General features: G+C 55.9%; 105 protein-coding genes, 1 tRNA gene and 1 pseudogene (2 of these 107 only partly in view). 49 read left to right on the top strand and 58 right to left on the bottom strand.

Annotated features, from left to right (window positions below; all coding sequences use genetic code 11):
* Positions 1-57: the beginning of a CopD family protein gene (locus ACQZ51_RS13935; protein WP_448778037.1), read on the bottom strand. The gene continues 441 nt to the left of window position 1, outside the view; 57 of the gene's 498 nt are visible here — the first part of the coding sequence; it begins with the start codon at positions 55-57; the stop codon falls past the left edge of the window.
* Positions 58-64: 7 nt separating this feature from the next.
* A complete protein-coding gene (locus ACQZ51_RS13930; protein ID WP_448778035.1) occupies positions 65-808 on the bottom strand; it encodes a cytochrome c oxidase assembly protein in 744 nt (247 codons plus the stop codon).
* A 190-nt stretch (positions 809-998) separates the two neighbouring features.
* Between ACQZ51_RS13930 and ACQZ51_RS13925 the strand changes: the two genes are divergently transcribed.
* Together ACQZ51_RS13925 and ACQZ51_RS13920 are read left to right on the top strand one after the other, a co-directional pair.
* Positions 999-3302 (top strand): FdhF/YdeP family oxidoreductase, encoded by a 2304-nt coding sequence (locus ACQZ51_RS13925; protein WP_448778033.1) that lies wholly within the window; start codon positions 999-1001, stop codon positions 3300-3302.
* Positions 3299-4099: a formate/nitrite transporter family protein gene (locus tag ACQZ51_RS13920; RefSeq protein WP_448778031.1), complete on the top strand. Its 801-nt coding sequence runs from the start codon at positions 3299-3301 to the stop codon at positions 4097-4099. The genes ACQZ51_RS13925 and ACQZ51_RS13920 overlap by 4 nt, the downstream gene beginning before the upstream one ends.
* 65 nt (positions 4100-4164) lie before the next feature.
* On the opposite strand, the gene ACQZ51_RS13915 is transcribed toward ACQZ51_RS13920, so the two are convergent.
* The 6 genes from ACQZ51_RS13915 to ACQZ51_RS13890 all read right to left on the bottom strand — a co-directional run bounded on the left by ACQZ51_RS13915 (position 4165) and on the right by ACQZ51_RS13890 (position 10346).
* Positions 4165-5241, bottom strand: a complete 1077-nt coding sequence (locus ACQZ51_RS13915) for an ABC transporter ATP-binding protein (protein WP_448778029.1) — start codon at positions 5239-5241, stop codon at positions 4165-4167.
* Entirely contained in the window at positions 5238-6065 is an 828-nt protein-coding gene (locus tag ACQZ51_RS13910) for a carbohydrate ABC transporter permease (protein WP_448778027.1), read from the bottom strand. The genes ACQZ51_RS13915 and ACQZ51_RS13910 overlap by 4 nt, the downstream gene beginning before the upstream one ends.
* Entirely contained in the window at positions 6062-6964 is a 903-nt protein-coding gene (locus tag ACQZ51_RS13905) for a carbohydrate ABC transporter permease (protein WP_448778025.1), read from the bottom strand. Before ACQZ51_RS13905 ends, ACQZ51_RS13910 begins: the two co-directional genes overlap by 4 nt.
* Positions 6965-7096: 132 nt before the next feature.
* Positions 7097-8329 carry an ABC transporter substrate-binding protein gene (locus tag ACQZ51_RS13900; protein ID WP_448778023.1) on the bottom strand — a complete coding sequence of 411 codons (1233 nt, stop codon included), beginning with the start codon at positions 8327-8329 and terminating at the stop codon, positions 7097-7099.
* 69 nt (positions 8330-8398) lie between these two features.
* Complete coding sequence (locus tag ACQZ51_RS13895; RefSeq protein ID WP_448778021.1) at positions 8399-9301, bottom strand: sugar phosphate isomerase/epimerase family protein; 903 nt, start codon at positions 9299-9301, stop codon at positions 8399-8401.
* A 10-nt stretch (positions 9302-9311) separates the two neighbouring features.
* A complete protein-coding gene (locus ACQZ51_RS13890; protein ID WP_448778019.1) occupies positions 9312-10346 on the bottom strand; it encodes a Gfo/Idh/MocA family protein in 1035 nt (344 codons plus the stop codon).
* Positions 10347-10485: 139 nt separating this feature from the next.
* On the opposite strand from ACQZ51_RS13890, the gene ACQZ51_RS13885 reads away from it, so the two are divergent.
* The 4 genes from ACQZ51_RS13885 to ACQZ51_RS13870 all read left to right on the top strand — a co-directional run bounded on the left by ACQZ51_RS13885 (position 10486) and on the right by ACQZ51_RS13870 (position 15339).
* Positions 10486-11523: a LacI family DNA-binding transcriptional regulator gene (locus ACQZ51_RS13885; RefSeq protein WP_448778334.1), complete on the top strand. Its 1038-nt coding sequence runs from the start codon at positions 10486-10488 to the stop codon at positions 11521-11523.
* Between the two features lie 173 nt (positions 11524-11696).
* Positions 11697-13073 (top strand): GntP family permease, encoded by a 1377-nt coding sequence (locus ACQZ51_RS13880; protein ID WP_448778017.1) that lies wholly within the window; start codon positions 11697-11699, stop codon positions 13071-13073.
* 136 nt (positions 13074-13209) lie between these two features.
* Entirely contained in the window at positions 13210-14013 is an 804-nt protein-coding gene (locus tag ACQZ51_RS13875) for a potassium channel family protein (protein ID WP_448778016.1), read from the top strand.
* Positions 14014-14061: 48 nt separating this feature from the next.
* Positions 14062-15339 (top strand): DUF2254 domain-containing protein, encoded by a 1278-nt coding sequence (locus tag ACQZ51_RS13870; RefSeq protein WP_448778014.1) that lies wholly within the window; start codon positions 14062-14064, stop codon positions 15337-15339.
* A gap of 28 nt (positions 15340-15367) precedes the next feature.
* Here the strand turns inward: ACQZ51_RS13870 and nhaA are convergent, their stop codons facing one another.
* Entirely contained in the window at positions 15368-16573 is a 1206-nt protein-coding gene (gene nhaA, locus ACQZ51_RS13865) for a Na+/H+ antiporter NhaA (protein WP_448778013.1), read from the bottom strand.
* 278 nt (positions 16574-16851) lie between these two features.
* Here nhaA and ACQZ51_RS13860 point away from each other — a divergent pair, with 278 nt between their 5' ends.
* Entirely contained in the window at positions 16852-17811 is a 960-nt protein-coding gene (locus ACQZ51_RS13860; protein ID WP_448778012.1) for a bile acid:sodium symporter family protein, read from the top strand.
* Between the two features lie 88 nt (positions 17812-17899).
* Here the strand turns inward: ACQZ51_RS13860 and ACQZ51_RS13855 are convergent, their stop codons facing one another.
* The 3 genes from ACQZ51_RS13855 to ACQZ51_RS13845 form a co-directional block, all read right to left on the bottom strand.
* A complete protein-coding gene (locus ACQZ51_RS13855) occupies positions 17900-18103 on the bottom strand; it encodes a hypothetical protein (RefSeq protein ID WP_448778011.1) in 204 nt (67 codons plus the stop codon).
* 329 nt (positions 18104-18432) lie between these two features.
* Positions 18433-18508, bottom strand: a tRNA-Ala gene (locus ACQZ51_RS13850).
* Between the two features lie 150 nt (positions 18509-18658).
* The gene (locus ACQZ51_RS13845) at positions 18659-19048 is read right to left on the bottom strand and encodes a TIGR02300 family protein (protein WP_042616643.1); all 390 of its coding nucleotides are present in this window, start codon (positions 19046-19048) and stop codon (positions 18659-18661) included.
* 232 nt (positions 19049-19280) lie between these two features.
* Between ACQZ51_RS13845 and cmk the strand changes: the two genes are divergently transcribed.
* Entirely contained in the window at positions 19281-19913 is a 633-nt protein-coding gene (cmk, locus tag ACQZ51_RS13840) for a (d)CMP kinase (protein WP_448778010.1), read from the top strand.
* Between the two features lie 166 nt (positions 19914-20079).
* A complete protein-coding gene (gene rpsA / locus ACQZ51_RS13835; RefSeq protein WP_042616641.1) occupies positions 20080-21780 on the top strand; it encodes a 30S ribosomal protein S1 in 1701 nt (566 codons plus the stop codon).
* A 74-nt stretch (positions 21781-21854) separates the two neighbouring features.
* Here rpsA and ACQZ51_RS13830 read toward each other — a convergent pair whose 3' ends face one another.
* On the bottom strand, positions 21855-23453 hold the full coding sequence (locus ACQZ51_RS13830) for a hypothetical protein (protein ID WP_448778009.1): 1599 nt from the start codon (positions 23451-23453) through the stop codon (positions 21855-21857).
* 273 nt (positions 23454-23726) lie between these two features.
* Complete coding sequence (locus tag ACQZ51_RS13825; protein WP_042616639.1) at positions 23727-24353, bottom strand: ribonuclease D; 627 nt, start codon at positions 24351-24353, stop codon at positions 23727-23729.
* A gap of 161 nt (positions 24354-24514) precedes the next feature.
* On the opposite strand from ACQZ51_RS13825, the gene ACQZ51_RS13820 reads away from it, so the two are divergent.
* On the top strand, positions 24515-25096 hold the full coding sequence (locus ACQZ51_RS13820) for a nucleoside 2-deoxyribosyltransferase (RefSeq protein WP_448778007.1): 582 nt from the start codon (positions 24515-24517) through the stop codon (positions 25094-25096).
* Between the two features lie 18 nt (positions 25097-25114).
* Entirely contained in the window at positions 25115-25864 is a 750-nt protein-coding gene (locus tag ACQZ51_RS13815; protein WP_448778005.1) for an SDR family oxidoreductase, read from the top strand.
* A 251-nt stretch (positions 25865-26115) separates the two neighbouring features.
* Here ACQZ51_RS13815 and ACQZ51_RS13810 read toward each other — a convergent pair whose 3' ends face one another.
* The 6 genes from ACQZ51_RS13810 to ACQZ51_RS13785 form a co-directional block, all read right to left on the bottom strand.
* Positions 26116-27426 (bottom strand): Gfo/Idh/MocA family protein, encoded by a 1311-nt coding sequence (locus ACQZ51_RS13810; protein WP_448778003.1) that lies wholly within the window; start codon positions 27424-27426, stop codon positions 26116-26118.
* A gap of 347 nt (positions 27427-27773) precedes the next feature.
* Positions 27774-28106, bottom strand: coding sequence for a hypothetical protein (locus ACQZ51_RS13805; protein WP_042616635.1), 333 nt, complete (start codon positions 28104-28106; stop codon positions 27774-27776).
* The gene (locus ACQZ51_RS13800) at positions 28103-28990 is read right to left on the bottom strand and encodes an NAD(P)-dependent oxidoreductase (RefSeq protein ID WP_448778002.1); all 888 of its coding nucleotides are present in this window, start codon (positions 28988-28990) and stop codon (positions 28103-28105) included. The genes ACQZ51_RS13805 and ACQZ51_RS13800 overlap by 4 nt, the downstream gene beginning before the upstream one ends.
* 65 nt (positions 28991-29055) lie before the next feature.
* Positions 29056-29811, bottom strand: a complete 756-nt coding sequence (locus ACQZ51_RS13795; protein WP_448778001.1) for an SDR family oxidoreductase — start codon at positions 29809-29811, stop codon at positions 29056-29058.
* 19 nt (positions 29812-29830) lie between these two features.
* Positions 29831-30862 carry an L-idonate 5-dehydrogenase gene (locus ACQZ51_RS13790; protein WP_448777999.1) on the bottom strand — a complete coding sequence of 344 codons (1032 nt, stop codon included), beginning with the start codon at positions 30860-30862 and terminating at the stop codon, positions 29831-29833.
* Between the two features lie 10 nt (positions 30863-30872).
* A complete protein-coding gene (locus tag ACQZ51_RS13785) occupies positions 30873-31817 on the bottom strand; it encodes a 2-hydroxyacid dehydrogenase (RefSeq protein ID WP_448777998.1) in 945 nt (314 codons plus the stop codon).
* Between the two features lie 175 nt (positions 31818-31992).
* Here ACQZ51_RS13785 and ACQZ51_RS13780 point away from each other — a divergent pair, with 175 nt between their 5' ends.
* The 8 genes from ACQZ51_RS13780 to ACQZ51_RS13745 all read left to right on the top strand — a co-directional run bounded on the left by ACQZ51_RS13780 (position 31993) and on the right by ACQZ51_RS13745 (position 39639).
* Positions 31993-33489 (top strand): sugar ABC transporter ATP-binding protein, encoded by a 1497-nt coding sequence (locus ACQZ51_RS13780; protein ID WP_448777996.1) that lies wholly within the window; start codon positions 31993-31995, stop codon positions 33487-33489.
* 17 nt (positions 33490-33506) lie between these two features.
* Positions 33507-34574: an ABC transporter permease gene (locus ACQZ51_RS13775; RefSeq protein ID WP_192064800.1), complete on the top strand. Its 1068-nt coding sequence runs from the start codon at positions 33507-33509 to the stop codon at positions 34572-34574.
* A 44-nt stretch (positions 34575-34618) separates the two neighbouring features.
* Entirely contained in the window at positions 34619-35710 is a 1092-nt protein-coding gene (locus ACQZ51_RS13770; RefSeq protein WP_448777993.1) for an ABC transporter substrate-binding protein, read from the top strand.
* A gap of 88 nt (positions 35711-35798) precedes the next feature.
* Positions 35799-36704, top strand: coding sequence for an SMP-30/gluconolactonase/LRE family protein (locus ACQZ51_RS13765; RefSeq protein WP_448777991.1), 906 nt, complete (start codon positions 35799-35801; stop codon positions 36702-36704).
* Between the two features lie 39 nt (positions 36705-36743).
* Complete coding sequence (locus tag ACQZ51_RS13760) at positions 36744-37754, top strand: LacI family DNA-binding transcriptional regulator (protein WP_448777990.1); 1011 nt, start codon at positions 36744-36746, stop codon at positions 37752-37754.
* A gap of 122 nt (positions 37755-37876) precedes the next feature.
* Positions 37877-38650: an EAL domain-containing protein gene (locus ACQZ51_RS13755; protein WP_448777989.1), complete on the top strand. Its 774-nt coding sequence runs from the start codon at positions 37877-37879 to the stop codon at positions 38648-38650.
* A 57-nt stretch (positions 38651-38707) separates the two neighbouring features.
* Positions 38708-39193, top strand: coding sequence for a ribonuclease H family protein (locus ACQZ51_RS13750; RefSeq protein ID WP_448777987.1), 486 nt, complete (start codon positions 38708-38710; stop codon positions 39191-39193).
* Between the two features lie 89 nt (positions 39194-39282).
* The gene (locus ACQZ51_RS13745) at positions 39283-39639 is read left to right on the top strand and encodes a hypothetical protein (RefSeq protein WP_448777985.1); all 357 of its coding nucleotides are present in this window, start codon (positions 39283-39285) and stop codon (positions 39637-39639) included.
* Positions 39640-39703: 64 nt separating this feature from the next.
* On the opposite strand, the gene ACQZ51_RS13740 is transcribed toward ACQZ51_RS13745, so the two are convergent.
* On the bottom strand, positions 39704-39946 hold the full coding sequence (locus ACQZ51_RS13740; protein ID WP_448777984.1) for a hypothetical protein: 243 nt from the start codon (positions 39944-39946) through the stop codon (positions 39704-39706).
* Between the two features lie 178 nt (positions 39947-40124).
* Here ACQZ51_RS13740 and ACQZ51_RS13735 point away from each other — a divergent pair, with 178 nt between their 5' ends.
* Positions 40125-40553 (top strand): DUF4112 domain-containing protein, encoded by a 429-nt coding sequence (locus tag ACQZ51_RS13735; protein ID WP_448777982.1) that lies wholly within the window; start codon positions 40125-40127, stop codon positions 40551-40553.
* Between the two features lie 17 nt (positions 40554-40570).
* Here the strand turns inward: ACQZ51_RS13735 and ACQZ51_RS13730 are convergent, their stop codons facing one another.
* The 10 genes from ACQZ51_RS13730 to ACQZ51_RS13685 all read right to left on the bottom strand — a co-directional run bounded on the left by ACQZ51_RS13730 (position 40571) and on the right by ACQZ51_RS13685 (position 50832).
* On the bottom strand, positions 40571-41263 hold the full coding sequence (locus ACQZ51_RS13730; RefSeq protein ID WP_448777980.1) for a ParA family protein: 693 nt from the start codon (positions 41261-41263) through the stop codon (positions 40571-40573).
* Between the two features lie 117 nt (positions 41264-41380).
* Positions 41381-42481: a protein-glutamate methylesterase/protein-glutamine glutaminase gene (locus tag ACQZ51_RS13725; RefSeq protein ID WP_448777978.1), complete on the bottom strand. Its 1101-nt coding sequence runs from the start codon at positions 42479-42481 to the stop codon at positions 41381-41383.
* A complete protein-coding gene (locus tag ACQZ51_RS13720; RefSeq protein ID WP_448777977.1) occupies positions 42481-43329 on the bottom strand; it encodes a CheR family methyltransferase in 849 nt (282 codons plus the stop codon). The genes ACQZ51_RS13725 and ACQZ51_RS13720 overlap by 1 nt, the downstream gene beginning before the upstream one ends.
* A 14-nt stretch (positions 43330-43343) precedes the next feature.
* Positions 43344-43838 carry a chemotaxis protein CheW gene (locus tag ACQZ51_RS13715; protein ID WP_448777975.1) on the bottom strand — a complete coding sequence of 165 codons (495 nt, stop codon included), beginning with the start codon at positions 43836-43838 and terminating at the stop codon, positions 43344-43346.
* A gap of 104 nt (positions 43839-43942) precedes the next feature.
* Positions 43943-45640 (bottom strand): methyl-accepting chemotaxis protein, encoded by a 1698-nt coding sequence (locus tag ACQZ51_RS13710; protein WP_448777974.1) that lies wholly within the window; start codon positions 45638-45640, stop codon positions 43943-43945.
* 166 nt (positions 45641-45806) lie between these two features.
* Entirely contained in the window at positions 45807-47618 is a 1812-nt protein-coding gene (locus ACQZ51_RS13705) for a methyl-accepting chemotaxis protein (RefSeq protein ID WP_448777973.1), read from the bottom strand.
* Position 47619: 1 nt separating this feature from the next.
* Positions 47620-48165, bottom strand: a complete 546-nt coding sequence (locus ACQZ51_RS13700) for a chemotaxis protein CheW (RefSeq protein WP_448778332.1) — start codon at positions 48163-48165, stop codon at positions 47620-47622.
* On the bottom strand, positions 48165-50156 hold the full coding sequence (locus ACQZ51_RS13695; RefSeq protein ID WP_448777972.1) for a chemotaxis protein CheA: 1992 nt from the start codon (positions 50154-50156) through the stop codon (positions 48165-48167). Before ACQZ51_RS13695 ends, ACQZ51_RS13700 begins: the two co-directional genes overlap by 1 nt.
* Positions 50153-50521, bottom strand: coding sequence for a response regulator (locus ACQZ51_RS13690; RefSeq protein WP_042616614.1), 369 nt, complete (start codon positions 50519-50521; stop codon positions 50153-50155). Before ACQZ51_RS13690 ends, ACQZ51_RS13695 begins: the two co-directional genes overlap by 4 nt.
* Positions 50518-50832, bottom strand: a complete 315-nt coding sequence (locus ACQZ51_RS13685; protein WP_448777970.1) for an STAS domain-containing protein — start codon at positions 50830-50832, stop codon at positions 50518-50520. The genes ACQZ51_RS13690 and ACQZ51_RS13685 overlap by 4 nt, the downstream gene beginning before the upstream one ends.
* Positions 50833-51691: 859 nt before the next feature.
* Between ACQZ51_RS13685 and ACQZ51_RS13680 the strand changes: the two genes are divergently transcribed.
* From ACQZ51_RS13680 to ACQZ51_RS13655, 6 genes are all read left to right on the top strand, one after another.
* Positions 51692-52927 carry an ABC transporter substrate-binding protein gene (locus ACQZ51_RS13680; protein WP_448777968.1) on the top strand — a complete coding sequence of 412 codons (1236 nt, stop codon included), beginning with the start codon at positions 51692-51694 and terminating at the stop codon, positions 52925-52927.
* Between the two features lie 154 nt (positions 52928-53081).
* Positions 53082-53984, top strand: coding sequence for a carbohydrate ABC transporter permease (locus ACQZ51_RS13675; protein WP_192064786.1), 903 nt, complete (start codon positions 53082-53084; stop codon positions 53982-53984).
* Positions 53977-54918, top strand: coding sequence for a carbohydrate ABC transporter permease (locus ACQZ51_RS13670; RefSeq protein WP_448777966.1), 942 nt, complete (start codon positions 53977-53979; stop codon positions 54916-54918). The genes ACQZ51_RS13675 and ACQZ51_RS13670 overlap by 8 nt, the downstream gene beginning before the upstream one ends.
* 5 nt (positions 54919-54923) lie before the next feature.
* Complete coding sequence (locus ACQZ51_RS13665; RefSeq protein WP_448777964.1) at positions 54924-56012, top strand: ABC transporter ATP-binding protein; 1089 nt, start codon at positions 54924-54926, stop codon at positions 56010-56012.
* A gap of 48 nt (positions 56013-56060) precedes the next feature.
* On the top strand, positions 56061-56822 hold the full coding sequence (locus tag ACQZ51_RS13660) for a sugar phosphate isomerase/epimerase family protein (protein ID WP_311272672.1): 762 nt from the start codon (positions 56061-56063) through the stop codon (positions 56820-56822).
* Between the two features lie 23 nt (positions 56823-56845).
* Positions 56846-57979: a Gfo/Idh/MocA family protein gene (locus ACQZ51_RS13655; protein ID WP_448777962.1), complete on the top strand. Its 1134-nt coding sequence runs from the start codon at positions 56846-56848 to the stop codon at positions 57977-57979.
* Between the two features lie 37 nt (positions 57980-58016).
* On the opposite strand, the gene ACQZ51_RS13650 is transcribed toward ACQZ51_RS13655, so the two are convergent.
* Both ACQZ51_RS13650 and ACQZ51_RS13645 read right to left on the bottom strand, forming a co-directional pair.
* Entirely contained in the window at positions 58017-58856 is an 840-nt protein-coding gene (locus ACQZ51_RS13650; RefSeq protein WP_448777960.1) for an endonuclease/exonuclease/phosphatase family protein, read from the bottom strand.
* A 78-nt stretch (positions 58857-58934) separates the two neighbouring features.
* Positions 58935-60395, bottom strand: a complete 1461-nt coding sequence (locus ACQZ51_RS13645) for a phospholipase D-like domain-containing protein (RefSeq protein WP_448777958.1) — start codon at positions 60393-60395, stop codon at positions 58935-58937.
* Positions 60396-60639: 244 nt separating this feature from the next.
* Between ACQZ51_RS13645 and ACQZ51_RS13640 the strand changes: the two genes are divergently transcribed.
* Together ACQZ51_RS13640 and ACQZ51_RS13635 are read left to right on the top strand one after the other, a co-directional pair.
* Positions 60640-61944 carry a L,D-transpeptidase family protein gene (locus ACQZ51_RS13640; protein WP_448777957.1) on the top strand — a complete coding sequence of 435 codons (1305 nt, stop codon included), beginning with the start codon at positions 60640-60642 and terminating at the stop codon, positions 61942-61944.
* On the top strand, positions 61941-62174 hold the full coding sequence (locus tag ACQZ51_RS13635; protein ID WP_448777956.1) for a sulfurtransferase TusA family protein: 234 nt from the start codon (positions 61941-61943) through the stop codon (positions 62172-62174). Before ACQZ51_RS13640 ends, ACQZ51_RS13635 begins: the two co-directional genes overlap by 4 nt.
* 6 nt (positions 62175-62180) lie before the next feature.
* Here the strand turns inward: ACQZ51_RS13635 and queE are convergent, their stop codons facing one another.
* The 7 genes from queE to ACQZ51_RS13600 form a co-directional block, all read right to left on the bottom strand.
* Positions 62181-62918: a 7-carboxy-7-deazaguanine synthase QueE gene (gene queE / locus ACQZ51_RS13630; protein ID WP_448777955.1), complete on the bottom strand. Its 738-nt coding sequence runs from the start codon at positions 62916-62918 to the stop codon at positions 62181-62183.
* Entirely contained in the window at positions 62915-63283 is a 369-nt protein-coding gene (gene queD / locus ACQZ51_RS13625; RefSeq protein WP_448777953.1) for a 6-carboxytetrahydropterin synthase QueD, read from the bottom strand. The genes queE and queD overlap by 4 nt, the downstream gene beginning before the upstream one ends.
* Positions 63283-63993: a 7-cyano-7-deazaguanine synthase QueC gene (queC, locus tag ACQZ51_RS13620; protein ID WP_448777951.1), complete on the bottom strand. Its 711-nt coding sequence runs from the start codon at positions 63991-63993 to the stop codon at positions 63283-63285. Before queC ends, queD begins: the two co-directional genes overlap by 1 nt.
* 123 nt (positions 63994-64116) lie before the next feature.
* Positions 64117-64941 carry an ABC transporter ATP-binding protein gene (locus tag ACQZ51_RS13615; protein WP_448777950.1) on the bottom strand — a complete coding sequence of 275 codons (825 nt, stop codon included), beginning with the start codon at positions 64939-64941 and terminating at the stop codon, positions 64117-64119.
* Complete coding sequence (locus ACQZ51_RS13610) at positions 64938-65975, bottom strand: FecCD family ABC transporter permease (protein WP_448777948.1); 1038 nt, start codon at positions 65973-65975, stop codon at positions 64938-64940. Before ACQZ51_RS13610 ends, ACQZ51_RS13615 begins: the two co-directional genes overlap by 4 nt.
* A complete protein-coding gene (locus ACQZ51_RS13605; RefSeq protein ID WP_448777946.1) occupies positions 65975-67018 on the bottom strand; it encodes a FecCD family ABC transporter permease in 1044 nt (347 codons plus the stop codon). Before ACQZ51_RS13605 ends, ACQZ51_RS13610 begins: the two co-directional genes overlap by 1 nt.
* Positions 67018-68022: an iron-siderophore ABC transporter substrate-binding protein gene (locus ACQZ51_RS13600; RefSeq protein ID WP_448777945.1), complete on the bottom strand. Its 1005-nt coding sequence runs from the start codon at positions 68020-68022 to the stop codon at positions 67018-67020. Before ACQZ51_RS13600 ends, ACQZ51_RS13605 begins: the two co-directional genes overlap by 1 nt.
* Before the next feature lie 229 nt (positions 68023-68251).
* Between ACQZ51_RS13600 and ACQZ51_RS13595 the strand changes: the two genes are divergently transcribed.
* Positions 68252-70372, top strand: a complete 2121-nt coding sequence (locus ACQZ51_RS13595) for a TonB-dependent siderophore receptor (protein ID WP_448777943.1) — start codon at positions 68252-68254, stop codon at positions 70370-70372.
* A 9-nt stretch (positions 70373-70381) separates the two neighbouring features.
* Here ACQZ51_RS13595 and ACQZ51_RS13590 read toward each other — a convergent pair whose 3' ends face one another.
* Together ACQZ51_RS13590 and ACQZ51_RS13585 are read right to left on the bottom strand one after the other, a co-directional pair.
* Positions 70382-71278, bottom strand: coding sequence for a helix-turn-helix domain-containing protein (locus ACQZ51_RS13590; protein WP_448777941.1), 897 nt, complete (start codon positions 71276-71278; stop codon positions 70382-70384).
* A gap of 161 nt (positions 71279-71439) precedes the next feature.
* Positions 71440-72108, bottom strand: a complete 669-nt coding sequence (locus ACQZ51_RS13585) for a GntR family transcriptional regulator (protein WP_448777940.1) — start codon at positions 72106-72108, stop codon at positions 71440-71442.
* A 170-nt stretch (positions 72109-72278) separates the two neighbouring features.
* On the opposite strand from ACQZ51_RS13585, the gene araD reads away from it, so the two are divergent.
* From araD to ACQZ51_RS13565, 4 genes are all read left to right on the top strand, one after another.
* Positions 72279-74015, top strand: coding sequence for an L-arabinonate dehydratase (gene araD, locus ACQZ51_RS13580; RefSeq protein ID WP_448777938.1), 1737 nt, complete (start codon positions 72279-72281; stop codon positions 74013-74015).
* 14 nt (positions 74016-74029) lie between these two features.
* A complete protein-coding gene (locus ACQZ51_RS13575) occupies positions 74030-74755 on the top strand; it encodes a ribonuclease activity regulator RraA (RefSeq protein WP_448777936.1) in 726 nt (241 codons plus the stop codon).
* Between the two features lie 137 nt (positions 74756-74892).
* Positions 74893-75183 carry a hypothetical protein gene (locus tag ACQZ51_RS13570; RefSeq protein ID WP_448777934.1) on the top strand — a complete coding sequence of 97 codons (291 nt, stop codon included), beginning with the start codon at positions 74893-74895 and terminating at the stop codon, positions 75181-75183.
* Between the two features lie 34 nt (positions 75184-75217).
* Positions 75218-76423, top strand: a complete 1206-nt coding sequence (locus ACQZ51_RS13565) for a low temperature requirement protein A (protein ID WP_448777932.1) — start codon at positions 75218-75220, stop codon at positions 76421-76423.
* A 17-nt stretch (positions 76424-76440) separates the two neighbouring features.
* Here ACQZ51_RS13565 and ACQZ51_RS13560 read toward each other — a convergent pair whose 3' ends face one another.
* The 8 genes from ACQZ51_RS13560 to ACQZ51_RS13525 form a co-directional block, all read right to left on the bottom strand.
* Positions 76441-77886 carry an aldehyde dehydrogenase gene (locus ACQZ51_RS13560; protein WP_448777930.1) on the bottom strand — a complete coding sequence of 482 codons (1446 nt, stop codon included), beginning with the start codon at positions 77884-77886 and terminating at the stop codon, positions 76441-76443.
* Positions 77887-78015: 129 nt separating this feature from the next.
* The gene (locus ACQZ51_RS13555) at positions 78016-78957 is read right to left on the bottom strand and encodes a sugar kinase (protein WP_448777928.1); all 942 of its coding nucleotides are present in this window, start codon (positions 78955-78957) and stop codon (positions 78016-78018) included.
* Between the two features lie 6 nt (positions 78958-78963).
* Positions 78964-80022 (bottom strand): ABC transporter ATP-binding protein, encoded by a 1059-nt coding sequence (locus ACQZ51_RS13550; RefSeq protein WP_448777926.1) that lies wholly within the window; start codon positions 80020-80022, stop codon positions 78964-78966.
* An 81-nt stretch (positions 80023-80103) separates the two neighbouring features.
* Positions 80104-80925 carry a carbohydrate ABC transporter permease gene (locus ACQZ51_RS13545; protein ID WP_192064764.1) on the bottom strand — a complete coding sequence of 274 codons (822 nt, stop codon included), beginning with the start codon at positions 80923-80925 and terminating at the stop codon, positions 80104-80106.
* A complete protein-coding gene (locus tag ACQZ51_RS13540; protein WP_448778331.1) occupies positions 80925-81866 on the bottom strand; it encodes a carbohydrate ABC transporter permease in 942 nt (313 codons plus the stop codon). Before ACQZ51_RS13540 ends, ACQZ51_RS13545 begins: the two co-directional genes overlap by 1 nt.
* Complete coding sequence (locus tag ACQZ51_RS13535; protein WP_448777924.1) at positions 81863-83191, bottom strand: ABC transporter substrate-binding protein; 1329 nt, start codon at positions 83189-83191, stop codon at positions 81863-81865. Before ACQZ51_RS13535 ends, ACQZ51_RS13540 begins: the two co-directional genes overlap by 4 nt.
* A gap of 82 nt (positions 83192-83273) precedes the next feature.
* The gene (locus ACQZ51_RS13530; RefSeq protein ID WP_448777922.1) at positions 83274-83933 is read right to left on the bottom strand and encodes a GntR family transcriptional regulator; all 660 of its coding nucleotides are present in this window, start codon (positions 83931-83933) and stop codon (positions 83274-83276) included.
* A 12-nt stretch (positions 83934-83945) separates the two neighbouring features.
* Positions 83946-84830 (bottom strand): dihydrodipicolinate synthase family protein, encoded by an 885-nt coding sequence (locus ACQZ51_RS13525; RefSeq protein WP_448777920.1) that lies wholly within the window; start codon positions 84828-84830, stop codon positions 83946-83948.
* 428 nt (positions 84831-85258) lie between these two features.
* Here ACQZ51_RS13525 and ACQZ51_RS13520 point away from each other — a divergent pair, with 428 nt between their 5' ends.
* Positions 85259-87796 carry a DNA translocase FtsK gene (locus ACQZ51_RS13520; protein WP_448777918.1) on the top strand — a complete coding sequence of 846 codons (2538 nt, stop codon included), beginning with the start codon at positions 85259-85261 and terminating at the stop codon, positions 87794-87796.
* A 48-nt stretch (positions 87797-87844) separates the two neighbouring features.
* Here ACQZ51_RS13520 and ACQZ51_RS13515 read toward each other — a convergent pair whose 3' ends face one another.
* The gene (locus tag ACQZ51_RS13515) at positions 87845-89842 is read right to left on the bottom strand and encodes a putative bifunctional diguanylate cyclase/phosphodiesterase (protein WP_448777917.1); all 1998 of its coding nucleotides are present in this window, start codon (positions 89840-89842) and stop codon (positions 87845-87847) included.
* A 371-nt stretch (positions 89843-90213) separates the two neighbouring features.
* On the opposite strand from ACQZ51_RS13515, the gene ACQZ51_RS13510 reads away from it, so the two are divergent.
* Positions 90214-91203, top strand: coding sequence for a class I SAM-dependent methyltransferase (locus tag ACQZ51_RS13510; RefSeq protein ID WP_448778329.1), 990 nt, complete (start codon positions 90214-90216; stop codon positions 91201-91203).
* Positions 91204-91326: 123 nt separating this feature from the next.
* On the top strand, positions 91327-92148 hold the full coding sequence (locus ACQZ51_RS13505) for a bifunctional allantoicase/(S)-ureidoglycine aminohydrolase (protein WP_448777916.1): 822 nt from the start codon (positions 91327-91329) through the stop codon (positions 92146-92148).
* Between the two features lie 58 nt (positions 92149-92206).
* On the opposite strand, the gene eglC is transcribed toward ACQZ51_RS13505, so the two are convergent.
* The 3 genes from eglC to ACQZ51_RS13490 form a co-directional block, all read right to left on the bottom strand.
* Positions 92207-93640, bottom strand: coding sequence for an endo-1,3-1,4-beta-glycanase EglC (eglC, locus tag ACQZ51_RS13500; RefSeq protein WP_448777914.1), 1434 nt, complete (start codon positions 93638-93640; stop codon positions 92207-92209).
* 175 nt (positions 93641-93815) lie between these two features.
* Positions 93816-94601 carry a 2-keto-4-pentenoate hydratase gene (locus tag ACQZ51_RS13495; RefSeq protein ID WP_448777912.1) on the bottom strand — a complete coding sequence of 262 codons (786 nt, stop codon included), beginning with the start codon at positions 94599-94601 and terminating at the stop codon, positions 93816-93818.
* A gap of 122 nt (positions 94602-94723) precedes the next feature.
* Positions 94724-95953 carry a citrate/2-methylcitrate synthase gene (locus tag ACQZ51_RS13490; protein ID WP_448777910.1) on the bottom strand — a complete coding sequence of 410 codons (1230 nt, stop codon included), beginning with the start codon at positions 95951-95953 and terminating at the stop codon, positions 94724-94726.
* 105 nt (positions 95954-96058) lie between these two features.
* Here ACQZ51_RS13490 and ACQZ51_RS13485 point away from each other — a divergent pair.
* Positions 96059-97133, top strand: a pseudogene (locus ACQZ51_RS13485) (citrate synthase/methylcitrate synthase).
* Between the two features lie 45 nt (positions 97134-97178).
* On the opposite strand, the gene ACQZ51_RS13480 reads toward ACQZ51_RS13485, so the two are convergent.
* The 3 genes from ACQZ51_RS13480 to ACQZ51_RS13470 are packed head-to-tail and all read right to left on the bottom strand — an operon-like array spanning position 97179 to position 99353.
* Positions 97179-98054 (bottom strand): amidohydrolase family protein, encoded by an 876-nt coding sequence (locus ACQZ51_RS13480; RefSeq protein ID WP_082249808.1) that lies wholly within the window; start codon positions 98052-98054, stop codon positions 97179-97181.
* Positions 98055-98076: 22 nt separating this feature from the next.
* Positions 98077-98529 carry a MarR family winged helix-turn-helix transcriptional regulator gene (locus tag ACQZ51_RS13475; RefSeq protein WP_448777908.1) on the bottom strand — a complete coding sequence of 151 codons (453 nt, stop codon included), beginning with the start codon at positions 98527-98529 and terminating at the stop codon, positions 98077-98079.
* Between the two features lie 29 nt (positions 98530-98558).
* Positions 98559-99353: a crotonase/enoyl-CoA hydratase family protein gene (locus ACQZ51_RS13470; RefSeq protein ID WP_448777906.1), complete on the bottom strand. Its 795-nt coding sequence runs from the start codon at positions 99351-99353 to the stop codon at positions 98559-98561.
* 135 nt (positions 99354-99488) lie between these two features.
* Here ACQZ51_RS13470 and ACQZ51_RS13465 point away from each other — a divergent pair, with 135 nt between their 5' ends.
* The 7 genes from ACQZ51_RS13465 (at position 99489) to ACQZ51_RS13435 (ending at position 108533) form a co-directional block, all read left to right on the top strand.
* Entirely contained in the window at positions 99489-101345 is a 1857-nt protein-coding gene (locus ACQZ51_RS13465) for a feruloyl-CoA synthase (RefSeq protein ID WP_448777905.1), read from the top strand.
* A complete protein-coding gene (locus tag ACQZ51_RS13460) occupies positions 101342-102103 on the top strand; it encodes an SDR family NAD(P)-dependent oxidoreductase (RefSeq protein ID WP_448777903.1) in 762 nt (253 codons plus the stop codon). The genes ACQZ51_RS13465 and ACQZ51_RS13460 overlap by 4 nt, the downstream gene beginning before the upstream one ends.
* A gap of 7 nt (positions 102104-102110) precedes the next feature.
* Positions 102111-103757 carry an acyl-CoA dehydrogenase family protein gene (locus ACQZ51_RS13455; RefSeq protein WP_448777901.1) on the top strand — a complete coding sequence of 549 codons (1647 nt, stop codon included), beginning with the start codon at positions 102111-102113 and terminating at the stop codon, positions 103755-103757.
* Entirely contained in the window at positions 103754-104911 is a 1158-nt protein-coding gene (locus ACQZ51_RS13450; protein ID WP_448777899.1) for an ABC transporter substrate-binding protein, read from the top strand. Before ACQZ51_RS13455 ends, ACQZ51_RS13450 begins: the two co-directional genes overlap by 4 nt.
* A 96-nt stretch (positions 104912-105007) precedes the next feature.
* Positions 105008-106042: a branched-chain amino acid ABC transporter permease gene (locus ACQZ51_RS13445; RefSeq protein WP_448777897.1), complete on the top strand. Its 1035-nt coding sequence runs from the start codon at positions 105008-105010 to the stop codon at positions 106040-106042.
* Complete coding sequence (locus ACQZ51_RS13440) at positions 106042-107823, top strand: branched-chain amino acid ABC transporter ATP-binding protein/permease (RefSeq protein ID WP_448777895.1); 1782 nt, start codon at positions 106042-106044, stop codon at positions 107821-107823. The genes ACQZ51_RS13445 and ACQZ51_RS13440 overlap by 1 nt, the downstream gene beginning before the upstream one ends.
* Entirely contained in the window at positions 107820-108533 is a 714-nt protein-coding gene (locus tag ACQZ51_RS13435) for an ABC transporter ATP-binding protein (RefSeq protein ID WP_448777894.1), read from the top strand. The genes ACQZ51_RS13440 and ACQZ51_RS13435 overlap by 4 nt, the downstream gene beginning before the upstream one ends.
* Positions 108534-108557: 24 nt before the next feature.
* Here the strand turns inward: ACQZ51_RS13435 and ACQZ51_RS13430 are convergent, their stop codons facing one another.
* The gene (locus tag ACQZ51_RS13430; RefSeq protein ID WP_448777892.1) at positions 108558-109388 is read right to left on the bottom strand and encodes a methylenetetrahydrofolate reductase; all 831 of its coding nucleotides are present in this window, start codon (positions 109386-109388) and stop codon (positions 108558-108560) included.
* A gap of 256 nt (positions 109389-109644) precedes the next feature.
* On the opposite strand from ACQZ51_RS13430, the gene ACQZ51_RS13425 reads away from it, so the two are divergent.
* The 5 genes from ACQZ51_RS13425 to ACQZ51_RS13405 all read left to right on the top strand — a co-directional run.
* A complete protein-coding gene (locus ACQZ51_RS13425) occupies positions 109645-110379 on the top strand; it encodes a GntR family transcriptional regulator (RefSeq protein ID WP_448777890.1) in 735 nt (244 codons plus the stop codon).
* Between the two features lie 90 nt (positions 110380-110469).
* The gene (gene ligM / locus ACQZ51_RS13420) at positions 110470-111888 is read left to right on the top strand and encodes a vanillate/3-O-methylgallate O-demethylase (RefSeq protein WP_448777889.1); all 1419 of its coding nucleotides are present in this window, start codon (positions 110470-110472) and stop codon (positions 111886-111888) included.
* A 235-nt stretch (positions 111889-112123) separates the two neighbouring features.
* Positions 112124-114346, top strand: a complete 2223-nt coding sequence (locus ACQZ51_RS13415; RefSeq protein ID WP_448777888.1) for an EAL domain-containing protein — start codon at positions 112124-112126, stop codon at positions 114344-114346.
* Between the two features lie 4 nt (positions 114347-114350).
* The gene (locus ACQZ51_RS13410) at positions 114351-115298 is read left to right on the top strand and encodes an amino acid ABC transporter substrate-binding protein (protein WP_448777886.1); all 948 of its coding nucleotides are present in this window, start codon (positions 114351-114353) and stop codon (positions 115296-115298) included.
* Positions 115295-115343, top strand: the beginning of a protein-coding gene (locus tag ACQZ51_RS13405) for an amino acid ABC transporter substrate-binding protein (RefSeq protein WP_448777884.1). Its footprint extends 851 nt past the window's final position; 49 of the gene's 900 nt are visible here — the first part of the coding sequence; the start codon lies at positions 115295-115297; its stop codon lies off the right edge, out of view. Before ACQZ51_RS13410 ends, ACQZ51_RS13405 begins: the two co-directional genes overlap by 4 nt.

The following is a 115343-nucleotide window of genomic DNA, read 5'->3' as shown; positions in this document are numbered from 1 at the left end:
CAGCCCGGCTGCCCAGACGGAAATGGCCATGATGTGCAAGAATTTGACGAATACCATCTCGCTCTCACTGCTCCGCCGCAAGAGTTTGAAACAGGCGGGTCCGCAGGCACCACAGGACGACCGCGGCGTAGGGCGCAAAGCCCAGCGTCCACATCATCACACCCGCGAGCTGTTGGTCCTCGAGCGTTGTCAATCCAAAGGCCTGCGTCGTCGCGAAATGCGCTTCAAACAGCGGTTCAGGTGCGAATGTCAGGATCGCGCCGAGAAAACCCATCTGGACCATGGTGCCCAGCGCAAGGCTGGCAGTGGCCACGACCGATGTGCTGCGCGACAGCAAAGCTTGCCAGAGCAGAACAGATGCGACGATGAGCGCGGTCTGCATCAGCCAGTATTGCCAGGTGCCTGACAGGGCAAAGGCGTAACCGAATGGCAGATGCCAGGCCCAGTAGATCGCGGTGTGGGCGAAAAAAATTGCTTCCAAGGGGATGTTCGCAAGCCATGGCTTTGTTGGAAAGCCGATCATGACGACGAAAGGTGCGATCACCGCGCCTAGGAGAATGTGGTGTGCAAGCCTCACCGAGAAGAGGGCGCTGGTCATGGCACAGAGGGGCGAGACGAAGGCGACAATCAGGAGGGCGAGAAACAAGCCTGTCTTCCAGATCCCAGCGCGTGGCATGCCATGGTGGAAAGCCAAGGTGATAGCTGCGATACAGGCGAGAAGAACGGGATCGAGGTTCCACGAGGATAGTGCGTTCTGGAGCGTTGGAGCTGGGCCGCAATAGGGGTCGAGCGTGCTCTGCAATATCATGGTTCCTGATTGAAAGATGGTGATGCCGCCATGGCCACCTGAACCGCAACGCATATCAGCGAAATCTGTTCCACCAATTTTGCATCACCCTTTGGTTACAACTCCAAGTGGCTTTTGAGGGAACTCTTCCGCAGGTTTTTTCATTGGCTTTTTGAATGGAACATCTCAGCTTAGCTGTGGTTGAGCATTGATGGATAAGATCAAGGGTAGAGCGGTGAAAAAAGTCAAATATGCGCCATACACGATGCCGACTGGCGGTTGGGGATCAATCAAATCCGTCGTCAAAAACGCCGTGACGCAAAAGGCTGTCAGGACCGCTCCAGGCCTGATGACCGACCATAATAAAAAGGGCGGATATGCCTGCACCAGTTGCGCCTGGGCCAAGCCGGGCAAGCCGCATCTGGCAGAGTTTTGCGAAAACGGCGCCAAGGCCACGTTCTGGGATCTGACGGCCAAGCGAACGACACCGGAGTTTTTCTCAAAACACACCGTTACTGAACTGCTTGGCTGGTCTGATTTCGATCTGGAAAACGAAGGCCGTTTGACGCACCCCATGCGCTACGATGCGACGACCGACAAATATCAGGAAGTCACCTGGGCCGAGGCATTCGCGGATATTGGTCTTAAACTCAAGGGTTATGACCCAGAGTCTGTGGTCTTCTATGCGTCCGGTCGCGCCTCCCTTGAAACCTCCTATATGTACCAGTTGCTGGCACGCATGTATGGCAACAACAATCTCCCAGACAGTTCCAACATGTGCCACGAAACGACCTCGGTCGCGCTGCCGCAGAGCATTGGAACTCCTGTCGGCACAGTCTTGCTGGAGGATTACGAGCATACGGACTGTATTCTTTCATTCGGTCAGAACGTCGGTACAAACGCGCCGCGGCTTCTTCACAGCTTGCAGGAAGTGCGGGAACGCGGTGCGCCTGTCGTGGTGTTCAATCCTTTGAAAGAGCGTGGATGGCTGGAATTCGTCAATCCACAGCGTCCGGGGCAGATGCTGACCAACAAGCCCACCGATATTGCCACGCAATATTATCAGGTTAGTGCGGGCGGAGATGTCGCGGCTATGGTCGGCATGGCCAAATGTCTGTTCGAATGGGATGATGAAGCCATCGTGTCGGGGGAAGCGCGCGTGCTTGATGTCGCATTTATCGACGAACATACCCATGGACTTGCCGAATTTGAACGCTACGTCCGGACCATGCCATGGGCTGATATTCTTGCGACCTCCGGCCTGAGCCACTCTTCCATTCAGGCAGCGGCGAAGACATACTCTCAGGCGCGTAATGTCATCGCGATTTACGGAATGGGTCTAACCCAGCATCGTTATGGCATCAGCAATGTCCAGATGCTCATCAACCTCCTGCTGATGCGCGGCAATATAGGCAGACCGGGTGCCGGTATCTGTCCCGTGCGCGGCCACTCCAATGTGCAGGGCCAGAGAACGGTCGGCATATCCGAAAAGACAAAGCTCGTTCCGCTTGATCTGTTGGCCGAACAATATGGTTTTGAGCCCCCGCGCAAAGATGGGGTCAACACGGTTGAGGCGTGTGAGGGTATCATCGATGGCAGCATAAAGGCTTTCATCGGGCTGGGCGGCAATTTCGTACGCGCCATTCCCGAGAGGACGCTGATGGAAGAGAAATGGCGCGGGCTGGATTTGTCAGTGCAGATCGCGACAAAACTCAACAGAAGCCATCTGATCACGGGTGCAACGACGTATCTCTTGCCCACATTGGTGCGCACAGAAATCGACGAGCAGGCAACTGGCCCGCAGATCGTCACGATAGAGGATTCAACCACCTGCATCCACGCCTCACGTGGTAAGTACAAGCCCGCCGCCGAAAGCCTGTTATCGGAACCCCGGATCGTGGCCGAAATTGCGAAATACGCGCTCACTCCCAATCCAAAAGTTCCATGGGATGAATGGGTTGGTGATTACGCCCTTGTCAGAGATGCCATCGAAGCGACTTTCCCCGAGCCTTTCAGGGACTTCAATAAGCGTATCGATATTCCCGGTGGTTTTCCGCGTCCTGTCGCGGCCAGAAACCGTGTGTGGGAAACGGACACGGGTAAGGCGAACTTCAAGCTGCCGAAAGCCCTCTGTTCAGGCTTCTCGACGGGCGAAGATCGCAATGTGTTGAGCCTGATCACCCTGCGGTCCAACGATCAGTTCAATACCACCGTCTATGGCTATGACGACCGGCTGCGCGGTATTCACAAATCCCGCATGATCCTGATGATCAATGCTGACGACCGCGTCCGGTTGGGGATTGCAAAGAATGGATTGGCAAGCATCACCACCGCCGTGGACGATGGTATCGTGCGCGTGCTGACCGGCATGCAACTCATCGACTACGATCTGCCGCCAGGCAGTTGCGCGGGCTACTTCCCGGAATGCAATTCCCTCATTCCGTTGTGGCAGCACGATGAGGAGAGCAAGACACCGGCGGCGAAGTCCATCCCTGTGCGGATCGCCCCGGCATGAGTGCGTTTCCCAAGCCCGCAGAATTGACCGCAAATGCGTTCGAAGCCTTGGTCACAAAGGCCGAACAGCCTCTAAAAACCATCGCGGTCCTCGGCCTTTTGGCGGGCTTGTATATTGGACTGGGCAGTGTGGCGGCAAGCGTTGCGCTATCAGGAGCAGACGCCATGCCCTTCGGGGCGGCGCACATTCTGGCTGGTCTGGTCTTTTCGCTGGGTTTGGCTGCGGTGGTTATTGCAGGCGCTGAACTGTTTACCGGCAACACGCTTTTTGCAGGCCCGGTTCTGTTCGGTCATGTTTCTGCTGGTGTCGCCCTTCGTGCGCTGCTGGTTGCTTATTTCGCAAACTTCATTGGCTCGATACTGCTTGCGCTTGTCGTCTTTGCTGCGCGATTGCACGAAGCCGGTGACGGGGCTGTCGGCTCAGCCGCCATCGACCTTGCGACAACAAAAGCCGAAAAGGGCTTCGGCACTGTCTTTGCAAGCGGGATCATGGCCAATATTCTGGTGTGTCTTGGCGTTTGGGTTGCATTCGCAGGCGATAGCATAAGTGAAAAACTCGCCGGAATTGTCCTGCCGGTCACTGTCTTCGTTGCGGCAGGCTTTGAGCACTCGGTTGCGAACATGTATTTGCTGCCCTACGCTTACCTGCTTGAACAAAGCCAAGCTGGCGCATCGATGATCACCATCTCATCGATAATCACCAACATCTCAGCAGCGACACTCGGCAATATTGTGGGCGGTGGATTGATAGCCATCGTCTATGGATATCTCTTTGGGCAGGATATATCGCGATCCTGAGCGGTTCGAAAAGCGGAGCAGTTCGTAGAAAACTCGCGTCTTACGCATGCGCCTCCCTTCATAACTCATATGCGCATGCCAGTCGTCTCATCGAAAAGATGGAGAGAGGTGGGGTTGATGGCAAAACCAAGCTGTTCACCGGCTTTGACGGTGCTTCGACCCTGAATGACCATTGAAACTTCGGGCTCGGTGGCAGTTGTTATAAAAGTGGCGGATCCGGTTGTTTCGACAGCTGCTACAGGCAAGCTGAATTGCGCATCCGACGTGCCCGTCAGCTCGATATGTTCTGGGCGGATACCGACTGTGACGTGCGAACCAGCTGGGCGTGGATGAATGAGCGGAATGCTTCCCGCAGCCAGACCGCCCGCAAATTGCAATGACACATGACGACCGTCATCGCCAACCACAGCGGGTACGAAATTCATGGCGGGGGAGCCGATGAACCCTGCAACGAAGCGGTTGACGGGGTGATCGTAGAGTTCGATGGGTGATCCTTGCTGCTCGATCACGCCATCCTTCATCACCACGACATGGTCTGCCATGGTCATCGCCTCGATCTGGTCATGGGTGACATAGACAGAGGTCGCATGAAGACGGTCATGTAATGATCTGATCTCCTTGCGCATATGTACGCGTAGTGCTGCATCGAGGTTGGACAGAGGTTCATCGAACAGAAACGCTTGCGGGTCACGGATGATGGCGCGGCTCATGGCCACGCGCTGGCGCTGTCCGCCGGAAAGCTCGCGAGGATAGCGCTTCATCAGTTGCGAAAGCCCGGTGGTGGCAGCCACCTCTTCGGCAGCCTTACGTGCCTCGGCCTTCTTAACGCCGCGGATGCGCAGCGAATAGGTCAGGTTTTCCTCGACAGTCATATGCGGGTAAAGCGCATAGGATTGGAACACCATGGCCACATCCCGCTTGCGCGGCGGTACACCATTCATCAGCTTACCCGCGATGCGCATGTCGCCGCCTGAAATGCTTTCAAGCCCGGCCAGAGAGCGCAGCAGGGTAGATTTGCCACAGCCAGAGGGGCCGACGAGTGCGACGAAGGTGCCTTTCTCAATGGAAAGCTCTATGTTTTTCAGCGCGTGGAAAGCGCCATAATATTTGTTCACACCGGAAAGTTCGATCTGAAGGGTCATTTGAGTGCTCCCGATGTCAGGCCGGAAACGATGCGGCGCTGCAAGAGAATGAAAATGGCGAGAATGGGCGTCACATACATCGTGGCGTATGCCATGATGTTGTTCCATTCACTGGTGTTTGGCCCCATGAAGGAATTCAATCCAACACTTGCGGGCTGCAATTCCACGGCCTGAATGATGGATTTCGAGTAGACGAATTCACCGAAGGCCTGCATGAAGATGAGGATGGCGGAAACCAGAATGCCGTTGCGGGCAAGCGGCAGAACGATGTTGAAGAAAGCCCCAATCCGCGAATTGCCATCCACAAGCGCTGCCTCCTCCAGTTCCTGCGGCACGGCCATGAAGGTGGCGCGCACCAGAATGACGAAGAACGGCATGCTTTTGGCAGCAATGGCCAGAATGACCGCAAAACGAGGATAATCCAGAAGACCGAATTGGGAGAAGCCGACGAAAATCGGCGTAATCATCAAGGATGCGGGAAGAACCTGAAGCATCAGGATCAGGAACAGCCCGGTATCCACCCAGCGGTTTCGATAGCGTGCCAGCACATACGCACAGCCCACTCCGAGAACGGTAATGAGACTGACAGCGCCGGTCGCGATCAGAATGGAGTTCCACAGATAGCGGCCCATATTGCGGCTTTCCCACACATAGGCATAGGTTTCCCATTGCGGTGCAGCCGGCCAGAAGCTCGGTGGATTGACGAACATCTCCGAGCCGCCCTTGAGCGATGTTACATACATCCAGTAAAGCGGGAACAGATAGATCGCGGCCATCACAAGGGCGATGGCCAACATGAAGCGGTTTCGTATCGCAAGGCTCATCCGCGCACCTCATGACGTGTGGAGCGAACATAGACGACCGATGCCAGCATGACGAAGACGATCATGATGACCGAAATGGTCGCACCCTTGCCGAAATCATATTGCCGGAAGGACAGGTCCCACGCCCAATATTGCGCGACGTTGGACGTGTTGTTCGGCCCGCCATCGGTAATGGCTGCAAAAAGGTCGAATTGCTGCAATGTGAAGATCAGCCCCAGCGACACGATGGCCCCGATTGTCGAGCGCATCATGGGAAGTGTGATCGTGTAGAAGCGTTGCCAGGCATTCGCGCCATCAAGTTCCGCGGCTTCGTAGAGATCAGCGGGAATGGCAGCAAGGCCAACGGACAGCAGGATCATGTTGAACGAAGTGCCGAGCCAGATATTGGCAAGAACCACGGCCCAGAGCGAGAAATTCGGGTCCGAGCGCCAGAAGATATTTGCATCGACAATGCCGCTTTCACGCAAAATGAAATTCAGCACGCCGAAATCGCCAGACAATATCCAGTTCCAGATTGCGCCGACGACAAGGCCTGGCATGACCCAGGAGACCAGAAACAGGCCACGCAGCCAGGTTGCACCCGGGAAATTCGTCCAGAAGAACAGTGCCAGCCCAAAGCCAAAGAAAAACTGACCGGCGATGGAGGCAACGACGAAGATAACCGTATTGGTGAGAATGGGAATGGTTTCGGGCTGATTGAACAGATCGATATAGTTCTTGAAGCCAACAAACGGGCGAACGAAGCTGCCAAGGCTGAACATGTCAACTTCCTGAAAGCTCATGAGGATGTTGTAGATCAGCGGCAGGCCGGCCATGATGAACAGGAATGCGAGCGGCAAAGCCACAAGCACGATATCAAAGCCGCGACCATCGCTCACGCTGGAAAATAGCTTCTTCATGAGATGCCCTTGTTTCCGACAGATGGATGTTCCGGATAGGGTTGCCCGCCGCCATGGGCGACAGGCAACCCGCCGGGAGGAACAGGTAAGGTGACATGCCGCAGCCTGATCATGGCAGCGGCACAGCCACGATCATTTTTCAACGAGCTTAATTTTTTCGGCAGCCTGATCGAGCGCTTCCTTGGGCGACATCTGCCCGGTCAAGGCAGCCTGGATGGCATTCTGAATCGCCTTGGAAATCTTTGGCCATTCTGGCGAAGGGCCACGTGGCTGGGCATATTTCAGCTGTTCCACAAACACCTTGAGGGCTTCATCCTTCTGGGCATTGCCGGTTGGCGGAATGGCAATGTCAGAGCGGGCGGGCAATTGCCCGAACCTCTTGAACATGTCCTTGTCCTGCGAGGCGAAATATTCGATCACCTTGAACGCTTCGTCGGGATGTTTGGTTTTGGAGAAAATCGCCCAGTTATAGTCACCCATGGCCGAAGAACGTGGCGCATCCAGAGTTGGAACGGGAAGCAGTGCGACGCCCCAATCAAACTTGGCATCCTTCAGCATGCGGTCGATTTCCCATGGTCCGGAAATTGCCATGGCGGCGTTGCCCGCATTAAAGGTGGCGGTCGCTTCCCATTGACCGCGCGTCAATGTGTCGGGCGACGCGAGCTTCTCACTCATCATCTGCTTCCACACTTCCAGCGCTTTCACCGCGCCATCGGTGTTGATGTTCTTGTAAGTCGCACCTGCCATCTGCGCCCAAGGCAGGAACTGGAATGTCCCTTCCTCATTCGCCTTCGCGCTGAACGAAATGCCGTATATGTTCTTGGATGGGTCAGTCAGTTTCTTTGCGGCTGCCACAAGCTCGTCCCAGGTTTGTGGTGGCTTTGCCGGATCGAGGCCCGCTGCCTTGAAGAGATCCTTGTTGTAGTAGAGCGCAATGGTGTTGGTCGCTTTCGGGACGCCGAAATATTTGCCGTCCCATGTCGTGGATTTCAGGGGGCCCGGGAAATAATTATCAGTCTTGATGACATCAGATTTGGCGATCTTGTCCGTGACGTCGAGGAACGCGCCCCGCGCCGCGAACATCGCATGGTCGGGGTTGTCGATAGCAATGATGTCAGGTGCTTTGCCTGTCGAATAGGCGCGCATCGCTTCGCTCACAACATCGTCGAATTGAATGTAGCGATATTCAACCTCGATACCGTTCTTCAGCGCATTGAAATCCTTGATGAGATTGGGTGCTGGCTGGATATCCCGATCCAGCGACCATACCGTTATCTTGACGTCCTCAGCCTTTGCCGACAGCGCGACAAGTGAAGCGCCTGCAAGCGCCAGTGCGCCCAACATCATGCCCTTAGCGATACCCATGATCTCCTCCTCTGTGGTTATCGTTATTGCAGTTCAGGCGCGGCCCACCTCCTGAGCCGCGCAGTCGTCTCATACCGGATCGATGATGAAATCACCGCCGCGGCATGCTTTGAGATAATTCAGGCCGTGGACCTGGCCCGTCATTTCAAGCGCGTCGCGATAAACCGGATCGTGCCAGCCTTCGATATCGACGGAGCCGGACCAGCCCGCCAGGCGCAACTCCGAGATGACATCCGTCCAGTTGCTATCACCAAAGCCCGGCGTGCGCATGAAGACAAATTTCTCCTTGCCGAAAATGCCGTGCTCTTTGATGACATCCCAGCGAATGGTCGCGTCCTTGCCATGCACGTGGAAAATCTTGTGCGCCCATTTGCGGATCTGTGGCAGCGGATCGATGAGATAGACCATCTGGTGGCAGGGCTCCCATTCGATACCGATATTATCGTCGGGCGTCTCGTTGAACATCAGTTCCCAGGCATCCGGGTTGTGGGCGATATTCCAATCACCACTTGCCCAATTGCCGTCCATCGCGCAGTTTTCAAACGCGATCTTCACGCCCTTGTCCGCTGCACGCTTGGCCAATTCGCTCCATATTGCCTTGTACCGTGGCAGGCTTTCCGGCAGCGGCTTGCCGCGCAGACGACCCGTAAAACCGGCAACACATGTCGCGCCGAAGTGGTGGGCGTTATCAATGCAGTCTTTCCAGCCTTGCAGCGTCTCAAGATCCATGTCCGTTTCTTCCAGCGGATTGCCGAACATGCCGAGCGTGGAGATGGTTATGTCGCGATCACCAATGGCATCGAGGCAGCGTTTGCCCAGTTCTGCGATATCTTGCCCGCTGGTGGTCTGCCAGAAAAATGGCTCGAAGCTCTCAAACCCCATGTGGGCGATCTGGGCGATGCGTTCTGCCGCATTCCCATTTGTTGCGCTGACCATGGTGCCGATGCGGATTGATTTTGCCGGATTGCTCACTGTTGTATCCTTACGCTGCAATGGAAACCCGCTGGCGAAGACGCGCGCTTTCAATAGCGGCAATCACCATGGCAAGGCTGTTGATGTTGTCGAAAGAAGCCGTTTCAGGCACGCCACCATCGCGGATTGCGGCGATGAAGGACGAGATCACGCTGGCGTGGCCTTGCGTTTCCTCGATATTAGTGACCTCAGAAACGTTTACGGTTTTGGAGCCTCGCAGAAGCCCGGCTTCGGTTCCGGCAAGGGTCGCGACAAAATTTTCTTCGCCGTCCCATGTGAGCATGCCCTTGGATCCGACCAGCCGCCATTGGCTTTCCCAACTGGTCCGCTCACCTTCGGCGCACCACGAGCCACGATAGGTAAAGACGACATCGTTGGAAAACTCAAAGATCGCATTGGCCGCAGCGCCGTGCGAATACCACGAACCGGAAGGGTTGGTTTCGAGGCAATAGACACCAAGGGGCTTCTCATCGGCAACGAACCGTGCGGCATCGAAAGTGTGGATAGCCATGTCCAGCAACAGCACGTTCTTCATTTCTTCACGGAAGCCACCAAAATGCGGTGCGATGAAGAAATCGCAATGAATGCCGGTGAGATTGCCGATCAATCCTTCCGAGACTGCGCGCCGAAGACGACGAATGCCGGAGATAAAGCGGCGGTTTTGAACCACGGCATGCACCTTGCCAGCTTTTTCTGCCAGTGCGACCAACTCCCGTGCCTCTTCAAGCGAAGAGGCCATCGGCTTCTCGCTCAGTACGTGGCATCCAGCAGCAAGGCCGATGGATACGACATTGAAACGCGCAACGGGAATGACGACGTCGAAGAGCAGGTCGGCCTTGGTCGTCTCAAGCACTTGCTTGAGATCAGTGCCGATGACGGCCTGCGTCAACGAGAACTCTTGCGCCAGAGCTTCCGCCGTGTCGCGGTTCAGATCCACAAGTCCCACAATTTTGATGGAAGCCGCAAGCTCCGGTGTCGAGGCAATTGCCCGCAACCAGCCTTTAGCCATAGCTCCGCATCCGCATAAAACGGCATTGAATATCACGATTTCCTCCCGGTTTTCGCACCAAACTACTCAAGGTACGATGTTCCGTAAACGTTTACGACGCTATGATGAAAATGCTATTTGTGTCAAGAGGCGTATAAGACGTGAGGAATAGACGAGATGGGGAATGGGTAGAGACATGAAGGGAATACGCCAGCTGGCCGAGCATCTCGACATCTCCATAGGCACCGTTTCCCGTGCATTGAACGGCAAGCCCGATGTGAGCGAAGAAACCCGCGCCCGTGTGCTGGAGGCCGCCGAAGCGCTTGGTTACGTCGCAAACCAATCCGGCCGCAGTCTGCGCCAAGGCACCACAAACGTTATCGGCTTGATGATGGGGAGCAATCCGGAGACCGTGGAAAACTCCGACAACTTCTTCATGGGCGTAACAGACGGGCTACAAAGCGTTTTTGCGCCTCACAAGCTTGATCTCGTCATACTTCCTTGTTCGGATGACGAAGACCGGGAGGAATATCTGAAACGCATGGTGGCGCGGCGCCTGGTGGATGCGATGATCATTTCGTCCACCCGCAGAATCGACAGGCGGATCGACTTTCTGGTCAAGACAGGCGTGCCTTTCGTTGCACTCGGCCGCTCCCAATCCGGTGGCAATTACCCTTGGGTCGATCTGGATTTTGACGGCGTGGCACGCGCTTCAGTGAACCGCCTTGCCGCAAATGGTCACAAGCGCATTGCAGTCGCCATTCCCGATAACGACATTAATCTTGGTTATATTTTTCTGGAAGGCTACAAGAAGGGGCTGGAAGAAAACGGGCTTTCCTTTGATCCATCGCTCGTCATCAAGGCAAAATCCAGCGAGCAGGGTGGCTATCATGCAGGTAGCGAATTGCTGCACATGCGGCAGCGCCCAACCGCCGTGGTACTGATCTATGAACTCATGGCGCTGGGGCTTTATCGCAGACTTGCCGAAGTGGGCTTGAAGGTCGGTCACGATCTGGCCGTCATCGGTTTCCGCGAAGAGCCGCGCGGTCGGTTTCTCCAGCCGCCACTCACCAGCTTTCGCCTGTCTCTGAGGGATCTGGGTGTTTCGGTCGGCAAGACGCTGCTGTCCAGGATGCCCGCTTACGCATCGCTTTACCCCGATGAGAAGCAGCAAATCATCTGGCCGCTGGAGCTGGTAGCAGGAGAGAGTGATGCCGGACCAGCCAGTGGATAACCCTGCCTGCACTCCGTAATGTTACTTCATAATCGATCTCTCGCATTGAAGCGGGCGGGCGCTTTGTCCTACACGGGACCATCTGGTTCGTTGCGAGTTCAGACCACAGGTCCATCAAGCGACCGTTTGTAGCGGTTGGCGAAAGTCAGCGTCCGCATTTAAGGAGTATTCATTTGCCGGAATTCGAACAGACATTGTCTGCGGGTACCTTGATTTCCATAGCAGTGGGCGCGGTGGCGCTTCTGTTGTTGCTCATCATCCAATTTCGTGTTCACGCGTTTGTGGCACTCATTCTCGTCAGTTTCTTGACCGCGCTTGTCACGGGCATTCCAACTGCAAACATCATGAACACGCTCACGACGGCCTTCGGCTCCACGCTCGGTGGCGTGGCGCTTCTCGTGGGGCTTGGTGCCATGCTGGGCAGGCTACTGGAAGTATCTGGTGGCGCGCAGGCTCTGGCCGACGATCTCATCGCCCGTTTTGGCGAGGAACGTGCGCCTATGGCTTTGGGCATAGCATCGCTCTTCTTCGGCTTTCCGATCTTTTTTGACGCAGGCCTCGTCGTTATGCTTCCTGTCATGTTCACGGTAGGACGCCGTCTGGGTGGAAGCCTCTTGCTTTACGGAATACCGGTTGCGACCGCGTTCTCCTGCATGCACGTTTTCGTGCCTCCCCACCCTGGCCCGGTTGCCGCATCGGAATTGCTGGGCGCTGATGTTGGCCTGCTCATTATCGTTGGCCTCATTGTTGCTGTGCCGACGTGGATCGTTGCGGGTCATTTCTTCGGGCAATGGATCGGAAATCGGATCTTCTTGCCTATCCCTGAAAATGTGACGGAAGAAAAAGCTGACGACGAGGTGTCCTTGCCCAGCTCCGGCCTTGTGGTCGCGCTTTTGCTTCTACCACTGCTGTTGATCTTCATGAATACAGGTCTGGATTTTGCGCGCGCGCAAGAATGGGTGAGCAAGGATGCCGGCTGGTTCCAGCTATTGCGCGCCATAGGTTCGACACCGATCGCACTTCTGATATCGGTTCTCGTGGCGGCCGTTGTGCTTGGCCCAATGCGCGGTAGAGACCCTCTCAAGGTTGAACGTATCGTCGATTCGGCTTTGGGTCCGGTCTGCTCGGTCATTTTGATAACGGGTGCCGGTGGCATGTTTGGTGGTGTGCTTCGCGCCTCTGGCATTGGCAACGCGCTATCAAGCGCGCTGGCAGATATCGGCATGCCCGTCTTTGTTGCGGGCTTCTTGATCGCTACGGCGCTGCGCGTTGCGCAGGGTTCTGCCACTGTTGCCCTCATCGCCGCTGCCGGACTTATCCAGCCTGCGGTACAAGCTGCGGGTTACCAAGGTGTAGAGCTGGCGGCCATCGTCATCGCAGTCGCATCGGGTTCGGTCATGCTATCCCATGTCAACGATTCCGGCTTCTGGCTTGTTGGCCGATTCTTCAACATGGACATCAAAACGACGTTCAAGACATGGACCGTCATGCAGACGATGGTTGGTCTACTCGGCTTTGCACTATCGGGACTGATCTTCTCCCTGGCTTGAACCGGGTTTTAAAAAATGACGACCACTGATCTGCTGGCATCCGTCAGATTGGTGGTCGTCTCACACTCAGATCCGTTCGATTTAGAGAGCAGCGCTTGACGTTGACCTGGCGGTAGCGGACCTTTATCCGTTAAGAATGACGCCAGACGTAAAAGCCAAAAGCCCGTTACCAGGGCGGATCGAGCAGCTGCAGAGCAAGCTGCGCCGTATTGAACGCGGACGCGACACATGGGCTTTACGCTGGCAGGCGGTGCTCGCGGTGATCGACCTCAGTATCATTGCGTTCTTTATCTTCGGCCCATTCCTGCGTAGTGGGCCGTCATATCTGATCATAGACTATCTCATCGCGGTCTGGATTTTCGCTGAAATTCTTGCACGAGTTTTCGCAACCGGCTCTGTAATGGCATTCCTCAAGCGACCGATGACATGGATAGACCTTGTCATACTGGCGACGCTTCTGTTTCCGAATGCGCTGTTCAATTTCGCATTTCTGCGGGCAATGCGGTTATGGGCAGTCGGCGAGAGCCCGCTCTTCGCTTTCGTTCTCAAACGGCTAGGCTGCCATCAGTACAGGGACGTCGCTCGCGCATCGCTGAACTTTTTCGTGTTCCTGTTCATGGTGACCGGCTTCGTCTACACCACGTTTTTCTATCACCAGAGCGGTCTCATTGGCTTTGTCGACGCGCTTTACTTCACGGTCGCAACGATGACAACGACAGGGTTTGGCGACATTACCTTGCCTGGACCCTTGGGAAAATTAACATCCGTCGTCACAATGATCGTTGGCATCTCGCTGTTCGTCAGGCTCGCGCAATCCATCGTTCGGCCCAACAAGGTCATGTACCCTTGCGAGAAATGCGGCCTGCAGCGGCACGAAGTTGACGCTGTCCACTGCAAGGCTTGCGGCCATTTGCTGAACATTCCAAACGACAATGATTGAGCATAGCATTGCGTTTTCTGCGCATCATTTTTGGGACATTGAATTCGAATGACATCACGTTGGGCCTGGTTCTTTGCAAAAGTCACGCGCCGCATCTGGTTTCGGGCGACCTTGTTCTCGATCCTTGCTGTTGCCACAGCGCTGGTCGCCATTGTTGTCAGCCCCTTCATTCCGAATGACCTGCCGACCAAAATCGGCGCTGACGCCGTTGACAATATTCTCGGCATCATTGCTTCCAGCATGCTGACAGTGACCACGTTTTCCCTGAGCACCATGGTGTCTGCCTATTCCGCAGCCACCACCAATGTGACGCCACGTGCGACAAAACTGGTGATGGAAGACAGCACGACCCAGAACGTTTTAGCGACGTTCGTAGGTTCTTTCCTGTTCAGCCTTGTCGGCATCATTGCGCTGAGCACCGGGGCTTATGGCGATCGCGGACGGGTTGTTCTGTTTGTTGTGACCATCGTTGTGGTCGTGCTGATCATCGTGACAATGTTGCGCTGGATCGACCATCTCTCACGGCTGGGCCGTGTCACAGAGACGACGGAGCGAGTAGAGACGGTCACCATCGACGCCATGCGCTCGCGACGCCAGCAGCCATACCTGGGTGGCAACGAATTGCGTGATGAAAAGGATATTCCAGTCTCGTCCATTGACGTGTTCATCGACAGGATTGGCTATGTCCAGCATCTCGATACAAGCACACTGTCCAAGATTGCCACAGATGCAAAAGCCCGTATTTTCGTTCGTGCTATTCCTGGACAATTGGTTGATCCGACAAGGCCGGTGGCCTCAGTCGACGGTGCCGGGCGTGACGAGATTGAGCAGACGCTTGCCGATATTAAACGATGCTTTTCGGTAGAAGACACGCGCTCTTTCGATCAGGATCCGAGATTTGGCGCGTCAGTCCTGACAGAAATTGCGTCGCGTGCCCTTTCGCCAGCGATCAATGACCCGGGCACCGCGATCGATGTCATTGCCCGGGCACTTCGCATACTGGCGGTTTGGGAAGAGCCTGTGGATACCGAAAACCAAGATGCCGTCGCATTTCCAAATATCTATGTCCCAGGCATCCGGCTCAATGATGTGTTCGACGACCTGTTCACACCAATTGCGCGTGACGGGGCAGCCGTTGTTGAGGTGGGCCTGCGTCTCCAAAAGGCGTTTGGTATTCTGGCAAGGTTCAATGCGTCCGGCTTTAGAGACAATGCCATCCGACATTCGCAGGAGGCACTCGCCCGGGCCGAGCTAGCATTGAGCCTTGAAAGCGACAAGCAGCGCGTGAGAGCGGCTGCTTACGCTGTTTCGGGCGAGGCGGGCTGACTTTGCTTCTCAGGAATTTAAGAGACAATCAGCCTGACACAGATCCTATGGTGCTGCGCCGCCGACCAGACACGGACAACAAGACCGCGCCCAGCACTCCCGATATCACCGAGCCCGCGAGAATTCCGATCTTGACCCGGTCCTGAACGGCTGGATCGTCAAACGCAAGAAGGCCGATGAACAGGCTCATCGTAAAGCCGATCCCGCACAGAAGCGCCGTGCCTGCGACCTGTCCCCAGCTTGCCTGGGCAGGAAGATCCGCAAGGCCGAGTTTTACCAGAAGTACCACTGTTCCGAAAACACCAACCAACTTGCCGAGCAAAAGTCCTGCAGCGATACCCGTCGTCAGGTTTTCAGAAAATACCGACATGGAAATGCCGGCAAAGGACACACCTGCATTGGCAAATCCGAAGATAGGCACAATGACGAATGCAACCGGTTTGTGGATCAGGTGCTCGAGCTTGTGAAGTGGTGATTCGTGATGAGCTGCCTCGGGTGTGCCCGGTGTTTGCTTGAGCGGGATAGTCAGCGCGAGAATAACACCAGCCAATGTTGCATGAACACCGGACGCGAAGACCAATACCCAAAGCACTGCGCCGAGCAAGAGGTAAGGCCATAGCGACCTCATGCCCATCCGGTTGAGGATGATCAGGTTGCCGATGACGATGCCAGCGCCAGCAAGGGCCAGCATGTTGAGATCGGCCGTGTAGAATATCGCGATGACGATGACCGCACCGAGATCATCGATGATGGCTAGCGCTGCCAGAAATATTTTCAGCGAGGCGGGGACCCTGTTCCCGAAAAGGGAGAGGACACCCAGCGCAAAGGCAATGTCTGTCGCGGTTGGGATCGCCCATCCGCGCAGCGCTATTGGGTCATTCCAGTTGAAATAGACGTAGAACAGAGCCGGAAACAGCATGCCGCCAGCAGCCGCCGCACCGGGAAGAATGCGCCGGTTCCACGTGGAGAGCTGGCCGTCAAGCATTTCACGTTTGATTTCAAGCCCGACCAGCAGGAAGAACACGGCCATCAATGCGTCATTGATCCAGTGCAGCAGGCTGAGAGGGCCAACGTAGATGTGAAGGATGTCGAAATAGGTCTCGGCCAGCGGGGAATTGGCAGTAATGACTGCCAGAGCGGCGACAAACATCAAAATGATGCCGCCAGACGCCTCGTTGTCGAGGAAATGCCGTAGGGTGGATTGAATGCGACCGGGTCTTGTAACTGAAGACATGGGTTCTCGCTCCCTTGTGAGAGGTTGATCGAAGTCTCCGTCGATTTCGGGAAAACCCGCAGCGCACGCAGCACGCGCCAACCATCTGGAAATAGGGGAGCGAACCTCAATTTGCCAGATAATTCGGCCGTTTTGACAGAAAGTTGACCGCTTCGGGTAAGCTTGGTCTCTTTTAAGCGGTAAGTCAGTGGATCAAGACCATGCGGGGTGATGCGTGCCTTGACACCGCAGCCTCTGCAACTAGACGTCACATTCAATTGTGGGTTTGGAGTAAGAACATGAAATCACTGGCAACAATCTCGGCTTTCGTGGGCAAAACATTTGCCGGTTGGGTCATTCTTTTCGCAGTTCTTGGCTTCTTCTTCCCAGATACGTTCAAGCAGATCGCACCCTGGATCGTCACACTTCTGTCGATCATCATGTTCGGTATGGGGCTGACCCTGTCGGTTGATGATTTCCGCGAAGTTGTAAAGCGTCCCTTCGATGTCACCATCGGCGTGCTGGGTCAGTTTCTCATCATGCCCCTGCTCGCGGTATTGCTGACCCGCCTTATTCCGATGCCGCCGGAAGTCGCCGCTGGCGTCATTCTTGTGGGTTGCTGCCCCGGCGGCACCTCATCCAATGTGATGACCTATCTCTCGAAAGGCGACGTTGCGCTTTCGGTTGCCTGCACCTCTGTCACAACGCTTGCAGCGCCGCTGGTGACGCCATTCCTCGTTTGGATGTTTGCAAGCCAGTTTCTCCCTGTCGATGGTTGGGCGATGTTCATGAGCATCGTTAAGGTCGTTCTGGTGCCATTGGCTCTCGGTGCCGCCTTGCAGAAGCTGCTGCCCGGTGTCGTCAAGGCCGCCGTTCCGGCACTGCCGCTGGTGAGTGTCATTGGTATCGTTCTGATTGTTTCTGCCGTGGTGGGTGCCTCGAAAGGTGCCATTGCTCAGTCTGGACTAATGATTTTTGCAGTTGTGGTCCTGCACAATGGTCTTGGCTACATGCTGGGATATTTCGCGGCAAAAGCCACAGGCCTGTCGCTCGCAAAGCGCAAGGCTATCGCCATAGAGGTCGGAATGCAAAATTCGGGCCTCGGCGCGGCGCTTGCAACCGCGTATTTTTCACCGCTTGCTGCTGTTCCAAGCGCCATTTTCAGCGTTTGGCACAACATCTCCGGCGCTTTGTTGGCGAACTGGTTCTCCGGCCGGAGCGATGAGAATATCGATCAAGACACGCTCAATCGCCCCTGACGTGTGCAATTCAGCCGACGATGAAGCTTCACGACAGTTTTGGGCGAACTAGCTTCTGGAACGGCGACCTATGTGGTTCGTCAGCTGGTTAGGCCTCGACCGGTGACGGCTTCGACAAGTCTGTTACAAAGACATGAAGCCCGAGAACCTGATCAAGAACGGCATCGCCCGCACCACGACCGCTGCGGTGGTCTCGATGTTTAACCGACAGCCTGTTGATGCTGACCCTGTTTGGTCCGCTGTCTGCTGAGAGCCGTTCGTCAGGATCACCCACAGAGACGTTCTTCGGCACCGCCCGCCGCCGACCGGATCAACTCGGCACAAGCGCCTGGGCGCTGGATAGCGTCTGGAACGACCGGAGACGACGCAGGGGGAACTCATGTCAGGGCATCGTCCCGCTCGCCAATAGCGTGCCCTTCACTGCGGCTCTCGGTGGGCCGATAAAGGATTGATCGTTTCCAGCCGGTGAAGCGTGAGCGGTACTGCGCCTTCCTTTCAACAGAAGCTGAGTGCCAAAATTCTCGGTTCACAAAACTTGGTGGAAAATGTTGGTCAGAACATTCTGCACGACTTCCGCATAGCGATTTGAATTTACTGTAAAATATCAAATTCTAGGAAGTTTGGTGGAGCTAAGCGGGATCGAACCGCTGACCTCTTGCATGCCATGCAAGCGCTCTCCCAGCTGAGCTATAGCCCCATAAGGGTTCCGGTATGTTTATCCGGTTCCGGGAACCGAAGCATTTGTTTGCGTCGGTGGCGGCTTGATACTTGTGCTTGTGCACAATGGCAAGCCGAAAAATTCGCCCGACGACATTTTTTTGACGCCGGGCGATAATTCCTGTGGAAATCAGGTCTCGTCGTCGTCGCCGTTTACGCCGATGATGCCGGAAACATCGTCATCGTCTTCGTCTTCGTCCGCTTCCAGGAATGTGTCGTCGTCATCATCCAGCTCGACGTCATCGTCGCCTTCGATATCGGGGATGTCGTCGCCAGCTGCGTCGGCATCCGCGTCTTCCAGAGGCACGAGTTCGACTTCCGTGTTTTCGGTATCGACTTCGGCTACCTCTTCCTCTTCAGCCTGCTGTTCCATCTTCTTGGCTGCAGTCGTTTCCTCGAAGAAGGAAAGCGGCCAGGATTTGCCGGAATAAGGAGACACGATCGGATCACGGTTCAGGTCGTAAAACTTCTTGCCTGTATCAGGATCTGTGCGCTTGGTTCCAAGGTCCACTTTTGCCAATGTCTAAGCCTCAAATTGTGAGATGAGTTCGGTGTTTACGCCGTATTTCCGGCAGTAGACGGTAAAATTCTAGCCGGTCCCATTAATCGCTGATGCGTTTCCTGTCAAAGATAAACTTTATAAGCCACGTATACTGCGCGGCTCAGGTCCATCGCTTGATGATCCGGTTCGGCCTCTGTAAGAAACCGCAGACGGCATCGTTATGCCGTTTCGACAGCAGGACGGGAGAATTATGACATTTATAATTGCCATTGATGGACCGGCCGCCGCAGGCAAGGGGACGCTGTCACGACACATTGCGCAAGCTTATGGATTTCATCACCTGGACACTGGGCTGACATACCGTGCGACTGCAAAGGCGCTGCTGGATGCGAGATTGCCGCTGGACGATGAAGCCGTTGCTGAGAAGGTGGCGCTCAATCTGGATCTCGCCGCCATGGACCGCGCGGTGCTTGCCCGCCATGAGGTTGGCGAAGCAGCATCGCGGATCGCGGTCATGCCTTCGGTGCGCCGCGCACTGGTGGAGGCGCAACGAGAATTCTCAAAGCGCCAGCCCGGCACTGTGCTCGACGGGCGTGACATTGGAACGGTGGTCTGCCCCGATGCGCCGGTGAAACTCTACGTAACGGCAGCCGCCGATGTGCGCGCCCGCCGCCGGTTTGACGAGATCATTGCCGGAGGCGGCGTTGCCGATTACGAGGCGATTTTCTCGGATGTGAAAAAACGCGACGAGCGTGATATGGGGCGCAGCGACAGCCCTTTGAAACCAGCTGAAGACGCGCACTTGCTTGATACGTCTAAAATGGGTATAGAGGCGGCGTTTCAAGCAGCCAAGTCGATTGTCGATGCTGCCTTGAAGAGATAATATGTGCGTGGAACCGGCAAGTCCGGCCCTCGTTTAGACTGGAATATCCTGAAAGCATGTCCTGCACCGGAAAACCTCGAAGAAAGAGGCGGGCATTGTTTTTGGGAATGATCAACGCGAACCCCCGGTGCTTTGTGTCCCATAGTGGATGCTCTCAGGAGATTTAATGTCAGTAGCTACCCCCACGCGCGACGATTTCGCAGCCCTGCTGGAAGAGTCCTTTGCGTCGAATGACCTTGCTGAAGGCTATGTAGCCAAAGGTATCGTTACGGCGATTGAAAAGGACGTTGCAATCGTTGACGTTGGCCTCAAGGTTGAAGGCCGCATCGCGCTCAAGGAATTCGGCGCACGTTCGAAAGACGGCGGCCTGAAGGTCGGCGACGAAGTCGAAGTTTACGTTGAGCGCATTGAAAACGCTCTGGGCGAAGCCGTTCTGTCGCGCGAGAAGGCTCGCCGCGAAGAGAGCTGGGTCAAGCTCGAAGCCAAGTTCGAAGCTGGTGAACGCGTCGAAGGCGTTATCTTCAACCAGGTCAAGGGTGGCTTCACCGTCGATCTGGATGGCGCTGTTGCGTTCCTTCCACGTTCGCAGGTGGACATTCGTCCAATCCGCGACGTAACGCCGCTGATGCACAACCCGCAGCCGTTCGAAATCCTCAAGATGGACAAGCGTCGCGGTAATATCGTTGTTTCGCGCCGTACTGTTCTCGAAGAGTCCCGCGCCGAGCAGCGTTCTGAAATCGTTCAGAACCTCGAAGAAGGCCAGGTTGTTGACGGCGTCGTCAAGAACATCACCGATTACGGTGCGTTCGTTGACCTCGGCGGCATCGATGGCCTGCTGCACGTGACCGACATGGCATGGCGCCGCGTGAACCATCCTTCTGAGATCCTCAACATTGGCCAGTCGGTCAAGGTTCAGATCATCCGCATCAACCAGGAAACCCACCGCATCTCGCTCGGCATGAAGCAGCTCGAGTCTGATCCTTGGGATGGCATCTCTGCCAAGTACCCTGTTGGTAAGAAGATCTCCGGTACCGTTACCAACATCACCGACTACGGTGCATTCGTTGAGCTGGAGCCAGGCATCGAAGGCCTCATCCACATCTCCGAAATGTCCTGGACCAAGAAGAACGTACATCCCGGCAAGATCCTGTCCACAACACAGGACGTCGACGTTGTTGTTCTCGAAGTCGATCCTTCCAAGCGTCGTATCTCGCTTGGCCTCAAGCAGACTCTGGAAAACCCATGGCAGGCATTTGCCTTCAGCCATCCGGCCGGCACTGAAGTTGAAGGCGAAGTCAAGAACAAGACCGAATTCGGCCTGTTCATTGGTCTCGAAGGCGACGTTGACGGCATGGTTCACTTGTCCGACCTCGACTGGAACCGTCCAGGCGAACAGGTCATCGAGGAATACAACAAGGGTGACACCGTAAAGGCTGTTGTTCTTGACGTAGACGTCGAGAAGGAACGCATCTCGCTCGGCATCAAGCAGCTTGGCAAGGATGCAGTCGGTGACGCTGCGACCACTGGCGAACTTCGTAAAAACGCTGTTGTTTCCGCTGAAGTTATCGGCGTGAACGAAGGCGGCATCGAAGTGAAGCTCGTGGCACACGAAGACCTCACATCCTTCATCCGTCGTAACGACCTGGCACGTGATCGTGACGATCAGCGCCCAGAGCGTTTCTCGGTTGGCCAGGTTCTCGACGCACGCGTCGTCAACTTCTCCAAGAAGGATCGCAAGGTTATGCTTTCGATCAAGGCTCTGGAAATCGCAGAAGAGAAGGAAGCCGTTGCACAGTTCGGTTCGTCCGACAGCGGCGCTTCGCTCGGCGACATCCTTGGCGCGGCTCTCAAGAACCGCACCGAGTAATCGTTCAATAGCCTGAAATGAGAAACCCGCCGGAGCGATCCGGCGGGTTTTTATTGGGCTGACGTATTTCGATTTCAGGAATAGCCGCTCATCCGAAGATAATAGGATTCGGCACTGTCCACTGCTCCGTCGTTGTTCTCACCCTCGGAAACCGATTGGTCGCTCAGCACGTCATTGGCGGCAATCCGTTCCTCCTGAGGAGAATCGTTTTCCTCCTGTTCGGTGCTGTCCTCCGTGTCTTCCGAATCGCCCTGTGACGAATGCATGCTGCCGCGCGGCGGCGCATCTGATTCCTCTTCATCCTTGGCCGCTGGATAGGGGACATAGGGGAGAGGGATGGCTTCTTTCCCGACGATGGCGGCAAGAGCTGAATGAAGCGTCGGCTGTTCCAGCAGTGCCGCCTTGATATCCTGGGCAACCGCATTTCGCTGGGCTGCGAGCGTCTCTTGCCGCTGGGCTGCCAAGACGTTGTCTTCCGCTGTCTGGTCCACACCCCCGGTATGAAGGTCGGACTTAGTCGCCAGCAATGGTTTTGAGATGTGCTGCGGATCCTGCTCGGTTAGCAGGCTGGCGACGATCTGCGGCGTTATGGTTTCGGCCTGCTCCGGCAGTTTTCCAAGAATGACAGCGAGAAGGAGTTTTTCCATCTCCTTGGGTGTTGCCTTGGTAAACGTGCCAGCTGTGGGCAAATTGGGTAGGCGCTCGGCACCGTTGGCGACCGGTATCTGAGTTGGGCGCTCGTTTTCTGCCGCCGCATCGACAGTCAAAGGCGGTTGCTGCGCGATGAAAGCTGTCCGCTGCTGCTCCGTCATCTGGGGTCGCGTCGCCAGATCAGGCTCGTTAAGCCCAGCTGGCGCAGGTATAGCATTCGTTTGCTGCGCTGGTTGTGGTGCGCTCTGCCCGTCGATAGGACGTTGCCCTTGGGCGGCGGCATTGATTGGCGTGCTTGGGCTCAGTACCATGCCGGTCGGCGCTGTCGGCACGTTTGATGGTGCCAATATCGCACCAGATTTTCCTGGTTGCGGCATTGTGGACGGCGGCGTCACAGCCGGGTCGGCACGAACCTCTCCGAGAAGATAGGTGGCACGAGCGACCTGTGGAGCTGCCATCTTGTTTGCAACGGCAGCAGGTGAGGTGGCCAGTGTTTTGATCTGCGGAATGACGGGGCTGTCGGGTAGGATATCCTGAAGGTAGGCCGGGATCGAAGGCTTCGCCGTTCGGCTTGTGCCGCTGGAGCGCGAAAGCTCAAACATGACGGCTAGTCGCGCCGCTTCCGGCCCCGCGGAGCTTTTCAACGCATTGGATAACATATCAAGGGTGATGCCACGCAACACGCTGCCGAGAGCTTTTTCTAAGGCGGCTTTCTGATCCATGGGGAGCGTTTTGATGATCTCAACCAGGCGATTGACATATGCCTCAGCGCCCTCGCCATCCATACGTTCGATATTCAGTAATTTTCCTAGTGTCGAAGCAAGCACGCTGACATTGCTCGATAATTGCACCTCGCCCGACACGGCGCGAATACCGGTGCCAGAGGCGAGTTTGGCACTCTCTGAGATCGGGCCTTGAGCCGCAGGAAGCGGCGCTGGCGGCGTGGAGGCTGTATCCTGTGGTGGCTTTGCCATGGAGAACGAAACATCGGTGGCAGACACAGGGCTGACCGGCGTTAGCATGATACGCTCCCTTCTTGGTGACAGGTGTCAGCTATGGCTGCCATAACATGTCAGCTTGAACAGGCCCGGTTTCAACAGGGCTTTGGCGGCGACGCAGATGTTATTATCGTCCGCTCATGCGGCGCATTGCCGAGATCCGGTATGCATCTGTACGGTCGAATGGAGCAAAATTACGCGAATCATCTGAGTGAAGAATGATCCTCAAAGATTAACGATTTGCTAAGTACATCGTTTCTTGAATCCGGGTTTGGCACAACAGGCCAAGCGCGACGCTCAGCTATGAGCAAAAATATCCGTGTCTTCCCAGCCCAGCAGGTCGAGTTTGGAGCGTGTCGGCAGGAAGGCAAAGCACGCTTCAGCATGTTCGTAGCGGCCATCGCGAATGAGGCGAGTCGTCAATTTGTCTCGAAGAGCGTGAAGATGCAGCACATCGGATGCTGCATATTCCAGTTGAGCAGGCGACAGTTTTTCAGCGGCCCAGTCAGACGATTGCTGCGCCTTGGAAATGTCCACCTCCAGCAATTCCTTGAGATTATCCTTGAGCCCATGGCGATCCGTATAGGTGCGGCAAAGGCGCGAGGCGATTTTGGTGCAGAAGACCGGTGCCGATGTCACGCCAAACGTGTGGAAAAGAACGGCAATATCGAAGCGGCCATAGTGAAAAATCTTCTGGCGGGCCGGATCTGCGAGCAGGGTGACGAGGTTTGGGGCCTCTTTCTGGCCGGCTGCGATGCGGATAACATCTGCGGTGCCATCGCCGGGTGAAAGCTGAACCACGCATAGGCGGTCACGCCTTGGAACAAGGCCAAGCGTTTCCGTATCGATAGCGACAGCGCCGGTATAACGGCCTGCGTCTTCTTTTGATATATCGCCTTCGTGATAACGGATCTTCGCTGCCATTTCTGTCTCCACTGCTGGATTGTCGATGGCCCTATAGCCGAAAGTGGTTGGTCGCGATACCATCTCATGATCCTTTTCGACCGGTCCTGTACCTTGTGCAGTGCCAGACGAAAGGATTAGTCTGGCACAGTCGTTCAATTTCCAAAGAAGTGCCGCATCCCATGCCAGTCAAAATCTACCTCGCCGGGCCGGAAGTTTTTCTGCCCAATGCCCGTGAAATGCTCGATGCGAAGGCGGAGCTTGCCCGCCAAGCCGGATTTGAGCCTCTGTCACCCGGCGACCTCCAAATACCACCCGCAGAAACGAAAGTCGGCCATGGCTGTAATATCAATGCGGTAGACGAGCAGATGATGCTGGAGGCGGATGCCATCATCGCAAACCTAACGCCGTTTCGGGGCATTGCAGCGGATACGGGCACGAGTTACGAGCTTGGCTTCATGTGCGCCCTTGGCAAGCCAGTGTTTGCGTATACGAATGTTGCCGCAAACCACTTCACACGCATCGTTCAACACTATGATAGTTCTCCAACGCAGGATGAGACCGGGCGTTATCGTGGGCCGGATGGGCTTTCGATTGAGAATTTTGATATGGCGGACAATCTGATGCTGCATGGTGGCATCATCCGTCGTGGCGGCGTTGTCATGGTTGGCGATGCGCCTGCCGATGCGATTTACACCGATCTCAGCGCGTTCAAGCAGTGCCTGCAGCATGCCGTTGACGCACTGCTGAAGCATAGAGATTAAAAAATACGGAGTTATCACATGAGCGGAACAATCCTCATCACAGGCGCGACCTCTGGTTTTGGCGAGGCGACAGCTAGATTATTTGCCAAAGATGGATGGAAAGTCATCGGCACAGGTCGCCGGGCAGATCGCCTTGCCAAGCTAGGTGAAGAACTCGGAACCGCATTTCACGGCATGGTCTTTGACATCACGGATGAAGCGGCGATGGCAGCGGCCTTCGAAGCACTTCCTTCCGAATTTCAGGGTATCGATATCCTCGTCAACAATGCAGGCCTTGCACTCGGAACAGGCACCGCGCCCAACGTGCCATTGAAAGACTGGCACACAATGGTCAACACCAACATTACTGGGTTGCTGAACATTACACATCGCATCCTGCCGGGCCTGATCGAGCGCCGTGGCATCGTCATCAACTTGTCGTCGGTTGCGGCCCACTGGCCTTATGCTGGCGGCAATGTCTATGCCGGTACCAAAGCTTTTCTGCGCCAGTTCTCGCTGGGTTTGCGGTCTGACATGCATGGCAAGGGGGTTCGCGTCACGTCGATTGAGCCGGGGATGTGCGAAACCGAGTTCACCGTTGTGCGCACCGGCGGCAACAAGGATGCATCAGACACGCTGTACAAGGGCGTCAACCCCATCCTGCCAGAGGATATCGCCAATACGATCCATTGGGTGGCTTCGCAGCCCAAGCACATCAACATCAACAGCATAGAGCTCATGCCGGTCAACCAGTCGTTCGCCGGTTTCCAGGTTCACCGAGAGGTGTAAGCGTGGAGAGGGCGACAGGTTGATGAAAAAGGCGGCAGGGATTTCCTAGCTATGCAAAAATGCATGCCTGCATTGCGAGAGATGCTCTGTTAATTTTTGTGGGCTAAGCTATATTTAAATCATCGAAGCGACGCACTCCTCCTCCCAGCGTCGCGAGATGTGGATCGACAGCACTCCTCCTCCCAGTTGTCGATCAAGTTTAAAGCCTGCCGCACCTCCTCCCGCGGCAGGCTTTTCCCTTTTTGGGCCCTTTAAATCCTGATATCACGAGATTTCAGCATCGCTTGGATGCTGACGGCTGATCCTGTTTCTATCGAAGCATTTGCCGCAATTCCCGTCAGAATCGACCATGCACCGGAGACATGGTCCGAGGCGCGGTTGAAGCGATCCGCCTCCATTGTTTCAGGCGCGAAGATATAACCAAGCATGACAGGGTCTGCGCCGCCGTGGTTTCCTGTCGCCTTGGGCACTGCGATCATTCTCGGCTTTTCACCGGCCAAATGCAGCTCGGTGGTGATCGCCTCCTCATCGGCATGGTCGCGGACTCCACCGAACACGCCGTGGACTTCAACATGTTTGTGCGTGATTTCGCCCTTCGTGCCCTGAAAGCGAATTTCCAGCCCTTCCCATGGCGAATATGCGGTGAGCGTGTAATTGGCGGTAACGCCGGATGCGTAGCGAATGTGAGCCTGCATCGTGTCTTCTATGCCGATATCCGCCTCAAATACGCATCTGTCGCGGAAATAGCCATCCTCATCTTCAGCGTCGAGATAGAGAGCTTTCAACTGTTCATCGGCAGAGAGATCGAGGCGGAAAGCGCACTTATCCGCCACCGGACAGTCGGCACAACGCGGGCCGTGGTCTTCCAACCCAAGTTCCACTGCTGTCTCTGGCCGGTAAAATGCGCGCTGGCCAGAGGCAAAGACTTGGGTCGGTGCAGATGCCAGCCACCAGTTGAGTAGATCGAAATGATGCGTCGACTTGTGGACCAGAAGCCCGCCGGAGTTTTCCTTCTGCCGGTGCCAGCGTCGGAAATAATCGGCGCCATGCACGCGGTCGAGATGCCAGCGAAAGTCGATGGCTGTAATCGTGCCGATAACGCCTGACGACAGCATCTCCTTGATCTGTGTGCGGGCAGGGGAGTAGCGGTAATTGAACGTGACCATGACCTTGCGGCCTGTGCGGGCCTGCGCATCCACAATTTGCTTCAACCGCGACAGGTCGATCGTCAGTGGCTTCTCGCAAATGACATCGCAACCTGCTTCAAAGGCGCGGACGATATAGTCTGAATGCAGAAAGTCCGGCGTTGCGACCACGATTGTATCCGGCTTTTGCTCCGCGATGAGTTGATCAAAATTTTCGGCGAGATATGTCGGGACACCGTTGGTGCCCGGCTTGAGAAGCGCCTTTGCGGCTTCTGCCAAGCGATGGCCATTGCTATCGCACAGCGCCACGATCTCATGCTTGTCCGAGTAGTCTTCCGTCACGGAATCGCGAAACATTTTGTGACGTGACCCGCATCCTACAATGGCGATTTTCACTTGAATTCCCTTTGGGTGCATACATCGCTGCGAAGGCGACTGGCGAGATGTCTTGGGAGGGGATTGCGGTAAAGTATCTGAATCCATTGCAGAAATGCTCAAGCCCTGAGCGCACTCCCACCGCCCAGATAGATACTATCTAAGCATTAAAGTCGTATTATGATTTTTAGGCAAGCATATTTTGAGATGCTATAACGCGATCTTGCGCCGGGTGGCGATCGACACCGGCTTGCGGCATTTCCATCGGCGCGACGTCGTTCCGCCGTAGCCACTGTTCTGATGTGTTCGGAACAGCTGATATGAATTGGCGCGATGGGGTGAACGGTGCCGCCTACGCTGGCACCGTCCACGCATTTCACCAGAAATGTTTAGAGCTTGTATTCGTTTGCGAGGGTGACGTGGTGGTGAATACGGCCTTCGAAAAACTCGGCCAGAACGGCTTCAGTTGCTGCGCGCGCCTCGCTGCGCACGGGGCTGGCGAGTGCTTCTTCGACAGCTTCCAGGCTAGGATAGTTGATCGCAAGGATCATCGGCAGTTCTGGTGCGCCATCGTCACGGGCTTCTGCGAATGAGATGCGCACATCTGTCGCATGCGGGAACTGCTGCCACTTTGGCAGAATTCGGTCCAGCACGGCTTTGCGAAAAGCTTCTGTCTGGCCGTCTTTGACTTTTCCTTCAAAAAGAGCGTAACGCGTAATCATTCTAATCTTTCCTTGTTGGGTCCTTTGAAAAATTCCATCAGCGCAGCCTGATCCTCAGCCCCAAAGCCGGAGGCTGTCATCATGCGGTGAATTTCGGCGCAGATTGCGGTCAGCGGCATGCTGGTGTTGGTCCGGCGGGCAAGATCCTGCGCGCCGTTGAGGTCCTTGACCATGTTGTCGATACGCCCGGTGCGTCGGTAGTCCTTCGCAACATAACGCGGCATGTATTCCTGCAGGATTGCGCTGTCTGCTCTTCCGCCTTTCAGCGCCTGCGGAATCTTGGCTGCATCCACACCAGCGTCGAGCGCGAGCTGTGTCGCTTCAGCAACGGCCAGAAAACCAAGGCCACACAGCACCTGATTGATGAGCTTGGTTGTTTGCCCCGCACCGACTGGTCCCATGTGGGTGTAATTGCTCGCCACATTCTTCAGCACGTTGTGAGCATCCTCAACGTCCGCATCGGAGCCACCTGCCATCAGCGTCAACTGGCCGATCAAGGCTTTGGGCGCGCCGCCGGATAGCGGGCTATCCACCCAGCGCAAGCCTTTTTCCGCCGCATCAGCCGCAAGCTTTTTCGTAGCGTCCGGATCGATTGAGGACATGTCTATGATCAATGTCCCGGCTTTCGCGCCATCGGCGATACCGGCTTCACCAAAAACTGCCCGGCGTATGACCTCGGGCGAATTGAGGCTCAGGATGACGTAGTCACTCACCCGGGCAGCGTCCGCTGCCGTAGCAGCGGCAACCGCCCCCTTATCGACGAGGGCTTGGACCTTTTCGCGGTCGAGATCAAAGACCGACAGATGATTGCCGGTTTCCACCAACCGGCTGCCGATTGCGCCACCCATGGCGCCTGCACCAATCAGTGCGACCCTGTTCGTCATAGTGGCCTCCTCCCAGTTTTCGAAATATGAGTGCCCCATTCTTCAGGGGCACCCTCTTCAATCGGTTACAACGACGCTGTGATGCCGCCATCCACATAAAGGACGTGCCCATTGACGAAGGACGAGGCGTTTGACGATAGGAACAGGCACGCGCCGACAAGCTCTTCGACCTTGCCCCAACGACCGGCAGGTGTCCGCTTTTCAAGCCATGTCGTGAAGGCTGGATCGGCAACAAGTGCTGCGTTGAGGGGGGTGTCGAAATAGCCGGGCGCTATGGCATTGCATTGAATGCCATATTTCGCCCAGTCGGTGGCCATGCCCTTCGTCAGATTGCCCACCGCGCCTTTTGTGGCGGTGTAGGGCGCGATGCCGGGGCGGGCAAGCGCCGTTTGCACACTGGCGATGTTGATAATTTTGCCTGCGCCGCGCTTGATCATGTGCCGCGCAACTGCCTGGCCAACATTAAAGACCGTGGAAATATTGGTTCGCAGCAGTCTTTCGAAGGCGTCCGCCGGAAAATCTTCAAGCGGGGAACGGTGCTGCATGCCGGCATTGTTGACGAGAACGTCGATTGAGCCTGTGTCTTGCTCAAAGGCATCAACTGCAGTGCGAACAGCCTCATGGTCTGTCGCGTCAAAGCACAGCATGTGTTTTGTGCCAAGCGCCTCTGCGGCAGCTTTCAGCTTCGCCTCGTCGCGGCCGTTCAAGATAACGTCTGCACCCGCAGCCTTGAGGCCCTGCGCCAACGCATAGCCAATGCCTTGTGACGAACCCGTGACGAGCGCGCGCTTGCCGGTCAGATCGAAAAGTTGAATGCTCATAATGTCTCCCAGACGTAGATCAGCTGAAGTCTATTTGTGTCTTCATCGACTGCCCTTTATCCGAAGCGATTTCGAACGCTTTCAAGGCCTCCGAGATCGGTAAGGTGTGGGTAATCAGATGTTTGACGTCGATCAGGCCACCCTGCATCAACTTCACGGCAGTGGCAAACTCCTCGTGGAAGCGGAAGGAGCCGCGAAGATCGAGCTCTTTTGCGGTGATCGCCATCATCGGCAGGGACATATCGCCGCCCAGGCCAAGCTGCACGATCACGCCACGGGGTCTGAGTGCCTGAAGACCAGCGACCAGCGCCGGTTGGGCACCGGAGCACTCGTAAAGCACATCGAAATAGCCCTTGTTCAGGCTGAAATCTGCCAGGCCATCGCGCTCCTCGGACAGATTGATCGTCCGATCAGCGCCTGCAGCCTTTGCAAAGCTCAAGGCACGCGCTGACAAATCAGCAGCCACGATTTCCACTGCACCCGCGCGGCGTGCGGCCAGAATTGACAATGTTCCGATCGGTCCGCAGCCCGTTACAAGCACGCGCTTGCCCAGCAACTCGCCAGCACGCCGCGTTGCGTGCAAGGCGACAGAAAGCGGCTCTGCCATGGCAGCTTCGCCAGGCGTCAGGCCTTCGGCTTTGACGCACTGGCTGGCATTGGCAATCAGCCGTTCGCGAAATGCGCCCTGTATGTGCGGGAATGGCATTGCGGAACCATAGAACCGCATGTTGAAGCAATGGTTCGGCAGGCCCTTGTGGCAATATTCGCAAGAGCCGCAAGGCCTCGATGGCGAAACCGCCACGAGGTCTCCAACCGCCAGATGAGATACGCCTTCACCAAGGGCTGCAACGTAGCCCGAAACCTCATGACCGAGGATCATCGGTTCTTTCAAACGGACGGTGCCGAAACCGCCATGGGCGTAATAGTGTAGGTCTGATCCGCATATTCCACCGGCCGCAAGGCGGATGTCGACCTCGCCGGGGCCGGGTGCCTCGACAGTTCGCTCCTCGATACGCAAATCCTTGGGCGCGTGGATAACAATGGCTTTCATTTTTAATACCTCAAAGAACAGGGGTCGGGAGGGAACGACCATCAAAATGTGCCGAAAGGTTGTCAAACACCAAGGCGCCCATGGCCTTGCGGGTTTCGAACGTACCTGACGCCATATGTGGCTGCAGCAGCACGTTATCGAGCTTCAGGAAGCGGGGGTTGAGGTGTGGCTCCCCGGCAAACACATCCAGTGCAGCTGACCCCAATGTGCGGGTTTCCAGCGCATCGAGCAAAGCCTCTTCATCAATATTGGCGGCACGGGAAACATTGATCAACATGCCCTCAGGCCCAAGCGCCTCGATAACCTTGCGGTCAACGATATGGCGTGTTTCTGCGGATGCTGCGAGCGTGACGAACAGAAAATCAGACCGGGCCGCAAGTTCGACCGGATCTGCAACGAATGTCCAGTCACCGGCATGGTCTTTGGGGGCCTTGCTCGAGTAAGAGATGTCCATATCAAAGCCCGCAAGGCGTCTTGCCACTTCAAAGCCGATGCGGCCAAGGCCGAGCACGCCGACACGCTTGCCATGGGCTTGGGATTTGAGCGGATATGCGCCTCTGGTCCAATCGCCGGTTCTGACCCAGGCATCGCCGGCGATCATGCCGCGTGCTTGAACCAGCATCATTCCCACTGCGAGATCCGCGACATCCTTGGTCAGCACATCGGGTGTGTTCGTCACGCGGATGTTCCGCTCTCGTGCAGCCGCCAGATCAACGGCGTCGTAGCCCACACCATAGATGCTGATGATTTCGAGATTTGGCAGCGCTTCGATAAGCTCACGGCTGGCGCCAAGTTCGCCGCGCGTGGCTATGCCCCTGATATTGCTGCCATTATCTGACAGAAATTGCGCTTTGTCGCTGGCTTCGAAATAGCGATGCACTGTGAATTTGGCGTTCAGACGCTCTTCGTCCCATGCGGGATATGCACCAGCCTGAAGAATATGAATCTTGCCCAAAAGCATTCCTCCAATGTTTTGTTATCGATAACATAGGTTCGGGAAATCGCTTTGTCCAGCCTAAATTGGGAAGGGACATGCCCGCGAACGGATGAAAGAGTTCGGCTCACAAATGTAACTTGACTCCTATGTTATCGTTATCATAGCGTTACCTCTCAAGCTTTGGGAGGAGCGAATGGGAGCTGATCAATTTCTGGAATTTCGTTCCGTTTCGAAGGAGTTCGGCGGCACGAAAGCTCTGACCGATGTCTCGCTTGAGGTGCGGCAAGGTGAAATTCTTGCCCTGCTGGGTGAAAACGGCGCTGGCAAATCCACGCTCATCAAGACGCTGGCAGGTATCTACAAGCCGGACGCAGGTGAAATACTTTTCCGTGGCGAGCCCTATCATCACAGGCCACCAAAGCCGAACGAGCGTCAACCCGTGGCTTTCATTCATCAGGACCTCGGCCTCATCGAATGGATGACGGTGGCGGAAAATGTGGGCCTTGCGCAGGGATTTTCGCTCAAGCGTAAACTCATAGATTGGAACGAGACCGCACGACGCACCGCCGAGGCGTTGAAACTCGTTGGCTGTGATTTTGACCCCACCACCCGCATCCAAAGCCTGACACGCACCGAAAAGTCGCTTGTCGCGATTGCCCGTGCATTGGCCGTTGAAGCCGACGTTCTTGTGCTGGACGAGCCGACGGCCAGCCTGCCCGCCGATGAGGTTGACCGCCTTTTCAATGCGATCAGGCCGTTGAAGGAGAGGGGTGTGGCGATGATCTATGTCTCCCATCGCCTCGATGAAATCTTTCGCATCGCAGACCGTGTTGCCGTCTTGCGTGATGGCCGCCTCGTGGGTGAAAGCGCCGTCAGCGATACCAACCCCGATCAACTCATTCGCATGATCGTTGGTCGCAAGGCGGATCAACTGTTTGCCAAGGCACACACGGAGCCGGGCGAAACGCTTGTCACTGTCAAAAGTCTTGCATGCCGGGGCGCGGGGCCTGTGTCCTTCAATCTGCGGCAGGGCGAGTTGCTGGGGCTGGTTGGCTTGCGTGGTGCCGGTCAGGAATTGATAGGGCGCGCTCTGTTCGGCGTTGAGGAAGCCACTGGCGAGGTCATGATCCGTGGCAAGAAGCCCGATCTGCGTTCAGCGGAGACCGCAATCGCATCCGGGATTGGCCTCATTGCGCGCGACCGCACGGAAGAATCCGTCGCCATGTCGCTGTCACTGCGTGAAAACACTTTCATCAATCCCGGTGCGTCGGGCCGCAAGCTCGGTGCGTTTCTGTCCCCAGCCAGGGAAGCCGCGCAAGCCTGGTCGATTGGTGAAAAGGTTGGGCTGCGTCCCAACGACCAGTCACTGGCCATCGAAGCGCTATCGGGCGGCAATCAACAAAAGGTTGTCGTCGGACGGTGGCTGGCCACCGGGCGCAGATTGCTGATTGCCGAAGACCCGACCGCCGGTGTCGATGTCGGTGCCAAGGCAGATATTTACCGCCTGATCGCGGCGGCAGTCGAAGAGGGGATGGCTGTTCTGGTCATCTCCACGGATTTTGAAGAAATCGCTCACATTTGCCACAGGGCACTCGTCTTTTCTCGCGGTCGTATCGTGCGCGAGTTGAGTGGAGACGACTTGACCACATCCGCCGTCCTTGCTGCGGCATCCGCTTCTGAAGCGGCCTGATTTACTGGAGAACGAAGATGCAATCCATCCAGTCCAACGCACTTGAACCGACTCGTTCGGAATTGCAGGGCCTATCGACCGCTGAGAGGCTGCGACGCCTGCTGCCGGTCTATGGTCTGGTGATCCTGACGGCCCTGCTCATTCTCTTCTTCTCTGTCATGCTGCCGGATACGTTCCCGACAGCGCTGAACCTGCGCTCGATCATTGCCAACAAGACGATCATTGCGATTCTGTCTCTTGCCGCCATGATCCCCATGGCATGCGGACGTATCGATCTAACAATCGGCTATGGCATTGTGCTCTGGCATATTCTGGCGATCAGTCTGCAAACCATGTACGGATTTCCGTGGCCAATCGCTGTTTTGACCGTTCTGATCCTGGGCGGTCTGACGGGGTTGCTCAATGGCGTGCTGGTGGAAGTCGCCAAGATCGACAGCTTCATTGCAACGCTTGGAACCGGCACGGTCATCTACGCCCTGGCACTCTGGCACACGGGCGGCCGACAGGTGGTGGGCGTTCTGCCGGATGGATTTCTGGCCTTGAACGGAACCCAGCTTTTTGGTCTGCCGATCACCGGTTTCTACGTGCTGGCGCTGGCTTTGGTGATGTGGATCGTTCTGGAATACCTGCCGATCGGGCGCTATACCTATGCCATCGGAGCTAATCCGAAGGCGGCCGCCTTGAACGGTATTCCTGTTCGCCGTTTCGTCGTCGGCGCCTTTATTGTCTCGGGCCTGCTCTCGGCTGTTGCCGGTGTGCTGCTCGCATCGCGTCTGCGCATTGGTCAGGCAAGCGTCGGACTTGAGTATCTGCTGCCTGCACTCGTTGGGGCGTTTCTGGGTTCCACGACAATCAAGCCCGGACGCGTCAATGTCTGGGGCACAATGACCGGTGTCATTATTCTTGCGGTCGGAATTGCAGGCATTCAGCAGTTCGGCGGCTCGTTCTTCGTAGAGCCGCTCTTCAATGGCGTCACTCTGCTCGTGGCCATCGGTATCGCTGGTTACGCCCAGCGCCGACGCGGCATTGCCGGCGCATTGAAGCCAAAGGGTGCGCCTCCGAAGGTCATCGAAGATCCATCTTAAGGCATACAAACACTGAAATAATACGTTCAACGGGAGGATGAACCATGAAACGCAGACAGTTACTCACCACCGCCGCTTTCGCCATTCTGATGGCAGGACCGGTATTTGCAGATGCGATCACTGACGCAAAGGCTGTGGTCGATAAATATGCCAGCAAGGTCGAGAAGTGGGACGGCCCGACAACCGGACCCAAGGGTGCGGCCGACAAGTCGGTGGTCATTGTTGCCGCAGACATGAAGAATGGCGGCATCCTGGGCGTCGTCAACGGAATCGAAGAGGCTGCCAAGGCCATGGGCTGGAAGGTCAATGTGCTTGATAGTGCCGGATCGGTGGAGGGTCGGACGGCATCATTTGGACAGGCGCTGACGCTGAAGCCGAATGGTATCGTCATTGCAGGCTTTGATGCCGTCGAGCAAAAACCTGCCATGGCTGAAGCCAAGAAGGCAAAAATACCGATGGTGGCCTGGCACGCAGCGCCTGCCGTCGGTCCGGTCGATGAAGTGGGCGTGTTTGCAAACGTGACCACCGATGCGATGGAAGTTTCCAAGGCCGCAGCCGATTACGCTTTTGTCGATGCAGGCGGCAAGCCCGGCGTCATCATTTTCACTGACTCCACCTATGCTATCGCGATTGCCAAGGCTGACAAGATGAAGGCCGAAATCGAAGCGCTTGGCGGCACCGTGCTGGAATATGTCGATACGCCAATCGCCGAAACATCGCAGCGCATGCCGCAACTGACGACGACATTGCTCCAAAAATACGGAGAGAAGTGGACACATTCCCTTGCAATCAATGACATCTATTTCGACTTCATGGGCCCAGCACTTTCCGCTGCCGGTATTCCGGGAGATGGCGCACCGAAAAGCGTTGCTGCGGGCGATGGATCTGAAAGCGCCTATCAGCGTATTCGTGCCAAGCAGTATCAGTCCGTGACAGTGGCAGAGCCACTCAACTTGCAGGGCTGGCAGCTTGTGGATGAGTTGAACCGCGCTTTCTCGGGTGAGAAATGGTCCGGCTATGTTTCACCTTTGCACGTCGTCACCGTCGATAACGTCGAATTCGATGGCGGTCCGAAGAACTCGTTTGATCCCGACAACGGTTATCGCGATCAATACAAGAAAATCTGGGGCAAGTAAAAGTCATGGATTGGCGGGTGGCGGTCTTGCCGCCCGCCACCTCATGGCTATCGTGCGATGAATTTGAGATGACATGGAGTGTGGAGAATTGTCTTTTTTTGACGCTGAGGACCCGGTTTTTTCCACCTTCGTCCCGGGCAACGCGCCGCTGAAAAAGCTCGCCGGTGGGTTTGACTGGGTGGAGGGTCCCGTCTGGTTCGGAGACCACGACTGTCTCCTATTTTCCGATATTCCCAACAATCGCATCATGCGCTGGAGCCCTTCAACCGGAACCAGTATCTTTCGCGAGCCATCGAATTTCTCGAATGGCCACACGCGCGATGGTCGGGGGCGGCTGATTAGTTGCGAGCACGGGACGCGGCGCGTTTCACGCACGGAACATGATGGGACAATCACCGTCATCGCGGACAGTTTCGACGGAAAAAGGCTGAACTCGCCCAACGACGTCATCGTCGCGTCTGATGGTGCTATCTGGTTTACCGATCCGCATTATGGCATTTCCTCCGATTATGAAGGGTTTCGCTCGACGCAGGAGCTGCCATGTAATGTTTATCGCGTTGATCCGGTGTCTCGAGACATCCACGCGGTGCTGACAGATTTTCGCTGCCCGAACGGTCTGGCCTTCAGCCCGGATGAAAAATGTCTCTATGTTGCCGATACGGGACGGATTTTTGCTGGTGATCCCTGCCATATCCGTGCGTTCACCGTTGGCCCCGGATGGGAATTGAGCGGCGGAAATGTTTTTCATGTCGTTGAGCCGGGTTGTGCAGACGGGTTCAGAGTTGATGAAATTGGCAACCTCTGGTGTTCTGCCGGTGATGGCGTTCATTGCATCGCTCCCGATGGCCGACGTCTCGGCAAGATCCTCGTTCCAGAGACTGTATCCAACGTTTGTTTTGGCGGTCGCAACGGGCACAGGCTTTTCATCACAGCAACAACATCTGTCTATTCGGTCTCGCTTGCGATACGTGGCCATATTAGAGTGGATTCATAGACGTCGCTTTCGCGGCGGTATTGGAGTGAGGTAGCCTGAATGCGCAGAGACAGAACGCCGACGATGGCAGACATCGCGCGTGCCACGGGCGTTTCACCAATGACCGTCTCGCGGGCGTTCAAATCCGGTGGGCTTGTGACCAAGGAAACGCGTGACGCGATTTTAAAGGCTGCGGAAGACCTTGGATATGTGTTCGACTCGACGGCATCCAATCTGCGTTCCAAAAAGACCGATTTCATCGCTGTCACGATCCCTTCGATCAACAATGCCAATTTTGCAGACACTGTCGGTGGGCTGTCAGACGTCCTGAGCGCCCAAGGATTTCAGATCCTGTTGGGTTACACGAACTACGATATGCAGGAAGAGGAGAGGCTTATCGAGCATCTCCTGCGCCGCAAACCTCAGGCCATAGCCGTGACAGGCGGCATGCACACGCGCCGTGCGCGCCGATTGCTGGAAAACGCGAATATCCCGGTCATTGAAACATGGGACGTGCCAGCGGACCCAATTGGTCATTTCGTCGGCTTTTCAAATGCGGATGCCGTGCGCAGCATGGTCGATCACTTCGTGAAGGTCGGCTATCGGCGCATCGCCTTTATCGGTGGAGATGCCAGCCGTGATACGCGCGGCACCAATCGCCGGCTTGGGTTTGTCAATGCGCTGCACGATCTGGGTCTGGATGCTTCGCGGCTGATCGATGCTGGTACGCCGCCCATCTCCATGCGTGAGGGTGCGAATGCCATGGCTCGCCTTTTGAGAGAACATCCTGACACCGATGCGGTGATTTGCGTTTCAGACCTCTCGGCATTCGGCGCGCTTACCGAATGTCAGCGGCGGGGCATTGCCGTGCCCGAGACGATCGCCATCGGTGGTTTTGGTGACTACGAGATTGGTGCAATCTCTGTTCCTGCGCTCACCACCATCAACGCCCATGCCCGCAAGATAGGTGAACGAACCGGCGCGTTGATGCTGGATCTTTTGACCGGCGCGACTGAAATGCCGCATATCACCATCGAGCCGCAGCTCATCGTGCGCGAAAGCAGCCGATAGAAGAAGGCCAGTTGCGTTTAGCTGGTGGGAAAGCGCCATTACAAGCACATTTTCGTGTTCCGGGAGACGCTAAGTTAACGATCAGCCCTTACTGTCGTTGTTCTAAAGTAAGGAGCGTGGCGATGACGACTTGTGTGGGGTGCCGGGATGGTGCCGAAGGATTTCCCCTGCCGTTTTCGATGGCGTTCCAGCCTATCGTTGATATCTCAAAGGGCAGTGTTTTCGCACACGAAGCGTTGGTCCGTGGCGTGAACGGAGAAGGCGCAGGCTTTGTCCTGGAAAATGTGGGTCCTGACAACCGCTACGCATTCGACCAGCAATGTCGGGTCAAGGCGATCGAGCTTGCATCCAAACTGTTCGATAAGTCGCTGGATACGATGCTTTCGATCAATTTCATGCCCAATGCTGTCTACGAACCGCGTGCCTGCATTCGCGTTACGCTTGCAACCGCGATGAAGACCGGTTTCCCGACCGACCGGATCATTTTCGAGTTCACTGAAAACGAGCAGCTCGATACGAACCACCTCCTGAATATTCTCAGAACGTACCGTACGTTGGGTTTCAAGACCGCCATCGATGATTTCGGGGCAGGCCATGCGGGTCTGGGTCTTTTGACTCAATTCCAACCGGATATCGTCAAGCTGGATATGGACTTGATCAGGGGCATCGATCGCGATCGCGTTCGTCGCACCGTCATCAAGCATACTCTGGCAATGCTGACCGAACTGGGAATTACGCCTGTTTGCGAGGGCGTCGAAACGCTTGGAGAACTGCAAGTCCTGCGTGACCTAGGTGTTGATCTGATTCAGGGTTATGTTCTCGCGCGTCCTGCGTTTGAGGCGCTCGCAAACCCCTTTTCTGTCACGGGCGACGCTGGCATGTCTCTAGCCATGTGAAGCGAAGTTGCGCGGTCTTGATCATGTTTTGCGGCAAAGTGTAGTGGGATGAACCGATTGGCGCATCCTGTTGTCGTTGACCTCTTCCATATATACGTAGACGGCTCCTATGACCCAGTATCGAAGAGCGGCGGATGGGCCTTTGTCGTTGTTGCTGGTGATGCGATCATTGAGACACGATCCGGTCGATGCGACGTCACATCCAACAATACGATCGAGCTTTTGGCAGCGCTTCAGGCCGCCGAATGGGCTGTTGCCGATGCGGCAGCCCAGCAGGTCATCATCTGGACCGACTCCCGTCACGTCTTTGAAGGCTGTGATCGCTGGCGACATATCTGGAAGAATAACGGTTGGAGGCGGTATTCGCCTAACCCGAGATCGCGCAATCGCGCGCTTGTGGATGCTCCCCTTTGGAAACGGCTCTCTGACTGTCTTGAAACCCATCAAAGTCTTCGGGTCGAATGGTGCAAAGGCCACGATGGCAATGCAGGAAATGAGCGCGCGGATGCGCTTGCGAATGCTGCGAGGGACGCCGGAGCTTAGGCGGCTACGTAAGGCCCAAAGAGACGCTGCGAACGATAGGAACAATTGATGCTGGTTCTTGTTAGGCTGCAAAGCAATGGAGCCTCAAAATGTCTGATACCTATCCACACGCCTCAAATTCGGCGCCAACCGAAAACAACACACCGAACGATGTTCTGTCTGAACGAGTCGACGCACCTCTGGTCGATATAGCCCTACAGGAGGTAGCCGAGCATGATAGCAGCGTCGGAACAGCGGCTGGCGAAGACATTGCCGTTTTGCGTGCAGAAGTCGAAAGCATTTCGCAACGAGCCGGGGAGATGCAGGATCGAATGATCCAATCGGCAAAGGCTGGCGCGGAGACGACCGCTCGTTCTGCAAGAGATACGGTGCGCCAGTTCCCGCTCGTCTCGCTCGGTCTGGCAGTGACACTGGGCTTTCTTGCTGGCGTGCGTGCCAACCGATAGCGTCTAAATATTGTGGCATGATCCATTGCGATCATGCCACCGTCAGGTGCAGCGCTTGAAACACCTATCCGCGAAAATCGCCCTCGTTCGTTTCCCGTTCATCGTAGTTCACATCCCATTCTTTTTCTGCAGGCTTCGTGCCCGGCGGATTCTTATGGGCGGTCGCGTCGTCTGAGCCAGTGATAACACGTGGCTTGGCGCTATCAACGCCGTTATTGTCACTCCGCTTCAGCCCGCGCGCAAATTGCCCTTTGGCATCATCATGGATGTCTTCGAGCGAACCCTTGTCGTCTTTGGAAGTGGTCATTGGGCAGTCCCTTCTGTTTAACGGGTGCAAAGCACCCTGTCTCGACTAACCGGCATTGACGTCTATTGTTCCGAATGTCCTGCAAGGTGGAACCTTCGCACATGGAAAGACTTGAAGGAGGGGTGTGGCATCACCACTCCTTATGACGTGTGATTTCTCTTTGTGGGCGGAGTACCCAATGGCTGCAAAAACCTGGACTGCACGTGGATCTGGCCAGAGCACATCTGAAGAATTTCTGGATGGTGCAGAGCGCATTCGCCGGCTCCGTCGATTGGCCGGAATTGCCCGGCTGATGGATACGGCCGTTGGCATACCGGGCACGCGTTTCCGCTTCGGTGCAGACTCCGTTCTAGGGCTTGTTCCGGTGCTGGGAGACGGCGCTGGCGCGCTCGTTGGCCTTTACATCGTCAATGAAGCGCGGCGCATGGGCGTGCCACGGGAAAAGCTTGCGCGGATGATTGGAAATATCGGCCTCGACGCGGTGGTCGGTAGCGTACCGCTTGTGGGCGATCTGTTTGATGTCTACTTCAAGTCTCACCGTCGCAACGTGGACATGATCGTCGAGCATTTCGGCGTCAGGAACGACGATCTACGGCGCAAGTCATAAGCCCAAAGGCTGCGATATCAGGCGGCTGATGAGTAGCGCGTGGCAGATTGTGCAGGCAGAAGCCGAATGACTTCGTCGGCGAATGCGCTGGCGTTGTGCATAGCTTTGTCGAGGTTGCTGACCTGTGATGGGTTCATCATGTGCAGATAGCCACCAAATTCGAACATGTCACGGAATGCGGCGCGCTCGATGATGGGCGTATCCAGCACATGCACATTGCGCTTGGCCAGAAGTGCTTTGGCGGCCAGAAGTGCTCGCGTCGTCACCATTGAATTGACGCGTGAAAGAACCACAGAGTGCGGAATCTTGATGGATGCCCGGTCGTCGAGATAGCGCAGCAGTTCCAGCACCTGCGCGCCGCCCTGTGCATCCATGGTGCTACCCTGAACGGGTATCAGTACGTGGTTTGAAAGGCCGACCGCAGTGGCAAGCAGAGGCGATTGCGCGCCCGGCAAATCAATGATCACGTGATCGAATTTCCGGCGGTTGTCGAGAACGTGCTGTTGAAGGCTGGAGGCCGAAACATAGGTGATGACGGATAGGTCAACGCGCGGATCTGCTGCCTCACGCCATTTGGAAAGCCAACGCTGCGGATCGGTATCGATAACGCAAACCCTCAATCCGCGCCTTGAAAGCTCCGAGGCCAGCAACAGCACGGCCGTGGTCTTGCCCGCGCCGCCCTTGGTATTTGCGAATGTAATGACCGCCATGACATATCCGATAAAAGCTTGAGACGGTCATCGTCCAGTCGAAGCGCCGAGATCATGGCATAAGACGATCATTAGACAATTTGGTTAATGCTTACTTAAATTCGACCTGAGTGTTTCTCAGCGCCGACGGTCTTCCGCAAGGATTTCGCGTGCGATCTGGTCCAGCGGCACGATCTTGTCAACGCCACCATGCGCAATTGCTTCCTTCGGCATACCGAAAACAACCGAGGAAGCCTCATCCTGCGCGATGGTGAAGGCTCCGGCCTGCTTCATTTCAAGCATTCCGCGGGCGCCATCATCCCCCATTCCGGTCATGATGACACCCATGGCATTGCCACCTGCCGCACGTGCGGCCGAACGGAACAAGACGTCGACAGATGGGCGGTGGCGAGAGACGAGCGGGCCAGTGCGTACCGAGACGGAGTAACGTGCACCCTGACGCTCCAGTAGCATGTGCTTGTCGCCGGGCGCAATCAACACATGCCCGCGCAAAACAGTATCGCCATCTTCAGCTTCCTTGATCTCGACGGCGCAGAGTGTGTTCAGACGCCGTGCAAAGGCCGCCGTGAATTTTTCAGGCATATGCTGAACGATGATCATGCCAGGCGCATTCGCGGGCAGCTTTTCAAGCATTTCACGCAAAGCTTCGGTTCCCCCGGTCGATGCTCCGACGCAGACCACCATTTCGGTTGTGCGTGCCATGGGTTTGCCGGAGGGAGGGGGTAGGACGGCATCCGCTGTCAGCTTAGCCTGCGGATTCATCAATGGGATTGCGTGTCGATATGGCGTTCTGAGACCTTTAACCCGCGCGTGGGCGGCCGCTTTGACCACTTCACAAATCCGTTGTGCAGATTCAGCAAGGTGGTCGGCGGCACCAATCTTTGGCTTCAGAATGATGTCGACTGCACCGGCCTCCAATGCCTGAAGCAATGTTGTTGACCCGGCTTCGGTCAGCGAGGAGCACATCACGACGGGAATGGGATGCTGCGCCATAATTCTGCGCAGGAAAGTAATGCCGTCCATTCGCGGCATTTCAACATCCAGCGTTATGACGTCAGGCAGGTCTTCTTGGATCTTTTTCGCAGCCATGAAGGGATCAGACGCTGCACCTATGACCTCAATAGCTGGGTCAGACTGAAGAACTGCCGTCAGCGTTTGCCTGACGCTGGCGGAATCATCGACAATAAGAACTCTGATCTTCTTGACTGTATTTGGCATCACTGTTTCACAAATATTGTGTTGGCAACCTGCTTCACTGGTAGATCGGCTCCGGTCAGCGTTTCAGAATGCCCGATAAAGAGATAGCCGCCCGGCGCAATGCATTTGCACAATTGCGTCAGAACGTGAATCTGCGTCTTTTTATCGAAGTATATCAAAACGTTGCGGCAAAACAGAATATGGACAGGGTCACCGATTTCATATGTCGGATTCATCAGGTTCATGCGGGCAAAGCCAACCTTGGATCGAAGTTTAGGCGTAATCCGCACATCGTTGCGCTGCCGTTCCTTTGCCTGCAAGACATATTTGCGGCGCAGGTCAGGTGGCACTGGATCAACCAGTTCTTGGGTATAAATACCACTGCGGGCCTTCTGCAGAACTTCAGTGGAAAGGTCTGTCGCCAGAATGGAATAATCGGGAATGGTGCCTTTTTCCACGGCTTCCGCGAGGATCATTGCCATGGTGTAAGGCTCTGCCCCCGTCGAGCACGCAGAACTCCAGGCGCGAATACGACCGACACCTTTTCGCCCCAGGGCTGGTAGGACGATTTTTTCCATGTAGTCGAAATGGTTTGGCTCGCGGAAGAAGTCGGTTTTGTTGGTTGTCACGACGTCAATCAGAAAGACAGATTCCGCTTCCATTCCGCCATGTCGAAACAAATAGTCGCAATATTCGCTGAAAGTCGGATAGCCTGTGGCGCGTAGACGTTTGCGCAGCCTTCCTTCCAGCATGGAGCGCTTCGTTTCCGGCATCTTGATGCCGCAATACTCATAGATGAAACTCGAGACCTCACGAAAATCGCGCGCACTCAGAGTGTCATCAAAATTTACGCTTGCAGCGGTACTCAACGCTTGTATTCCTTTCACGCAGCCCGCATCGGCCCGGCATTGATCTGGGCCAGATCCTTCGCTTCGCTAGAAAACAACTGGGCAAGATCGATGATGACGACGAAATCACCTTCACGACGAACGACGCCTGCGATGTAGCTGGAGTTCCAGTGAATTCCGATATCAGGCGCGGTTTCGACCTGGTCGATGTTAAAGGGCGTGACTTCGAAGACCTTGTCTGCAACCAGCCCCAAAGCCAGAAGCTTTTCGCCAAAGGGAATATCGAGCACCAGTATGCGCGTATGAGGCGTCTTGACCGTCTTCGACATGCCCAGGCGCAGGCGAAGGTCTATCACCGGAACACCTTGACCACGCACATCCCGCAGGCCGAGCAGATAGTCCGGTCCGTTGGGAATTTTAAACGCTTCTTCGTGATCGAGAATTTCGCGCACGACATCCACGGGTACAGCAAAGACTTCTTCGTCAAGACTAAAAGTCACGTATTGAGTTTGAGTGGACGGGCTCGCCATGTACGTTTTCTCCAAAGTCCCTGGTCATTCAGTCAAGTTGCGATTTGCCTCTTCCGAGGCTCGACATCCGGCGCGAGAAACCCGCGCCGGATAGCGTTTGGCCGTCATGCAGATTGACGAAAATCTTGGTCGGCTGCATCCGGCCCACCCATGGAGAGATCCAGCGCGAAGCCCTTTGCGCGCGCCTGTTGTCCACCAATCGAGTTATCGCTCTGGCGGCGCACATTTGGCTTGGAAACATGTGCTGGGGCAGAAGCGCGCTGCGGGGTCTGTTTCTGGGGTGCAGCACGGTTGGCAGATGGACGCTCAACTTTGAAGAAGGCAATGCTCGCTTGCAGTTCTTCAGCCTGGGCTGCCAGTTCTTCGGATGTTGCGGACATTTCCTCGGATGCGCTCGTGTTCTGCTGTGTAACTCTGTCGAGTTGCTGGATAGCCTCATTGATCTGATTGGCGCCGATATCCTGTTCGCGGCATGCTGCAGAAATTTCGGCAACAAGTTCAGCCGTCTTGCGAATATCGGGCACAAGGCGGTTCAGCATCTCGCCGGCCTCTGCTGCAGCGGTCACCGTTTCGCTTGACATGGCACTGATTTCGGCTGCGGCAGATTGGCTCCGTTCAGCGAGCTTGCGCACTTCCGATGCAACGACGGCGAAACCCTTGCCATGCTCACCGGCGCGCGCTGCCTCGACAGCCGCATTGAGGGCGAGAAGGTCGGTTTGGCGGGCAATTTCCTGAACGATGGAAATCTTTTCGGCAATGGTACGCATGGCGACGACCGCTTTGCCAACTGCCGCACCGCTTGCTTCGGCGTCCGTCGAAGACTGACGGGCAATCTTCTCCGTTTGTGCCGCGTTTTCAGCATTTTGGCGGATATTGGCCGCCATCTGCTCCATCGATGCGGAGGCTTCTTCAGTCGAGGATGCCTGTTCGGTTGCGCCTTGCGAGACCTGCTCAGAGCTTGCAGAAAGCTCCTGGCTCCCGGATGACACATTGTCGGCGGCAGACATCGAGTCGGCGACGACGCCGCGAAGACGTTCGATCATGGTGTTGACATGGTTGAGCAGGTCGCCAATTTCATCCCGGCTGGTAATAACTGCGTTGTTGGTGAGGTCACCTTCCGAGACATTGCGCACAACGGCAATCGCTTTTGACAGGCCCCGGCTAACGCCAAGCGCAATCCAGAGGGCTACGATCAACGAAACCACCGTCAAACCAATTGTGCCACCGACCAGTATGTTGCGAGAGTTGGAATATTGTTCATTCGTCGCCTCATCAGTCGCCTTAAGATCGGCGTTGATAACACCGGACAGGTTCTGCAGATTCTGAGTCAGTCCTTCGATAGCTTTCTTACTCTGCCCCATCGATAGTGCGGCAGCTTGCGTATTGCTATCTGTCGTATTTTCAGTTGCGAGCGCTAAGATGCGATCTTGTACCGGCAGCCATTCTTGATAAACCGAGCGAAACGTCGTGATGGCCCTGCGTATATCGGTGCTGTTGTCCTGTTCGAAAACAGACATTCCGGCCTCAATTTTTTTGCGCTGATCACGAACGGCGTCCAAATAGCCGCCGATGGCTTGCGGGTCGGTATTCATGATCGCATTTTTCTCTGCTCGCACTGAAGCAGAAACTGCTTCACTGAGCAGCGTTAGGTCTTGCAGGTTTTCAGCTGGCCCCTGGACGATGTCAGTGATCGCAGAGTTTAGCGAAGCGAGATTAAATATCGCCATTGTCGCCATGCTCGCAGAAAGCGTAATTATGAACGCGAAAGCCAAAGCCAATTTGATTTTAATTGTGAAGCGCATATGTCGTTCCTCGGAAGAGATGAATGTTTGGAAATAAATGCCTGCTGCCTGCTCGGAATGGCCGGGCGAGTGCCGGAAATTCAGCCTCGCCCTTGATAAATGCGACTGTCTTCATGTGAGGGGCTTGCTCGCAAACGCTGTGCGAGCAAGTTAGGCCATTCAAAGTTTATGCACTTTCACGAAAATCTGCGTCGTTTGCGTCAGGACCACCCATCGACATATCAAGCGCGAAGCCCTTTGCGCGAGCCTGCTGGCCTTGGATCGACTGATCCTGCGTCGGGCGGCGGGTCTGCGTTGCGCGTTGCGCGCCGGGGCGAGGTGCTGGAGCAGGTGCCCGCGTCTGAGCTTTGCCGGCGGGTTTTGGATTATCGCGTTCCACCCGGAAGAAGGCAATGCTTGCCTGTAGTTCTTCGGCCTGTGCTGCCAGTTCTTCAGAGGTCGCAGACATTTGTTCGGACGCGCCTGAATTCTGCTGCGTCACAACGTCAAGCTGCTGGATGGCTTCATTGATCTGGCTTGCACCAATGTCCTGTTCGCGACATGCTGCAGAAATTTCCGACACCAATTCCGCTGTCTTGCGGATGTCTGGCACCAGACGGTTCAACATCTCACCAGCTTCTGTCGCGACCTGGACTGTTTCACCCGATAGCGATGAGATTTCGGCGGCTGCAGCCTGGCTGCGTTCTGCCAGTTTGCGGACTTCAGATGCAACGACCGCAAAGCCCTTACCATGCTCACCGGCACGCGCAGCCTCGACAGCGGCGTTCAAAGCGAGAAGGTCTGTCTGGCGTGCAATTTCCTGAACGATGGAAATCTTGTCGGCAATGGTTCGCATGGCGGTAACCGCACGGCCGACGGCCGCACCACTTGCTTCCGCATCCTTGGAGGACTGGCGGGCAATCTTCTCCGTCTGAGCTGCATTGTCGGCGTTCTGTTTGATGTTGGCAGCCATCTGCTCCATGGAGGCAGATGCTTCTTCAGCGGAAGAGGCCTGCTCCGTTGCACCCTGAGATAGCTGCTCAGAGCTTGCGGACAGTTCCTGGCTTCCCGAGGAAACGTTATCGGCGGCCGTCAGCGCATCGGATACCACCCCGCGGAGCCGTTCGACCATGCGCTGAAGAGACAGGCCCAATACGTCCTTGTTGGAAAGAGGGGTTGGCGTGACGAAAAGATTGCCGTCCGCGATCTCGTTGGCGACACTTGCAGTGTTGCGGAGATTTCCAGTCATGACATTGATGCGAGTGACCAGATCCTTGATCTCGTCATTTGTATTGATTTCAACGTTCTGGTCCAGATCGCCAACGGAGACAGCCTCAGCCACGATCATAATTTTGCGCAAGCCACTGCTGATGCCCAGAGCAATCCAGAGCGCAGTGGCGATGGCGACGATAACGGCGATGATCGAAGCTGCGATAAGCAACAAGCGTGTTTGCTCATATTCGGCTGTCGCGGCGTTTTTGGAGTCAGTCAGTCGTACGCGGTTCATCTCCACGCCTTCGTGCAGCTTATTGGTAAGCGCATTGGCTGCTGCGCGCCCTTCTGTCGAGGAATAGGTGATGGCGGCAGCGATGTTTCCATCCTGAACCAACTGGCGGACACGGTCGTCGCTAGCATCAAACGCCTTGTTGACATTCAACAGGTCGGCCCAGAAGCTGCGCGTTTGCGCACTGGCAGTCGAGGTGATGTCTTCAAGGATCGCGTTCAGTTGCTCACGGGCCTCGTTACCAGCCTTTATGAGCGGTTCACGGTCTGCCGGTGTAGGTGCCAGAAGCAGGTTCTTCTGTGCGCGGATGACGACGAGCGACAAGGTATCCATCTGGTGCACCTTGTCCAGACGAACGACCGTTCCCTCGACCACCTCGTCCATGGCGTCTTTAGCAATGCCAAGGCTGAAGATTCCGTAACCAGCTGTGCCCGCCAGCATGACGATCAGGAAGCCGAAAGCGATCGCAAGCTTCAATTTGATTGTGAACCGCATGTCAAAATTCCTTCGTGAGCTCGATAACATTGTTTCGATATTGGCTTCTAAAGCCTGACGCCTCACGTGGAGCCGTGAAGATCGCATTCAGGTTCGGCATGATGACGAACTGCGCTCCACGCTTGATGAGGCAGTGAATGTAGTCCGGTCGCCAGCGCATGCCGACACTCGGCGGCGGCTCACTTGCGGACCGTGAGAAGCTCGTGACTTCGTAGACCTTGTCCGTGCGAAGGCCGACAAGCGTCAGTTCACCTTCCAGCGCCAACTCGATGACGATGATGCGGCTGTCGATGGTCTTTTCCGCAGCACCCATGCCGAATGCCAGACGGATATCTGCCAGCGGAATGACCTTGCCCCGGAAGTTGATGACACTGGCCACAAAGGGCATGCTGCCGGGGACCGCCGTTTCCGGCAACAGGTCGAGAATTTCCTGCACCAGAACGGCTTCGATCGCGAATGTCTCTCCCTCGATGCTGAACGTCAGCACTTCCAGGTCTTCACGATCTGCCCACAAAGCATCGGACGGATGGAAATGAGGCTGGTTCATCATCTGGCGATACGCATCTGCGCCTCCTGCTGCTGCCCGGCTATGACGAGGTGCGACACATCGAGAATAAGGGCTACACTGCCATCGCCCAGAATTGTCGCGCCGGAGAAAGTTGCGACATCATGGTGCAGTCTCGACATGGCCTTGATGACGGTCTGATGGTCGCCAATGATTTGATCAACGACAAGGCCAACGCGCTCGGACCCTGTCGAGATAACGACGACCTTCTGGAACTGATCGGGCTTCGTGCTCGTCTGGAACAGTTCTCGCAAGCGGATGAACGGCACAAGGCTTTCGCGCAGCGAGATGAACGAACGCCCACGGGACTGCACGTCATGTTCCTGTGATAGTTCGAGGCACTCCTCAACCGCCGAAAGCGGAATGACATAGCAGCCGGTACCAACGCGCACCAAGAGACCATCGATGATGGCGAGGGTGAGCGGAATTGCGAGCGTGATCTCCGAACCCATGCCTGGATTACTTGTAACATTGATGGTGCCGCGCAGCGCTTCAATGGTCTTCTTGACCACATCCATGCCAACGCCACGACCCGATAGATTTGTGATTTGAGCGGCCGTGGAGAAACCGGGCTCAAAAATCAGCTGCAATAGTTCTTGGTCGGTGAGCGTAGCACCGGCTGCTATGAGGCCAGAAGACTCTGCCTTTGCGCGAACCCGTTGACGGTCGATGCCGCGACCATCGTCACGAATGGTGATCGTAACATCGCCGCCGGTCTGGCGTGCAATGAGGGTCACCTGCCCGGCAGGGTTTTTGCCTGCCGCAATACGCTCCTCCGGTGTTTCCAACCCGTGGTCGCAGGAGTTGCGAACGAGATGAACCAGAGGATCAGCCAAGCGCTCGATCACGACCTTGTCGACTTCGGTTGTTTCACCTTCCGTTACAAGTTCAATCTGTTTGCCGGTTTCACGTGCCAGATCATGGGTCAAGCGGCGGAAGCGGCTGAAGAGTTGCGCGATGGGCACCATGCGCAACACCATCATCGTGTCGCGCAGCTCACCCGAAAGCCGCTCTACGTCTTCTGACACGGAGCGAAGTTGAATATCCACGCTGGAATTGGCCAACTGCGAAAGTCTGGATTGGGCGATCACCAGTTCCCCGACCCGGTCCATCAGTTCATCGAGACGTTCAGCCGGAACACGGACGTTTTCTGCGCCCTTGTTTTGCTTGCTGTCTGCCTGTGCCTGAACTGCGGCGGGATTTGCCTTGGCAGCCGCTTCGACCGGTGCAAGTGGCGGCACAACCTCGGCAGACCCGGATTGTGCGCCAGAAAGCTTTTTGACGTCGATTGCCATGTCGTCCATGACAAAGATGAACACGTCATCAATGGCCGAACGCGGTTGGTCGGTGGTCAGTGTCACTGACCATGAGACGTAAAGACTGGTAGGATCGATATGGTCAAGCGTTGGGATTGCGCTTGTGTTGGCGGCGATGACGCAGTCTCCAAGCTCGGCCAACTCGTTCAGAAGACCCAGAGGATTGGTGCCGTTTGCCATGGAATTTGCAGGCAAACTGAGGTCTATCTGCCATGTGGTCACAGATGGCGCTTCGGCCTTTGGCGTCGCCGCGACGGGGAGATGGTGGACGTTTGCGCTTTCATGCGTTCCGACGGCGGCCTGCAATTTTGCAAGCAGACGATCGCCAGTTTCGGGAAGCGCTCTCGCGGGATTGTCGACGAGGCAACGCATGTGATCCTGCGCCTCGAGGACGGCGGCGATCAGCTCGCTGCTCGCAGGGACTTCACCCTTGCGCACGCGGTCGAAGGCGGTCTCGCAATGGTGGGTAAAGGCCGCCAGTGCTTCAAAGCCAAACATGGCACCGGACCCCTTAAGAGTATGCAGGCCGCGAAACACGGCATCGATCTGTCCTTGGTTGGACAGATCATGCAGCAGGTCGAGCAAACCGTTTTCGATCTGCTCAAAAAGTTCTGCTGCCTCTGTTCTGAAAACCTGAATGGGGTCCAGTATTGTCATCTACCAAGAACCTTTTTCACGATTTTGACGAGGTTTTCAGGGTCGAATGGCTTCGTGACCCAACCGGTGGCGCCTGCGGATTTCGCGCGGGATTTCATGTCAGCGTCTGACTCCGTGGTCAGAAAGATGATGGGAATGCCTGTATGCGCTGGCGACTGACGTAGCGCCTCGATCATTTCCAGGCCATTCATGTTTGGCATGTTCAAATCAGTGACGATAAGATCGAATGAGCCGCTTTTGGCCCTGCTGAGGCCATCTGCGCCGTCAACAGCTTCCGTCACCTGATAACCTGCGTTGGACAGGGCGATTTTCGTTGTCATCCTGATGCTCGCAGAGTCATCGACGGTGAGAATGTTGGCGCTCATTGGATTTCCTTTCCGTGCAGCCAGAAGAGGCGGGAAGCCTCGTCCATAGTCGTGAGGAAACCGCCGCGCCGTAACGTCTCGAGAAGATCTGGCGAGGCCGGTTTCGTGAGTGTGATGTATTTGCCCTCAATTCGGGCATAGAGCCGCGATGCTTCGATAAGCTGGATGAAGCTCAAATCGGCTTGGGCATCTTCAGGTATGTCGACAGTAACGGCATTGTTCATCTGCAGCGCTTCAAGCAGGCTTTCATGCACAGCCAATGCGTTGCGCACCGAAAGCTGGGAGGGTAAATTGATTAGTTCTGGTGTCATCAGTAGACCTTAACTTCCCCGGTTGGCTTCAATTCAGGCCTGCGACATAAGTAATTTCATGCCATTTCCTGTGTCGGAGCTGCCAGATTGACGACAGCTTCCGTGTCGTGTGGTGTGCGTAATTTCTTGTCCGGACACCCGGTCGGGCAGAGCGGCGATCAGCCCGCTTTCGCGAAATCAGACACAGTTCCACCCTCCGCCAGCACAACATTTTCACGCGTTCGGTTGGCAGTGAGATACAGCTATGGGTCGCAGTCGCCCGGAGGCGATACAATGTTCCAGTTTATACATTGTGTGAAAGTAGAGTTGACATCATTCAACCCGTCATGATCGGCACAACCTCGACGATGTCGTCGTTATCGATTGTTTTCCCTAATCATATTAGCTTAGTGATATCCTCGAAACGGTTAAGGCTGCGTTAATACCGGTTGCGATTAGTCGAGGGATTTAAGAACTGAGGCATATTGCCATAATTACTTAGCTGTAATGATGAATATAAACTGTTCACTACCTGAACTATATATTGATCATTTTATTCAAAAGACAGTGAGAACCCAGGGGGCGTAACGTTCTCATTCTTCCTCTTGTTACTTTGAACATACCTCTGCAGGCCGCTCTGAGGTCATATCTGGTGTCCTAGCCAACCCTTTGCCTTTCTAATGCTCTCTTTCGGCCTCCCTTTTTGCTTAACTTTGAATTTTGCGGCGGGCCTGGTGTGCCTCGACCCCGGGAATTTAGGTCTAACGTATTGATAAAAAACATTAAAAATCAAAATTAATTTTTTATTGCAGTCGCTGTTGCGGAACCGGAATGTTTCGCATAGGTTTTTACGGCAACGTTTCAGTGAGGGAGGAGACTCATGCGTACGACTGCCATTTTGGCCACTCTGTTGGCCGGTTTCACGGTGCCTGCAACCATCGCAGGGGCTACAGATCTAGAGGTAACGCACTGGTGGACGTCAGGCGGTGAAGCCGCGGCAGTGGGAGAACTTGCCAAGGCTTTCGATGCAACCGGAAATAAATGGGTGGATGGCGCGATTGCCGGCTCTGGCGGTACCGCTCGTCCGATCATGATCAGCCGTATCACCGGCGGTGATCCGATGGGTGCAACCCAGTTCAACCACGGACGCCAGGCCGAAGAACTTGCGCAATCCGGTTTGATGCGCGATCTCACGGATGTTGCCGAGAAAGGTAAGTGGAAAGACGTCATCAAGCCAGCAAGCCTGCTGGAAAGCTGCACAATTGACGGCAAGATTTATTGCGCCCCGGTCAATATCCATTCCTGGCAGTGGCTTTGGCTTTCCAACGCCGCGTTTAAGACAGCTGGTGTAGAGGTTCCCAAAAACTGGACTGAATTCGTTGCGGCGGCGCCAGCCCTGCAAAAGGCGGGTATACAGCCTCTCGCCCTCGGCGGTCAGGCGTGGCAGGCCAATGGCTTGTTCGACACGCTACTGATTTCGCTAGCTGGGAAAGACCTCTATGAAAAGGTCTACAAGGACAAAGACGCCGAGGTTGCTGCCGGTCCCGAAATGCAGAAGATTTTCGCTGCTGCTGACGAGGCCCGGAAGCTGACGATAGGCTCGAATGTTCAGGACTGGAACCAGGCAACAAACATGGTCATCACCGGCAAAGCTGGCGGTCAGATCATGGGTGACTGGGCGCAGGGTGAGTTTCAGCTTGCCAACCAGAAAGCCGGAACTGATTATACCTGCCTTCCCGGTCTTGGCCTGAACGAGTTGCTGACGGCCAATGGCGATGCTTTCTATTTCCCTCTTCTCAAAGATGAAGCGAAATCGAAGGCTCAGGAGGTTCTGGCAGAGGTGATCGTCGATCCCAAGACCCAGGTTGCGTTCAACCTGAAGAAGGGTTCGCTTCCGATCAGAGGTGACGTCGATCTTGGAACAGCCAATGACTGCATGAAGAAGGGCCTTGCCATTCTGGCAAAGGGTGAGGTTCTGCAGAGTACCGACCAGCTTATCTCCGCAGATACGCAAAAGCAGAAGGAGGATTTGATGTCCGAATTCTTTGCGAATCCATCCCTGACCGCGGATGCGGCGCAGAAGCGCTTCGCCGAGATCATCGGTTCTGCCGACTGATACAAGGCTCGCCTTTAGCCGGTTGGATGTACCAGCCGGCTAAATGTGCTGCTGGAGACATTGGTCTCATGGCGCTCCGAGGACATGTGTTGCGGACGTGAATCCATCGCGGTTCGCTGCACGATCAGCCATTATGTTTGATAGGGAGTGGGACATGGCGGTCAAAAGCCATTCTGGTCGTCCAAACCAGCTATTCCGCAATCTGAATTCAAAGATTGCATCGATACCCATGATCCTGACCGCGATGGTCATCTTCATGGGAGGAACGATCTGGACAGTCGTTTATTCCTTTACCAATTCCAAGCTGCTGCCGCGCGCCTCGTTCATTGGCATTGAGCAATATGAGCGTCTTTGGGCAGCGCCGCGCTGGATTATTTCGATCCAGAACCTCGCTATCTACGGCATTCTATCTCTGATCTTCAGTCTGGTGATAGGCTTTGTGCTGGCTGCGCTGATGGATCAGAAAATACGGTTTGAAAATACATTCCGGACGATCTTTCTTTATCCCTTTGCCCTTTCATTCATCGTCACCGGCCTTGTCTGGCAATGGCTGCTAAACCCTGAATTCGGCATCCAGTCTGTCGTACGTTCAATGGGCTGGGAAAGCTTCACGTTCGATCCGCTTTATGATCCCAACCTCGTCATTTACGGCATCCTGATTGCTGCACTGTGGCAGGGCACCGGCCTCGTCATGTGCCTCATGCTTGCCGGATTGCGCGGTATCGATGAGGATATCTGGAAGGCCTCGCGCGTTGACGGGATTCCCATGTGGAAGACCTATATTCTCATCGTCATTCCCATGATGCGGCCCGTCTTCATCACGACGCTTGTCATCATCGCCAGCGGCATCGTCAAGGTCTACGATCTTGTGGTGGCTCAAACGAGCGGTGGCCCGGGCATAGCGTCGGAAGTGCCGGCAAAATATGTTTATGACTACATGTTTCAGGCGCAAAACCTGGGGCAGGGCTTTGCGGCCTCCACCATGATGCTGCTGACAGTGGCAATCATCATTGTCCCATGGGCTTACCTCGAATTTGGAGGGCGCAAGCGTGGCTAACATCTCAACACTCAACACGGTCGCTGTCGCAACTGATGCCGTGTCCTCTCGACTTGAAGGGCCGCGCGGTCGCAAACCACGCAAACGGATCTCCCGCCGCAACATCATTCTCTATGGCAGCCTGTTCGTAGCGGCGATCTATTACCTGTTGCCGCTTTATGTGATGATCGTCACCTCTCTGAAGGGGATGCCGGAAATTCGCATGGGCAATATCTTTGCCCCACCGGTCGAAATCACATTCGAGCCCTGGGTCAAGGCGTGGTCGAATGCCTGTACGGGCCTGAATTGCGATGGGCTTTCGCGTGGTTTCTGGAATTCTGTGCGTATCATGGTGCCGTCTACATTCGTGTCGATCCTGATTGCATCGGTCAGCGGCTACGCCTTGGCGAACTGGAAGTTCAAGGGCTCGGAGTTCTTCTTCTCCATCCTCATCATCGGGGCGTTCATTCCCTATCAGGTGATGATTTACCCGATCGTGATCGTGCTGCGTGAAATGGGCGTCTACGGTACGCTGACCGGTCTGGTTATTGTCCATACAATTTTCGGAATGCCGATCCTGACGCTTCTGTTTCGCAACTACTTTGCGGGCCTGCCGGAAGAGTTGTTCAAGGCGGCACGCATCGATGGCGCGAATTTCTGGCAGATCTATTTTCGCATCATGGCGCCGATGTCACTGCCGATCTTCGTCGTTGCGATGATCCTGCAAGTCACAGGCATCTGGAATGACTTCCTGTTCGGCGTGGTTTTCACCAGACCGGAATATTATCCGATGACGGTTCAGCTCAACAATATCGTCAACTCTGTTCAGGGTGTGAAGGAATATAACGTCAATATGGCGGCGACCCTTCTGACCGGCGCTGTTCCGCTGTTCGTCTATTTCGTTTCAGGCAGACTTTTTGTCCGCGGCATCGCCGCCGGCGCAGTCAAAGGTTAAGCTTCATGAATAAAAGCGTCTCCATTCGCGAACTGTCCCTGTCCTTCGGTGCCGTCAATGTGCTGTCGGATCTCAATCTCGATATTTATGAAGGGGAGTTTCTTGTTCTGCTTGGCTCTTCGGGCTGCGGAAAGTCGACATTGCTCAACTGCATTGCCGGCCTTCTTGAACCGACGGAAGGGCAGATTTTCATCAAGGATCGCAACGTTACCTGGGAAGAGCCAAAGGATCGCGGTATCGGTATGGTGTTCCAGTCCTATGCGCTTTATCCGCAGATGACCGTGGAAAAGAACCTGTCCTTTGGTTTGCAGGTTGCCAAAATGCCGAAGGACGAGATCGACAAGCGCGTCAAGCGCGCGGCAGGTATTCTTCAGATCGAGCCTCTTTTGAAGCGCAAACCGGCGGAGCTTTCCGGTGGCCAGCGTCAGCGTGTTGCCATCGGGCGCGCGCTCGTTCGCGACGTTGATGTGTTCCTGTTCGATGAGCCTTTGTCGAACCTCGATGCCAAGCTGCGCTCGGAACTGCGCGTGGAAATCAAGCGCCTCCATCAGGCGCTCAAAAATACGATGATCTATGTGACCCACGACCAGATCGAGGCACTGACGCTGGCAGATCGTATTGCGATCATGAAGAGTGGCGTCATCCAGCAGCTGGATGATCCTGTCTCGATCTACAATAAGCCTAAAAACCTGTTCGTTGCTGGGTTCATCGGTTCACCGTCGATGAATTTCCTCCATGGGGAGCTTGCAGAGCAGGACGGCAAGGTTGTCTTCAAAACCCATGGCGTCAGCTTCACCCTCGATGGTTATGACGCCTCCACCTCGCTCACCCCCGGGACGGGCGCTGTTCTCGGCGTTCGCCCGGAGCACGTGCGGGTCGACGGCGATATCACCGGCGGTGAGATTCATGATGCCGTGGTTGATATTGAGGAGCCTATGGGGGCCGATAACCTCATATGGCTCAAGCTTGCCGGTCACACGCTTTCAGTGCGGGTTGGCGGGCACAGACGTTACGCGCCGGGAGCGAAGGTCAAGCTTGCCTTTGATATGTCCATGGCGTCCCTTTTCGATGCGAAGACCGAAGACCGCATCTGAATTCACCCACCCTTCCACCAGACACAGTCCCCATGTCAGGAGAGACAGATGACGAAACTTGGTTTCCAGCTTTATAGTGCCCGCAATTTTCCGCCGCTTTCAGACGTGCTGAAAAAACTGTCAGCGGCAGGATATGCCCACGTTGAAGGCTTCGGCGGTATCTATGGTTCGCTTGACGATGCCGGCTTGAAAGCTCTGCGTGCCGATCTCGATGCCAATAATCTCACCATGCCGACAGGCCATTTTGGTATCGATATGCTGGAGAGCGAGCCTGAAAAGGCGCTCAACATTGCCAGCACGCTTGGTATCAAGGCTATCTATTGCCCTCATCTGATGCCGGACCAACGCCCAAGCGATGCTGCGGGTTGGCTTGCATTCGGCAAGCGCCTTCAGGAGGCTGCCAAACCATTCCGTGATGCCGGACTGGCCTTCGGTTGGCACAATCACGATTTCGAGTTCGTGAAGCTTGAAGATGGCTCCACGCCACAGGAACAGATTTTCGCTGGTGGACCCGAGCTGGAATGGGAGGCAGACATTGCCTGGATTATCAGGGGCAAAGCCGATCCTCTGGAGTGGATCGAACGCTACGCCAGTCGTATTACCGCTGTCCACGTCAAGGATATCGCTTCGCCGGGCGAAAATACCGATGAAGACGGTTGGGCCGATGTCGGCCACGGCACGGTGGACTGGAAGGGGTTGGTCGACGTGCTCAAGAAAACGGCCGTCAAATATTATGTCGTCGAGCATGACAATCCCAAGGACGTCGACCGTCTGATCACACGGTCCATCACATCTTTCAACGCCTATTAATTCACCAATCTGGAGTTCAAGACATGGCCAAGGAACTTGGCGTCGGCATCATTGGATGCGGCAATATTTCAACGACCTATTTTTCGCTCTCACCGCTATTTCGCGGCCTGAAAGTTCTAGCCTGTGCCGATCTCAACCGCAGTGCGGCGGAACTGCGGGCTGAGGAATATGGGGTCAAGGCGCAGTCCATCGAGGAACTGCTTGCCAACGACGAAATCGATGTGGTGGTCAACCTCACCATTCCGGCGGCGCATTTTGCCGTTTCGAAATCCATCCTCGAGGCCGGTAAGCACGTCTATTCGGAAAAGCCTCTGGTGCTGACACTGGAGGAGGGCGAGGAGCTGCGCCGTCTCGCAAAGGAAAAGAACCTTGCTGTCGGTTGTGCGCCGGATACGTTTCTGGGCGGTGCGCATCAGTTGGCGCGTCAATACATCGACCAAGGCGGCATCGGTCGCATCACATCGGGCACATGCCATGTCATGAGCCCGGGCATGGAAATGTGGCACCCCAATCCCGGCTTCTTCTTCCTTGAAGGCGGCGGCCCCATTCTCGATCTCGGCCCTTACTATGTTGCCAATCTCATCAACCTTATCGGCCCTGTAAAGCGTGTGGGCGCCTTGACCTCCATGGCAAACCCGACACGCACGGTGACCAGTCAGCCCTTGAACGGGCAGGTCATTCCGGTTGAAACGCCAACGACTATCCATGCTTTGCTGGAGTTCGTGAACGGTGCGACAATCACCCTGTCAGCAAGCTGGGATGTGTGGTCGCACCGCCATGCCAATATGGAGCTTTACGGCACGGAGGGCTCCCTTTACGTGCCAGATCCCAACTTCTTTGGTGGTGTTGTAGAGGCGAGTGGCCGTGACAAGGAGATCAAGCCGCTGGAAAACTGGGATCATCCCTTTGGCATCATCAACCAGGAAAGCCCACACGGCGCGCGCGCGAACTACCGCACGGCGGGTCTTGCAGACATGGTGCTTGCGCTGATCGACGGACGCGATGCGCGTTGCTCGCTGGATCGCTCGCTCCACGGGATTGATGTCATGACATCGATTCTGAAGTCCGGCGAAGAAGGTCGCTTCATCGAGCTGACGACCACCTGCACCCAGCCTGCAGCGCTGGGCATCGAAGAGGCGCAGGCTCTGCTGCGATAAACGACAGACGGCGGGTGCAGGAAATGCATCCGCCGTCCTATCCAGCCTGTTGTCCCAATAGAATATCGGTTCTGACCGTTGCCTTCAAAGGCAAGTGATCCGAGGCGATGCGCGACAGAGCGCTGTTATGCGCCGTCACATTATCAACCAATCCGGCGCGATTGGAGATGATCCGGTCCAGCGCCAGCACAGGCATGCCAGCGGGGAAGCTCGGAACTGCGGGCGGCAGACTGCCGAATGCGTCGCGAAATGTATTGAGCGACGAACCATTGCCCAATCGCCATTCGTTGAGATCACCGAGCAAGATGGTGGGGTGCTCGTCACGTGTGTTCAGCAGTTCGACCAATGCTTTCGTCTGTTGGGCGCGGGAATGTCGTAACAAGCCGAAATGGGCTGCGATAATGCGCAGCGTTCCCCCCTGTTGAAGGTCGAGTTCCACGACCAGCGCACCGCGGGGCTCAAGACCCGGTAATTTCAGCGGATGGACGTCGCGAACGGCAGCTTCCTTGAATAGAACAACATTTCCGTGCCAGCCATGTGCCTTTGTACCTGCCGAGATGGGAACGGGGGAAAGGCCACACTCCCGTTCCAGCCTTCCCAGGTCCAGCAGACCCGTGCGCTCTCCAAACCGGCTATCAGCCTCCTGGAGCGCCATGATATCAGCGCCTATTTCCTGAATGACATGGCAGATACGGTCCGGGTCGAACTTGCGGTCTCGTCCAACGCATTTGTGGACGTTGTAAGAGGCGATAACGGGATGGCCTTCCGCCTTCGAGGCTTCACTGGGGGGCGGCAATGTCTTGCGGTTCCGGAAAGACGTCATCAGAACAGATGAAAGGCTCTCGGATTTTGTACGCGCCAGCTTTTTGTCTTGCATTCACGATTACCCAGTTCCGACTTTGTAAGCGACCATTGCATCAAATTTTGCGCGCTTTACGACCGCGTGTCACGTTTCTCATAGATATGGCGAGGCTAGCCACAGGATCTTCTCGAAAAGTCTCAGCAAAAACGATCTGGCACGCAATTCTTCGAGCTTGACCTGCCTGGCGTTTTCCAAAGCTTCGTTGATGCGTTCCGAAACCGCACCAGCAAAACCCTCGTCAATAACTTCGATATCCACCTCAAAGTTCAATCTTAATGAGCGCGGATCAAGATTTGACGAGCCAACATATGACCAACGATCATCAATGACGAGGAGTTTCGAGTGATTGAACGGGCCCGTGGCGCGCCATATGCGGCAATTGCTTTTCAGGATCTGATCGAATTGCGCCGTCATGGCGTGGTCTACGAGTGTGAGATTATTGTTCGCAGGAACGATGATATCCACCTGAACACCGCGCCTTGCCGCCGTCGTTAATGCCGAAATCAGTTCTCTGTCCGGCAAGAAATAGGGCGACATGATGCGGATGGACGAACGCGCTATCGAGAAGGCGCCCATCAGCATCTTGTGGCTGGTTTCTATGCTGTTATCCGGCCCGGAGGCGACCACCCGTGCCAGAACCGGGGAGCCTGGCTTGCCTTCGGGAAGGGTAACGTCCCACACGGGACCATCCAGTCTTTCGCGTGTCGTGAAAAGCCAGTCTTCGGCAGCGACTGTGAAAAGGTCTGCAACCAACGGTCCGGTGACCTTGAAATGCGTGTCACGCGAATGGCGGTCCCCGGCAAATTCAGCTGTGAAGCCTTCCCGAATGTTCATGCCGCCGGTAAAGGCCACCCGACCATCAACGACTAGAATTTTTCGGTGCGTGCGCAGATTCGCATAGGGTAAGCGCAAGCCGATGATGACATTGCCGTTGAAGACAGCGGCCTTGAGGCCTGCCTTTGTCAAACCACGCATGATGCTGGGAACGGAATAGCGTGCGCCAACGGCATCCACCAAAATACGGACCTCAACACCGCGATGTTGAGCATCCGCCAAGGCCTCAACGAAGCGTTCGCCTGTTCGGTCCTGATCGAAGATATAGGTTTCCAGAATGATGGAGCGTCTCGCATTTGCCAGGGCGTCCAGCATGGCCGCATAGGTTTCGTCGCCCGAAAGCAGCGGCTTGATGCTGTTACCGGTCGTCAGCGCGTTGCGTGTAACGCGGTCGCCGACATTCTTCATGGCAGCGAAGCGGCGTCCGAACCGTGCGATGACCAGATCATCCGCGGCATCGAAAAGCGCAACACGCTCCATGATCGTGCCATGCATTAAAGAGCGTTGCTGCCCAAGGTTGCTGCGGCGAATCCGGTTTATGCCCGCAATGCCGTAGATTGCGGCGCCAATGAAGGGAGACAGCACGATAACGCCAACCCAGCCCAGAGCTGTGCGCACCTCCTGCTTTGTCATCGTTGCATGAATGGCCGCAACCGCCCCTACGAGGATAGACGCTGTTGCTAGTATATGGGGCCAATAAGCGTTAAGAAGATCAATCATATAGCGAATATAGTCGAGTTGGATCCCGCCGCAAGGAGCATCGCTACAGGGGCATCGGCTAGTGATCTGTTAAGAGTTTGTAAGCTATGTATGGCGAAGGTCTTGAGGATAAACCGCCAGATTTGATGCGCAGGGGCATGGGAACTTCGGGCTAAAAACCATCCGCGGGCAGGTCCGCAGACTTGTATTCAAATCTGAAATATTTTACCAACGTGCAACCTTCTGTAAAATCGGTGAAAACGCCATGCGTTTGAGACATATCGCGCTTCTTACATGCACCGCATTCATGCTGGTCGGCTGTAACGAAACGCTCGAAACAGTCGAGCGGGACGTATCCCATGTCAAGAACAAGGTAGATTACCCGCTTTCTCCGTCCATTCTCGCTGAAATGGACAAGAAGAATATGGATCGCAATGCGCCGATCATGATCCGTATTGTCAAGGAAGAGAGCAAGCTAGAGATTTGGAAAGCCCGCCGCGATAATCGTTTTGAGGTCATCGCTTCCTACGACGTTTGCGCGTGGTCGGGAAAGCTGGGCCCCAAGGTCAAGGAAGGCGACCGCCAGGCGCCCGAAGGTTTTTACAATCTGACGCCGGGGCATCTCAACCCGAACTCCAATTATTACCTGGCGATCAACACCGGATTTCCAAACCGTTACGATCAGGCCAATGGCCGTAACGGTACCAATCTGATGATCCATGGCGCCTGCTCTTCGTCAGGCTGCTATTCCATGACGGATGCGCAGGTGCTCGAGATCTACGGCTTTGCACGGGACGCCTTCAAGGGTGGCCAGAAGACAGTGCAGTTGCAGGCCTTGCCATTCCGCATGACGGCGGAAAATATGGCCCGCCATCGCAAAAGCGAGCATTACGAATTCTGGAAGATGTTGAAAGTTGGCTATGACAACTTCGAAGTCACCAAACGCCCGCCTGAGGTGAATGTGTGCGAAAAGAAGTATGTCTTCAACCAACAGGTTGAGGGCGGTCAGTTCAACGCTTCTGCGACCTGCCCGAAAATGAGCACGCCACCGGCACTCGCCAGCGCGCTTCAAAGTTATGCCAAGACCTATGAGTTGGCCTACACCAAGGCAACGAACAAGCTTGATGGCATGGTGTGGTATGACCCGAGCGAAGCCGAGCGCAAGGCGGTGGTTGCTGCCAAGCGCAAGGGTCGCGAGCCTGCCTATGCCCCAACCGGATCTGCCCTGAAGGCTGGTCGGTTGATGAAGGAAACTGAATTCGCCGCGCTGATGGAAAAGAAAGCCGCTAGCGGCATTTCCGGTCAGGCAGCGACGGCCATGGCATCTGCTTCAAACCCAGGCGCAACCACGGCAGCGACAGTTGGAACTGCGCGCCCAGCGGCACCTACTGCGCGCGTGGCTCCTACGGTCATGGTCGCGTCAGCGCCCACGCCTGCCGCTACAAGCCAGTCTGCTGCGGCTCCACAGAGCGTGCCTGTTCCGGCCCTCAATCCACTCGCATTTTCCGCCCCGGCCCAGCCAGATGATGCCCAGAAGAAGCCATTCTGGAAATTCTGGTCAAAGCAGTGACGTCTTCCGATGCCGACATCTATGATCTGAGGGGGCTCAAATGCCCCCTTCCTGTTTTGAAGAGCCGTAAAAAGCTGGCGACCATGGCAGCAGGGGAGGAGCTCTGGGTGGAAACCACAGATCAGCTTGCCGTCATCGATATCCCGCATATGTGCAGGGAAGACGGCCATGTGCTCATCGCGGTTGGGCCAACAGATATCGGCCACCGCTTTCATATCCGCAAGGCGTGACGCCGCTCAGACGCCGCGCCGGTTGCCCCACAGCAGTACATGCAGTTGCGGCAGCACCCGAACTTCAAACCAACGGTCGTTGCTCACCTTCTCAATCAGCCATAACATCCGGTCCATAATGCCGTTGATATCCACCAGAGCGTCATCATCTTCAGGTGGCGGCGGCGTATGGTTGCCCGGTTGCAGATAGACGTTCAAACGGGGATACCGCGCCGATACATCTTTCGCATAGGCGTAATCTCCATCATCGAAAATCACGAATTTCAACGATATCTGCGGACCTTTGCCTGCTGCTGCAAGGCAGTCCTCGAGCTTGTCAAAGTCCGTATGCATGTTGCTGGATGGCGGTTTGGGGCTCAGCACGAGATAATCCAGATCGGCGAACCATTCCTTGGCGATGCTGCCCTGCGTTTCCAGCGCAAAACGATAGCCTTCGCCATGCCCTCTCGCGATCAGGTCCGCCAATGGCTGAATGGCAGGATTGCCGCCTGAAAGGGAGATGGTCAGCGGCTTGCCGCCGGAAAGAGTGGTGACCTCGCGCCAGATCGCGTCGACGAAAAGAGGCTTCCAGTCATCGCGATACTGGCTGTCCACGGCATGAAGCGTGTCGCACCACGAACAGCGGTAATCGCAGCCGCCAGTGCGCACAAAAACCGTCGGAAGCCCAATCAGAGGGCCTTCGCCCTGTATGGTTGGGCCGAAGATTTCGCTGATGCGAATGGTGGTGTCTTTCGCCGCACTCATGGACGGCCCGATGGACGATATTCTGCCCAGGTTTTTGCTGTTTCACTGACGCGCACTGCGCTCGTTTCTGGCAAACGCTCCTTGCACCAATCATAGAAATGCTTGGCCAGGCGTTCGGCCGTCACCATGTCATTCTGCAAAACGTCATTGAGGTGACGATGGTCGAAGTGGTCGTCAATATAGCGTTTAAGTGGCGACAGTTCCTGATAGTCGCGGATGAAGCCATGTTCGTTCAAATCTTCACCGGCAAGCTCCACCTCTACAATGTAATTGTGACCGTGCAGGCGCGCGCACTGGTGGTCTGGGGGAAGATCCTTGAGCTGATGCGAAGCCGAAAAATGGAATTCCTTGGTGATACGAAACATCAGCGCACCTCCTGCGCAGCATAGGCGCTGGTCGCGGCCTTCCAGAATTCCGGGTCTTCGTAGTCGGTCGGATCGGCAATGTCAGCCAGATGAAAAGCCTCGCGTCGCTCCACGCAGGTGCCGCAACGTCCGCAATGGCGCAGGCCGCCCTTGTAGCAGGACCATGTTTCACCAAAGGGGGTGTCGTGCTTTGCACCGTCGGTGACGATATCGGCTTTGGAGCCTTCCACATAAGGTGCGTACAGCTTGACGTTTGCGTAGCCATCCAAAGCGTGGCGCTGCATGTCGTTGAAACTGTCGATGAAGCCGGGGCGACAATCGGGGTAGATGAAGTGGTCGCCGCCATGCACGGCAATGGCCACGGCATCGGCCAGCTGTGCTGCCGCCAGTCCAAAGGCAATCGTCAGCATGATGGCATTGCGGTTGGGCACGACGGTGGAACGCATTGTTTCCTCGGCGTAATGGCCATCCGGAACCTCGACATCATCAGTCAGAGCCGAACCTGTCAGATGCGCGCCGATGGTTCTGATGTCGATAATATGGTGCGGCACCGACAGCCGTTGTGCGCAGAGCGCTGCAAACTCCAGTTCCTTTTTATGGCGCTGGCCATAATCGAACGAGACGAGTGCAATCAGTTGATGTTCCGCGGCGATTTTATGCGCAAGCGAAACAGAGTCCAATCCGCCGGAGCAGATGACGATGGTTTTCATAGTTTGGATCCCTTGTTTTGACCGGGTGGGCTGCGACCGGATTACGGTTGCGGCTTCTAACGCAAGTCGGGACCCTTGGGAAGGGGCAAGGACGCACTCACATATTTTGATACAAAATGTGGCTCAGTCCATATGTATCTGGATTCTAGGGTGCCGCATCCTGTGGCGGCTGATGGGAAGCATCATCGGGCGGCCCGAGGTGGGGTCGGTGATGATTTCGCTTTCCAGACCGAAAACGTCACGGACATTGTCCTGCGTCAGAACCTCTTCCGGCGTTCCCATGACGTGCAGACGGCCAGATGCCATTGCTACCAGATGGTCTGCGTAACGCGCAGCCAGATTGAGATCGTGCAGCACCATGACGATTGTGGTGCCGCGATCATGGTTGAGGTCGGTCAGCAAGTCCAGAACCTCGACCTGATGGCTGATGTCAAGAAATGTCGTGGGTTCATCCAGAAGCAGAATTTCGGTCTGTTGGGCCAGTGCCATGGCAATCCAGACACGCTGTCGTTGGCCGCCAGAAAGCTCATCGACGGGACGTTCCGCCAGATCGAATGTTCTGGTTGCCTCCAACGCAGCTGCAACGGCTTCATCATCCCGAGCATTCCACCGCGATAACATGCTCTGGTGCGGATGGCGTCCTCTGCTCACAAGGTCTGCGACCGTGATGCCTTCTGGCGCGATCGGAGATTGGGGAAGGAGGCCGAGCGTTCTGGCCAGTTTTTTGGGCGCCATGCTGTGAATGGATTTCCCATCCAGCAAAACATGGCCCCGGCGAGGCGCAATCAGCCGCGACATGGTGCGCAGAAGCGTCGATTTTCCGCAGGCATTGGCGCCAACGATAACGGTGATCTTGCCATCGGGTATCACAAGATCAAGACCGTCAAAGATGAGCGTTTCGCCGTAACCGGCTGCGAGTTGTTCTGTGATCAGGGTGTGAGATGTCAAAGCGAGCCTCCTGTCCGGTTGACGCGGATAATCAGGAATATCAGGTAAGGTGCGCCCAGCGCACCGGTGATGACGCCGACTGGATAGCGGCTTGGCAGCAGAAACTGTCCCGCATAGTCGCCAGCAAGGACCAGCAACGCGCCGATGAGTGCGGCCGGTAACAGCAATGAACCGCTATTGCCGACGATACGGGCCGCGATCGGACCGGACAGAAAGGCCACGAAGGCAATCGGCCCGGTAATGGCGGTTGCAATGGCAATCATTCCAACAGCAGCAATGATGACGAGAATGCGGGTCAACCCGATGCGCACGCCGAGTGCGGCTGCGGTATCATCGCCCAGTCTCATGGCTTCCAGGTCCCGCTGCCGGTTGAACAGCAGGCTTCCGAAAACAACGAGCCCCAGCAGAAGCGGGATGACCTGCGAGAGTTGAGCGCCGTTGACGCTGCCGGTCAGCCACCGCATCGCCTCCTGCAGGCTCCAGGCCGGAGCGCCTGATAGAATGTAGGCGATGACGCTTTCCAGCATCGCGGAAACTCCGATGCCCACAAGAATGAGCCGCGTGCCCGCCACGCCATTGCGCGACGAAAGTGCATAGACCGATAGTGCGACGCCGAGCCCCGCCACGACAGCGAAAACCGAAACGATGGGGCCTTTCAGAGACAAGACGACAATGGCAAAAACGGCAGCAGCGCTGGCACCGGAACTAATGCCGATAATATCCGGACTTGCGAGCGGATTGCGCAGCATGATCTGAAACGCGACCCCGCCCAGCCCAAAGCTGAAGCCAGCGAGAATGCACATAAGCGCTCGTGGCAAACGCAACTGGCCAACGCTGAAGCTCGCCCCCGGCACATCATGGCCAGCTAAGACCCTGATGACATCAAGCGGTGGCGTGAATGACTGACCGAGCACCAGTGTGAGCGCAAATATCGCAACGATAAGCACGATCAGAAGCGTCAGCACACGCAATCGCTTTTGCGAATGTCGGGCACGATGTCCGATCAGGGCGCTGACCATACCAGACTGAAGCATCACAACTCTCTCATGCGCTGGCGTCTGACGATCCAGATGAAGAAGGGTCCACCGATCAGGGCCGTCACGATTCCTACATCGAGCTCTGCCGGACGGGAGACGATGCGACCGACAATATCGGCGGCAAGGAGAAGACTTGCGCCGCAAATGGCTGAAAACGGCAGCAACCAGCGATGATCGACCCCGACCAGCAGACGGCAGATATGTGGCACCACAAGCCCCAGAAAGCCGATAGGCCCGCAGACGGCGGTTGTCGCGCCGCACAGCAGGATAGCGCCCAGCGCGGACATCGCGCGGGCAAGAGCAACGCGTTCACCAAGCCCCGCAGCAAGATCATCGCCCAAGGCCAACGAGTTGAGCTTGCGCGCAGAAAGAAGGCTGATGAGGAAGCCGGCGGCAAGAAACGGCAGAACATTCCAGATCCGATCGAATGTGGCCCCGCCAACGCCGCCGATCTGCCATGAGCGGATGCCGCCGGCAATATCGCTGCGCGGCAAGACGACAGCGATGACCAGCGATGAAAAAGCCACCGAGGTCGCGGCCCCCGCCAGCGCCAGTTTGAGCGGTGTCGCGCCACCGCGGCCAAGCGAGCCAATCGTGTAAACAAAGACTGCAGCACACCCGGCGCCCAAAATGGCTGTCCAGATGAAAGCCTGAGCCGAGGCGATGTTGAACCATGCAACGCCGACAACCACGGCAAGTGATGCGCCCATGTTGACACCGAGAATGCCGGGATCGGCCAGCGGATTGCGTGTCACACCCTGCATGATGGCACCGGCAAGACCCAGTGCTGCGCCAGCAACAATGGCAAGCAATGTTCGCGGGATTCTCACTGAAACGGCGGCTTGGCCGATAGTCTCAACCTGTCCGCCCAGCGCTGATACGATCTCGGCCCAGGCCACATCGCGGGTGCCTATGGCAACGGAGAGCATGGCGAGCACTGCGAGAACGACAACCAAGCTCAGAAATCCGAGCGTTCTGGCACTGTTCGATCGCGCGAAACCTGCACGCGGCGCGCACTGCTTGGCATATCTAAACGCCATTATGGCTTTCCGGCAGACTTGTCTGCAGCAGCGGTTAGCAAGGCGACATAGTCTTTCATCACCCAGGAAATGGACAGGGGTGTCGGGTTCGCCGCTGTTCCAACGGGATTTCGGCCCAGCATGACAATGGCGTTGTGTTGGACGGCTGGCATTCTGGACAAAAGCGGATCTTTTATAATGGCATCCAGCAGTGGCTGCCCGCCATAGGTGACGATGATGTCGACATCATCGAAAGCATCGACACGTTCTGCGCTGATGCTCGAGGCAAACTGCCCCGGCTTGGTTGCCTCCCGAACGCTTTTGGGTGACGAGAGGCCAAGATCGTTGAAGAACCTGACGCGGGTATCATTGGCGGTATAAAAATTGACCGTGCTAAGATTGGTGGTGTCCAGATGCGTGACAAACATCGCCGTCTTGGTTTTCAGCTGTGGGGCATTTGCGACGACATCGGCAATCTCGCCCTCAATGCTTTTGATCAAAGCCTCACCCTCTTTGGCCATGCCGAGGGCCTTGCTGTTGAAGGAAATCATCTCCCGCCAGTCGGTTGCCCATGGTGCTTCCGGATAGGCGATGACCGGGGCTATCTGGCTCAATGTGTCATAGTCGGATTGGCTGAGGCCCGAATAGGCTGCAAGGATCACATCGGGCTTGGTCGCGGCAACCGCTTCGAAGTCGATTCCATCGCCCTCATCAAAAAGTACCGGCTTTTCAGCGCCAAGAGCTTTGAGCTTTTCCGCCACCCAGGGAAGAAGACCATCGCCATCATCGTCGCCGAAATTGGCTGCGGCAAAACCGACCGGGACGATACCCAGCGCCAGCGGCACCTCATGGTTGGCCCATGCGACAGTGGCGACCCGCTCCGGTTTTTTCTCAATCGTCGTGGTGCCCAAGGCGTGTTTGACGACAATGGGATATGAGGTTTCATCCTGAGCCGACGCACTGCTGAAAGCGAAGACGGACAGAAATGTTACAATGGGTGCGAAAGCGCGAACGAAGCGCAGCATTGGCGAAACCTCTCGGCAGTAAAAGTTGACCTGAAATCTCAGCTTCACCTCAGTACGTCAAGACTGATGTGATGACTGGCCGCGAAGTGCGACGAAGTTTCCGTGGTTTTCTACAAAACCGTGGAATTTTACAATACCAGACTAATGCCCTCAAGTTATCAGCACAACAGGGGGCACCGGGGCTTTGCCGGGTTGCCAGACATTGCAACATGACTTCTGGAATTTGATCATGAAGAATGAAACGACAAGCGCAGGCGATGAACGCTCTCAACGCCGGTATCGGAAAGCGATTTTGCTGGGATGCACGGCGCTTGTTGCGTTAGCACCTGCGCGCCTGATCGCTCAGGAGGCTCAAGTCCAGGGCGGAAGCACCGTGCTCGAAGCCATTGTCATCAAAGGCGCTGGTACCGATGACAATGAGAAGTCGATTGTTGCAAGGCAGACGACGGGCGCTGGCAAAATGCCCAGCGAAGTTCTGACGACACCCGCCTCCGTTTCCGTCATCACCGCGAAAGAGATCAAAGAGCGTGGCGCAACCAGTGTTGAACAGGTTGTGCAATATACATCTGGCGTCGTTACGGATTTCTACGGCTCGGATGATCGCTACGACTATTTCGATATTCGAGGCTTTACCCCCTATACCTATCGCGATGGCCTGGCGATCGGCCGGACGTTTGCCGGCATTCGAGAAGAGCCCTACGCATTTGAACGCATCGAAGTGCTGAAAGGCACCAGTTCTTCCGGCTTTGGCGCGGCTGAGCCGGGTGGTTCCGTCAACTACGTCACGAAGCTGCCCAAGAGCGAACGTTTTGGCGAAGCCTATGTCACCGGCGGATCGTTCAATCACAAAGAGCTTGGCCTGGATTTTGGTGACAACATCACCGAAGACGACACGTTGTCCTATCGCCTGACTGGAAAATTCCAGGACGCGGATGCCGAATATGATTATTCGAAGGATAATGAGAAGTTCATCATGGGTGGCCTGACATGGCGTCCCACTGACGTAACAAGCCTGTCCTTCGTCTTTGACCATCTCAACAAGGACGGCGTGCCCGGTAGCGGCGGCCATCCGCTCGGCACGGATTTAGACAGAAGCCAATTCTTCGGTGAGCCGGACTATTACTTCCGCACCGTCAACCGCAACACCTACAGCCTGATGCTGGACCATGACTTCGGCGACGGTCTGAGTTTTGCGTCGCATGCCCGCTACAACATATCAAACGACGCGTTTGGCAGTGCCTATCTTGACGCGACGACACCGGCAGGTGGAAATCCTGCGAACCGCTATTTCTTCGGCAGTGACAAAACGACCGAACAGTTCGTCATAGATGCGAACCTGCTCTATGAAACCAGCTTCGACAATGTTGAAAGCCGCACGCTCGCGGGCCTGGAATACAGCGATTTCAAATCGAAAAACTATGGGCTTTATATAAGCGCTCTAACGATCAACTGGCAGAACCCGGTCTATTCTGGCGGCCCAGTGTCTACAGCGCCGACCTATGGCACGAAAAATGATCAGAAGACTAAAGCGATTTATCTTCAGGAAGACCTGACGTTTTTCGACAAATTGACGGTAAGCTTCGGTCTTCGCAATGACTGGCTCAACCTGAGTGAGACTGATCTATTCGGCGCCGGTACTGAAGCAGCCAGCCATAGCGAATTTACCAAGCGTGTTGGTGTGAGCTACAAGGTAACGGAGGAGCTGGCAGCCTATGCGAGCTATGCCGAATCCGCTGCGCCACCTGCTGTCGGCAGTGATCCGACGACTGGAAAGCAGTACGAGGTTGGCGTCAAGTATCGACCAGAGGCTTTCCCGGCCCTGTTCACAGCGTCGGTATACGACCTGACAAAGGGCAATATCACCGTCTTCGATCAGGTGACATATATCCCCCAATCGGTCGAGAAAGTGCGCCATCGCGGTCTCGAACTTGAAGCGAAGGCGGAGCTGACGGACAATATCGATATGATTGCGGCTTACAGCTATATCGATTCCAACATCGATGAACCGGGTGGCGCAAATGATGGCAACCGCCTCATGCGCGTTCCCAAGAACATGGTCTCGCTGTGGGGTACTTATACGCTGCCCGGTGAAGGTCCGCGCGGAGACATGACTTTCGGTCTCGGTGCCCGTTATTCCGACAGCTATTTCACGGATATCGGGAATAAGATTGCTTCGGAAAGTGCTGTCGTGTTCGATGCTGCATTCACATACAAGATCAAAGAGAACACGACGCTACAGCTGAATGCGAGCAATCTGTTCGACGAGAAACACATTGCAAGCCAGGACGCTGGCGGACAGTATTACAACCCCGGTCGCGCGGTTTACGCCACCCTTCGCCAGACCTGGTAAGGCTCGGCATTACCCAATCCGCCGCATACGACGCCATGCGGCGGGTGTTTCACCAGCCACTTGCCGAAACGTTTTCGTCAGGTGCGCCTGGTCGGAAAACCCAAGCTGGGCGGCAATGGCGGCGACGCTGAGGTCACTTTCGGCCAGCATGTTCTGCGCAAGGCCAACGCGCCTGCTCAGTTGCCATTGCAGCGGTGTTTTGCCAGTGGTCTGTTTGAAGACATTGGCGAACCAGCTTTCGGAAAGTCCGACGGTTTCGGCCATTTCGCTGACTGTCATGCGGTAATCTGCCCGTGTATTGACCACTGATATCAGCTTGTTCAATTGCGCTTGCGTCAGCCGCGCATTGGCCTGATCGTCCGTTTCGCCCTCTTGCAGATCCAGCAGGTTGGCGATGATGCTGCCAACAAGGCTTTCAGCGTAGGCGGCATGTTTCGTGGGCGTGGAAAGTTCATCAACCAGCAAGCTTGCGAGGGTTTCGACCGCTTTCGCATCCTGAATTTCGACAGGCCTGCGCAATGCGCTGAGCGCAACCGATGTTCCGACGGATGGCGCCAGATATTTCAACATCCTGTCTTTGTGCAAATGAATGTCGACATGCGAGAAGCGGTGAAAAGACGTAAAGCTGGTCCACAGCGGCACCCCAGCCGGCACATAGATCGCTCTCTTCATCGGGCGATAATGTTCGGCGGCACCGTCCTCGCGGTTGCTCATCAGGATGTGCGAGGAGACATCATTGAAGAAAATGACGATGCGCGGGTCCGGGGACAGGTAGTAACCGGTCGCGCCTGCATGTCCCTCCGCATCCCAGAACACGCTGATCAGCCCGTCGAGGCCACGCCATTTGGCTGGCCCCAGAACGCGGATGCCATCCGTGAAACATGTCATCGAGTGAAGGTAAGTCACAAATAAAACCAGTCTCATCAGGTGCGGCGATGGCACGTCCGAAAAATGCAATAGCTGCGCCCAGTTTCACGCGAGTGCATGACGTCAGGCTCTTCAGCGATTTCTGCGATAGATGACTAGAAATATCATGTTTCTATAATATGGCAAGTTTGCTGCTTCGTTTACGTCCTGATGTATTCGGGGAACCGTTCCCGGATCACATCCGTGATCGACAGGGTTCCAGAAAGATGCCTGCGCAGCGCCGCTGTTGCTTCTTCAGGATTCCCGGACCGGATGGCATCAACAATTGCCCGGTGGTCGGCAAGAACCGTTTGCATTTTCCCGGGCATCGGCAGGTGAAGCCGCCTCAGCCGGTCCAGATTAACGCTCTGTCGCCGCACGTTTGTCCAGAGGTCGAGAATATCCGCGCGTTCGTAGAGTTTTCGGTGAAATTCCTGATCGAAGGCGTCAAAGCTATCAAAGGTCTCCGGTGATGCAAAGGTTTCCTGCCTTGTGACGATTACCGAAAGCTCTGACGCTGTCTCCGCAGGGCTTTCGCTTGATAGTGTTCGGATGGCTTCCAGTTCCAGCGAAAGACGCAGAAATTGGGCCTGCTGAGCGTGCCGAATGTCGATCCGCGCGACAACTGTGGCATATTGGGGATAGACATCGACAACGCCGTCTTCCTGCAGCCGGATCAACGCATCACGAACAGGGGTCTGGCTTACACCAAATTCCATCTGTAGTGCCGCACGCGACAGCACCGTGCCAGGCACCAGTTCCACATTGAGAATGCGCTTGTGCAGTATCTCATAGATCTGAAGCGCCACCTGGCGTGACCTGTCCAGCATTGTGCCTCTCACCATGTTTCGCCGAGCCTTTCCACCAACTGGTCGTGATCGCAATAGAGCATAATTTATCCATTGATGCACTGATGTTTTAGTGCTTCTATGAGCTGTCTTGAGGAGGACGGGGTGTTGCTGAACGTAGCGCACCCGTGGCGGGAGTTGCAGAAAGCACCATGAGCAAGAAGAAATCCGCAGACATGCTGCGCAGCGCACGCTGGTTTGCGCCTGATGACCTGAGAAGCTCGGGCCATCGCTCCCGCGCCATGCAGATGGGTTATGCGCTTGAAGAATGGATGGGCAAGCCGATCATTGCCATTCTCAACACATGGTCGGATGCCAATCCCTGCCATGCCCATTTCAAGCACCGTGTGGAAGATGTGAAACGTGGCATCTTGCAGGCGGGCGGATTTCCGCTCGAACTGCCCGCTCTTTCGCTGTCGGAAAGCTACGTCAAACCCACGACCATGCTCTACCGCAACATGCTGGCTATGGAAGCAGAAGAGCTTTTGCGCTCACACCCTGTTGACGGTGCCGTTTTGATGGGCGGATGCGACAAGACAACGCCCGGCCTTGTCATGGGCGCGATCAGCATGGGCCTGCCGATGATTTATCTTCCAGCGGGGCCGATGCTGCGCGGTAATTATCAGGGAAAGCCTCTTGGCTCCGGTTCTGATGCCTGGAAGTTTTGGGACGAACGCCGCGCTGGGAATTTGTCGGAAACGGAATGGGTCGAGGTAGAGGCAGGCATTGCGCGCTCCTATGGACATTGCATGACCATGGGGACAGCCAGCACCATGACAGCCATTGCTGAAGCCCTTGGGCTGACGCTGCCCGGCGCGAGCTCCATTCCGGCACCCGATGCCAATCACATTCGCATGTCATCTGCCTGCGGCCGCCGCATCGTGGACATGGTCTGGGAAGATCTGACGCCCGATCAGATCGTAACGCAGGCATCCGTCAACAATGCCGCGGCTGTAGCAATGGCGACGGGCTGTTCCACCAACGCCGTGGTGCATTTGCTGGCAATGGCGCGGCGGGCAGGGGTGAGCCTGACGCTGGACGATCTTGATCGCGCTGGCCGCACGACACCAGTCCTTGCCAACATCCGGCCAACCGGCAAAACCTATTTGATGGAAGATTTCTATTATGCCGGTGGCCTGCGTGCGCTCATGGCAAAGATGGGAGATCTTCTTGACCTCTCCGCAATGACCGTGTCCGGCCTGCCGCTGGGCGAAACGCTGAAGGGCGCGGAGTGCTTCAACGATGATGTTATCCGCTCTTTGGACAATCCGGTTTATCATGAAGGCTCGCTCGCTGTCTTGAAGGGCAATCTTGCACCGACTGGCGCCGTCATCAAACCGGCTGCCTGCGATCCAAGATTTCACAAGCATCAGGGGCCAGCGCTCGTTTTCGACACTTACCCGGACATGAAGGCGGCAGTGGATGACGAGAACCTCGATATTACCCCCGATCACGTCATGGTCTTGCGCGGTGCAGGTCCGCAGGGCGGGCCGGGTATGCCAGAGTGGGGTATGCTGCCCATTCCAAAAGCGCTGCTGAAACAGGGCCACCGTGACATGTTGCGGTTGTCCGACGCGCGAATGAGCGGCACGAGCTATGGTGCGTGCATCCTGCACGTTTCACCGGAATCGCATGTCGGCGGGCCGCTGGCGCTGTTGCGCAACGGTGATATCATCAAGCTCGATCTTGAGGCTCGCACCATCGATATGCTGGTGGATGAGGATGAACTGGCGCGTCGCCGCGCTTTATGGGTTCAGCCAGCGGATAAAATCGGCCGGGGTTATGGCTGGATGTTCGCGCGCCACGTGGCTCAGGCCGATACCGGTGCCGACTTTGATTTTCTGGAGACCGGCTTCGGTCCCAACGCTCCCGAACCTGATATCTATTGATCAAAGGACAAGAGATGACAGACTATGTTTTAAGCGATGAAACGCGCCAGAAATTCATGGGCGTTGCAACACCAACCATCGCCACAGCGCTCTATAAACGCGGCTTGCGCAACCAGTTCATTCAGGATGTGCAGCCCTTGTCGGCAAAGAAGAAAAACATGGTGGGGCAGGCGTTTACCTTACGCTATATTCCTGCGCGGGAAGACTTGAACCCGCTGACCGTGTTCCAGAACCCCGAGCACCCTCAACGTGCCGCAGTGGAGCGATGCCCACCCGGTTGCGTGCTGGTCATGGACAGCCGCAAGGATGCCCGCGCGGCATCCGCAGGGTCTATTCTCGTTTCACGATTGATGGTGCGCGGCGTCGTGGGCGTCGTAACGGACGGCGGGTTTAGAGACAGCCCGGAGATTGCTGATCTCGATATTCGCGCCTACCACAAAAGACCATCCGCTCCCACCAATCTCACCCTCAACCAGGCGATCGATATCAACGTTCCGATCGGCTGTGGCGACGTGGCGATCTGGCCCGGCGATTTGATCGTTGGTGATGACGAGGGCGTTATCGTTATACCGGCCAATATTGCCGACGAGATTGCAGATGAAACAGTCGAAATGACCGCCTACGAAGATTTCGTGACCGAGAAGGTTCTCGCTGGTGCAACAATCATTGGTCTCTATCCGGCCACAAGCGATGCGCCGCGGCAGGAATTTGCTGAGTGGCGCAAGGCCCGCGGTCGATAGATAGCGTCCGGCGCGCCCGCGTGGTAAAAAAACGCCAATTACAGTGTAGTCGTGCGTGCTGATAAAACAATTGGAACCAAACTCCGTTCCCTTGTGTTGTTGGGCTACAAAAGCTCAGCAAATTCAGGAGATTGTCGATGGAACGGGTTGCCGTTATTGCCGTTGTAGGCGCTATGTTTTGTTTTGCCACGGCTGCGGTAGCGCAGGATATCGAGGTTAGCAGCCTGGATGTGAAGCGCGTGAACAAAGACGTTGAACGCGAAGTGGTGTCTGAGGCGAGACCGGGTCACATTATCGATGTCAAAGGTCGTCAGGTTCGTCTCGTCGGCCAACGCTTCTTTCCTGACAACTCCAACGAGGTAGCCTTGTTTGGTCGTGCGGATGCGCTAAAGCGCGAAGAAGCCCGTTCGCAATACGCATCCAAATAAGAACCGTTTGACGCTGCCGGAGACCAAAACATCCATGGGAAATAACATCAAGCCGTCTGGCGCAAGCACCGGTAAGCTAAGGCTGGTTCGCCAGGACGAGGCTGTCGCTGGAAAGCCGACATTTCCCGAATTGTTCTTCGATCTGGTTTTCGTCTTCGCCCTCATCCAGCTATCCCACACGCTGGCCGAAGATTTTGGTTCGACAGCGCTGCTTGAAGCGGGAATCATCATCCTGGCACTGTGGTGGCTGTGGGTTCAGATCACCTGGCTGACAAATCTGTTGAACACCGAAGCAGGCCTTGTTCGTCTCTTTCTGTTTTCAATGATGTTCTTGGGTGTCCTCCTAGCAATCGCATTGCCAAAGGCTTTCGACCACCAAAGCTTCACGTTTGCCTTGATCTATAGTGGTATGCAGGTGCTGCGCTCCCTTTTTGCTCTTTATGTCTTCAAGGGGATCGACCATGAAAATTCAAAGACTTTCGGGCGGATGGCAGTCTGGCTCGTTGCATCGAGCATATTCTGGATTCTTGGCGGCATTTCAGAAAGCTTGGAATGGCAGATCGTCTTCTGGCTCGTCGCAATCGGTATCGAATATCTCGGTCCTGCCGTCAAATATTTCGTCCCCGGCTTTCAAGCTGGCGACGATGAGAAGCTCCACCTTTCAGGAGAGCATCTCGCGGAACGGTGCGCTTTGTTTGTCATCATTTGTCTGGGTGAGACGATATTGACCACGGGGCGCACAGCTGCAGATCATATGAACTCAAGCCTGAGCTTTGTTGTGTTCTGCTCGGCATTCACCAGCACGATCCTGATGTGGTGGATCTACTTTCATCATGCGCAGGAAAAAGCCTCTGAAAAAATCGAGAAATCCGAAGATCCTGAAAAAATCGCCCATGCGCTCTTCAACTACGGACATCTGCCCATCGTTGCGGGGATTATTCTGACGGCTGTCGGCGAAGATTTCAGTCTTTCCCACAGCCATGAGAGTTCATCATGGCGAGAAGCCATCGCTATCATTGGCGGGCCGATGTTGTTTCTGACGGGAAATATTGGCGTCAAGATCGCCGCGTCTCACATGCGACCCGTTTCCCATTTCGTCGGCATTTTCGCCTTGTTGCTTCTGTTTTTGTTGGGCGCAACGCCGCTCTATGTTCTCCAGATCGCGGCTGTTGCTGTGCTTCTGATTGTCGCAACCTGGGAATATGTCGCTTTGAGAAAACACACTCCCAAGGTTGGTTGATGTTCTGTTTCAATCCATCAGAAGGGGTAGTGCTGGTCAGCATCCTCGATGGTAATCCAGCGCAGGTCTGTGAACTCTGCAATGGCCGCCTTTCCGCCGAAGCGTCCATAGCCGGATGCCTTGACACCTCCGAATGGCATTTGCGGCTCGTCTGAGACGGTCGGGCCGTTGATGTGGCAAATGCCGGATTGGATTTGACCGGCAACGCGCATGGCGCGACCGACATCTCGGCTGAAAACGGCTGACGATAGTCCATATTCCGTGTCGTTGGCCACGCGGATGGCCTCCGCCTCGCCATTCACACGGATCACTGGCTTGACCGGGCCAAATGACTCTTCCTCGTAGATTTTCATGCCCGGGGCCGCGTGATCAATAACCGTTGCGCTGACAATGGTTTTATCACGGGTACCGCCAGCAACGATCTTGCCGCCCTTTGAGACTGCGTCTGCGACGATCGCATCCATTTTTTCTGCGGCTTCAGGCGTGATAAGAGCGCCGAGAACGACTTTCTCACGCGGATTTCCGGCTGGCAGTGCGCTGGCGCGGGCTGCGAGCTTTTCAACGAATTCATCTGCTATGGACTGGTCAACGATAATCCGCTCAGTGGACATGCAGATCTGTCCCTGGTTCATGAAGGCGCCAAAGATGGCGGCATTGACGGCCCCATCAATATCGGCGTCATCAAGCACCACGAAGGGTGCCTTGCCACCAAGTTCAAGCAGCGCAGGCTTGAGATTTTCGCCCGCCAATCGTCCGATGATGCGTCCAACTTTGGATGATCCGGTAAAGTTGACGTGACGGACTCGAGGGTCTGAGATCAGCGCCTCAACCACGCTTGCCGCATCAGCAGGGCTGTTGCTGATAACGTTCAGAACACCTGCTGGAAGACCGGCCTCTGTAAAGCAATCGCCAATCAGTCGGTGTGTTGCTGGGCATAGTTCGGATGATTTGAAGACAACGGTGTTGCCGCAGGCGATCGCCATGGCGACAGCGCGCGTTCCCAGAATCACTGGAGCATTCCATGGAGCAATACCGAGGCAGACGCCTTTGGGTTTCAACATTCCCATCGCAAATGTGTTTGGCTTGTCGGATGGTATGATTTCTCCGCCGAGTTGCGTAACCATCGAAGCTGCTTCGCGAATAACGCTTGCAGCAAATTTCACATTAAACCCGGACCACATCCCGGTTGCACCCGTCTCTGAAATCATCGCTTCGATGAAAGCAGCAGCCTTGCTCTCCATAACGTCCGCAGCTTTCATTAAAAGAGCGCGGCGTTGGTTGGGCCCGGTTTTCGACCAAGCCTCGAAAGCTTGCGCGGCAGCGTCAACAGCCAAGCGCGCGTCTGCGGTGCTGGCCGCCGCTGCCTTCGAAGCAACCGCCCCCGTAACCGGGTCCAACCGTTCAAATGTGCGGCTACCTTCAGCCGCCGCGTTTTTCCCATTAATCAGCAATTCGATGATCATAATAACTCCTCCCATTATAAAGCTTTGGTACGGCGCAGATATCAGCACACCACAGGGGGCGTGCACAAGCCGTCCGCGACTGACATTTTAGGTATTAACAATCGAGCGCTGTTGTCATCTGGAAGGCAGTCAGGCCGGGTTTGAAAGCCATTCGGCAAGGCGCAGTTCGGTCTGCGCGCGCGTTGGTGTGCCTGTACGGCCGCCGAAGACTGTGCATTTCAGTGCAGCCGCAACGGAAGAGCGCTGAATAGCGGCGCGGCTTTCCAGACCTTGCGCCACGGCAAGCGCGAAGGTTCCATGGAACACGTCTCCCGCAGCCAGCGTATCCACAGCCTTGATCGCCAATGTCGGCTGGTGGTGAACCAAGGGGGAGCCGGGCTCGGTCCAGTAACAGCCAGCCTGACCCGCGGTGACAGCAATGAAGGTTTCAGGGTAACGTGCGTGGAGAATTGGCAGCATAGCCGCGACATCTCCGGTTCCGCTCAGACGCTGCGCCGCGGGCTCGGAAAAGATGATGTGCGTTGCTGCGGGTGCCAGCATTTCCAGCGTTTCCACCGGCGCCACATCGCCATCGAGAATGGCAGGCTTGCCAAGGCTGGCGGCAAGAGTCAACACATCAAGCGCGAGTTCCGGCCAACGCACATCGACCAGAGCTGCATCGAAAGGTGACAGATCCTCTGCCGTGCAGGAGCGTTTATTCTCATGAAGCTTATGATCGTAAAACGGAACGATTAGCCTTTCGCCGTGGTCATCAATGATGATGGTGGATAATGCGGAGCGTGCACCCTTGGCAATCGTCATGCCTGACATGTCGATACCGCATTCAGCCAGTTCGCGCAGAATGCGGCTGCCGGTTTCGTCATCACCGACAGCGCCCCACAGACTGGCACGGCCACCCATGCGATGAACCGTATAGGCCGCACTGGAGGCCATACCTTCGGCGATCTGCAACATCTCATAGGGCAAGACTTTGCCCTGGCCGGTCGGCATTTCATGCACACGGAACAATGTGTCGAGCACGGCTGCGCCGACGCAGAGAACATGCTTGTTGGGGATGATATCGTCTCGCATGGGTTTTCAGATACGCTTGCCCGTCTGCCGGTCGAACAGATGCACAGTCGCTGGATCAACCGCGATCTTCACGTGGTCGCCAAACCGGATGTTCAGCCGCTCGCGAAACAGGCAGGCGACCTCTTCACCGGCGCAATTCAACTTCGCGTAAATTTCTGATCCCGTTCCTTCGACCAGTTCGACACGACCTTCGATACCGTCTGCGCTAACCCTGATATGTTCAGGGCGAATACCATAGACAAGGTCTCGTCCGCCCAATTCGGCGGGATTTGCAGAGGGTGGAAGGGGCAGGGTCAAGCCCTTTGCGGTGCGAAACACACCTTCCTCAATGCGTCCCCGAATGAAGTTCATCGCGGGTGAGCCGATGAACCCGGCGACGAAAAGGTTGGCAGGCCGGTCGTAGAGTTCCAGGGGGGCACCGATCTGCTCGATAACGCCATCATGCAGCACCACGATCTTGTCGGCCATGGTCATGGCCTCCACCTGGTCATGCGTCACATAAATGGTGGTGGTGCCGATGCGCTGGTGCAGCGCCTTGATTTCACCGCGCATCTGCACGCGTAGCTTGGCGTCGAGATTGGAAAGTGGTTCGTCGAACAGGAACACCTGCGGATCGCGCACCAGTGCGCGGCCCATGGCAACACGCTGGCGCTGGCCGCCTGAAAGTTGGCGAGGGTAGCGATCGAGCAGCTTGTCTAGTCCTAGAATGTCGGCGGCCCGGTTCACTTTCTGAGCCGTTTCATCTGCGCTGGCTTTCTTGAGCTTCAGGGCAAAGCCCATATTCTCCCGGACTGTCATATGCGGATAGAGGGCGTAGTTCTGGAAAACCATTGCGATATCGCGATCACGAGCGCGTAGATTGCTCACCTCCCGCGCCCCTATATGGATCTCTCCGCCGCTGACCTCTTCAAGACCGGCGATCATGCGCAACAGGGTTGATTTTCCGCATCCAGAGGGACCCACGAGAACGACGAACTCTCCGTCGCGTATATCGATGTCGATGCCTTGGATGACGTTAACAGCGCCGAAGCGCTTTTGTACGTTCTGAATATTGACCGGTGCCATGATGTTGATCCCGTAATGATAAGTGGTTGAGGTGGCGCGGTGTCCAGCCCGAAAATCTTTGGGGATTTCCGGGGCAGGGCGCTAGCCTCCCTTGACTGCGCCGGCCGTCAGGCCAGCTACGATCTGTTTTTGCGCAAACATGGTCAGAAGCAGCACCGGCAGGGTGACGATGAGCGCCGCCGCAGCCAGCGGACCCCAACTGACCTGTTCGAAGGACAGCATGTTGTAAACCGCAACAGGCAGGGTTCGCGTTTCACGGCTGGCCAGCACAATGCCGAACACGAAGTTGTTCCAGGAGAAGATAACGGCCAGAATGAAGGACACGACGATGCCGGGCTTGGCGATGGGCAGCGCCACGAGGCGGAAAACCTGCCAGGACGTCGCGCCATCGATGCTTGCGGCCTCTTCCAGCTCCTTCGGCGTGGTCTCAAAATAGCCGATCATGATCCAGACCACGATTGGGACGGTGACGACCAGATGGATGATGATCTGAGGCCAGAGCGTGCCCAGCAGGTTCAACCATTGGAACAGGAGAAACAACGGAATGAGGAAGGACAGGCCGGGGGTCATTCGGGCAATCATGATGACGATGGCTGCTTTTTCGGCCTTCAGGCGTGCAATGCCATAGCCTGCGGGTACGCCAATGATGAGGGCCAGGAATGTTGCCGCGCCGGTGACGAGGACGGAATTCCAGAAGTAGAGAAAGAAATTGTTCTCCTCAAACACCTTCACATAATTCGACCATGCGAAGCGTTCTGGAATGAGGATCGGTGGATAGGCCCCATTGTCGATCTCGTATTTCAGCGATAGCGAAATCATCCAGAGGAAGAACAGGATGACAGGCGAAATCATGACGAGTGCGACGAAGAACAGGCCGATCTGGTCGAGTGTTTTGCGTTTCATCAGCGGTCCTCCATCTCGTTCCATTGGCTGCGGGCGCGCACCATCAGCAGCACGAAGGAGAGCGCGACGATGACGATGAAGAAGACGACTGCCATGGCGGAGCCATAACCAATGTCGTAATAGGCAAAGGCCGTGTTGTAGAGATAGATGTTGATCGTCTCAGATGCTGTGCCGGGTCCGCCCTGGGTCATCGCGTAGATAATGTCGAAACTCTTGACGGCGTCGATCGAGCGAATGATCACGGCAATCATCAGAAACGGGGCGATCATCGGCAACGTCAGAAAACGGAATTTCTGCCAGGCGTTTGCACCGTCGATTTCGGCACTTTCATAAGGCTCGCGCGGAACAGCGGCGAGCCCACCGAGCACGATGAGCATGACCAGCGGCGTCCATTGCCATGTCTCTACCAGAACCAGCGATGGAATGACGGTGGACTGGTTATAGATCCACTCCAACGGGCCGATGCCGACGAATGAGAGCAGATAGTTCAGCACGCCGAGCTGTGGGTGGAACATCATCGTCCAGACAAGCGCGATGGCAACCGGGGTGGCCATCATGGGCATGACAAAGACGCCGCGCAGGAAGCCACGAAGCGGAAACTGCGCATCGAAAAGCAACGCCGCCAAGGTGCCGAGGAATAGCGGCGCGACGACCGACAGGGTCGTATAGACAAGCGTATTCCACAGGGATTCCCAGAATCGGGCATCGCTGGCTAAACGAATATAGTTGTCGAAGCCGATAAAGCTCTGCTCTTGCCCCAGGGTCCATCGTTGCGCGCTCATCCATAGGGTGAAGACCCACGGAAAAACGATAACGGCTGCGATGACCACGAGTGCGGGAATGACGAAGGGCCAGTAGTTGGGAGCAAGCCGCGTGGGCTTGCTCCTTCTGATCACCCTCGTCGTTTTGACGGTGTTTGCAATGCTGACGGACACTTTTATCCCTCGCTGCGCGCCAGAACAGGTGCGAACTGTTCGGTCGCCTTCTTGAGTTCGGCTGCCGGATCTGCGCCACCAATCATGTTGGTCAGGCCGACGCCATAGATGTCGCGGAACTCCGTGACCGGAATGATGACCGGAAGCGCGAGCTTGGAAACCTTGCCGGAGCCAACCACGGCATCCAGCCACTCCGCAGGCATTTTCACGCCTTCGCGAACCTTGGCATCTTCTAGAATGGACTGCCGGAACGGCACGCCCGCACCGGCCTGCAGAAGACGGGCACCCATGTCATGGGAAATTGCCCATTGGCAGAACAGATAAGCTGCCTCTTTCTTCTGGCTGGCTTCGACAACACCAAGGCCATCTCCAAATGTGCCTGCCGCCTGCGCTGCCGGGCCCTTTGGCATGACGCCGTAGCCAGCCTTGCCGACAACACGGGATTTTTCTGGATTTTCAATCGGTGGTGCAAAGCCCACGCCATCGAGCCACATGCCGATTTTGCCCTGAAGGAAGGCAGATTGGGCTTCAGCCCAGTTGAAGCCGGAAACACCGGGAGGTGCTGCCTTTGTCATCAGGCGTTGATACAGCGCTGCCGCTTCAACCGCCTCTTTCGACTGTGCATCGATCTTGCCGTCAACGATCGGAGCGGCGCCATAGCCCAGCATCAGCGATGTCCAGACAGGTGTGTTGGCGTTTTTCAGTCCGCGAGCCACGAAACCATAGGTGTTGGTGGAAGGATCCGTCAGTGCTTCGGCCGCCGTGACGAGTTCCTCGAATGTCTGCGGATATTTCAGCCCCTTTGCCGCGAACAACTCCTTGTTCCAGTAGAGGATCCAGTAGTCCACGGAGAATGGAAGCGAACGCAGGACGCCGTCGCTGTCCTTGGCAAACTGCATCCCGGCCTCGGCAAAATCGCTCTCGGTGAGGGACGGATCTGTTAGCGACGGGTCTTTGAGGAAACCACTGATATCGGCCAGCCATTTGCCTTTTTCGAACTGGCGCTTCTGCACATGATAGCTCAGGTGGACCACGTCGAAGCTTGGCTTGCCGGAGGACAGTTCGATCACGACCTTCTGGCGCTGCTGCTGCTCAGGCGTCGCTTCCGCATTGACCTTGATACCGGTCAGTTCTTCGAATTCCTTGATGTATTTCAAAAGCGTTTCGCTGCGCGGGCTCTTGACGAGATTGACTTCCAGCGTCGTGCCAGCATGTTTCTTCCAATCAACAGCAGCCGAAGCGGGGCGAATGCCGAACGCAGCAGTTCCGGCAATGGCTGCCGTTCCCGCCATGAATGCCCGCCGTGTCGGCTTGAGCAATGAATGTGTCATATCTTCCTCCTCCTGTTTGGCCGAAAATCTCCTCACCTCCGGCCGATTGCTTATGCATGTTCCTATCGGATGAACCGCTCGTCTAAACTGCCAGCGCCCTGTCTCGCGCATTCCTAATGTGGGCGACCAGCCTTTCGGCGGCTTCTTCCGGCGCACGACGCTCGATGGCTTCGAGGATCGTCAGATGCTCGGCCATGACGGATTTGACATGGCCTGCAATGCGAAAACGCTCCTGATTGATGAGGCGCATCTTGATGGAGTTGACCCGGTAGGCGTTGGATATGATGGAATTTCCCAGTGAATCGATGAAAGCGTCGTGCATGCCCCAGTCAACCGCCTGCGCGCGGGCATCCAACTCAGGCGAACTTTTTCCCGTTTCCGCTGCCTCCGCAATGTCCCGGTGATCGTTCAACATCTTGCCGATGGCCTCATCAGAAGCTGTTCGGGTAAAGATCGCGACGGCCTCTTTCTCGAGGAAAATACGAAACTGGAATGCTTCACGGATGAGGTTGATGTCGATATGTGCGACCTGTAGCCCGCGTTGGGGTACAGTGATGATCAACCCATCCGCCTCAAGTCTGGGAATGGCCTCACGGATTGCGCCGAGGGGCAATCCCGTAAGCTCTACCAACCGTCTTTGTGAGATGAACTGGCCCGGACGAACATCGCGCGCGAGAAGATGATGCGTAAAGCTTTCATACGCTTTCTCTCGCAACGTTGTCTGTTCTCCAGTCTCATCCATGAGCTATCCTTCTTAAGCGGCTTTGCTGTTGAAAAGCTGCTCGAACGCAGCCGCGAGCTTTGTACGGTTTTCTGCAGAAATGGAAACCAGTGGCGGGCGAATCGAGTGCCAGATCGGCTCGCCGGTGACGTGAGAGACCAGAACCTTGACTGCCGGTATGACAGGGTATTTCAGCAATTCAGCAACCAGGTCTTCAATGCGCTTGTCGTCTACGCCATCAACAGCCATGGCACGCACCTCTTTCGGCAGGAAGTTCGCCACACCGGAGATTGCGCCTTGCCCACCAAGGCGCACGCCCTGCGCCAGATGGCGCTCATCGCCAATGAGAATGATGAGATCGCGGTGCTCTGCAAGAAGACGTTGCGTATAGGGCCAGTCCCCAGAGGAATCCTTGACCCCGGTGACGATTCCCGGAAATGCGTGGCGCAGGCGACCGATCAGTTCGACCGACAAGGCGACCATTGTGACAGATGGGATATTATAAACCAGAATATCGCGGGCGCTGCTGCCAAGCTGGCGAAAGACCGCTGAGAACCATTCGAAAAGACCGTCGTCGCTGACATTCTTGAAATATGAGGGCGGTGCCAGAAGAATGTTCCGCACGCCAATATCAAGCGCTTCGCGAGCCTGATCCGCTGCGTCTTGCGCCGAATCGACCAGAACGCCGGCAACAATGTTGCCCGGATCGATACCCGCGCTGAGGACGGCGGCTAGCACATCAGTGCGTTCGCGAGCGCCGATCGAGCTGCCTTCGCCGGTTGTGCCGAAAAGGGTAACGCTGTTGCAGCCAGCGGCGAGCGAGCGCTTGGCTTGGGCCACTAGCCCTGCGGTGTCGATGCTGCCATCCGGCGCAAAGGGGGTCGTAAGTGCTGCCGAAAGGCCAAATTTACCAGTCAAATGCCTGCTCCTCCAAAACTGACATCAACTTGATACGCGATTAACATGTTAGTTGTAAAGAGAAGAACAGTTACTTTACCCCAAAGATTTCCTAGCCCGCATGAGGGGTGCCGCAGAGCCGCAAATCCGCCCGGAAAACCACGAAAACGCTGCATTTTAGGCCGCAAATCTCTCATTTTCGCTGTCTTCAATGCCGTTGCTCGCCGGACACACCCTTACATTAGCCTTGGAAAAATCACCGGGAGGAGGCCTTTGGCAACATGTGATTAACCTTTATTTTCTATTGAATTGGGTGTGCCAAATGTCCGTTTATGATGAGTGTACAGGCTGTGATGCGTATTCCCCGTTCAAATTTAAATCATTCCATCAATACGATAGAAGAGAGGGGACCGAGACCAGCCGTTGCGGAGCCGGGTGACGCCCGTGATATGGTGCCATTGACCGCTGACCAGAAGGCGGTGATGGGGCATAATGCCGATCAGTTTGCGGCCAATGCTATCGAGGGACGGGATGACATGCCCCTCTGGCAGAAGGCATTTACGCTGGGCCCGAACGTGCGCTTTACCCGCACGCCACAAAATCTTGTCACTGGAAAGCAGGTCGTTGGCGGTGCGCCGGGCAAGGCCGATGATGAAGCCGTGGGCTCTGTCATCGTCGAGGTTCCGGCTATTGGTGAGGAAATGCCGGTTGCTCAGCCGGAACCTGTCGAGCGCCGCATTGCCAAGCCAGCCGTGCTGCCGCAGCCACCAGGTGCCATCGGTGCACTTGCGCTGACGTATCGGCTGCGCCGCGAGCTTGCCTTGAAGGAACGTGAACAGGCTGTCGCTGACCCCGAGGTAGAAGAGGCCGCTGTCGATACGGTTGCCGAGCAGATCGATGTTGCCTGTTTCCCGTCAGAGCGCAATGCGGCTATCGATGTGCCCGCCTTTGCAGACGTTCTTTCGGATGAAATGTTCTGGGAGGTTATGAACCTCGATGTCGGCACTGCAATTCTGCCGCCCTCACAGCCTCTGCGGTTGGCCGAACTGGTGCGAGTGAAAGCTCAGCGCGTGACAACGGTCACGACGCCTGTTGCCGCAACAGTTCCTGCCACTACCGTTAAAGCTCCAATGCCTGCCGTGCAGGTGGTGGCGCAGCCTCTCCCAGTCGTTGAGAAGCCAGCATTCGCACGGCTGGATGGATCGGCGGTCTCGTTGTATCGGCAGGTCGACATCAAACCTGTGCGCGCCGTGGAAATCGCCTCTGTCGAGCCCATGCCCATCGTCGAGCCAATCGAGGAGGTGACGCCGGTCGCGGCAGCTGCCGAGCTGCAGATGGCTGAGCCCGTGCTGGTGGCAGCGCCGCGCCGCGAAATGCGAACGGCGGCCCGCAACGCCAATCAGCCGATGTTTCTCGATGCGCCGGTATTCGGTGAAGGCGAGTATGAGTTCCCGCCCATCGATCTGCTGCAAAAGCCGCAGGTTCTCCAGACAACCACAATGACACCAGAAGCGCTCGAACAGAGTGCCGGGCTTCTCGAAAGTGTTCTTGAAGACTTCGGCATCAAGGGCGAGATTATCGATGTGCGGCCCGGTCCGGTCGTGACGCTTTACGAGTTCGAGCCAGCGCCGGGTGTGAAATCCTCTCGGGTTATCGGCCTGTCGGATGATATTGCCCGCTCCATGTCAGCACTCTCTGCCCGCGTGGCTGTGGTGCCCGGCCGTAACGTGATCGGCATCGAATTGCCGAACCCGGTGCGTGAGACGGTTTATTTCCGCGAGTTGATCGAATCTCCCGACTACTCCGAAACGCGGATGAAGCTGGCGCTTTGCCTGGGCAAGACCATCGGTGGCGAACCCGTTGTGGCGGAACTGGCCAAGATGCCGCACCTGTTGGTGGCGGGCACCACCGGTTCGGGCAAATCGGTCGCGATCAACACGATGATTCTGTCACTGCTCTACCGGTTGAAGCCGGAGGAATGCCGACTGATCATGGTCGACCCGAAGATGCTGGAGCTGTCCGTTTATGACGGTATTCCACACCTTCTCACGCCCGTCGTGACCGACCCGAAGAAGGCCGTCATGGCGCTGAAATGGGCCGTGCGCGAGATGGAAGACCGCTATCGCAAGATGTCGCGTCTGGGTGTTCGCAACATCGATGGTTACAATGCTCGTGCGGCATCGGCCCGCGCCAAGGGCGAAACCGTGATGTGCAACGTGCAGACTGGCTTTGATCGCGCCACCGGCGAGGCGGTTTACGAGCAGGAGGAAATGGACCTCACAGCCATGCCTTACATCGTCGTCATCGTCGACGAGATGGCTGACCTGATGATGGTTGCCGGCAAGGAAATCGAAGGTGCAATCCAGCGGCTTGCGCAGATGGCGCGTGCGGCGGGTATCCACCTCATTATGGCAACCCAGCGCCCATCGGTCGATGTCATCACCGGCACGATCAAGGCGAACTTCCCCACCCGTATCTCGTTCCAGGTCACGTCCAAGATCGATAGCCGGACGATCCTGGGCGAGCAGGGCGCAGAGCATTTGCTCGGCCAAGGCGACATGCTGCATATGGTCGGTGGCGGACGCATCTCACGCGTTCACGGACCCTTCGTATCGGACGAGGAAGTCGAAAAAGTTGTTGCGCATCTGAAGACGCAGGGGCGCCCGGAATATCTGGGCACTGTGACCGAGGATGCCGATGAAGCCGACGAGGGTGCTGAAGAGGACAGCGCGGTTTTCGACAAGTCAGCCATGGCTGAAGACGATACCGCAGACCTTTACGAAAAGGCCGTTAAGGTGGTGCTTCGCGACAAGAAGTGCTCCACGTCCTATATCCAGCGTCGCCTGTCTATCGGCTACAATCGTGCAGCCTCATTGGTTGAACGCATGGAGCAGGAAGGCATTGTTGGGCCAGCCAACCATGTGGGCAAGCGCTCCATCATAAGCGGTGACCGTGAACTGTGCGAAGTGCCAGGCGCTGTGGATTGACAAGGATATCAGGAGGCTTCCGCGTCGCTGACTGCGGAAGCCTTCCCTTCAGGTTCCCCGCATCAGCTTTGCCAAATGCATGCGGTATGATTTCGGCGCGTGCAGATTTTCGATGGGTCCCGGACGGCCCACGTAATAGCCTTGAACCTGATCGATCCTGAGTTCTCGCAGTATTGCTAGTTGTTCAGGCGTCTCCACCCCTTCGACAAGAATTTTGTGGCCGCGATTGCGGATGAGGCTGATGATGTCCTTGAGCATCGCCTTTCCGCGAGGCGTGTTGCTATCATGGAGGAAGGACTTATCGATTTTGACGGTGTCGAAATCAATCAGTCGCAACCAGGAAAGACCAGCAAATCCGGTGCCGAAATCATCGAGCCAGATTCGGATGCCCAAGGTCTTGAGGTCACTGATGCAGCGCAGAACATCGGAGTTCATATCCATCTCCAGTCCTTCGGTAATCTCGAATGCAAGCCTGCTGCCGGCGACCCCGACCTCTCCGAGAATGCCGGCGACCGATGTCGCAAAACCTGGGCTCTTCAGCTGCATAGGTGATACGTTGACGCTGACGACAGACATGGAATCGCAACGCAGAACCTGCTTGCATACGGCGCGGATGGCCCACAGGCCGAGATCCATGATGATACCGTTGCGCTCGGCAATCGGGATGAAGATGCTGGGCGGTACCGACGTTCCATCGAGCAGATGTAGCCGCATGAGAGCTTCAACGCCGCTCAATTCCCCCGATGAAAGGTCTTTAATCGGCTGATAGACCAGCGAAACGAGTTTCTTCTCGATCGCCATGTTGAGCAGCGCGGCGACATTTTCGGTATCGTCGCTGTTGAGGGGGTCTTTCGGGTCGAAAAGTTTGACGGTGTTGCGACCGTTTGCCTTGGCGAGATAAAGAGCCCGGTCTGCCTCGTTGATCAAGCGCTCGAGCTTTGGGTCTGGCTGCTTTCGTGTGTAGGAGGCGCCAACGCTGACAGTGATGACCGATGTGCCATCGCGCCGTCTTTCGTGGACAAGTGCCATGTTTTCGACGGTATGCCGAAGCGTCTCTGCGATATGTTCAATGTCTTTCAGCGTCTTGAAATGGGCGAGCGCTATGAATTCCTCGCCACCATATCGCCCGATCACGGCATCGAAACGGCTCAGACTGGTCTCAAGGGTTTGAGCGACCTGAACAAGGCATCGGTCGCCTTCCTGATGGCCGTAATAATCATTGTACTTTTTGAAAAAATCCACATCGATCAGAAAAACAGCGAAGTTTCGCTCGTTGCTCGCCCATTCATCCCAAAGATGACGCAGCCTGCTGTCGATGGACCTGCGGTTCTCCAGTCCTGTTAGAGGATCGGTGTTGGACAGACGCAGCAGCGCTTCGCCGCGCTGTTCCGCTTGCCGTTGCTGGAGATTGGCTTCAACGGCATTGAGGAACACCTGGTAGCGTTCCCGGTTGAGGCGCAGGTTCACATAGGACGTGAAGACGAAGCAGGTGAGGTAGAAGGTGCCGAAGGTAATCTGGTAGTAGATGTCTTCGTGAATATAGTTCAGCGCGGCGAAGTAGATCACTAATATGAAAGCTGACGCGCAAAGCGACAGTGAAAAACTGAAGGTGAAGAATAGGTTTGCGCCCATCATGAAAATCGCACCGAACACCATGTAATAGGACATGTTAACGGTGTAGCTCGTCATCATTGCTGGCATGACCCAACCGATATATCCGCAGATCAGTGCGATAGCGCAGGCGATATCCAAATGGCTGGTTTTTGCATTGGCGCGGATCTGCGTTTCCAGCGTCAGCAAAGCCGCGATGCCGACCACGAAGCGCGCAAACAGTGTGTGCGCTGAAACGTCCGGGATGAGAAGAACGTCTGTGATTGAAAAAAGAAGATAGAGTGGCACGGCTGTCCACAGCCCGTGCCGTATGGCCGTGCGCCTTTTGGCATCCGCTTCTTTGAGAAAGACTTTACGCAAATTACTCTCAGACCGTTTTTGCGTATCATCTCCGTTCAAATCAAGCTCAACCACATCTACCAAAGTGTGCGTCATGCACTTACCCATAGGTTGCAATAAATCTGAATGTCGGCTGTCGTGGATAGAGGAAATTTTATTTCGTCACTTGTCGTTTTGCATGGCTCTACGAGGCCGATCTCCTAGGCTATCGCAGTGAAACACTCGCAAAGCATGAATTCTATCCTTTTAATTTTCTTTAAGGAGCGGCAAATGTACAATCCAAATTGCATTTACCTTAATGAGAAGTTTCATGAATATTAGCACTTTATAGGCGAATCCTTGATTGACACGAAGACCGATTACGTCTGAATTCACGTTTAGTTAACAAGACGTTAATCAGGAGAGTGCGAGTGTCCCAGCTTTTGAATAGAAATTTTGATGGTGAAAGTCTTATTACTCCAGAGGCCATGGCGAAGGAGATATTTTCTTCTGATAATGGCAACTTCCATGAGAATTTCGAGCTCGGCAAAGCAGAGGTCGCGCTGATCCTCAATCTCGCAGGCCAGCAGATTTCAAGCGGGCAGTCGCCGCGCAAAATAATACATGAAATGGCCGGACGATTACATCAGTTGAGGAATAAATACGACTCCGGCGTGTGGTTAAGTCTGGTGCCTATTATCCAGAACCACCATGTTTCCGAATATTTTCTCCAGGATCCCTTCACATATTGGTCGCATGAAAAGCCGCGTGGATATTCTGGCGATGCGCAATTGCTGGACTTCATTTACGGCCACCCCAGTGTCCAAAGCCGCATCGACGCTGCGTCTCCCGTAGGTGCCGAACTCTATGCCTACACCCGCGATGCCTCGTCTTCGGTCGCCGTCAGGGAGCGGCGGGACATTCTCACAAAGTATGTCGATGAACTGGCCGAAAGACACGGACCAGAGACAGAAATTTTGACCATCGCTGCCGGGCATCTGCGGGAAGCCAACCAGTCCAAGGCGCTGGCAGACGGTAAGATCAAGCGCTGGGTGGCGCTGGATCAGGACCCTCTGAGCATTGGTGCCATAACCCGGGATTTTGGTCATACATGCATTACGGCCGTCGATGGTTCCGTTCGCGGTATACTCTCTGGCCGCCAGCAGTTCGGTACGTTTGATTTCGTCTACGCCGCTGGCCTCTATGACTACCTCGTCGACAAGGTCTCCATCAAACTGACACGGCGTTGCCTTGACATGCTGAAGCCCGGTGGGACGTTCCTGTTCGCCAATTTCTCGCAGGATATCGGTGTTGATGGCTACATGGAAAGCTTCATGAACTGGGCATTGCTGCTGCGTACCGAGCAGGACATGTGGAACATCATCAACGCCAGTGCTGATCCATCGACAATCGAAGCAGAGGTATTTTTCGGCGAGAACCGGAACATCGTCTATGGCGTGATCCGTAAAAAGCACTGATCATCGACAGACGTCACAGCGCGCCGCCTGCACGAGGCGGCGCTGAAATCCTGATGCAAGCGATTCCATTTGCTGCCGAAACGCTTTAAGCATTTCACGACGTAGCATGCTTTGGAGTGCATCATGGAAAACAGGCGATATTATTCAGACTTTGGCGGGCTTCCCGGCCAGACCGAACTGCTGTCAAGCAAGGCGACATTCACGACGGCCTATGCGGTCATTCCAAAGCGTGTGATGTCAGATATTGTGACGAGCGTGCTGCCCCATTGGCGTGACACACGTGCGTGGATCATAGCGCGTCCCATGACCGGCTTTTCCGAGACATTCGCTCAATATGTGATGGAAATTATGCCCGGTGGTGGCAGCGAAAGGCCGGAGCCTGATCAGCGCGCGCAGGCGGCAATCTTCGTCGTCGATGGGGAATTGAGAATTGAATATGACGGTCAGCGACATGCGCTGAGGGCGGGATCTTTTGCCTATATTCCTGCTGGAAGCCAATGGACGATTCGTGCTGAGGGCTCAATTCCAGCCAAATTTCATTGGGTCAGAAAGGTGTTCGACGCGGTTGAAGGCCTTGAGTTGCCTCCTGCCATTTTCACGCATGAAGATGAGCATGAGCTTTCCGCAATGCCGGAAACCGATGGAAAATGGGCGACCACGCGGTTTATCGATCCGAGCGATGGCCGCTATGACATGCACCTCAATATCGTAACATTCGAGCCGGGCGCTACCATTCCTTTCATGGAAACCCATGTGATGGAGCATGGCCTTTTCGTGCTTGAGGGCAAGGCCGTCTACAGGCTGAACAATGACTGGGTCGAAGTCGAAGCCGGAGACTTCATGTGGTTGAGGGCCTTCTGCCCGCAAGCCTGCTACGCTGGTGGCCCTGGCCGGTTCCGCTACCTTCTTTACAAGGATGTGAACCGCCACGTTAAGCTTTGGTAGTTTCTCGTATGCTTTAAATAAGAGACAGCGCCCAGACCATGCAGGGCGCTGTTTCGCATCAGACTAGCAAGTGGTCTGTGGTAGAGGCCTGAGCGACTGTGGCCGCGGGATCATCCAGCGAATAGGCATGGATGTAATCGATTTTCATTTCCGAGCCGTTTGGCAAGCCGTTTGCAGGCGTTCCGGCAATGCCGCCAACGGCGAGATTGACCAGCATATACATGGGGTCATGCATATCGGCAGGCGTATGGATTTGCGCGACAGCCACATCATCGAAATACCAGGTTATGTGCTCTGCATCCCACAGCATTCCATATTTATGAAAACCTTCCGTGCTGGCAACGGTAACGTTGTTGATGCTGGAGGACTGTTGGCCCGAAGCGTTGGAGTGGGCAGACAGGATGAGCGAATTGGGGTTCTGGCCCCGCATTTCAATCACATCGAGTTCCGGTGGCCAACTGCCATCTTGCGGCAACAGCCAGAAAGCGGGCCAAACGCCCTGTTCATTGGGCATGTCTGCGCGGATTTCGAAATAGCCGTAAGTCTGTGAGAATGATGGGTGGGTCGTCAGCATGCCAGAGGTGTAATCATATCCGGAAACAGCGTCGGAGATCAGGTCTGGCGTCGGCGCGGCCTTGATGGTCAAGACACCGTTTTGAACGGAAAATGGATTGACCGATGAGGTGGGCTGATAGGCCGGGTTGATGTACCACTGTTTTTCCGAGTTGGTGTGGAGGCTGCCACCTTCCTCGCCCGCCCACCAGAATTTCGGTTCCCACACGCCACTCTGGCCATCACTCAGCGAGAGCGCGTTAAACTCATCCGCGAATGTTGCGGTGAGCTGCGAGCGGTCGAGTGTCAGCCTGAACTGATCAGCAGAGAGGTCATCAGCCGTGGTGTTGGCAAGTACGACGCTTTCGCCATTGTCAAAATTCAGCCAGAGGTTTGCACCCTTTTGCGTGGATGCGCTGATGAGGTGATCAAAGGATGTCACGCCATAACCATCGAGCCGGATCGTGTCATCGGTACCAAAATCTGTAATCAGATCCGTCCCGTTGCCTTTCGCAAACACGAAGGTATCGGCACCGCCGCCGCCGGTCAGAACGTCATTGCCCGCACGGCCGTCGATCGTCTGTTTGCCAGAGCCACCCCGAATGATGTTATCCAGTGAATTTCCGAAGGCGTCGCGGCCATCACCTGTAACGATCAGGTTTTCGATATTGGTGGGAAGCGTATAGCTCATCCAGGTGTTGATCGTATCCACACCCGCATTCGCCGATTCAGAGGCGCGATTGATGGTGGAGTAGAGATAATAGATATCGTCACCGGTGCCGCCATGCATGGTGACATTGACGCCGCTATCACCCCACATGGAATCGTTCTTGGTGGTGCCATATAGGTTCGGGCCGGAGCCTGTTGCCGAGAAAAAGCCGGTGGAGGTGTCGCTATAATATAGCGGCTTCCCAACAGCATTCATGATTGAGCTCGCCATCGACTTGCCTCCTGTTAAACCGTGCACCGACAATGCTAATGTAACAGGGATGCGATTTTCGTTTGCGGCGAAAATGAGAATAATGGCCTGCGGCACCCTGTGAAAAGTCACGGGTGTTCAGGGCGATTAAAAAATCGTCAGAGGCATCAAGGTGGCGCGATAGCGCGTCTGCGCCTTAGTGTTGGAGAGACAAGTGGAGAGCCCCGATTTCACCCCAGGTCGCCTCGATTGTGGCCTGCCCAGATAGGCGGACGAGGCCGCAGAGGCTTCCTGTGGTCACCACCTGACCGCGCTTCAAACCACCGAGATGATCGATTGGACGGTTCGCATAGGCTAAGAGCGAAGCAACGGCATCGCCCTGTGGATGCTTGGCGGGTGCTTCGAAGAGAACCTGACCATCTGCTTCCAGGAGAAGAGGGGGCAGGGTTTGGTCTTCGTGAAGTACACGCTCGATGAGGGATCTGTCGATTTCCGGCCCCAGAACGAAAGAGTGGTTGCCCAGCCGGTCCGCCAGAAAGAGCGGAAAGGGTGCGTTGTTTTCTTCGATCAGGCGATAACTGACAAGTTCTGCCCCAAGATGCACAGATGCGATTTGCGCAAGAATATCGTCGCGCTCATATGCCCGTCCTTCAACAGGGGCAGGAATATCGTTGGACAGAACAAAGCAGATTTCGATCTCCACCCCCACTGGACCGTTTTTGGGAACGATGCCAGTTCTGAAGTCGTAGACGTCGATGATGGGTGCTGCGACAGCCCGCCCGCCGCTGAAGGAGACTTTCCAGCCGCCGATTTCCTTGCCGATGGCCGCTGTCGAAATTGCCTGAGCGGCCATTCCTGTCTCGATTGTCTCGGGAATGAGGCCGTTTGCTTCCAATTTTGCAGCGCTGAGAAATGACTGCTGCTTTTCAGCCTCGGCGAGAATAGCGCCAAGTCTTATGTTCGCACCTGTCATTGTTGTCATGCCACACCCTCCCGCAAAGCAACGTCAAGGTGATTTCATTGCAGTCATTCGTGATGCTTGCAAGCGACGGGCGGAAAGTGACAATCGAATTGCATTTTCTTCAACACTTATTCGATATGAATCTATAATCCCTCGTCAATTTCAGGCGGTGGACCACTGTAGCGAGAGCGCGGCCGTATCAATCTATCCTCCTGAAACTGTTCCATTGCATGGGCCAACCACCCCACTGTGCGGCCTATGGCAAAGAGAGAAAGGGCAGAGCCCAAGGGAAGCCCCAATTCTCTGCGAATGGCAACCAGTGCAACATCAATCGTGGGCAGTTTGCCTGTGGTGTCTATAGCGGCATCGATCAAGGACTGCCGCTTTTCGTTGTGTGGCAACAGACGCAGAAGCGCCGCTGCGCGCGGGTCACCATCCGGATAGAGCGGATGCTCGAAGCCGGGCAGCCCGTCGCCACGCCGCAGGCGTTTTTCCACCACGGCTTCGGCGTCGGACGCCTGGTCAATGTCATCGAACAGCAGTTCGACAAGGCTTGTCATCCCGCCATGCAAAGGCCCGCTGAGTGCAGATAGCCCGGTGTTCAGACATGCTCCCAGCGATGCGCCGGTTGAGGCGACGATGCGCACGGCAAAGGTTGATGAATTGAGTTCATGATCTGCCAGAAGAACCAGCGCTTGACGGATGATATCTGCACCAGCCGCATCCAGACCCCAGCCTTTTGCCAGATGCGCGTGAGTGGGCTCAAGGCTCGTATGGGTGCGAGTGGCTGCGGCGCTGATGGCATGCAACAAGGCCACGGCGCTGGGCCATATCTTGTGCCGCTCTCGTTGCCAGCATGTCATGCGGCCCGCATCCACGAAGGATAGCAGCGCTTGGCACCGCTCCGTCAGAGGCAAATGCTGTGTGCGTTCGACCAGCGACCTGTCCCACTCGACATTTTTCGATGCCGAGAATGGATCATGCTCGCCGCATGCCCACAGAAGACGTGCAACGTCCTCCAGAGTCTGGTCCTTCGCCAATGTCACGGCATCCTGTCCGCGATAGAACAGACGGCCACCCTGTATCAGCGTGATGCCGGATGTCAGCACCGGCAAACCCCAGTCGAGCGTGGTGGCCGCGACATCGCGTGGCTTGCGGCCAATAGACTTGCTCTTCTTCAGCGTGCCGATGTCATGAACGCTGTACAGCCGGCGACGTGGATCGTCAGGTGCTTGCGTGGTGCGAACAAGGCCACGGCTGACATAGGCGTATAAAGTCGCTCGACTGATGCCGAGGGCTTGGGATGCGGCTTGAGCATCGATGAACTGATCCTGCGGGCTCAAAATTTTCTCGATGTTGATTGGTTGAATCAAGATTGATCATATTGATTCAATCATGATCCTTACGGAAGTCAATCTGTGAGGATCATCATGCAAAACCTATCGAAACCCGTGTTGCCAAGCTTAGCTTCAGACCCCATCCGTCCAGGCCTTGAAAATGTCGTTGCGGCCGAGACGGTTCTCAGCCACGTCGATGGCGCTGCGGGCCGTCTCATCATCTGCGGCCATGATCTGGACGCTCTCTCCGATTGGAGTTTCGAGGCGGTTCTTGGTTTGCTTTGGAAGGGTTTGAGCAGCGGTCCCTCTGATGAGCGCGAAATTCAAGAATCGCTCGGGCGCGCACGTTGCCGGGTTTTTCACCGGCTCGAAAAGCTTCTGCCCAACACGCAGGAACTTAGTCAGGTCGAAGCGCTCAGGCTTCTTCTGTCGTCATTGGCAGATACGGAGACGGACGATCACCATGTCCTGGCGGTGGCATGTGTTCCGGTGTTTGCTGCGGCCATCATCCGTGGACGTGCCGGTTTGAAGCCGGTCGCCCCGCGTGCCGCTTCGGGTCATGCGGCAGATTTTCTCTACATGTTGCACGGTCAGGAAGGTGCACCTGAGAAGGTCAAGGCTCTCAATGCCTATCTGGTGACGGTGGCCGATCACGGGCTCAACGCCTCCACTTTCACCGCCCGCGTCATCGCTTCGACTGACGCTGGAATATTTTCTTCCGTCATCGGCGCGCTCTGCGCGCTGAAAGGCCCCGTTGCATGGCGGCGCGCCGGGACCAGTGCTGGATATGCTCGATGCAATCGGCGATGAAGCGAACATCCAGACTTGGCTTGCCAATGCGCTGGCGAATGGACAGAGGTTGATGGGCTTTGGGCACCGGATCTATCGCGTCCGAGATCCGCGTGCAGATGTATTGAAGAAGGCCGTTTCTGTATTGCGGGAAGACGGTAGGCGCATCGCATTTGCCGAAGCCGTGGAGAAGGCGGCGCTTAAATTGCTGGCGCAGAAAAAGCCGGACCGGCCTTTGCAAACCAATGTCGAATTTTAAACCGCACTTGTGCTGGAAGCCCTTGGCTTTCCACGGGAGAGCTTCACAAACGTCTTTGCCGCCGGACGCATGGCGGGGTGGACAGCCCATGTGCTGGAGCAGGAGGCCGTGGGAAAACTGATCCGCCCACAGTCGCGATATATCGGCCCCATGCCCGTTTTGCGGTAATGTGTTGCCCGGTGCAGCGGCCTTGCTGCATCGGGCAACGAAGTCTTAAAGCTTGAACAGTTTACGCGCATTGTCCTTGAGAATGAGCGGCCTGACCTCGTCGCGGATTTCGATTTTCTCAAAGTCCGCGAGCCAACGGTCTGGCGTTATCGCTGGCCAGTCTGAGCCGAACAGCATTTTGTGCTTCAATATGGTGTTGGCATATTGCACCAGGATCGGCGGGAAATATTTTGGCGACCAGCCCGACATGTCGATATAGACATTCGGCTTATGGGTCGCCACGGCCAGCGCTTCTTCCTGCCAGGGAAAGGATGGGTGAGCCATGATGATCGGCATATCCGGAAAATCAACGGCCACATCATCGAGGTGGATCGGGTTTGAATATTTCAGGCGCATGCTCATCCCGCCGCGAAGGCCTGCTCCAACGCCCGTCTGGCCTGTGTGGAAAAGGGCAATCGCACCTTCTTCCTGAATGGCTTCGTAAAGCGGATAGGCCATGCGATCATTGGGATAAAAGCCCTGCATCGTCGGGTGAAATTTGAAGCCCTTGACACCAAATTCGCGAACCAGACGCCGTGCCTCGCGCGCCCCGGTCTTGCCTTTCGCCGGGTCGATAGAGGCGAATGGGATCATGATGTCGCTGTTTTCAGCCGCGATTTTAGCGACCTCTTCATTGTCGTAACGGCGGAAGCCCGTTTCGCGCTCTGCATCCACGGGAAAGATCACGCAGCCGATTTTGCGCTCACGGTAATAGGTCGCGGTTTCCTGAACCGTGGGCAGCATGCCCTGTGCGCCAGCCGGATTTCTGAAGTAGCGCGCCATTCCAGCTTGAAACTCGTGGTAACCGTCGTCCCGTTGGCAACCGCATGGCTCCTCGGCGTGTGTGTGCACGTCGATGGCGATCAGCTCGTCAATGTTCATCATGTCCTCCCACAGAACGAATTTAAATGCCGATAAATTTCCGCAGCAGAAATAGCAGCTGGTCCCGCTCGGCTTGCGTGAGTGTCCCACCGACACCCTCCTCGTAGGCAAAAAACCATTCGGAGGCGATATCGGCTTCCTCTTGCCCCTTCGCGGTCAGCGTCAGTTCGACGGCTCGCCGGTCCTCATCGGGAATGTTGCGGTAAAGCAGGCCCTGATCTTCCAGCGCACGGATGAGTTTTGTCATATGGGCGCGCTTTATCATCAGGCTCTGGCCGAGAATGCTCTGCCTGATGCCTGGATTGTTGCGAATGACCCATAAAACCGAAAACTCGCCCGGCTTGAGACCATGTTCTCCGACTTGCGAAAAGAACTGCTCGTAAACTCTGAGCTGCGCCAGCCGTAACAGGAAGCCGGGGGCCGTGTTCAAGCGACCGAAATTGACGGTTTCAGGTGTCCGGACCAGCGTTTCCATGTCTTATCCTTGCGTTTGCTCAGCGAATTCTAGACCTCGCCTGGCGCTTTCACCTTGGCAACGCGCTTGTCGAGGAATGCCCTTAGCCGCTCTTCTGCTTCAGGGCTTGTCGCTGTAAACGAAGAAATGAAGGATTCGACGAAAAGGCCATCTTCCTTTGCCATATCCTGAATGCGTGGCAATGCGTTAATCACGGCGTAATTGGATATTTCAGCGTTGCTCGCTGCTTTCTCGGCAAGAGCAATGGCTTTTTCGACAGCTGTTCCTGCCTCAACCACATATTGCACGATGTTCCAACGTTCGCCTTCATCTGCGGAGACCACGCGGCCCGTCAGCATCATGTCGGTCATGCGGGCAACGCCGGTCAAGCGTGCAACACGCACAGAGCCGCCGCCGCCAACGAAAATCCCGCGCTGTCCTTCCGGAAGCGCAAAAAAAGCGGCCTTATCAGCCACGCGCACATGGGTGGACGCTGCAAGCTCCAGCCCGCCGCCGATAACAGCGCCATGCAGAGCGGAAAACCAGGGAATGGTGCCATGCTCGATGCCAGCGAAAACAGCATGCCAACGACGCGAACCGCGCACGCCCTCGATCGGCGTCTTCTTGACATGCTCGGCCAGATCCAGACCGGCACAGAAATGGTCGCCATGGCCAAACAGAACGGCAGCCTTGGCCTCGTTCTGCGCGCGAGCCACTGCCTGGGCGATCGATTCAACGAAGGCGTCGCTGATGGCATTGCGTTTTTCGGGCCGGTTGAGACCCACAAGTGCGATGTTGCCGCGCAGTTCGTAAGTTACAAAATCCCGTTGCTGATCATTGCTCATCTGTGAAAGCCTCCCACACAAATCTGCATTCCGTTGATTTGATTGTTTACAGATAGATTGTTTCCTTGTAAACAAAATTGACGAGTTGACGGAGTGCAACTCTATTAGACACGCGATTGACGTCTGGGAGGAGTCATGAACGAGAACGCTAGCGGACGCGTGAAATTCTGGTCACCGAAGCTTGGCTGGAGCCAGCGCGATGACGGCTCGATCAAGGTATGGCGGGAAGATCCGCTTAGCGCTTATCCCGATAAGATGAACGCAAGGCTCGTGCATTGGGCACGCGTTGCGCCAGACCGAATCTGGATGGCGGAACGGGATGGTGATGCCTGGCGGCGTGTGACCTATCATGATGCGCTGCAAAGTGTCCGGCGGATTGGTCAGGCCCTGCTTGATATGGGATTGAGTGTCGATCGACCGCTGGTGATCCTGGCCGAAAACTCCCTCGCGCATGCGCTTTTGGCGTTGGGCGCGCAACATGTTGGCATTCCTTCAGCAGCCGTTTCCCCAAGCTATGCTTCATTCTCAGGTGAGTTTGAAAAGCTGCGCGACATTGCCACTCAAGTCACGCCCGGCCTTGTCTTTGTTGAAGACGGCAGCCGCTTCATGGATGCGGTCGATTATTCCTTCGGGGCCAACAGTCCCGTCGTCGTGCTGCGCAATCCTCCAGCGGGTCGTGGCAACACGCACCTGTTTTCAGACTTGCTGCAAACATCTGCTACCGTCTCTGTCGATGAGGCCTTTGGCCGGACGGGTCCTGATACGATTGCGAAATTTCTGTTCACATCTGGCACGACAGGGTCTCCAAAGGCCGTGATCCAGACCCAACGTATGCTGTGTGCCAATCAGGAGATGATCGCGGATTGCTACGCATTTCTGCGCGATGAGCCACCCGTTATCGTGAACTGGAGCCCCTGGAACCACACGGCTGGCGGCAACAAGCTTTTCAACAATGCCATTTACAATGGTGGCACCTATCATGTTGACCACGGTAAGCCGTCTCCCCAGATGATCGGCAAAACCATTGCGAACCTTCGTGAGGTCTCGCCGACCTGGTATTTCAACGTGCCTGCGGGTTACGAGATGCTGGTGCAGGCCATGCGCGATGATGCGATCTTGCGCCAGAGCTTCTTCAAGGATTTGAAGCTAATGATGTATGCGGGCGCTGGAATGGCGCAGCATACGTGGGATGCCCTGAATGTAATGGCCGAGCAGACAATCGGCTCTCGCGTTCCCTTAGGCACCGGGCTTGGGGCAACGGAAACGGGTCCATTTGCGCTGTATTGCACTGATCCCCAGGACGAGCCGGGCAATATCGGCATTCCCGCTCAGGGCATGGAAATGAAGCTCGTGCCTTATGAGGATAAGTATGAGTTGCGCCTCAAAGGGCCGAACATCACGCCCGGCTATTGGCGCAGCCCTGAGTTGACGATGAAGGCCTTTGATGAGGAAGGTTTCTACCAGATCGGTGATGCCGTTCGCTTTGCCGATCCCGCAGATCCGTCGAAAGGCTTCATCTTTGATGGCCGCACTGCGGAGAATTTCAAGCTTCAGACAGGCACGTGGGTTTCCGTCGGCAAGTTGCGGGCGAAACTGGTGGACGATTTCGGCGGATTGATACGCGATGCCGTCATCACCGGCGAAAACCGCGCGGAGTTGGGCGCGCTGGTCGTTGCCTCCTTGCCTTCAATGCGTGAGATCATCGGTGCAAAGGCCAGCACCATGACGGATGAGGAAATTTTCGCGCATCCTGATGTAAGGCACGCGCTCGCGATACATTTGAAGAGCCATCAAATGCGTGCCACCGGCTCAGCCACGCGGGTTGCGCGCCTGCTCATCATCCGGGAAGCGCTCCGTATCGACAAAGGTGAGATCACAGACAAGGGTTCGCTGAACCAGCGCGCCATGCTGTCTCACCGCAAGGATCTGGTGGAGACGCTTTATCTGGGATCGCCCGACGTCATTCTGGCCGAAAAGGAAATTGCGGCATGAAAATCGAAGGCTCAAGTGCTGTCGTTACGGGTGGCGGGTCTGGTCTTGGTGAAGCCGTTGCGCGTCTTCTGGCCTCCAAAGGCGCAATCGTGCATGTGTTTGACCGCACCGCCGACGCTGCCGTCAAGGTGGCCAGCGAAATTGGCGGCTCAGCGTTTGCTGGCGATGTGACGAATGAGGTCGACGCCGAGAAGGTCTTGGCGCAGGCGGCTCAGGCCGGCGATGGCTTGCGAATTCTGGTGAACTGCGCGGGCATCGGGCCTGCCGCCCGCATTCTGGGGCGTGAGGGGCCAATGCCGCTGTCCGCATTCCAAAGCGTCATCAGCGTCAACCTTGTTGGCACGTTCAATATGATGCGCCTGGCTTCGGCCCATATGGCGAAAGCTGAGGAGCGGGACGACAAGGCGCGTGGTGTCATCGTTAACACAGCCTCGGTCGCAGCTTTCGAAGGTCAGATAGGGCAGGTGGCCTATGCCGCCTCGAAAGGCGGAATTGTATCGATGGCCCTTCCCGCCGCCCGCGAACTCGCCCGTTTTGGCATTCGCGTCAACACGGTGGCTCCCGGGCTTTTCCTCACGCCACTTCTGCACGGCCTGCCGCAGGAGGCGCAGGATAGTCTGGCTTCTGCAATACCTTATCCGGCAAGGTTGGGGGATCCCGCCGAGTTTGCCGACACGGTGCGTTACCTGATCGAAAACCAATATGTGAATGGTGAGGTCATCCGTCTGGATGGTGCCATTCGCATGCAGCCGAGGTAGCGGCGCCATGACGGGTTTTGAACAGCAAGTCGAAAAAACGCTTGATCTGCTGGCCAAAACACCCAGCTGGCAAGATGTAGGCGCACGCTTTCCCGAACTGGATGACAGCACGATCCGCGCGATTGTGTCTGAGGCGGCGGCTTTTGCCGAGACGGAGCTGGCGCCGCTCAACAGCATCGGGGATCGCGAAGGATGCAGGTTGATTGATGGCAGGGTGAAGACCCCGGCGGGTTTTGCCGATGCATATCGCCGCTTCTGTGAAGCCGGATGGCTCGGAATGGATTTGCCTGAAGATGTTGGTGGTCAAGGTCTGCCGCAAACCTTGCAAGCGGCCTGCGCTCCGTTTTTCGAGCGCGCCTGTGTTTCCCTGATGATGCTGGCAGGCTCATCGCGTGGCGCAGCATTTCTGCTTGCGCGGGCGGCAGATGAACACACGAAAGCCGAGTGGATCGGCAATTTGATTTCCGGTGAGTGGTCGGCAACCATCTGCATTTCGGAACCCGATGCCGGTTCCGATGTCGGACGGGTGCGCACACGCGGCGCGCTCAGCCACGGCCAGTGGCAGGTGACGGGCACCAAGTGCTGGATATCCTTCGGCGACCACGACATCACATCGCGGATCGGCCATTGTCTCCTGGCGCGAACCAACGACCAGCCGGGAACAAAAGGTCTAAGCCTGTTTCTGGTGCCGGATCATTTCGATGGTGAGCGCAATAAAATCACGGTTGAGCGGATAGAAGAAAAGATGGGGCTTCACGGCTCCCCCACCTGCACCCTGCGTTTCGATTCAGCCAACGCCATTCTGCTGGGGCAGGAAGGCAATGGGCTGCCGCAGCTTTTTACCATGATAGAGCGGATGCGGCTGACGACAGGGTGCCAAGGCTTAGGTATTGCTTCTGCCTCATCTGACATAGCCCATGCCTATGCGCTGGAACGGCGCCAAGGCGGTGCGCCCAATGAGAAGCCTGTTGCGATTGCCACCCATCCCGATGTGAAGCGGCAACTCTTTATTCTCAACCGCCAGACGGAGACATTGCGCGCGGCTGTTCTTGAACTGGCAGCAGCGATGGATCTGGCAGAACAGTCCGACAATGTGGAACGGCGTGCCTTCTTCGCCGATTTCGCCGCCTGGCTTCTGCCTCTGGTCAAGAATTTCGGAGCCGAGATCGGGTTCGATTGTGCCAGCCGGTCCATTCAGGTCCTGGGTGGGGCGGGCTACACGCGAGAGTGGCCGGTCGAACAATATCTGCGCGATAGCCGGATCATGTCCATTTATGAGGGCACAACCGGCATGCAGGCGTTGGATTTCCTGACGCGCAGGCTATGGCGCGATGAAGGGCGTGGTTTCGCAGCGTTCAAAACACTGGTCGAGCGGGACATTGCCAATACGCCGCGGCACGATGCAATCCCTGCGGCAACCAATGCGCTGGCACGACTTCGGACCATGACAGAAAACATGGAGCGCCTGTCTGGCGAGCCGGAAGCTGCATTCTACCATGCAGATCAATATATGCGCACGGCGTGGGATGCCGTAGCCGCATGGCTTTCCCTGCGCTTGCCGCTTGAGGAAAACCACCACGAAATCAGCCGATATGAGAGCGCCATCGGCGTCTCTCCATCATTCACATCGCATGTTAACGGGAGAACGACATGAGACATTCTATGACTGGCCGTGCATTGATCAGGTTGGGAGCCCTGGCAAGCGTCGCACTGACGCTATCGTCGCTTCCAGCATTTGCTGATATCACCATCGGCGTGACCATTCCAACGACAGGCCCGGGTGCTGCGCTTGGCATTCCGCTGAAGAATTCTGTCGAGCTTTGGCCTTCTGAAATTGGTGGCGAAAAGCTGAAGGTGATTTTGCTCGATGATGCGGGTGACCCATCGCTTGCCACCACGAATGCCCGACGTTTCGCCAATGACGATAAGGCTGATGTCATCATCGGTTCCGCACTGGTGCCGGGGGCTATTGCCGTTGCGGGCGTTGCCAAGGAAGCGGGTGTACCGCACCTTGCTCCTTCGCCACTGCCGCCACCGGTCGCGCAGGGCTACAGCTTCGTGTTGCCACAAAGCGCCGAACTCGTGTCCCGCCATCTGTTTGCGAAAATGAAGGCCGATGGTGTGAAGACGCTCGGCTACATCGGTTTCTCGGATTCCTACGGCAACCAGTGGGTTGATCAATTCAAGAAGCTTGGCGGCGAATACGGGCTCACCATGGTTTCGGATGAACGCTATGCCCGACCGGATACGTCTGTGGCGGGCCAGGTTCTGAAGGTGGTGGCGTCACGTCCGGATGCCGTTCTGATTGGCGCCTCGGGCACCGGTGCAGCACTTCCACAGCTTGGGTTGCGTGAGCGTGGCTTTACGGGACCAATCTATCAAACGATCGGTGCTGTCACCTTCGACTTCCTGCGCATTGCGGGCAAAAGCGTTGAAAACACCGTGTTTGCGTCCGGCCCCGTCATGGTGGCGGAAGACCAGCCTGACACCTCTGAAACTAAAGCCGAAGGTCTGGCCTATGTAACGGCCTATGAAACCAAATATGGTGCCGGTACTCGCACGCAGTTCGGTTCTCATATGCAGGATGCTCTGATCATTCTGAAAAAGGCTGTTCCCGTGGCGCTTGCCAAGGCCAAGCCCGGCACCAAGGAATTTCGCGATGCCTTGCGTGACGCCATTGAAGCCGGCGGCCCGTTTCCAGCGACGCATGGTGTTTTCCAGTTCTCAGCAACGGATCACTACGGGCTTGATGATCGGGGCATCGTGTTGCTGACCGCAAAGGACGGCAAATTCAACCTCCTCAAATAGCGCGCTCAAACGGTGGAGCTGCGTCCCGACAATCGGGGCGCAGCTTCATGACGCTTTGCAGCTAAAAAATCATAATCAATACATTGGGGAACTGACGTGGACGCAACAATTGCGACCTTTCTGATCCAGGACGGCGTGACCAATGGTGCAATTTACGCACTTTTAGGGTTGGCGCTGGTTCTTGTGTTTGCGGTAACCCGCATCATCTTCATACCGCAGGGCGAATTTGTTGCCTATGGCGCGCTGTCGCTTGCCCTGCTTGATAGTGGCAAGATACCGGGAACGGCACCGATGCTGATCGCATTCGGCGCTGCGGCGATGGTGCTGGATCTCTGGGACATGCGACGGGGTTTTGCCCTGCCGTCTCTCCTGCGTGCGCTGCTGATCAATATTGTCCTGCCGATGGCCATCTACGCCTTGGTTGCGCTTGTTGCTCCGCTTCAGCTTCCTGCGCTGGTACGCGCTGCAATGGCGATCATCATCATCGCTCCGATGGGATACTACATCTATCGCATCGTCTACCGTCCGCTGGTGGATGCGTCGGTGCTGATGCTGCTGATTGCCTCCATCGGCGTCCATTTGTTCATGATGGGGCTGGGGTTGATCTTTTTCGGTCCTGAAGGCTTGCGCGCAAAGCCACTCGCGGATGGCAGTTTTCTGGTCGGCCCGGTGGTTGTTACAACGCAAAGCCTCTGGATCTACGGCACCACGATCCTCATCATGGTCGGGCTCTACCTGTTCTTTGAAAAGACGCTTTTGGGCAAGGCGTTGCGGGCAACGGCCATCAACCGGCTGGGCGCAAGACTTGTTGGTGTTCGCACCCAGTTAACGGGTGTAACGGCTCTTATTCTTGCCGCCATTATCGGTGCGATTTCCGGCGTTCTGATCGCACCCGTTACAACAATCTATTACGACACGGGCTTCCTGATCGGCCTCAAAGGGTTCGTCGCCGCCATTCTGGGTGGTCTGGGCAATTTTCCGTTGACGGCCATTGCGGCCATCGGCGTCGGCCTTGTGGAAGCCTTTTCTTCGTTTTTTGCCAGTGCGTACAAGGAAGTCATCGTCTTCGGGCTGATCATACCCGTGCTGGTATGGCTGTCCTTCGGTGCCGGCCACCATGAGGAGGATTGATGATGCTGCGTAGCGCGAAAACACACATTCTTCCTCTCGCAGGCCTCATTGTGCTTGCCGTCTTTCCGCTGTTGCCGGTTCCGCCGTTCTGGCTGACGCTGATGAACAATATCGGACTTGCTTCTCTGGTCGCCATCGGTCTGGTGCTGCTGACGGGCGTTGGCGGGCTGACATCGTTCGGCCAAGCTGCCTTCTGCGGCTTCGGAGCTTTTACTACGGCGGTTTTGACCACAGCCTACGGCGTTTCTCCATGGCTGACATTGCCGCTTTCGCTGCTGATAGGCGCCCTGACGGCATTTTTGCTAGGCTTCATCACGGTGCGGCTGTCGGGCCATTTTCTGCCGCTCGGAACTATCGCCTGGGGTCTGGCACTCTATTATCTCTTTGGCAAAATCGAATTGCTGGGGAGTTATGACGGGATTACTTCCATCCCCCCGCTGTCTGTGGCTGGCTATTCCTTCATCAGCAGCCAATCGATCTTCTACATCATCTGGGGATTTGTCATCCTCGTGTCGATCGGGGCGGTCAATCTGCTGGACTCCCGCATCGGCCGCGCCATTCGCGCCCTGCGTGGAGGCGCGCAGGCGGCAGAAGCATTTGGTGTTAACATCGTGCGCGCCAAGCTCACGGTCTTCGTCCTGGCCGGTGTTCTCGCAGCCCTTTCCGGCTGGCTCTATGCGCATATGCAGCGGTCGGTCAATCCAACGCCGTTTGGCCTGAACATGGGTATCGAATATCTGCTGATGGCAGTGGTTGGCGGCGCCGGACATGTATGGGGTGCCGTATTCGGCTCAGCTGTCATTCTTGTGCTGAAAGAGGTTCTCCAGCGGTTCCTGCCGGGGCTTGTCGGAACGTCGACGAACGTGGAAATGGTGGTGTTCGGCTTGCTGCTCGTGGCGATCCTGCAAGCTGCGCGTGACGGGCTCTGGCCACTGGCCACAAAGTGGGCCGGGTTGCGCAAGCCGGAGCGCAAGCTTGCAAAAAATCATGGTGATCTTGACCGTCGCCCAATGCCGGAACGCGGTGCGCCGCTTTTGACGGTGGAAAATGCGCGCAAGCAGTTTGGTGGACTGGTTGCCGTCAATGACGTCAGCTTCAGGATCAACGCCGGGGAAATCGTTGGGTTGATCGGGCCAAACGGTGCTGGAAAAAGCACCACGTTCAATCTCATAACCGGGATCCTTGGTTTGACAGCGGGTAAGGTCACTTATCGAGGACAGCCGATATCAGGCCTTAATCCGCGTAAGATCGCCCGATACGGCATCGCCCGCACCTTCCAGCATGCCAAGGTTCTACCAGACATGTCCGTGCTGGAAAATGTGGCGTTGGGCGCGCATCTGCGCGGCTCAGCGGGTGTCTTGCGCAGTTTCATCAGGGCGGAGCGGGCAGAGGAAGCGACCTTGCTGGCGGAAGCTGCAAGGCAGGTGGAGCGCGTTGGTCTCGGAGCGTTGATGCACAGGCCAGCGGGAGATCTCGCGCTTGGACAGATACGTATCCTCGAAATTGCACGCGCTCTTGCTGCAGATCCTTCACTCTTGTTGCTGGATGAACCAGCTGCCGGGCTGCGGCATGCGGAAAAGCAGGAGCTTGCCGCTCTTTTGAAAAAACTGCGCGAGGAGGGCGTCAGCGTGTTGCTTGTCGAGCATGATATGGGCTTCGTCATGGGACTTGTGGACCAGCTTGTGGTTCTGGATTTCGGCACGTTGATTGCTGACGGAAAGCCGCAGGAGGTGCGAAACCATCCGGCCGTTATCGCCGCCTATCTGGGAGGTGCCGTATGACCCATCTTCTTGAGATAAAGGACCTCAACGTCTCCTACGGTCACGCTCAAGTGGTGCACGGCCTGTCGCTGACAATGAAGGCAGGCAGTATTGTGACCGTCATCGGCGCCAATGGCGCGGGTAAAACAACGCTGCTCAATGCTGCGATGGGGATCATTCCCAGCAGCGGGATGGTTCACTATGACGGGAAACCTGTGCCAGCATCCGTTGAGGCAAGGGTAGCCGCCGGGTTCTGTCTCGTTCCGGAGCGACGTGAGTTGTTTTCCACCATGACTGTGGAAGACAATATCGAACTTGGTGGATTTCTTCGATCCCGCCAGGAGCGTGCCGAAACCAGCGCGCAACTGTATGAGCGGTTTCCGAGACTTGGAGAGCGCCGAAAGCAGCTGGCGGGAACGCTATCGGGAGGTGAAAGGCAAATGCTGGCGCTGGCGCGGGCATTGATGAGCAGGCCGCGATTGCTGCTGCTGGATGAGCCAAGCCTGGGTCTGGCACCGCGCATCGTCGCCGATATTCTTCGCATCGTGTCTGAAATGCGCGATACTGGCGTTTCCGTTTTGCTCGTGGAGCAGAATGCTCGCGCTGCCCTGGAAATCGCGGATTTCGGATACCTCATGGAACTGGGCGAGGTGAAGCTCTCGGGACCAGCGGCGGAACTTTCCAGCAATCCGGCGTTGATGGAAAGCTATCTCGGCACTGCACCAGCCTGATTGTCCGATCGACAAGGAATGCAGTCAAGTGCTGGCTGCATTCCTTTGGTCACTGATGTTCCGTTTCATCCAGTCCGCACCGGCTGCGATGCCGCCGAGTGGAAAGACATGCAATTGCTCGATCAGCGTATCAGGGTTTTGCATTTTGTAGTGAGAAAGCGCCGACACAAATTCTGTCGGCTCATAGGGCATGAACAGGCGGCTGATATCCATCGCACGCTTCTGTAATACCTTAAGCGATGGGCCGACGCCGCAGGATATCGCAAACTTGATCAAGGTCTGGAGCTTGGTGGGGCCGGCTATTCCCACATGGATGGGCATGATGATGCCAGAATTCTGGATGCGCTCAGCCCAATCCATCACGATCTTCGGATCGAAGCCGAACTGGGTGACGATTGCCATCTGGGCGTCGGTCTGGCGTGAAAAGTCATTCTTCCACGATAGCGCGGCATCGACTTCTTTTGTCGAGCCGTCCCTGTCGATCTGCTTGCTGCCCTCAGGGTGACCAGCGACGTGCAAGCGCGTAAAGCCATATTTGTCTAACAGCCCAGTTTTAAGAAGGTCCATTGAACTGCTCAAGTTACCCGCAGGTCGCGCTTCACCGCCACCCAGAAGCAGCGCTTCGGTTACACCCGCCTCAAGGGAATAGCGCTTCAGCCACAGTTCGAGCGTCGCCGCGTCGGGGATGGAGCGAGCCGGGAAATGCGGCATGGCTGTAAAACCGTCCGCTGTGATGCGGGCTGCGGTTTTCACCATGTCATCAATTGATGTGCCAGCGATGTGCGCGATGTAGACACGGGTGCCTGCCGGAAGAAGGGTTTTGAAGCTATCGATCTTGGCTGCGGTTCGAGGCATCACCTCAATCGACCTCGCAAGCAAATGGTCAGCGGCGCCGGGCAGGCTTTGATACAATTGGTTATTTGGATCTATTTCAACGTTCAGCAAGGTATTCATCTCCCCGGCGGCATCTAAATGTATACATCAACGGGCCGGTCTCACAAGAGATGATTGAGTGCGTTTATTTCAGTCAAATTCCACTTTCAATATGTCTTCGTGAATATAGTCTGGCGTGTATAGTCCCGCATCAGGAAGTCGGCGGAGCCTATCGAAAATGAAAGCAAATGACACTGCAACGCACGGGCGACGGGCAGTTGTTGAGCTGCGGGAAAAAATCTTCAGTGGCGAGTTGCATGGCGGCATGCGGCTGTTCGAGGTTTCCCTGGCGACACAGCTCGACATTTCGCGCACGCCGGTCAGGGAAGCGCTATCGCGCTTGTGTGAAGAAGGCTTGCTGGATCGCTTGCCGAATGGCGGTTTCGTGGTCCGGCGCTTCGTTTATGCTGACGTTATCGATTCCATCGAGTTGCGCGGCGTGATGGAGGGTACGGCTGCGCGTCTTGCCGCAGAACGAGGCGTCGATGTTCATGCTCTCGATGAAATCCGCGCCACACTGGCAAGGCTGGATAGCTGTTTTGGTGCGGCACAGGACGACGTGGATTTCGATGCTTATTCAGAACTCAATGCGCTCTTCCATCAGCAATTGGCAGGTCTTGCCGGGAGCGATGTGATCAGGCGCGAAGTCGAGCGGGCCTGCGCCCTTCCATTCGCATCCCCTTCCGCATTCGTTCCCAACCGGCTGCAAATCTCGGCGTTCTGGCGTTCACTGCGCTTTGCTCAGGCGCAGCATCATGAGCTCGTCAAGGCAATCGCTGCTCGTGAAGGTGCGCGCGCCGAAGCCATGGCGCGCGAGCATGCGCGCACCGCCCGCTACAATCTTGATTACATTTTCGACGAGGAGCCCGGCTTGCTCGACAAAATTCCAGGCCTGGCCCTGATCCATCGCTAATTTGGCAAGACAGGAAAATACGGGCTTGCATTGCGCCCAAGTCTCGGCCTTAATGTATACATTAGGCTGAATATCTTGGGAGGATAATGTATGGCCAATACCAGTCTGGATGACATTCTGAATGAGAATCCCGATATTGTCGGACGTCTGAGGCATTCTCAGAGCGGAATGTATGTATACCCTGTTGTCACGCCCGAGTTCAGCAACTGGCGCACGGAGCAGGCTGCATGGCGCCACTCTGCCGTATTGTTCGACCAGTCCCACCATATGGATGAGTTGACGGTTGAGGGGCCGGATGCCGAGAAATTCTTAAGCTATCATGGCATCAATTCATTTTCGAACTTTGATCTCAATCGGGCAAAGCATTTCGTTCCGGTTACGCCAGCGGGCCATGTCATTGGCGATCACATCATTTTCAGGGAGCGGCAAGACAAGTTCATCCTCGTTGGGCGCGCACCAACCTCCAACTGGCTGATGTTTTGCGCGGCCTATGGGACATGGAATGTGCGTCTCAAGCATGATCCGCGCTCCACATCCCGCCCCGAAGGCGAGCGAGTGCTGCGCACGCATTATCGCTATCAGATACAGGGGCCAGAAGCGCCGAAGATTTTCGAGAAACTGAACCGCGGCCCCGTGCCTGACATCAAGTTCTTCCATGTGGATTGGATCAATGTCGGCTCGAAAAAGGTGAAGGCCCTTCGGCATGGCATGTCCGGTGCGCCCGGGCTTGAAATCTGGGGGCCCTATGAAGACAAGAGCTATGTTCTGGCCTGCATACTTGAGGCGGCCAAGGAGGCCGAGGTCGATCTGGTGCGGTGTGGCAGCCGTGCTTACTCCACAAACACGCTTGAATCGGGATGGATCCCATCTCCACTGCCTGGGATTTATACAGGCGATGGCATGTTGAAATCCTATCGCGAGTGGCTGGGCGTGGACTCCTACGAAGCGAACGGCGCGATTGGCGGCAGCTTCGTCTCCGAGAATATCGAGGATTATTACCTCAATCCGTTCGAGCTTGGCTATGATTTCTACATTGGCTGGAAGAAGGAAGACTTCATCGGGAAAGCGGCGCTTGAGCAGCAGAAGGGTCAAGCGCATCGCAAGAAGGTGACGTTCGAGTGGAACGCTGAAGATGTTGTGGAGGTCGTCGCATCGGCGTTCCGTCCGGGTGAAGATAACTACAAATGGATCGACTTCCCCGTGGCCAACTATGCTTCTACCAGCGCCGATCTCATACTCGACGACACAGGAAACCATGTCGGAACGTCGATGTTCACCGGGTATTCTTATAATGAACGGTGCATGCTTTCGCTCGGCGTGGTGAACGCCAATGTCCAGATTGGCGATGTTCTGACGCTGGTGTGGGGTGAGCCAGGTGGTGGATCGCGCAAGACCTCGATCGAATCACCGCACAAGCAGGCAAAGATCCGCGTTCGCGTATCGCAAACGCCTTACGCACGCGAAGCCCGTGAAAACTACGCTGAGAGTTGGCGCTCCAGGAGAGCCTGACAAAACGAAAGCTCTACAGCCCGCTGGCGTCATGTCCGGCGGGTTTTTGTATTGATAAACGGCGCGTCGCTCCACTTTGACGCCTCATTATGCATCATCCGCCGACGTATTTAGGTTCTGTTTGCCATGTCTTGCATTGGTTGTGGCAAGTAGCACATCAAATACCCTCTTAAACCATGGGTTAAGGCACGCGCTTCTATGGTCGCAGCCTTCGGGGAAGAGGGCTCACGCCGACATGGTACAAGACAGAGACAAGGCTGAAGCGGAGATTGGCGATCTCCAGTCGGGCCAAACGCGCCTTGTGTGGTATCATTCGCTCTTCTGGAAAATTAACGTCTTTCTCGTTTCCAGCGTCGTGCTTGCCTATATCATGGGGGCAACAATCGGTTGGGTCATGGTCGATCACGGCTCGCTGGAGCAGTGGCGCCGGCAGGCCGAACTGAATGCGCAGGTCACGAGTTCTGCGATTCGATCCATATACACCTTCATCGCGATCGAGAGTGCCGACGACGGTCAGATTACCAAAATCATCAGTGAACGCCCGTTGGGCGACGACGCGTCGATACTGGACACGGGCTTTAACCCCGCAGATGTGCTGGGCCTGGCCGCAGCCCAGACCAAAAACAATATCTGGCTGTTTCAGAAATCGTCAGAGCCTCCGAGTTTCGTCAGTTCGGCTGAAGCATTTGGATCCAATAACGGTATCGGTCTGACCCTACCCGACTACGCCAATCCAGACGAATTTTTTGTCGGTCTGGCTGATGTGGGCGGTATCAGCCATTTCATCGCTTATGTTCCGATCATCACTTTAGAGAGCAAACTGCAGGGCGCTATCGTTACGTCGATTGGCGAAGCAGCCCTGTTGCATGAAAGCCAGAACAGGCTGTTGCGCAACTCCGCCATCCTGCTTGTGACGATTCTGATTTTCACAGGCGGCGCCGTCACCTTGATCATGCGTAAGGTTTTCAAGCCCGTTCCCGATCTTGTCGGTGCCCTCAGCCGCATCGCCCGCGACGATACGCGAATGGTTACTCCTTTTCAGGGCAGGCATGATGAGATCGGTCGTCTGGCGGTTGCAATCGAAACGCTAAGAGAAGCGGTTGTGGAGCGAGAGCATTTGCGGCAGGTGCGCGATGTTGCCAAGCACATGGAGCACCTCGCCCATCATGACCCTCTGACCGGATTGCCCAATCGCGCATTCTTCGGCAAGAAGCTTGAGGAGATGCTCACCCCGACCGGAGACGATGGCCGCCGGTTCAACATCATGCTGTTGGACCTTGATCGTTTCAAATCCATCAATGACGGTCTTGGACATGCCAGTGGAGATGCACTGTTGACGTCCTTCGCCGAGCGTCTGCTCTTGCTGATGCGACCGGGTGACATTGCCGCGCGCCTTGGCGGCGATGAATTTGCGGTTCTGCAAGTGGTGCGCAAAGACGCCCTCGTTGAGGCCAGCAAGCTCGCCTCAAACATTATCCGCTCTATTGCCCGCCCGTTCATGCTGCTTGGCAAGCAAGTCTCGGTCGGCACGAGCATCGGGATCTGCATTGATACGGCAGAGGGGACTGACATTGCAGAGTTACTGAACAAGGCGGATATCGCGCTCTATGCTGCAAAGTCCGAGGGGCGCGGTACATTTCGCTTTTTCAAACCAGGCATGGAAATGTCTGGTGAGCGGGGTCACGTCCTACAGCACGATCTTGACGCAGCGTTGCGCAACAATGAGTTTGAGCTGCATTATCAGCCGATTTTTTCGGTCTCACAGCCGCAGCCGGTTGGTTTCGAAGCCTTGCTGAGATGGAAGCATCCAAGGCTTGGGTGGGTTTCTCCAGGAGATTTCATTCCGGTTGCCGAAAAAACCGGCCAGATCATCGCGATTGGTGATTGGGTCATGAAGATGGCCTGCGCAGATCTTACAGTTCTGCCTGCAAACACGTTTGTAGCCGTCAACGTCTCATCCGTCCAACTCAAACAGGGGAATTTTGCCGACAAGGTCAAAGCCTTGTTGTCCACCTATCGTGTTCCGGCACATAGACTGGAACTGGAATTGACCGAGAGCACGCAGATTTCGTCGCATGAATGCCGGGAAATGCTTGAGGAGCTCCAAGGCCTGGGCATCGGCATCGCGCTGGACGATTTCGGAACGGGTTTTTCCGGCCTCAGCTACCTGCTCAACTTGCCAATCACCAAAATCAAGATCGATCGCAGCTTTGTCATGCACGTCGAAGATCGCGCCGACAGCCGCGCCGTGGTTACCAATCTCCTGCAACTGGCGAAAAGCCTAGGGCTTCAGACAACGGCGGAAGGCATTGAGAACGAGTATCAACTCGAATTCGTACGGCTGTTAGGCTGCACGCTAGGGCAGGGCTACCATCTCGCTCGACCGATGAAAATTCAAGACATTCAAAATATTTATCACAGCCTATACCCCCAAAAGGTGTCGTCGCTAGGAGCGTGAAGAAATGCGGTATCCTGTTTTCTTGCTTGCGAATGAAAAACGATTAAAAGCCGTCGTCAAAGGCCTCCTTTATTGCTTCGTACTTTTTCAAATTGCTGGAAACGCTGCCTCACCGACGAAGGCGGATGATGGCGGCACGCTCGAGAAGATTGGGCAGACCAAAACAATATCAATTGGCTATCGCGAAGATGAGGTCCCCTTTTCCTACAAGGGGGCCGATGGAAGCGCGACCGGCTACACGGTTGAACTGTGCAATTACATTGCAGACCAGGTTCGCATCCGGCTGAAGCTCGATAAGATCAACATCAATTACGTGATCGCAACAGCGGCGACGCGCTTTCTTCTTGTCAAAAGCGGCAAGATTGATCTGGAATGCAGTGCAACCACGAACAATGCCGAGCGACGCGAGCAGGTCTCCTTTTCCTATCCGCACTTCATTACGGCCACTCGTTTTGTCACGAAGAAGGCCAGTGGCGTGAAAACGATCAGGGATTTGGCTGGCCGCACTGTTGCGTCTACCACGGGCACAATCAACATCGAGCAATTGCAGACCATCAACAGGGCGGACAAGCTCAATATTTCCGTGATGCTGGCCAGACAGAACTCCGATGGCTTCGCCTTTGTTGAAAACAACAAGGCGACCGCATTCGTGATGGATGGGGTACTGCTGGCTGCCCAAGTCGCGTTCTCGAAGTCGCCGGATGATTATATGGTGTCATCAGAAACATTCGGTCCGCCGGAGCCTTACGGGATTTTGATGCGCAAGGGTGACGAGCCATTCCGCAAAGTTGTCAATGAAGCGTTGCGCCAGCTTTTTGTCAGCGGCGAAATCAACCGCGTATACGACAAATGGTTCATGTCGCCTCTGCCGCCTGAAGGTCGAAATTTCAATCTTCCCATGTCGACTGAGTTGCAGGCGGCATTTCGCGATCCGCAGGAGTATCTGCAATGAGGCGCGCGCTTAAAATTATTCTGGCTGTACCTGCTGCCTTTATGC

This window comes from Agrobacterium sp. CG674, from assembly GCF_053521645.1.
Note: the sequence above shows the minus strand (reverse complement) of the source record. Positions and strands in the feature narration are given on the sequence as shown.

Excerpts from the sequence above, each read along its gene's own strand:
- ACQZ51_RS13930 (WP_448778035.1), bottom strand. The coding sequence starts at position 808 with ATGATATTGCAGAGCACGCTCGACCCCTATTGCGGCCCAGCTCCAACG.
- ACQZ51_RS13925 (WP_448778033.1), top strand. The coding sequence starts at position 999 with ATGGATAAGATCAAGGGTAGAGCGGTGAAAAAAGTCAAATATGCGCCA.
- ACQZ51_RS13920 (WP_448778031.1), top strand. The coding sequence starts at position 3,299 with ATGAGTGCGTTTCCCAAGCCCGCAGAATTGACCGCAAATGCGTTCGAA.
- ACQZ51_RS13915 (WP_448778029.1), bottom strand. The coding sequence starts at position 5,241 with ATGACCCTTCAGATCGAACTTTCCGGTGTGAACAAATATTATGGCGCT.
- ACQZ51_RS13910 (WP_448778027.1), bottom strand. The coding sequence starts at position 6,065 with ATGAGCCTTGCGATACGAAACCGCTTCATGTTGGCCATCGCCCTTGTG.
- ACQZ51_RS13905 (WP_448778025.1), bottom strand. The coding sequence starts at position 6,964 with ATGAAGAAGCTATTTTCCAGCGTGAGCGATGGTCGCGGCTTTGATATC.
- ACQZ51_RS13900 (WP_448778023.1), bottom strand. The coding sequence starts at position 8,329 with ATGGGTATCGCTAAGGGCATGATGTTGGGCGCACTGGCGCTTGCAGGC.
- ACQZ51_RS13885 (WP_448778334.1), top strand. The coding sequence starts at position 10,486 with ATGAAGGGAATACGCCAGCTGGCCGAGCATCTCGACATCTCCATAGGC.
- ACQZ51_RS13875 (WP_448778016.1), top strand. The coding sequence starts at position 13,210 with ATGACGCCAGACGTAAAAGCCAAAAGCCCGTTACCAGGGCGGATCGAG.
- ACQZ51_RS13870 (WP_448778014.1), top strand. The coding sequence starts at position 14,062 with ATGACATCACGTTGGGCCTGGTTCTTTGCAAAAGTCACGCGCCGCATC.
- nhaA (WP_448778013.1), bottom strand. The coding sequence starts at position 16,573 with ATGTCTTCAGTTACAAGACCCGGTCGCATTCAATCCACCCTACGGCAT.
- ACQZ51_RS13860 (WP_448778012.1), top strand. The coding sequence starts at position 16,852 with ATGAAATCACTGGCAACAATCTCGGCTTTCGTGGGCAAAACATTTGCC.
- cmk (WP_448778010.1), top strand. The coding sequence starts at position 19,281 with ATGACATTTATAATTGCCATTGATGGACCGGCCGCCGCAGGCAAGGGG.
- rpsA (WP_042616641.1), top strand. The coding sequence starts at position 20,080 with ATGTCAGTAGCTACCCCCACGCGCGACGATTTCGCAGCCCTGCTGGAA.
- ACQZ51_RS13830 (WP_448778009.1), bottom strand. The coding sequence starts at position 23,453 with ATGCTAACGCCGGTCAGCCCTGTGTCTGCCACCGATGTTTCGTTCTCC.
- ACQZ51_RS13825 (WP_042616639.1), bottom strand. The coding sequence starts at position 24,353 with ATGGCAGCGAAGATCCGTTATCACGAAGGCGATATATCAAAAGAAGAC.
- ACQZ51_RS13820 (WP_448778007.1), top strand. The coding sequence starts at position 24,515 with ATGCCAGTCAAAATCTACCTCGCCGGGCCGGAAGTTTTTCTGCCCAAT.
- ACQZ51_RS13815 (WP_448778005.1), top strand. The coding sequence starts at position 25,115 with ATGAGCGGAACAATCCTCATCACAGGCGCGACCTCTGGTTTTGGCGAG.
- ACQZ51_RS13810 (WP_448778003.1), bottom strand. The coding sequence starts at position 27,426 with ATGCACCCAAAGGGAATTCAAGTGAAAATCGCCATTGTAGGATGCGGG.
- ACQZ51_RS13805 (WP_042616635.1), bottom strand. The coding sequence starts at position 28,106 with ATGATTACGCGTTACGCTCTTTTTGAAGGAAAAGTCAAAGACGGCCAG.
- ACQZ51_RS13800 (WP_448778002.1), bottom strand. The coding sequence starts at position 28,990 with ATGACGAACAGGGTCGCACTGATTGGTGCAGGCGCCATGGGTGGCGCA.
- ACQZ51_RS13795 (WP_448778001.1), bottom strand. The coding sequence starts at position 29,811 with ATGAGCATTCAACTTTTCGATCTGACCGGCAAGCGCGCGCTCGTCACG.
- ACQZ51_RS13790 (WP_448777999.1), bottom strand. The coding sequence starts at position 30,862 with ATGAAAGCCATTGTTATCCACGCGCCCAAGGATTTGCGTATCGAGGAG.
- ACQZ51_RS13780 (WP_448777996.1), top strand. The coding sequence starts at position 31,993 with ATGGGAGCTGATCAATTTCTGGAATTTCGTTCCGTTTCGAAGGAGTTC.
- ACQZ51_RS13775 (WP_192064800.1), top strand. The coding sequence starts at position 33,507 with ATGCAATCCATCCAGTCCAACGCACTTGAACCGACTCGTTCGGAATTG.
- ACQZ51_RS13770 (WP_448777993.1), top strand. The coding sequence starts at position 34,619 with ATGAAACGCAGACAGTTACTCACCACCGCCGCTTTCGCCATTCTGATG.
- ACQZ51_RS13760 (WP_448777990.1), top strand. The coding sequence starts at position 36,744 with ATGCGCAGAGACAGAACGCCGACGATGGCAGACATCGCGCGTGCCACG.
- ACQZ51_RS13755 (WP_448777989.1), top strand. The coding sequence starts at position 37,877 with ATGACGACTTGTGTGGGGTGCCGGGATGGTGCCGAAGGATTTCCCCTG.
- ACQZ51_RS13745 (WP_448777985.1), top strand. The coding sequence starts at position 39,283 with ATGTCTGATACCTATCCACACGCCTCAAATTCGGCGCCAACCGAAAAC.
- ACQZ51_RS13740 (WP_448777984.1), bottom strand. The coding sequence starts at position 39,946 with ATGACCACTTCCAAAGACGACAAGGGTTCGCTCGAAGACATCCATGAT.
- ACQZ51_RS13735 (WP_448777982.1), top strand. The coding sequence starts at position 40,125 with ATGGCTGCAAAAACCTGGACTGCACGTGGATCTGGCCAGAGCACATCT.
- ACQZ51_RS13730 (WP_448777980.1), bottom strand. The coding sequence starts at position 41,263 with ATGGCGGTCATTACATTCGCAAATACCAAGGGCGGCGCGGGCAAGACC.
- ACQZ51_RS13725 (WP_448777978.1), bottom strand. The coding sequence starts at position 42,481 with ATGCCAAATACAGTCAAGAAGATCAGAGTTCTTATTGTCGATGATTCC.
- ACQZ51_RS13715 (WP_448777975.1), bottom strand. The coding sequence starts at position 43,838 with ATGGCGAGCCCGTCCACTCAAACTCAATACGTGACTTTTAGTCTTGAC.
- ACQZ51_RS13710 (WP_448777974.1), bottom strand. The coding sequence starts at position 45,640 with ATGCGCTTCACAATTAAAATCAAATTGGCTTTGGCTTTCGCGTTCATA.
- ACQZ51_RS13705 (WP_448777973.1), bottom strand. The coding sequence starts at position 47,618 with ATGCGGTTCACAATCAAATTGAAGCTTGCGATCGCTTTCGGCTTCCTG.
- ACQZ51_RS13700 (WP_448778332.1), bottom strand. The coding sequence starts at position 48,165 with ATGAACCAGCCTCATTTCCATCCGTCCGATGCTTTGTGGGCAGATCGT.
- ACQZ51_RS13695 (WP_448777972.1), bottom strand. The coding sequence starts at position 50,156 with ATGACAATACTGGACCCCATTCAGGTTTTCAGAACAGAGGCAGCAGAA.
- ACQZ51_RS13690 (WP_042616614.1), bottom strand. The coding sequence starts at position 50,521 with ATGAGCGCCAACATTCTCACCGTCGATGACTCTGCGAGCATCAGGATG.
- ACQZ51_RS13685 (WP_448777970.1), bottom strand. The coding sequence starts at position 50,832 with ATGACACCAGAACTAATCAATTTACCCTCCCAGCTTTCGGTGCGCAAC.
- ACQZ51_RS13680 (WP_448777968.1), top strand. The coding sequence starts at position 51,692 with ATGCGTACGACTGCCATTTTGGCCACTCTGTTGGCCGGTTTCACGGTG.
- ACQZ51_RS13675 (WP_192064786.1), top strand. The coding sequence starts at position 53,082 with ATGGCGGTCAAAAGCCATTCTGGTCGTCCAAACCAGCTATTCCGCAAT.
- ACQZ51_RS13665 (WP_448777964.1), top strand. The coding sequence starts at position 54,924 with ATGAATAAAAGCGTCTCCATTCGCGAACTGTCCCTGTCCTTCGGTGCC.
- ACQZ51_RS13660 (WP_311272672.1), top strand. The coding sequence starts at position 56,061 with ATGACGAAACTTGGTTTCCAGCTTTATAGTGCCCGCAATTTTCCGCCG.
- ACQZ51_RS13655 (WP_448777962.1), top strand. The coding sequence starts at position 56,846 with ATGGCCAAGGAACTTGGCGTCGGCATCATTGGATGCGGCAATATTTCA.
- ACQZ51_RS13650 (WP_448777960.1), bottom strand. The coding sequence starts at position 58,856 with ATGCAAGACAAAAAGCTGGCGCGTACAAAATCCGAGAGCCTTTCATCT.
- ACQZ51_RS13645 (WP_448777958.1), bottom strand. The coding sequence starts at position 60,395 with ATGATTGATCTTCTTAACGCTTATTGGCCCCATATACTAGCAACAGCG.
- ACQZ51_RS13640 (WP_448777957.1), top strand. The coding sequence starts at position 60,640 with ATGCGTTTGAGACATATCGCGCTTCTTACATGCACCGCATTCATGCTG.
- queE (WP_448777955.1), bottom strand. The coding sequence starts at position 62,918 with ATGAGTGCGGCGAAAGACACCACCATTCGCATCAGCGAAATCTTCGGC.
- queD (WP_448777953.1), bottom strand. The coding sequence starts at position 63,283 with ATGTTTCGTATCACCAAGGAATTCCATTTTTCGGCTTCGCATCAGCTC.
- queC (WP_448777951.1), bottom strand. The coding sequence starts at position 63,993 with ATGAAAACCATCGTCATCTGCTCCGGCGGATTGGACTCTGTTTCGCTT.
- ACQZ51_RS13610 (WP_448777948.1), bottom strand. The coding sequence starts at position 65,975 with ATGCTTCAGTCTGGTATGGTCAGCGCCCTGATCGGACATCGTGCCCGA.
- ACQZ51_RS13605 (WP_448777946.1), bottom strand. The coding sequence starts at position 67,018 with ATGGCGTTTAGATATGCCAAGCAGTGCGCGCCGCGTGCAGGTTTCGCG.
- ACQZ51_RS13600 (WP_448777945.1), bottom strand. The coding sequence starts at position 68,022 with ATGCTGCGCTTCGTTCGCGCTTTCGCACCCATTGTAACATTTCTGTCC.
- ACQZ51_RS13595 (WP_448777943.1), top strand. The coding sequence starts at position 68,252 with ATGAAGAATGAAACGACAAGCGCAGGCGATGAACGCTCTCAACGCCGG.
- ACQZ51_RS13585 (WP_448777940.1), bottom strand. The coding sequence starts at position 72,108 with ATGCTGGACAGGTCACGCCAGGTGGCGCTTCAGATCTATGAGATACTG.
- araD (WP_448777938.1), top strand. The coding sequence starts at position 72,279 with ATGAGCAAGAAGAAATCCGCAGACATGCTGCGCAGCGCACGCTGGTTT.
- ACQZ51_RS13575 (WP_448777936.1), top strand. The coding sequence starts at position 74,030 with ATGACAGACTATGTTTTAAGCGATGAAACGCGCCAGAAATTCATGGGC.
- ACQZ51_RS13570 (WP_448777934.1), top strand. The coding sequence starts at position 74,893 with ATGGAACGGGTTGCCGTTATTGCCGTTGTAGGCGCTATGTTTTGTTTT.
- ACQZ51_RS13565 (WP_448777932.1), top strand. The coding sequence starts at position 75,218 with ATGGGAAATAACATCAAGCCGTCTGGCGCAAGCACCGGTAAGCTAAGG.
- ACQZ51_RS13560 (WP_448777930.1), bottom strand. The coding sequence starts at position 77,886 with ATGATCATCGAATTGCTGATTAATGGGAAAAACGCGGCGGCTGAAGGT.
- ACQZ51_RS13555 (WP_448777928.1), bottom strand. The coding sequence starts at position 78,957 with ATGCGAGACGATATCATCCCCAACAAGCATGTTCTCTGCGTCGGCGCA.
- ACQZ51_RS13550 (WP_448777926.1), bottom strand. The coding sequence starts at position 80,022 with ATGGCACCGGTCAATATTCAGAACGTACAAAAGCGCTTCGGCGCTGTT.
- ACQZ51_RS13545 (WP_192064764.1), bottom strand. The coding sequence starts at position 80,925 with ATGAAACGCAAAACACTCGACCAGATCGGCCTGTTCTTCGTCGCACTC.
- ACQZ51_RS13535 (WP_448777924.1), bottom strand. The coding sequence starts at position 83,191 with ATGACACATTCATTGCTCAAGCCGACACGGCGGGCATTCATGGCGGGA.
- ACQZ51_RS13530 (WP_448777922.1), bottom strand. The coding sequence starts at position 83,933 with ATGGATGAGACTGGAGAACAGACAACGTTGCGAGAGAAAGCGTATGAA.
- ACQZ51_RS13520 (WP_448777918.1), top strand. The coding sequence starts at position 85,259 with ATGGTGCCATTGACCGCTGACCAGAAGGCGGTGATGGGGCATAATGCC.
- ACQZ51_RS13515 (WP_448777917.1), bottom strand. The coding sequence starts at position 89,842 with ATGACGCACACTTTGGTAGATGTGGTTGAGCTTGATTTGAACGGAGAT.
- ACQZ51_RS13510 (WP_448778329.1), top strand. The coding sequence starts at position 90,214 with ATGGCGAAGGAGATATTTTCTTCTGATAATGGCAACTTCCATGAGAAT.
- ACQZ51_RS13505 (WP_448777916.1), top strand. The coding sequence starts at position 91,327 with ATGGAAAACAGGCGATATTATTCAGACTTTGGCGGGCTTCCCGGCCAG.
- eglC (WP_448777914.1), bottom strand. The coding sequence starts at position 93,640 with ATGGCGAGCTCAATCATGAATGCTGTTGGGAAGCCGCTATATTATAGC.
- ACQZ51_RS13495 (WP_448777912.1), bottom strand. The coding sequence starts at position 94,601 with ATGACAACAATGACAGGTGCGAACATAAGACTTGGCGCTATTCTCGCC.
- ACQZ51_RS13480 (WP_082249808.1), bottom strand. The coding sequence starts at position 98,054 with ATGAACATTGACGAGCTGATCGCCATCGACGTGCACACACACGCCGAG.
- ACQZ51_RS13475 (WP_448777908.1), bottom strand. The coding sequence starts at position 98,529 with ATGGAAACGCTGGTCCGGACACCTGAAACCGTCAATTTCGGTCGCTTG.
- ACQZ51_RS13470 (WP_448777906.1), bottom strand. The coding sequence starts at position 99,353 with ATGAGCAATGATCAGCAACGGGATTTTGTAACTTACGAACTGCGCGGC.
- ACQZ51_RS13465 (WP_448777905.1), top strand. The coding sequence starts at position 99,489 with ATGAACGAGAACGCTAGCGGACGCGTGAAATTCTGGTCACCGAAGCTT.
- ACQZ51_RS13460 (WP_448777903.1), top strand. The coding sequence starts at position 101,342 with ATGAAAATCGAAGGCTCAAGTGCTGTCGTTACGGGTGGCGGGTCTGGT.
- ACQZ51_RS13455 (WP_448777901.1), top strand. The coding sequence starts at position 102,111 with ATGACGGGTTTTGAACAGCAAGTCGAAAAAACGCTTGATCTGCTGGCC.
- ACQZ51_RS13450 (WP_448777899.1), top strand. The coding sequence starts at position 103,754 with ATGAGACATTCTATGACTGGCCGTGCATTGATCAGGTTGGGAGCCCTG.
- ACQZ51_RS13440 (WP_448777895.1), top strand. The coding sequence starts at position 106,042 with ATGATGCTGCGTAGCGCGAAAACACACATTCTTCCTCTCGCAGGCCTC.
- ACQZ51_RS13435 (WP_448777894.1), top strand. The coding sequence starts at position 107,820 with ATGACCCATCTTCTTGAGATAAAGGACCTCAACGTCTCCTACGGTCAC.
- ACQZ51_RS13430 (WP_448777892.1), bottom strand. The coding sequence starts at position 109,388 with ATGCCTCGAACCGCAGCCAAGATCGATAGCTTCAAAACCCTTCTTCCG.
- ACQZ51_RS13425 (WP_448777890.1), top strand. The coding sequence starts at position 109,645 with ATGAAAGCAAATGACACTGCAACGCACGGGCGACGGGCAGTTGTTGAG.
- ligM (WP_448777889.1), top strand. The coding sequence starts at position 110,470 with ATGGCCAATACCAGTCTGGATGACATTCTGAATGAGAATCCCGATATT.
- ACQZ51_RS13415 (WP_448777888.1), top strand. The coding sequence starts at position 112,124 with ATGGTACAAGACAGAGACAAGGCTGAAGCGGAGATTGGCGATCTCCAG.
- ACQZ51_RS13410 (WP_448777886.1), top strand. The coding sequence starts at position 114,351 with ATGCGGTATCCTGTTTTCTTGCTTGCGAATGAAAAACGATTAAAAGCC.